The 113831-nt window shown below is 66.2% G+C and carries 105 protein-coding genes and 1 tRNA gene (2 of these 106 running past the window's edge); 64 read left to right on the forward strand and 42 right to left on the reverse strand.

From position 1 onward, the window contains the following. Nucleotides 1-1829 carry the 3' portion of a protein kinase domain-containing protein gene (locus ACWEO2_RS13270; protein WP_452405521.1) on the forward strand. It extends 1435 nt beyond the left edge of the window, so 1829 of the gene's 3264 nt are visible here — the last part of the coding sequence; the start codon falls outside the window, past its left edge; the stop codon is at nt 1827-1829. 210 nt (nt 1830-2039) lie between these two features. On the opposite strand, the gene ACWEO2_RS13275 is transcribed toward ACWEO2_RS13270, so the two are convergent. Continuing rightward, nucleotides 2040-2879, reverse strand: a complete 840-nt coding sequence (locus ACWEO2_RS13275; RefSeq protein WP_452405693.1) for an alpha/beta fold hydrolase — start codon at nt 2877-2879, stop codon at nt 2040-2042. Nucleotides 2880-3445: 566 nt separating this feature from the next. Next, nucleotides 3446-4429, reverse strand: coding sequence for a helix-turn-helix transcriptional regulator (locus tag ACWEO2_RS13280; RefSeq protein WP_452405522.1), 984 nt, complete (start codon nt 4427-4429; stop codon nt 3446-3448). A gap of 104 nt (nt 4430-4533) precedes the next feature. On the opposite strand from ACWEO2_RS13280, the gene ACWEO2_RS13285 reads away from it, so the two are divergent. The 6 genes from ACWEO2_RS13285 (at nt 4534) to ACWEO2_RS13310 (ending at nt 12363) form a co-directional block, all read left to right on the forward strand. Then, a complete protein-coding gene (locus ACWEO2_RS13285; protein ID WP_452405523.1) occupies nt 4534-4932 on the forward strand; it encodes a VOC family protein in 399 nt (132 codons plus the stop codon). A 393-nt stretch (nt 4933-5325) separates the two neighbouring features. Next, nucleotides 5326-8589 carry an AfsR/SARP family transcriptional regulator gene (locus ACWEO2_RS13290; protein WP_452405524.1) on the forward strand — a complete coding sequence of 1088 codons (3264 nt, stop codon included), beginning with the start codon at nt 5326-5328 and terminating at the stop codon, nt 8587-8589. 73 nt (nt 8590-8662) lie between these two features. After that, nucleotides 8663-9100: a DUF4267 domain-containing protein gene (locus ACWEO2_RS13295; protein WP_452405525.1), complete on the forward strand. Its 438-nt coding sequence runs from the start codon at nt 8663-8665 to the stop codon at nt 9098-9100. Nucleotides 9101-9107: 7 nt separating this feature from the next. Further along, nucleotides 9108-9569, forward strand: a complete 462-nt coding sequence (locus tag ACWEO2_RS13300) for a DUF2871 domain-containing protein (RefSeq protein ID WP_452405526.1) — start codon at nt 9108-9110, stop codon at nt 9567-9569. Continuing rightward, entirely contained in the window at nt 9566-11029 is a 1464-nt protein-coding gene (locus ACWEO2_RS13305) for an amidase family protein (protein WP_452405527.1), read from the forward strand. The genes ACWEO2_RS13300 and ACWEO2_RS13305 overlap by 4 nt, the downstream gene beginning before the upstream one ends. Nucleotides 11030-11055: 26 nt before the next feature. Further along, nucleotides 11056-12363: an FAD-binding oxidoreductase gene (locus ACWEO2_RS13310; protein WP_452405528.1), complete on the forward strand. Its 1308-nt coding sequence runs from the start codon at nt 11056-11058 to the stop codon at nt 12361-12363. 215 nt (nt 12364-12578) lie between these two features. On the opposite strand, the gene ACWEO2_RS13315 is transcribed toward ACWEO2_RS13310, so the two are convergent. From ACWEO2_RS13315 to ACWEO2_RS13325, 3 genes are all read right to left on the reverse strand, one after another. After that, a complete protein-coding gene (locus ACWEO2_RS13315; protein WP_452405529.1) occupies nt 12579-13271 on the reverse strand; it encodes a type 1 glutamine amidotransferase domain-containing protein in 693 nt (230 codons plus the stop codon). A gap of 82 nt (nt 13272-13353) precedes the next feature. Then, nucleotides 13354-14427 (reverse strand): NAD(P)-dependent alcohol dehydrogenase, encoded by a 1074-nt coding sequence (locus ACWEO2_RS13320; protein ID WP_452405694.1) that lies wholly within the window; start codon nt 14425-14427, stop codon nt 13354-13356. Nucleotides 14428-14720: 293 nt separating this feature from the next. Continuing rightward, nucleotides 14721-15482 (reverse strand): SDR family NAD(P)-dependent oxidoreductase, encoded by a 762-nt coding sequence (locus tag ACWEO2_RS13325; RefSeq protein WP_452405530.1) that lies wholly within the window; start codon nt 15480-15482, stop codon nt 14721-14723. A 151-nt stretch (nt 15483-15633) separates the two neighbouring features. Between ACWEO2_RS13325 and ACWEO2_RS13330 the strand changes: the two genes are divergently transcribed. Then, nucleotides 15634-16209: a TetR/AcrR family transcriptional regulator gene (locus ACWEO2_RS13330; protein ID WP_452405531.1), complete on the forward strand. Its 576-nt coding sequence runs from the start codon at nt 15634-15636 to the stop codon at nt 16207-16209. 48 nt (nt 16210-16257) lie between these two features. On the opposite strand, the gene ACWEO2_RS13335 is transcribed toward ACWEO2_RS13330, so the two are convergent. Together ACWEO2_RS13335 and ACWEO2_RS13340 are read right to left on the reverse strand one after the other, a co-directional pair. Next, a complete protein-coding gene (locus ACWEO2_RS13335) occupies nt 16258-16503 on the reverse strand; it encodes an alpha/beta fold hydrolase (RefSeq protein WP_452405532.1) in 246 nt (81 codons plus the stop codon). A gap of 50 nt (nt 16504-16553) precedes the next feature. Further along, entirely contained in the window at nt 16554-17153 is a 600-nt protein-coding gene (locus ACWEO2_RS13340; protein ID WP_452405533.1) for a TetR/AcrR family transcriptional regulator, read from the reverse strand. 72 nt (nt 17154-17225) lie between these two features. On the opposite strand from ACWEO2_RS13340, the gene ACWEO2_RS13345 reads away from it, so the two are divergent. The 3 genes from ACWEO2_RS13345 (at nt 17226) to ACWEO2_RS13355 (ending at nt 19322) form a co-directional block, all read left to right on the forward strand. Beyond that, complete coding sequence (locus ACWEO2_RS13345; protein WP_452405534.1) at nt 17226-18179, forward strand: TauD/TfdA dioxygenase family protein; 954 nt, start codon at nt 17226-17228, stop codon at nt 18177-18179. A 5-nt stretch (nt 18180-18184) separates the two neighbouring features. Beyond that, nucleotides 18185-18820: a DUF3159 domain-containing protein gene (locus ACWEO2_RS13350; protein WP_452405535.1), complete on the forward strand. Its 636-nt coding sequence runs from the start codon at nt 18185-18187 to the stop codon at nt 18818-18820. 154 nt (nt 18821-18974) lie between these two features. Next, nucleotides 18975-19322, forward strand: coding sequence for a nuclear transport factor 2 family protein (locus ACWEO2_RS13355; protein WP_452405536.1), 348 nt, complete (start codon nt 18975-18977; stop codon nt 19320-19322). On the opposite strand, the gene ACWEO2_RS13360 is transcribed toward ACWEO2_RS13355, so the two are convergent. Further along, nucleotides 19297-19992 carry a hypothetical protein gene (locus tag ACWEO2_RS13360; RefSeq protein ID WP_452405537.1) on the reverse strand — a complete coding sequence of 232 codons (696 nt, stop codon included), beginning with the start codon at nt 19990-19992 and terminating at the stop codon, nt 19297-19299. The two genes, ACWEO2_RS13355 and ACWEO2_RS13360, sit on opposite strands and share 26 nt — an antisense overlap. A gap of 167 nt (nt 19993-20159) precedes the next feature. Here ACWEO2_RS13360 and ACWEO2_RS13365 point away from each other — a divergent pair, with 167 nt between their 5' ends. Genes ACWEO2_RS13365 through ACWEO2_RS13375 form a run of 3 tightly spaced genes read left to right on the forward strand, consistent with a single transcriptional unit; the run spans nt 20160 to nt 23078 of the window. Beyond that, nucleotides 20160-20720 carry a hypothetical protein gene (locus ACWEO2_RS13365; RefSeq protein ID WP_452405538.1) on the forward strand — a complete coding sequence of 187 codons (561 nt, stop codon included), beginning with the start codon at nt 20160-20162 and terminating at the stop codon, nt 20718-20720. 13 nt (nt 20721-20733) lie between these two features. Continuing rightward, complete coding sequence (locus ACWEO2_RS13370; protein ID WP_452405539.1) at nt 20734-22053, forward strand: Dyp-type peroxidase; 1320 nt, start codon at nt 20734-20736, stop codon at nt 22051-22053. Nucleotides 22054-22064: 11 nt separating this feature from the next. After that, on the forward strand, nt 22065-23078 hold the full coding sequence (locus tag ACWEO2_RS13375; protein WP_452405540.1) for a hypothetical protein: 1014 nt from the start codon (nt 22065-22067) through the stop codon (nt 23076-23078). Between the two features lie 25 nt (nt 23079-23103). On the opposite strand, the gene ACWEO2_RS13380 is transcribed toward ACWEO2_RS13375, so the two are convergent. The 3 genes from ACWEO2_RS13380 to ACWEO2_RS13390 form a co-directional block, all read right to left on the reverse strand. Continuing rightward, a complete protein-coding gene (locus ACWEO2_RS13380) occupies nt 23104-23448 on the reverse strand; it encodes a hypothetical protein (RefSeq protein WP_452405541.1) in 345 nt (114 codons plus the stop codon). 64 nt (nt 23449-23512) lie between these two features. Continuing rightward, the gene (locus tag ACWEO2_RS13385) at nt 23513-24133 is read right to left on the reverse strand and encodes an antibiotic biosynthesis monooxygenase (protein WP_452405542.1); all 621 of its coding nucleotides are present in this window, start codon (nt 24131-24133) and stop codon (nt 23513-23515) included. Nucleotides 24134-24408: 275 nt separating this feature from the next. Further along, nucleotides 24409-25305 (reverse strand): alpha/beta fold hydrolase, encoded by an 897-nt coding sequence (locus ACWEO2_RS13390; protein WP_452405543.1) that lies wholly within the window; start codon nt 25303-25305, stop codon nt 24409-24411. On the opposite strand from ACWEO2_RS13390, the gene ACWEO2_RS13395 reads away from it, so the two are divergent. The 3 genes from ACWEO2_RS13395 to ACWEO2_RS13405 all read left to right on the forward strand — a co-directional run bounded on the left by ACWEO2_RS13395 (nt 25306) and on the right by ACWEO2_RS13405 (nt 27345). Further along, complete coding sequence (locus ACWEO2_RS13395; RefSeq protein WP_452405544.1) at nt 25306-25875, forward strand: universal stress protein; 570 nt, start codon at nt 25306-25308, stop codon at nt 25873-25875. Between the two features lie 59 nt (nt 25876-25934). Beyond that, nucleotides 25935-26861 (forward strand): cyclase family protein, encoded by a 927-nt coding sequence (locus ACWEO2_RS13400; RefSeq protein WP_452405545.1) that lies wholly within the window; start codon nt 25935-25937, stop codon nt 26859-26861. A 91-nt stretch (nt 26862-26952) separates the two neighbouring features. Beyond that, complete coding sequence (locus ACWEO2_RS13405) at nt 26953-27345, forward strand: GNAT family N-acetyltransferase (protein WP_452405546.1); 393 nt, start codon at nt 26953-26955, stop codon at nt 27343-27345. On the opposite strand, the gene ACWEO2_RS13410 is transcribed toward ACWEO2_RS13405, so the two are convergent. Continuing rightward, complete coding sequence (locus ACWEO2_RS13410) at nt 27342-28592, reverse strand: KasA/KasB family beta-ketoacyl-ACP synthase (protein ID WP_452405547.1); 1251 nt, start codon at nt 28590-28592, stop codon at nt 27342-27344. The two genes, ACWEO2_RS13405 and ACWEO2_RS13410, sit on opposite strands and share 4 nt — an antisense overlap. A 478-nt stretch (nt 28593-29070) precedes the next feature. Between ACWEO2_RS13410 and ACWEO2_RS13415 the strand changes: the two genes are divergently transcribed. Beyond that, on the forward strand, nt 29071-29751 hold the full coding sequence (locus ACWEO2_RS13415) for a hypothetical protein (RefSeq protein WP_452405548.1): 681 nt from the start codon (nt 29071-29073) through the stop codon (nt 29749-29751). Between the two features lie 35 nt (nt 29752-29786). Here the strand turns inward: ACWEO2_RS13415 and ACWEO2_RS13420 are convergent, their stop codons facing one another. Together ACWEO2_RS13420 and ACWEO2_RS13425 are read right to left on the reverse strand one after the other, a co-directional pair. After that, nucleotides 29787-30506, reverse strand: a complete 720-nt coding sequence (locus ACWEO2_RS13420) for a uracil-DNA glycosylase (RefSeq protein ID WP_452405549.1) — start codon at nt 30504-30506, stop codon at nt 29787-29789. Nucleotides 30507-30536: 30 nt separating this feature from the next. After that, entirely contained in the window at nt 30537-31826 is a 1290-nt protein-coding gene (locus ACWEO2_RS13425) for a M20 metallopeptidase family protein (RefSeq protein WP_452405550.1), read from the reverse strand. A gap of 239 nt (nt 31827-32065) precedes the next feature. Between ACWEO2_RS13425 and ACWEO2_RS13430 the strand changes: the two genes are divergently transcribed. The 7 genes from ACWEO2_RS13430 to ACWEO2_RS13460 all read left to right on the forward strand — a co-directional run bounded on the left by ACWEO2_RS13430 (nt 32066) and on the right by ACWEO2_RS13460 (nt 40486). Beyond that, nucleotides 32066-32509: a GyrI-like domain-containing protein gene (locus ACWEO2_RS13430; RefSeq protein WP_452405551.1), complete on the forward strand. Its 444-nt coding sequence runs from the start codon at nt 32066-32068 to the stop codon at nt 32507-32509. Nucleotides 32510-32573: 64 nt separating this feature from the next. Further along, nucleotides 32574-33008 carry an effector binding domain-containing protein gene (locus ACWEO2_RS13435; protein WP_354959785.1) on the forward strand — a complete coding sequence of 145 codons (435 nt, stop codon included), beginning with the start codon at nt 32574-32576 and terminating at the stop codon, nt 33006-33008. A 256-nt stretch (nt 33009-33264) separates the two neighbouring features. Further along, nucleotides 33265-34029: a hypothetical protein gene (locus ACWEO2_RS13440; RefSeq protein WP_452405552.1), complete on the forward strand. Its 765-nt coding sequence runs from the start codon at nt 33265-33267 to the stop codon at nt 34027-34029. After that, entirely contained in the window at nt 34026-36179 is a 2154-nt protein-coding gene (locus tag ACWEO2_RS13445; protein WP_452405553.1) for an Rv1355c family protein, read from the forward strand. The genes ACWEO2_RS13440 and ACWEO2_RS13445 overlap by 4 nt, the downstream gene beginning before the upstream one ends. Before the next feature lie 67 nt (nt 36180-36246). Then, nucleotides 36247-38064 carry a putative bifunctional diguanylate cyclase/phosphodiesterase gene (locus ACWEO2_RS13450; protein WP_354959799.1) on the forward strand — a complete coding sequence of 606 codons (1818 nt, stop codon included), beginning with the start codon at nt 36247-36249 and terminating at the stop codon, nt 38062-38064. 301 nt (nt 38065-38365) lie between these two features. Beyond that, nucleotides 38366-39493 (forward strand): glycosyltransferase, encoded by a 1128-nt coding sequence (locus ACWEO2_RS13455; protein ID WP_452405554.1) that lies wholly within the window; start codon nt 38366-38368, stop codon nt 39491-39493. 114 nt (nt 39494-39607) lie between these two features. Further along, entirely contained in the window at nt 39608-40486 is an 879-nt protein-coding gene (locus ACWEO2_RS13460; RefSeq protein WP_452405555.1) for an SDR family oxidoreductase, read from the forward strand. On the opposite strand, the gene soxR is transcribed toward ACWEO2_RS13460, so the two are convergent. Continuing rightward, nucleotides 40455-40940, reverse strand: a complete 486-nt coding sequence (gene soxR / locus ACWEO2_RS13465) for a redox-sensitive transcriptional activator SoxR (RefSeq protein ID WP_355176626.1) — start codon at nt 40938-40940, stop codon at nt 40455-40457. The two genes, ACWEO2_RS13460 and soxR, sit on opposite strands and share 32 nt — an antisense overlap. Before the next feature lie 109 nt (nt 40941-41049). On the opposite strand from soxR, the gene arcA reads away from it, so the two are divergent. Together arcA and ACWEO2_RS13475 are read left to right on the forward strand one after the other, a co-directional pair. After that, nucleotides 41050-42357 carry an arginine deiminase gene (gene arcA / locus ACWEO2_RS13470; RefSeq protein ID WP_452405556.1) on the forward strand — a complete coding sequence of 436 codons (1308 nt, stop codon included), beginning with the start codon at nt 41050-41052 and terminating at the stop codon, nt 42355-42357. A 7-nt stretch (nt 42358-42364) separates the two neighbouring features. Then, on the forward strand, nt 42365-42724 hold the full coding sequence (locus ACWEO2_RS13475) for a GntR family transcriptional regulator (RefSeq protein ID WP_354959798.1): 360 nt from the start codon (nt 42365-42367) through the stop codon (nt 42722-42724). 44 nt (nt 42725-42768) lie between these two features. On the opposite strand, the gene ACWEO2_RS13480 is transcribed toward ACWEO2_RS13475, so the two are convergent. Then, nucleotides 42769-44370, reverse strand: coding sequence for a dolichyl-phosphate-mannose--protein mannosyltransferase (locus ACWEO2_RS13480; protein WP_452405557.1), 1602 nt, complete (start codon nt 44368-44370; stop codon nt 42769-42771). 182 nt (nt 44371-44552) lie between these two features. On the opposite strand from ACWEO2_RS13480, the gene rsmI reads away from it, so the two are divergent. Beyond that, nucleotides 44553-45455 (forward strand): 16S rRNA (cytidine(1402)-2'-O)-methyltransferase, encoded by a 903-nt coding sequence (rsmI, locus tag ACWEO2_RS13485; RefSeq protein WP_452405558.1) that lies wholly within the window; start codon nt 44553-44555, stop codon nt 45453-45455. A gap of 86 nt (nt 45456-45541) precedes the next feature. Further along, a complete protein-coding gene (locus ACWEO2_RS13490) occupies nt 45542-46294 on the forward strand; it encodes an isocitrate lyase/PEP mutase family protein (RefSeq protein WP_452405559.1) in 753 nt (250 codons plus the stop codon). A 63-nt stretch (nt 46295-46357) separates the two neighbouring features. Here ACWEO2_RS13490 and metG read toward each other — a convergent pair whose 3' ends face one another. Then, complete coding sequence (gene metG / locus ACWEO2_RS13495; protein ID WP_452405560.1) at nt 46358-47917, reverse strand: methionine--tRNA ligase; 1560 nt, start codon at nt 47915-47917, stop codon at nt 46358-46360. Between the two features lie 181 nt (nt 47918-48098). Between metG and ACWEO2_RS13500 the strand changes: the two genes are divergently transcribed. The 3 genes from ACWEO2_RS13500 (at nt 48099) to rsmA (ending at nt 51243) form a co-directional block, all read left to right on the forward strand. After that, nucleotides 48099-48935, forward strand: a complete 837-nt coding sequence (locus tag ACWEO2_RS13500) for a TatD family hydrolase (RefSeq protein WP_354959774.1) — start codon at nt 48099-48101, stop codon at nt 48933-48935. A 264-nt stretch (nt 48936-49199) separates the two neighbouring features. Then, nucleotides 49200-50327: a transglycosylase family protein gene (locus ACWEO2_RS13505; RefSeq protein WP_452405561.1), complete on the forward strand. Its 1128-nt coding sequence runs from the start codon at nt 49200-49202 to the stop codon at nt 50325-50327. A 34-nt stretch (nt 50328-50361) separates the two neighbouring features. Further along, nucleotides 50362-51243: a 16S rRNA (adenine(1518)-N(6)/adenine(1519)-N(6))-dimethyltransferase RsmA gene (rsmA, locus tag ACWEO2_RS13510; protein WP_452405562.1), complete on the forward strand. Its 882-nt coding sequence runs from the start codon at nt 50362-50364 to the stop codon at nt 51241-51243. 306 nt (nt 51244-51549) lie between these two features. On the opposite strand, the gene ACWEO2_RS13515 is transcribed toward rsmA, so the two are convergent. The 3 genes from ACWEO2_RS13515 to ACWEO2_RS13525 all read right to left on the reverse strand — a co-directional run bounded on the left by ACWEO2_RS13515 (nt 51550) and on the right by ACWEO2_RS13525 (nt 53484). Continuing rightward, complete coding sequence (locus ACWEO2_RS13515; RefSeq protein ID WP_452405563.1) at nt 51550-52446, reverse strand: hypothetical protein; 897 nt, start codon at nt 52444-52446, stop codon at nt 51550-51552. Further along, nucleotides 52446-52652, reverse strand: a complete 207-nt coding sequence (locus ACWEO2_RS13520) for a heavy-metal-associated domain-containing protein (RefSeq protein ID WP_452405564.1) — start codon at nt 52650-52652, stop codon at nt 52446-52448. Before ACWEO2_RS13520 ends, ACWEO2_RS13515 begins: the two co-directional genes overlap by 1 nt. Before the next feature lie 226 nt (nt 52653-52878). Then, nucleotides 52879-53484: a TetR/AcrR family transcriptional regulator gene (locus ACWEO2_RS13525; RefSeq protein WP_452405565.1), complete on the reverse strand. Its 606-nt coding sequence runs from the start codon at nt 53482-53484 to the stop codon at nt 52879-52881. 72 nt (nt 53485-53556) lie between these two features. On the opposite strand from ACWEO2_RS13525, the gene ACWEO2_RS13530 reads away from it, so the two are divergent. After that, the gene (locus ACWEO2_RS13530; protein WP_452405566.1) at nt 53557-54330 is read left to right on the forward strand and encodes an SDR family oxidoreductase; all 774 of its coding nucleotides are present in this window, start codon (nt 53557-53559) and stop codon (nt 54328-54330) included. 76 nt (nt 54331-54406) lie between these two features. After that, complete coding sequence (locus ACWEO2_RS13535) at nt 54407-55342, forward strand: 4-(cytidine 5'-diphospho)-2-C-methyl-D-erythritol kinase (protein WP_355177111.1); 936 nt, start codon at nt 54407-54409, stop codon at nt 55340-55342. 91 nt (nt 55343-55433) lie between these two features. Here the strand turns inward: ACWEO2_RS13535 and ACWEO2_RS13540 are convergent, their stop codons facing one another. Beyond that, nucleotides 55434-56282 (reverse strand): LLM class flavin-dependent oxidoreductase, encoded by an 849-nt coding sequence (locus tag ACWEO2_RS13540; RefSeq protein ID WP_452405567.1) that lies wholly within the window; start codon nt 56280-56282, stop codon nt 55434-55436. Nucleotides 56283-56611: 329 nt separating this feature from the next. On the opposite strand from ACWEO2_RS13540, the gene ACWEO2_RS13545 reads away from it, so the two are divergent. Further along, a complete protein-coding gene (locus ACWEO2_RS13545) occupies nt 56612-58405 on the forward strand; it encodes an ABC-F family ATP-binding cassette domain-containing protein (RefSeq protein ID WP_452405568.1) in 1794 nt (597 codons plus the stop codon). A 383-nt stretch (nt 58406-58788) separates the two neighbouring features. Here the strand turns inward: ACWEO2_RS13545 and ACWEO2_RS13550 are convergent, their stop codons facing one another. Both ACWEO2_RS13550 and ACWEO2_RS13555 read right to left on the reverse strand, forming a co-directional pair. Then, nucleotides 58789-59697, reverse strand: coding sequence for an Abi-alpha family protein (locus tag ACWEO2_RS13550; RefSeq protein ID WP_452405569.1), 909 nt, complete (start codon nt 59695-59697; stop codon nt 58789-58791). Beyond that, on the reverse strand, nt 59694-61061 hold the full coding sequence (locus ACWEO2_RS13555) for a DUF445 domain-containing protein (RefSeq protein ID WP_452405570.1): 1368 nt from the start codon (nt 61059-61061) through the stop codon (nt 59694-59696). Before ACWEO2_RS13555 ends, ACWEO2_RS13550 begins: the two co-directional genes overlap by 4 nt. Before the next feature lie 286 nt (nt 61062-61347). On the opposite strand from ACWEO2_RS13555, the gene ACWEO2_RS13560 reads away from it, so the two are divergent. Next, complete coding sequence (locus ACWEO2_RS13560) at nt 61348-62226, forward strand: DUF4393 domain-containing protein (protein WP_355176644.1); 879 nt, start codon at nt 61348-61350, stop codon at nt 62224-62226. A gap of 100 nt (nt 62227-62326) precedes the next feature. Then, the gene (locus ACWEO2_RS13565) at nt 62327-62881 is read left to right on the forward strand and encodes a nuclear transport factor 2 family protein (RefSeq protein ID WP_355176645.1); all 555 of its coding nucleotides are present in this window, start codon (nt 62327-62329) and stop codon (nt 62879-62881) included. A 10-nt stretch (nt 62882-62891) separates the two neighbouring features. Here ACWEO2_RS13565 and ACWEO2_RS13570 read toward each other — a convergent pair whose 3' ends face one another. Then, a complete protein-coding gene (locus ACWEO2_RS13570; protein ID WP_452405571.1) occupies nt 62892-64535 on the reverse strand; it encodes a peptide chain release factor 3 in 1644 nt (547 codons plus the stop codon). A 301-nt stretch (nt 64536-64836) separates the two neighbouring features. On the opposite strand from ACWEO2_RS13570, the gene ACWEO2_RS13575 reads away from it, so the two are divergent. Next, on the forward strand, nt 64837-65442 hold the full coding sequence (locus ACWEO2_RS13575; RefSeq protein WP_452405572.1) for a 50S ribosomal protein L25/general stress protein Ctc: 606 nt from the start codon (nt 64837-64839) through the stop codon (nt 65440-65442). 24 nt (nt 65443-65466) lie between these two features. Then, the gene (gene pth, locus ACWEO2_RS13580) at nt 65467-66048 is read left to right on the forward strand and encodes an aminoacyl-tRNA hydrolase (protein WP_062986458.1); all 582 of its coding nucleotides are present in this window, start codon (nt 65467-65469) and stop codon (nt 66046-66048) included. A gap of 237 nt (nt 66049-66285) precedes the next feature. Here the strand turns inward: pth and ACWEO2_RS13585 are convergent, their stop codons facing one another. Both ACWEO2_RS13585 and ACWEO2_RS13590 read right to left on the reverse strand, forming a co-directional pair. Continuing rightward, nucleotides 66286-67932 carry a fatty acyl-AMP ligase gene (locus ACWEO2_RS13585; RefSeq protein WP_452405573.1) on the reverse strand — a complete coding sequence of 549 codons (1647 nt, stop codon included), beginning with the start codon at nt 67930-67932 and terminating at the stop codon, nt 66286-66288. Between the two features lie 148 nt (nt 67933-68080). Continuing rightward, a complete protein-coding gene (locus ACWEO2_RS13590) occupies nt 68081-68782 on the reverse strand; it encodes a lysophospholipid acyltransferase family protein (RefSeq protein ID WP_452405574.1) in 702 nt (233 codons plus the stop codon). Between the two features lie 145 nt (nt 68783-68927). On the opposite strand from ACWEO2_RS13590, the gene ACWEO2_RS13595 reads away from it, so the two are divergent. Beyond that, nucleotides 68928-69515, forward strand: a complete 588-nt coding sequence (locus ACWEO2_RS13595; RefSeq protein ID WP_452405575.1) for a TetR/AcrR family transcriptional regulator — start codon at nt 68928-68930, stop codon at nt 69513-69515. A 72-nt stretch (nt 69516-69587) separates the two neighbouring features. Here the strand turns inward: ACWEO2_RS13595 and ACWEO2_RS13600 are convergent, their stop codons facing one another. Next, complete coding sequence (locus tag ACWEO2_RS13600; protein ID WP_452405576.1) at nt 69588-70505, reverse strand: ribonuclease Z; 918 nt, start codon at nt 70503-70505, stop codon at nt 69588-69590. After that, nucleotides 70505-71683, reverse strand: coding sequence for an aminotransferase class V-fold PLP-dependent enzyme (locus tag ACWEO2_RS13605; RefSeq protein ID WP_452405577.1), 1179 nt, complete (start codon nt 71681-71683; stop codon nt 70505-70507). Before ACWEO2_RS13605 ends, ACWEO2_RS13600 begins: the two co-directional genes overlap by 1 nt. Before the next feature lie 261 nt (nt 71684-71944). On the opposite strand from ACWEO2_RS13605, the gene egtA reads away from it, so the two are divergent. The 4 genes from egtA (at nt 71945) to egtD (ending at nt 76541) form a co-directional block, all read left to right on the forward strand. Further along, nucleotides 71945-73273 (forward strand): ergothioneine biosynthesis glutamate--cysteine ligase EgtA, encoded by a 1329-nt coding sequence (gene egtA / locus ACWEO2_RS13610; protein WP_452405578.1) that lies wholly within the window; start codon nt 71945-71947, stop codon nt 73271-73273. 67 nt (nt 73274-73340) lie between these two features. Continuing rightward, entirely contained in the window at nt 73341-74681 is a 1341-nt protein-coding gene (egtB, locus tag ACWEO2_RS13615; protein WP_452405579.1) for an ergothioneine biosynthesis protein EgtB, read from the forward strand. Between the two features lie 55 nt (nt 74682-74736). Beyond that, a complete protein-coding gene (gene egtC, locus ACWEO2_RS13620; RefSeq protein WP_452405580.1) occupies nt 74737-75573 on the forward strand; it encodes an ergothioneine biosynthesis protein EgtC in 837 nt (278 codons plus the stop codon). Beyond that, nucleotides 75570-76541, forward strand: a complete 972-nt coding sequence (gene egtD / locus ACWEO2_RS13625; RefSeq protein WP_452405581.1) for an L-histidine N(alpha)-methyltransferase — start codon at nt 75570-75572, stop codon at nt 76539-76541. Before egtC ends, egtD begins: the two co-directional genes overlap by 4 nt. Here egtD and ACWEO2_RS13630 read toward each other — a convergent pair. The 3 genes from ACWEO2_RS13630 to ACWEO2_RS13640 all read right to left on the reverse strand — a co-directional run bounded on the left by ACWEO2_RS13630 (nt 76538) and on the right by ACWEO2_RS13640 (nt 78472). Beyond that, entirely contained in the window at nt 76538-77188 is a 651-nt protein-coding gene (locus ACWEO2_RS13630) for a DUF2461 domain-containing protein (protein ID WP_452405582.1), read from the reverse strand. The genes egtD and ACWEO2_RS13630 overlap by 4 nt on opposite strands. Nucleotides 77189-77345: 157 nt before the next feature. Beyond that, the gene (locus tag ACWEO2_RS13635) at nt 77346-78161 is read right to left on the reverse strand and encodes a hypothetical protein (RefSeq protein ID WP_452405583.1); all 816 of its coding nucleotides are present in this window, start codon (nt 78159-78161) and stop codon (nt 77346-77348) included. Nucleotides 78162-78211: 50 nt separating this feature from the next. Beyond that, nucleotides 78212-78472: a hypothetical protein gene (locus ACWEO2_RS13640; RefSeq protein WP_354951352.1), complete on the reverse strand. Its 261-nt coding sequence runs from the start codon at nt 78470-78472 to the stop codon at nt 78212-78214. A gap of 84 nt (nt 78473-78556) precedes the next feature. Between ACWEO2_RS13640 and ACWEO2_RS13645 the strand changes: the two genes are divergently transcribed. Beyond that, the gene (locus ACWEO2_RS13645; RefSeq protein ID WP_452405584.1) at nt 78557-78766 is read left to right on the forward strand and encodes a hypothetical protein; all 210 of its coding nucleotides are present in this window, start codon (nt 78557-78559) and stop codon (nt 78764-78766) included. Between the two features lie 121 nt (nt 78767-78887). On the opposite strand, the gene ACWEO2_RS13650 is transcribed toward ACWEO2_RS13645, so the two are convergent. The 3 genes from ACWEO2_RS13650 to ACWEO2_RS13660 form a co-directional block, all read right to left on the reverse strand. Then, nucleotides 78888-79868, reverse strand: coding sequence for a ribose-phosphate diphosphokinase (locus ACWEO2_RS13650; protein ID WP_354951356.1), 981 nt, complete (start codon nt 79866-79868; stop codon nt 78888-78890). After that, nucleotides 79865-81355: a bifunctional UDP-N-acetylglucosamine diphosphorylase/glucosamine-1-phosphate N-acetyltransferase GlmU gene (gene glmU, locus ACWEO2_RS13655; RefSeq protein ID WP_452405585.1), complete on the reverse strand. Its 1491-nt coding sequence runs from the start codon at nt 81353-81355 to the stop codon at nt 79865-79867. Before glmU ends, ACWEO2_RS13650 begins: the two co-directional genes overlap by 4 nt. 71 nt (nt 81356-81426) lie before the next feature. Then, nucleotides 81427-81497, reverse strand: a tRNA-Gln gene (locus tag ACWEO2_RS13660). Nucleotides 81498-81808: 311 nt separating this feature from the next. Between ACWEO2_RS13660 and ACWEO2_RS13665 the strand changes: the two genes are divergently transcribed. From ACWEO2_RS13665 to ACWEO2_RS13680, 4 genes are all read left to right on the forward strand, one after another. Continuing rightward, the gene (locus tag ACWEO2_RS13665) at nt 81809-82423 is read left to right on the forward strand and encodes a TetR/AcrR family transcriptional regulator (protein WP_354951360.1); all 615 of its coding nucleotides are present in this window, start codon (nt 81809-81811) and stop codon (nt 82421-82423) included. A 181-nt stretch (nt 82424-82604) separates the two neighbouring features. Further along, complete coding sequence (locus tag ACWEO2_RS13670; RefSeq protein WP_452405586.1) at nt 82605-83252, forward strand: TetR family transcriptional regulator; 648 nt, start codon at nt 82605-82607, stop codon at nt 83250-83252. Between the two features lie 161 nt (nt 83253-83413). Next, a complete protein-coding gene (gene mfd, locus ACWEO2_RS13675; protein ID WP_452405587.1) occupies nt 83414-87025 on the forward strand; it encodes a transcription-repair coupling factor in 3612 nt (1203 codons plus the stop codon). 128 nt (nt 87026-87153) lie between these two features. Further along, nucleotides 87154-87885, forward strand: a complete 732-nt coding sequence (locus ACWEO2_RS13680) for a MazG family protein (protein WP_452405695.1) — start codon at nt 87154-87156, stop codon at nt 87883-87885. 7 nt (nt 87886-87892) lie between these two features. On the opposite strand, the gene ACWEO2_RS13685 is transcribed toward ACWEO2_RS13680, so the two are convergent. Next, nucleotides 87893-88030 (reverse strand): hypothetical protein, encoded by a 138-nt coding sequence (locus tag ACWEO2_RS13685; RefSeq protein ID WP_452405588.1) that lies wholly within the window; start codon nt 88028-88030, stop codon nt 87893-87895. Between the two features lie 187 nt (nt 88031-88217). On the opposite strand from ACWEO2_RS13685, the gene ACWEO2_RS13690 reads away from it, so the two are divergent. From ACWEO2_RS13690 to ACWEO2_RS13710, 5 genes are all read left to right on the forward strand, one after another. Then, complete coding sequence (locus tag ACWEO2_RS13690; protein ID WP_452405589.1) at nt 88218-89309, forward strand: glycerol dehydrogenase; 1092 nt, start codon at nt 88218-88220, stop codon at nt 89307-89309. Between the two features lie 349 nt (nt 89310-89658). Beyond that, the gene (locus ACWEO2_RS13695) at nt 89659-92955 is read left to right on the forward strand and encodes a tetratricopeptide repeat protein (RefSeq protein ID WP_452405590.1); all 3297 of its coding nucleotides are present in this window, start codon (nt 89659-89661) and stop codon (nt 92953-92955) included. 59 nt (nt 92956-93014) lie between these two features. Beyond that, on the forward strand, nt 93015-93476 hold the full coding sequence (locus ACWEO2_RS13700; RefSeq protein WP_452405591.1) for a flavodoxin domain-containing protein: 462 nt from the start codon (nt 93015-93017) through the stop codon (nt 93474-93476). 122 nt (nt 93477-93598) lie between these two features. Continuing rightward, nucleotides 93599-94072, forward strand: a complete 474-nt coding sequence (locus ACWEO2_RS13705) for a hypothetical protein (protein ID WP_354951371.1) — start codon at nt 93599-93601, stop codon at nt 94070-94072. Between the two features lie 193 nt (nt 94073-94265). Next, the gene (locus ACWEO2_RS13710; RefSeq protein WP_040695304.1) at nt 94266-94841 is read left to right on the forward strand and encodes a TerD family protein; all 576 of its coding nucleotides are present in this window, start codon (nt 94266-94268) and stop codon (nt 94839-94841) included. Here the strand turns inward: ACWEO2_RS13710 and ACWEO2_RS13715 are convergent. From ACWEO2_RS13715 to ACWEO2_RS13740, 6 genes are all read right to left on the reverse strand, one after another. After that, entirely contained in the window at nt 94823-95737 is a 915-nt protein-coding gene (locus ACWEO2_RS13715) for a putative PEP-binding protein (protein WP_452405592.1), read from the reverse strand. The genes ACWEO2_RS13710 and ACWEO2_RS13715 overlap by 19 nt on opposite strands. 253 nt (nt 95738-95990) lie before the next feature. Then, nucleotides 95991-97397, reverse strand: a complete 1407-nt coding sequence (locus ACWEO2_RS13720) for an MATE family efflux transporter (RefSeq protein ID WP_452405593.1) — start codon at nt 97395-97397, stop codon at nt 95991-95993. A 193-nt stretch (nt 97398-97590) separates the two neighbouring features. Further along, complete coding sequence (locus ACWEO2_RS13725; protein ID WP_452405594.1) at nt 97591-98625, reverse strand: PLP-dependent cysteine synthase family protein; 1035 nt, start codon at nt 98623-98625, stop codon at nt 97591-97593. A gap of 52 nt (nt 98626-98677) precedes the next feature. Beyond that, nucleotides 98678-100027, reverse strand: coding sequence for an alanine racemase (locus tag ACWEO2_RS13730; protein ID WP_452405696.1), 1350 nt, complete (start codon nt 100025-100027; stop codon nt 98678-98680). A 161-nt stretch (nt 100028-100188) separates the two neighbouring features. Beyond that, nucleotides 100189-101199 (reverse strand): ornithine cyclodeaminase family protein, encoded by a 1011-nt coding sequence (locus ACWEO2_RS13735; RefSeq protein ID WP_452405595.1) that lies wholly within the window; start codon nt 101197-101199, stop codon nt 100189-100191. Beyond that, a complete protein-coding gene (locus ACWEO2_RS13740) occupies nt 101171-102364 on the reverse strand; it encodes a TauD/TfdA family dioxygenase (RefSeq protein ID WP_452405596.1) in 1194 nt (397 codons plus the stop codon). Before ACWEO2_RS13740 ends, ACWEO2_RS13735 begins: the two co-directional genes overlap by 29 nt. Before the next feature lie 311 nt (nt 102365-102675). On the opposite strand from ACWEO2_RS13740, the gene ACWEO2_RS13745 reads away from it, so the two are divergent. The 9 genes from ACWEO2_RS13745 (at nt 102676) to ACWEO2_RS13785 (ending at nt 112451) form a co-directional block, all read left to right on the forward strand. Next, nucleotides 102676-104193, forward strand: coding sequence for an ABC transporter substrate-binding protein (locus ACWEO2_RS13745; protein ID WP_452405597.1), 1518 nt, complete (start codon nt 102676-102678; stop codon nt 104191-104193). Beyond that, on the forward strand, nt 104193-105116 hold the full coding sequence (locus ACWEO2_RS13750; RefSeq protein ID WP_452405697.1) for an ABC transporter permease: 924 nt from the start codon (nt 104193-104195) through the stop codon (nt 105114-105116). Before ACWEO2_RS13745 ends, ACWEO2_RS13750 begins: the two co-directional genes overlap by 1 nt. Next, complete coding sequence (locus ACWEO2_RS13755; RefSeq protein WP_452405598.1) at nt 105113-105973, forward strand: ABC transporter permease subunit; 861 nt, start codon at nt 105113-105115, stop codon at nt 105971-105973. The genes ACWEO2_RS13750 and ACWEO2_RS13755 overlap by 4 nt, the downstream gene beginning before the upstream one ends. Continuing rightward, nucleotides 105970-107745 (forward strand): ABC transporter ATP-binding protein, encoded by a 1776-nt coding sequence (locus ACWEO2_RS13760; protein WP_452405599.1) that lies wholly within the window; start codon nt 105970-105972, stop codon nt 107743-107745. The genes ACWEO2_RS13755 and ACWEO2_RS13760 overlap by 4 nt, the downstream gene beginning before the upstream one ends. 246 nt (nt 107746-107991) lie before the next feature. Then, nucleotides 107992-108681 (forward strand): lytic transglycosylase domain-containing protein, encoded by a 690-nt coding sequence (locus ACWEO2_RS13765; protein WP_452405698.1) that lies wholly within the window; start codon nt 107992-107994, stop codon nt 108679-108681. 177 nt (nt 108682-108858) lie between these two features. Beyond that, nucleotides 108859-110145, forward strand: a complete 1287-nt coding sequence (eno, locus tag ACWEO2_RS13770; RefSeq protein ID WP_452405600.1) for a phosphopyruvate hydratase — start codon at nt 108859-108861, stop codon at nt 110143-110145. A gap of 173 nt (nt 110146-110318) precedes the next feature. After that, on the forward strand, nt 110319-110960 hold the full coding sequence (locus tag ACWEO2_RS13775; RefSeq protein WP_452405601.1) for an FtsB family cell division protein: 642 nt from the start codon (nt 110319-110321) through the stop codon (nt 110958-110960). After that, complete coding sequence (locus tag ACWEO2_RS13780; protein WP_354951395.1) at nt 110957-111511, forward strand: DUF501 domain-containing protein; 555 nt, start codon at nt 110957-110959, stop codon at nt 111509-111511. Before ACWEO2_RS13775 ends, ACWEO2_RS13780 begins: the two co-directional genes overlap by 4 nt. Continuing rightward, nucleotides 111504-112451 carry a Ppx/GppA phosphatase family protein gene (locus tag ACWEO2_RS13785; protein WP_452405602.1) on the forward strand — a complete coding sequence of 316 codons (948 nt, stop codon included), beginning with the start codon at nt 111504-111506 and terminating at the stop codon, nt 112449-112451. The genes ACWEO2_RS13780 and ACWEO2_RS13785 overlap by 8 nt, the downstream gene beginning before the upstream one ends. Before the next feature lie 37 nt (nt 112452-112488). Here ACWEO2_RS13785 and ACWEO2_RS13790 read toward each other — a convergent pair whose 3' ends face one another. Further along, nucleotides 112489-113310 carry a neutral zinc metallopeptidase gene (locus ACWEO2_RS13790; RefSeq protein WP_452405603.1) on the reverse strand — a complete coding sequence of 274 codons (822 nt, stop codon included), beginning with the start codon at nt 113308-113310 and terminating at the stop codon, nt 112489-112491. A 309-nt stretch (nt 113311-113619) separates the two neighbouring features. Here ACWEO2_RS13790 and ACWEO2_RS13795 point away from each other — a divergent pair, with 309 nt between their 5' ends. Then, nucleotides 113620-113831: the beginning of a peptide MFS transporter gene (locus ACWEO2_RS13795; RefSeq protein WP_452405604.1), read on the forward strand. It continues 1255 nt past the right edge of the window; 212 of the gene's 1467 nt are visible here — the first part of the coding sequence; the start codon lies at nt 113620-113622; its stop codon lies beyond the right edge, outside the window.

The following is a 113831-nucleotide window of genomic DNA, read 5'->3' on the forward strand; positions in this document are numbered from 1 at the left end:
GCGTTCCTGCCGCCGGCCGCGAGCCGATGCTGCGAGAGCTGTGCAAATACGATGCGGTGATGCTGTTCGCCGATCGCGCTGCGGCAGTCGTGCCCGGCTTCGCGCTGACCGAGGAGAATAAGGCCGCGGTGGGCGGGATCTGTTCCCGGCTGGACGGGTTGCCACTGGCGATCGAACTCGCCGCGGCTCGGATGCGCGCCATGTCGCCGGACCAGATTCTGCTGCGGCTCACCGATCGGTTTGCGCTGCTCACCCGTGGCTACCGCACCGCGCCGACACGGCAGCAGACCTTGCGGTGGTGCATCGACTGGAGTTATCAGCTGTGCACCCCGGCTGAGCAGTTGCTGTGGGCCCGGTTGTCGGTGTTCGCCGGTGGTTTCGAACTCGACGCCGTCGAGGCGGTGTGCGGTGCCGATACCGAGGCGGCAGAGCTGCTCGATGTGCTGTCCTGGCTGGTGGACAAATCGGTTGTGATCAGGGAAGAACCCGCGGGTGCGGTCCGCTTCCGGATGCTCGACACCGTACGGGACTACGGGCAGGACAAGCTGCGGGAGGCCGGTGCGGACGAGGATCTGCGGCGTCGGCACCGGGACTGGTACCGACGGCTGGTGCTCGATGCCGAGGCCGACTGGATCAGCGACCGGCAACTCGACTGGATGGCCCGGCTCGACCGCGAGCAGGGGAACATCCGTGCAGTGCTCGAATTCTGCATGTCCGACCCGACCGAGCAGTCAGCCGAAGCGGGGCTGCGCATCAGCGCCGCCTCCCTCGCGTTCTGGAGTTTCCGTGGCTTGTTCGGTGAAGGCCGCCGCTGGCTCGACCGCGCCCTGGCCCATCCCTGCGCACATTCGACAAACGACCAGGTCCGGGCGCTGCACGCCGGCGTCTTCATGGCCACGCGGCAATGGGACCTCCAGACGGCAGCCACCCTGCTCGCGCAGGGGCGTGTGCTTGCCGAGCGCGATCCCACGCCCATGAATCAGGCGCTGATCGCCTATGCGGAGGGCGATCTAGCTCTCTATCTCGATGAGCCCGCGCGCGCGGTGGCGTGTATCAATCGAGCCATCGAGGTGCTGAGCTCCGAGCCGCGAGGATGCCTGCACGTTGCTGCGTTGCTGTTGCTCGGTGTGGCGCACGCGCAGCAGGGCGACACCGGGAGGGCAGCCGAATGCCATCAGCGGATCCTGTCCATCACCGAGGCGTGCGGCGAGTCGTTGTTCCGGTCGACCGCTCTGGGGATGACCGGGATCGCGGCGTGGCAGCAGGGTGAGAGCTCCCGCGCACAGGATTTGCTGCGGGAATCGCTGCGGCTCAACCAGCGCATGCGCAGCCTTCTCGTCGCGGCACTTGATCTCGAGGTGCTGGCGTGGATCGCGGCCGGCACCGACGACCAGCGAGCCGCCGTGCTGATGGGCGCTGCGGCACATATGATGCGGACCGCCCCCGGCGCGGCGATTTACTTCCCGCAGATGGTCGAGGCCCACCTCGACTGCGAGCGTGTCGTGCGTCGCGCGCTCGGTGAAATGCGCTTCGATGCGGCGTGGCGACGCGGCCGGGCAATGAGAATCAACGCCGCGGTCGCCTACGCGCTGAACGAAGAACAACCGGCCGGCACACCACCCGCCGGGGGGACGACATTGACCAAACGTGAACGCCAGGTGGCGGACCTGGTCGCCGAAGGGCTCACCAACAAGCAGATAGCATCCCGGCTGGTGATCTCCCAGCGCACCGCAGATGCCCACGTCGAGCACATCCTGGCCAAGCTCGGGTTCACCTCTCGCGCCCAGATCGCGGCGTGGATCGGGGGCGCGACCCGGCACGAGAGCTGATCGCGAACCTGCTGGAACAGACCAACAAGACGCGCTGCATTCGGCTACGAGCATTTGCACGGCGAGGAACCTCCATTCCCTGGTCGCACGAGCCTTTCTCGGTAGCCGGTGTGTGAGTTCATGCGGTCTGCCGGTGGACCAACCGAGACGGTAGAGGCGGATCGGCATTGTTGTGCGTTGCGCCGCTCAGGATGCCTCCGAGCCGGGCGGTTACAGGGCGAGCATGGCGGCAGCGACCTGGTCGGCCGCGGCGTGGCGCAGAGCGGTACCCATGTCGTCGAGGACGAGCAGTCGTGCCCCCGGGATTTCGGCGGCGAGGGCCTCGCCGTTGCCGACCGGGAAGAACGGGTCGGCGCGACCGTGCACCACGAGTGTGGGCACGTCGAGCTCACCGAGCCGGCCCCGCCAGCGCGGGGCGCAATCGATCCGGGAAAACACCATCCCGAGCTGGTTCGCCTGGTGCACCGCGGGATCGCTCGACCGCGTCCGATCCCAGATCCGGGCCGCCGTCGCCCACGCGTCCTCCGGATCGTTGCCCAAAGGCTCGGCCCCCGAGGCGGCGAATGCCGCGACAGCGTCCCGGTCGGTCCAGTCCGGCAGCGGGCGGGAGAACAGCGCGCCCATGACCTGGAGGTCGTGGTCCGGCAGGTCCTCGTCGACCGGGCCCGGCGCCACCGGCCGAGTGCCGACGAGGGTCAGTGCGGAGAACACGTCCGGGTGGTCCAACGCAGCGACCTGAGCGACCATCCCACCGACGCCGACTCCACCGAGATGGGCGGTCCCAGCTCCGAGCACCCCGACCAGCGCGGCCGCGTCGGCGACGAGATCCCGCAGGTCGTAGGCCGGATTCTCCGGGTCGAGGGTCGTCGACGCGCCGGAGTCGCGCAGGTCGAAGCGGACCACGCGGCGCCCGCCCGAAGCGAGCCGCTCGCACAGCGCGTCGGGCCAGGACAACATCGTTGTGCCGCCGACCAGCAGGACCAGCGGATCGTCCTCGCGGCCGAAGCTCTCGATGCCGAGATCCACACCGTTCGCCCGCACCGAGGTCATGCCCAATCGAAACGGTCTCGTCATGCCTGGACTCCTGTCTGTCGGTATACCCAGAGATATCGACGACGGACTCGCCCGAAAGTCATCGGTGTAGGCGCGATCGTGTCCACACTCCCGCAATCGCCCCGAACTCGGCAGTTGCTGACGTTACCCGGTCCTCGAATCGGCCCGGCCAGTTGATCTTCCGTCACCCCGCGCAGGCCGGTTCAGTCAGCGCGGTATGCGGCCGGACAGGACGTTTGCCCCAGCGCTGGTCAGAAGCGCGGCATACAGGTCGGCCGGGCACAGGCGAGTCCGCAGGAAATCCTGGGTCAGGCTGCCGAGTCCGACATTCAACGGACGCAAGGCTTCCGGATCTGATACCAAACTGCGTAGGCGGCATTCGGTATGAGCAGACGCTCACTACCGCGGGCGATCTTGCCGCATCCTGCGCACGCCCAGCGGCATATGCGGGCGTTCGTCGATCCTGTCGTAGTTCGGCGGCAGTGCGAGGGAGCTGGGCGCTCGGGTCCGAGACGTAGTGGCCATCCGACAGCAATCTGGGTGACGGTCCGCGTTGCCGGGCTTTACCTGTGGGTTCGGTATCTGACGTCGGCGGCCGCGGTCAGTCGGCGAGCCAGGGCGCGCACGGCGTCGTTGAGGGTGTCGGGGTGTTCGATGACGAACGGGCGGTTCAGGCCGGCGAGGAGTGGGGGAATCCAGTCGAGTTGTTCGGCCCGGATTCGGACCCGGACCCATGGGTCGGTGTCAGCGGGTGGTGAGTCGATCTCCTGCACGGTCGCGATCGCGGCGGGCAGCAGCGGGCGGATCTCGGTGAGCGTTCCCTGAACTCGGACCGACACATCGTGCCGATAGGGTGCAGTGGCAAGTCCGGATAGCAGATGTGCGGCCGGCTCGAATCCGGCGGGCGGAGTGAATGTTCCGGGCCGTGTGGTCACCGCGGTGATGCGGTCGAGCCGGAACTGGCGTAGTTCGTCACTGCTGCTGTCCTGTCCCGTCAGGTACCACCGGCCGGAGTGCTCGACGAGCCCGTACGGGTGCACGGTGCGCTCGCTGGGCCGCCCGTTGCGGTCGGTGTAATCAATTGCGACCGGTCGGTGTTCACGGGTGGCTTCGGCGAGCAGGAGGAGGACGGAGCTCTCGACAGCGACGTCCGGGCGGGCGTCGGCGGTGAATTCGGCGGTGTTGATCAGTGCGTCCAGCCGGGCCGTCAGACGTGCGGGCAGGACGCGGCGGAGTTTGGCCGTCGCGCTGTCGGCCGCGAAGGTGCCAGTTGTCGACCGGCTGGTGAGGAGTCCGAGCAATACGGCCACCGCTTCGTCGTCGGTCAGCATCAGCGGTGGCATGCGGTATCCGGGGGCGAGCTGGTAGCCGCCGTAGCGGCCCCGCACCGATCGGACGGGGATACCCAGGTCGGTGAGGTGGGTGACGTATCGCCTGACGGTGCGTTCATCGACGCCGAGCCGTCCGGCGAGTTCGCCGACGGTATGGGTGCCGCCGGCCTGCAACAGCTCGAGCAGGGCCAGTACTCGGGCGGTGGGGTGCGTCATCTCCGAAATTCTCGCATCTATACCGGGCGGAAACTGTCCGGTATCGACTCTACCGTGGCGTGTGGTGGCGGAACCTCCGCCGCATCCGACAGCAGGAGTAAGCGATGAAGCTCGTCTCGATCCGTCTGATCACCGATGACATCCACCGGTTGGTCAGCTTCTATCAGCACGTGACCGGTGTCGAAGCAACCTGGGCGACACCAGATTTCGCCGAAATCGTCACACCGGCCGGCACCCTCGCGATCGGAAGCACCCGCACCGTGGCGCTGTTCGCGGCGGGCAGCGCGCGCCCAGCCGACAACCACACCGCGATCATCGAATTCCTGGTCCCCGACGTCGATGCCGATTACCAGCGGTTGCGGGATGCGGTCGAGGATTTCGTCAACGAGCCCACGACGATGCCGTGGGGGAACCGCTCGTTGCTGTTTCGCGATCCCGACGGCAACCTGATCAACCTCTTCACCCCGGTCACCGCGCAGGCCATCGCGAAATTCGCCGGCTGACAGCCGCTCATCCAGGCACGCCAGCAGTCCCATCGTTCAACGGCCTTCTGGCCACCGTCGCGGACGTATCGCTTCCACTTGTCATGCATTCGATCGACCAGACGCTCCGTGTCATCGGCTGCGGCCTGCGCTGCGCCGCGCGGTATGGCCACTTGGTCGTTGCCGCTGGAGTCGGCGGGCCATCGGCCGCGCCCTTCGGAGGGCCGGACTTCGGACGACATTCCTGAGTATTACCCGCAACTTCTTCCCGCACGGGTGGTCGCCTACGTGGATCCGCCTGACGTCGAGAAGGCATCGCCGGTTCGATAGCCGCAATGCGGTCAGGTCCCGGGTTCGCCCAGGTTGACGAGAAGGCCGGGCGCCCCGCAGGATCAATCGCGAGATGGACGATTCATGCTGGTAAGGCTATTGGGTCCGGTGGTGGTGGAGGCCGCGGACGGGACGACGGCGTCAGTCGGGGGGCCGCGGGTGCGGGCATTGCTGGGGTTGCTGGCGCTCGAAGCCGGGCGAGTGGTGCCGGCGGCGCGGCTGGTGGACGGGGTGTGGGGGGAGGACCCGCCGGCGGGGACCGGGAATGCGTTGCAGACCTTGGCGAGTCGGTTGCGCGCGGCGGCACCGGGGGCGGTGCGGAATGACGGGGGCGGGTATGTGCTCGAACTCGTGCCCGAGGACGTCGATGTGCATCGGTTCACGCGGGAGGTCGAGGCGGGGCGGGCATTGCTGGCGGCCGGTGCGGCCGAACGAGCCATCGCGTGCTTCGATGCCGCGCTCGCGTTGTGGCGCGGGGAGCCGTTGATCGATGCAGGGGAATCGGAGGTATTGCGCGCCGCGGCACTGCGATTGACCGAACAGCGACTCGAGGCAATCGAACTGCGAGCGGACGCCTTTCGAGCCCTGGGCCGAGGCGGCGAGGTACTGCGTGAGCTCCGCACGGAAGCAGCGGCACATCCGTTCCGGGAGACGCTGGCCGCACGGCTGGTGCGGGCGCTGACGGCAGCGGGACGAACATCCGAGGCGATACAAGAGTTTCAACGAACCGAGACCCTGTTACTGGACGAGCTCGGCACGACACCCGCCGAGGTGCTGCGCTCGGCCCTGGCCGAAATTCACACGAGCGCACCCCATAATCTCGCAGTCAACGAACCTGCCATCGAGACGACGCCCGGATCGGTTCGACCGGGAGTTACGGCAGCATCCCGGACCAGCGGGACACCAAAGGTGTCCGCGCCGCTGCTGCCCAGGCGGTTCACCAGCTTCGTCGGACGCGGACACGACGTGGAAGGAGTGCGACGGGCGCTGCGCGAGGCCCGACTGGTGACACTGTCGGGTACCGGGGGCGTGGGGAAGACCCGGCTGGCCGCCGAGACGGTCGGGGCGCACGCCAAGGACTGGGCGGACGGTTACGCTTTCGTCGAACTCGCCGCACTCGAGCGGGAACGGGCCGACCGGCCGGCCATGAACGCGGTCGGAGTGGCGATAGCGAATGCGCTCGCTCAGTTCGAGCGACCCGACGAACTGTCCACGGAATGGGCCGATGTACTGGAGCGGACGCTGTCCGGCCGCCGAGTGCTGTTGGTACTCGACAACTGCGAGCACGTCGTGGAGGCGACCGCGCGCCTGATCGACGATCTGTTGCAGCGGCTGCCCCTGCTGCGGGTGCTCACCACGAGCCGGGAGCCGATCGGCGTGGACGGCGAGCGACTGTATCCGGTCCGGACCTTGGACCTGCCCGAAGCCGACGCGGGTATCGTGGCGGTCACTGCATCGCCCGCGGTCCGGCTGTTCATCGACCGTGCCACCGCGGCAGTCCCGGATTTTGCGCTGTCCGAGAGTAATTCCGCGGACATCCGCGCCATCGTGCGCGGCCTGGACGGCATGCCGCTGGCTATCGAACTTGCCGCCGCTCGCCTGCGGAGCCTGCCGCTGCCGGACCTCAGCGCGCGGCTCACCGATCGCTTCCGGCTGCTCACCAACAGTACTCGCCACGCGGTCCCGCGCCATCGCACCTTGCACGCGGCCGTCGCGTGGAGCTGGGGACTGCTCACCGATGCGGAAGCCGCAGCAGCCCGGCGTTTTTCGATTTTCGCGGGCGGCGCGACCTTGGACGCCATCACCCGGGTGTGTGGTCCGGACGCCATTGACACGGTCGCCTCACTGGTGACGAAGTCGTTGGTGGACTTCGATGGACAGCGCTATCGAATGGCCGAGACCATCCGTGCCTATGCGACAGCGGAATTGACCGCCGCCGGCGATGCGGCCGAGGTCACCCGCATTCATGCCGACTGCTTCCTGGAATTCGCTGACGCCGCCGCCCACGGATTACGCACTGCCGCACACCCTGATTGGCTCGCGCGGCTGATCGCCGAACACGGCAATTGCGAAACCGCGCTGCGGTGGGCGCTGGACGTCGGCGATGGTGAGCGTGCGGTTCGCCTGTATGCGAATCTCGTCTGGTATTGGCTGCTGCGCGGGTTGCATGGCGACATCTCCGAACGCCGCCGCGAGGTCCTTGCCCTGCTCGGCGACACACCGCCGCCGGGGTGCATCGGGGCCTATCTGGCCTGCCGGTACGCCGAGGAACTGCCGGCGTACTTCACCAACATCTGGTGGGGCCAAATCCTGGACAACACGGGCCAATTCGAGCGGCTGACCCGCGCGGCCCTCACCGAGGATCGGCCCCCGCACCCGATGTTCGTGCTCATACTGGCGCTGCGTGACCTGCTCGGCGACGACGACAGCCTGTTGACCGCGTGCACCACCTCCGACGATCCGTGGCTACGCGGAAATGCGCTGATAGCACGAGGTTTCGATGAACTGGGCGGCGACCATCCGGCCCGCGCCCTGCCCACCCTGGAGGCGGCGCTGAGCTGCCTGAGCGCGCACGGTGACGCCCGGTCACATAGCCGCGCACTGATCTCCCTGGCCAGCTACCGAACTCGAATGCTCGGCCTGGACAGCGCCCGCCCGCTGATCGCGAGCGCGCTGGAACTGCTCAGCGCCGACCTGGGCGCCGGTGAGCGCATGGGCGTGCTGCTCTTCGCGGCGGAGATGTACCTGGTCGGCGGCGATACCGACGGCGCGGCAACCTATATCGACCGGGCCGAGACCCTGATCACCCCGCACATCATCCCCGCACCCGGGCGCTTCCTGGCCGCGACGCAGGCGCACCTGGCCCACCTGCGCGGTGACAACGACCGCTCGATGGAACTGTTCCGACGGATGTCCGAGCAGCCGCTCCCCGCCGGTCCGCCACCTGCTGGACGCCACGACACAGTTCGCTTCGTGAACCTGGTCTTCGTGAGCACCGCGCACGCGGCGACCCTGGTCATGGCGGGGGAGCCGGACGACGCGCTGCGGGAGCTGGCCGTGCCCCGCGAGCTGGCCGCCCAGACCTCGGCGGCGCTGCTGGCCGAGGTCGGAATCGGTTATGCCCTGGTCGCTCTGGCGAAGGGCACCCCAGAACGCGCGGCCCGCATTCTCGGCGCCACCGACCGGATCAACCGGAGGGCCGGGGTGATCCGCATCGGCCCGTTCCGGCGGCGGGCGCTCGATAAGGCGGAAGCGGCGCTCGGGCCCGTGCGCCTGAGCGCGGAATTCCTGGCGGGCGCCCGGCTTTCGGACGAGGCGGTGCTCGAACTGCTGCGCACAGTTCGCTGACAACGACCGTCAGCGAACGGTACGGACCGCACTGGATGCTCGGGACGCGTATCCCACCGATCCAGGAGTGCTCATGTCCGTCCTCTCGAACACGGAATCAGTTGTTTCCGTGCGTGGTTCCCGCCGACTCGGCGAACGGCTCGGCACGGCCGGCGCCGTCCTGGGCGCCGGGTTCATCATGGCCGTCGGCGGCGGCTATCTGCTCGCCCCGCAGCGAATGGCCGCGGGGTTCGGCTTCACCGAGTGGCCGCACGTCGAGGCCGACGGCTTCCTGAACGTCAAAGGCGTCCGCGATGTGGTCACCGGCCTGATTCCGCTCGCCCTGCTCGCGGCCGGGCAGCGCCGCGCCCTCGGCGTCACCACCCTCACCCTCGCCCTCATCCCGACCGGCGACATGCTCACCATCCTGGGGCGCCGCGGTTCCACCGCCACCGCCCTGACGGTACACGGCTTCACCGCCGCCCTGGTGGCCGCCAGCGGCGCGCTGCTGCTGCGCCGTGAAAACCGGTGAGCGCCCGATGAACCCGATGAAGACGCTGGTCAATACCGCTCACATATACATGATCATCGGCCTGATCGCCGGGTTCTACTACCGCGAGATCACCAAGGTCGAACATTTCACCGGGCAGTCGCAGCTCGGCGTCGTACACACCCACGTGCTGGCGCTGGGCATGCTGTTCTTCCTCATCGTGCTGGCCTTGGAGAAGCAGTTCACGCTCAGCGCCCGGAAAAGCCTGTACGGCTGGTTCTTCTGGCTGTACAACATCGGCCTGGCCATCACCATTGCGGCCATGACGCTGCACGGCACCCGCACCGTGCTGGGCAAGAGCAGTGGTGAGGCAATCGCGCTCGGCGCGGGTGTGGGCCACATCCTGCTGACCGTCGGGCTGATCCTCTTCTTCATCACCCTCGGCAAATCCATCGACGACAGCCGAACACCGCGCACCGCAGCGGTATTCGCCGAACAGGAGGCATCATGAACACCGGCCAGGACAGCGCGCTGTGGACGCGGGACGCGGTCTCGCTCGCGGCGCTGATCGCCGAGGGCACGGTCACCGCGGCTCAGGTCGTCGAGGCGCATCTCGAGCGCATCGAGCAGGTCGATTCCGAAATCGGCGCGCTCACCACGGTATTCGCCGAGACCGCGCGCGCGGAGGCGGCCGCAGCCGACCGCAGGGTGCCGACCGGGCCGCTGCACGGGGTTCCGGTCACCATCAAGAACAACCTCGATGTCGCGGGCAGCCCGACCACCTGGGGCGTGGCCGCCCTCGGACAGGCCGTCGCGGCAGCGGATGCACCCGCGGTGTCCGCACTGCGGCGGGCCGGGGCGATCGTCATCGGGCGAACGAACATGCCGGACTTCGCCACTCGCTGGCACACCGACAACGACGAGGCGGGCCCGACGGTGAATCCGTGGAACCCGACTCGCAGCCCGGGCGGTTCCAGCGGCGGTGACGCCGCCGCGGTAGCGGCGGGCATGACACCCCTCGGCCTGGGCACCGACTTCGGCGGTTCACTGCGCGTACCCGCCGCGTTCTGCGGAGTCGCCTCCCTGCGCACCACGCCCGGCCGGGTGGCGGTGGCCTCGAGCCTGTCCGGGGCCGCACCCGCACCGACGAACCAATTGTTCGCGGCACCAGGGCCGTTGGCGCGCACCGTGCGCGATCTGACGACCGCCTTCGAGGTCCTCAGCGACAGCGCTGACCTACGCGATCCCGGATGGATTCCGGTGCGTGACGCGACCGATACCGCCCTGCCCGCGGTCGCCGTCACGCTCGGTGACGATATCGATCCGCAGGTGCGGGCCGCGCTGCTCGGCTGCGCCGACGCCCTCGAACGCGCGGGATATCCGGTAGCCGAACTGGATCCGCCGCAATTGGGCGAGGTGGCGGCGGACTACGGCCGATTGGTGTCCACCGAGGTGGTGGTCCAGCGCCGCGAAGCCATGCGGCTAGTCGGCAGCGCCGGGCTGAACACCTTCATCGACGCGGCGATCGACCTGTTCCCGCCGCTGGATCTGGCGGGCTACATGACCGCGCTGGGTGAGCGCCTCACCCGCCGCGCGGCCTGGTCCCGCTTCCTCGCGGAGCATCCGATCGTGCTCGGCCCGGTCTCGGACGAACTGCCCTGGCCGGTCGGCTACGACCTCGGCGGCACCGCACAAGTCGCGACCATGTATGCGGCGCATCGCCTCACGATCGCCGCCAACTACCTGGCCCTGCCCGCGGTCACGGTCCCTGCGGGGGTCTCGGCCGAGGGTCTTCCCATCGGGGTCCAGTTGATCACCGCCCCATTCGCCGAGCGCCGCGCGCTGACTGCCGCTGCCCATATCGAAGTGGCCTTTCCGATGCCCACACCCATCTCCCCGGTGACCGACCCGGCCACCCCGGACCCTGCCCGGGGTCAGGCTCCGTCCAGTGGCTCGGGCACGACGCGGTGAATATTTCTGTGGCGAAGGGAATCCAAATGTCACACAACACATTGCGATCCGCCGTGCGCGGACGGGTACTGCTGCCGGGTGACGAAGAGTTCGATAAGGCACGGACGCCGTGGAATCTGAATATCGACCAGCCGGTCGCGGCCGTAGTGCACGTCGAAGACGCGGATGATATGGCCGCCGTGGTCGGCTACGCGCGGGACGCGGGCCTGTCGGTGACCGCTCAGCCCAACGGCCACGGCGCTTCCGGTGATACCGCCGGCACCATCCTGGTGCGCACGCGCCGGCTCGATCGGATCGAGGTGGATCCGGCGCGGCGACGTGCCCGCGTCGGCGCGGGCACCAATTGGGGCCAGGTGCAGGCGGCGGCCGCCCCGCACGGCTTGACCGGGCTGGCCGGAAGCTCCCCGGTGGTCAGCGTTGTCGGCTATACCCTCGGTGGCGGATTGTCGTGGTTCGGCCGTAAATATGGTTGGGCGGCCGACAGCATCCGGGCCTTCGACATCGTCGATGCCGATGGTCGTCGAACCCGGGTCACGGCGGAGTCCGACCCGGAGCTGTTCTGGGCATTGCGTGGCGGCGGCGGGGATTTCGCACTGGTGACGGCAGTGGAGTTCGATCTGTTCGAGGCTCCGGCCTTGTTCGGTGGCCTGATCGCCTGGCCGGCCGAGCAGACCGAGGCGGTCCGCGATGCCTTCCAGGACATCACCGATCACGCACCGGCCGAGCTCACGGTCTGGCTCAATCGGCTGGAGCTGCCGCAGGCTCCGCCGGTAATCGCGATCGCCGCCGCCTACCTGGGCGAACCGGCGCGCGGACGGGACCTGCTGCGACGGCTGGACACGATCGACGGCATCCTCGCGGACACGCGCCGGGAATTGTCCCCGGCCGAGTTGGGCGCCATCGTCAACGAGCCCACCGCCCCAGGCCCCGGATTGCTTCGAACCGAGCTGCTGACCGCGCTGGACGAAACCGCCGCCGAGATTCTGCTGCACGCACCGATCGATCCGCTGATGGGCATCCAGATCCGGCAGCTGGGAGGTGCGCTCGCCGAGCCCACCCGAGGCGCGGTTCCGCCGTTCGCGGAGCCCTACGCGCTGTTTCTGCAGGCGACCGGCTCGGACCTCGACAGGGTTGCCGCGGTACACGCCGCTCAGAAGCGCATCATCGCCGATCTGGGCGCGCGGGTCAGCGGCCGCAAACCGTATACCGTCCTGTCCGTCGGCGACAGTGTCGCAGAGGTTTTCGACACCGGCACCTTGGACCGGCTGCGAAAGCTCAAGCAGGCCTGCGACCCACACGGCGTATTCCGCGCCAACTTCCCGATTTCCCAGTGAACCTTCGGTTTCGAGCCCGAGGTCAGGCACCTCCGCACAGCGCTGCGATCAGCTATCGCAACCCCGGCGAAGCCGAATCTTGTTGCTGCAGTTGGTGACTCGGGAGCGGGGGTAGTCCCCGACCGCTTCAGAGCCGGAGACAGCTAACCACGGTGGCTCGCGCACCATGTCGAGACGCTGGTGTCGGTGCGGAGTTAGCCGAGATCGGCGCAAAACTAGTTCAGTACCTTCAGCAATTCCTGGGCCAGCGGCTCGGCGGACGCGGGGTTCTGGCCGGTGTACAGGTTGCGATCCACGACCGTGTAAGGCTTCCAGATCTCGCCGCGGGTGAAGCGGACGCCAAGGGTGACCAGTTCGTCCTCCAGCAACCACCGGGCTTTGGCGGCCAATCCGACGGCCTCCTCTTCGTCATTGGTGAAGCCGGTGACCTGGTAACCGGCGAAGGGGGAAATGCCTCTCCAGCGAGTGGCCAGCAGTGCGGCCGGCCCGTGGCAGACGACGGCCAGGGGCCGGCCGGAGGAAAGGGCCGCGGTCAGCAGCCGGCCCGAATCGGCATCGTTGCACAGGTCCTCCATCGGACCGTGGCCACCGGGGTAGTAGACGGCCGCGTAGTCCTCCAGCCGAGCGTTCGCCAGCTCGATCGGCCGCCGCAACTCCTCGGCAGACCGCAGGATTTCCTCCTCCGCCAGGGCAATCTGTTCACCGCCGGCCATCGAGGGACGCAGACTCATCGCGTCGACGTACGGCACTACGCCGCCGGGCGTGGCCACCACAACCTCATGGTCGGCTCCGGTGAGCGCGGTATACGGGGCCGTGAATTCTTCGGCCCAATAGCCAGTCGGATGCCGGGTGCCGTCCTCGAGCGTCCAGAAACTTGCGCCGGTCATTACGAAGAGGATCTTGGCCATGGAATCGCCTCTCTGTCATGGTGGGACCGGTATGCCTGAACTGCGTAAATGCCACTCTAAGCGGGTTTGCCCGCCGCGGGCTTCACTCGAAGACGATGACCTGGCGTCCGACGATGTCACCGCGACCGAGGGCTTGCAGGTTCTCGTTGATGTCTTCGAGCTCGACCTTGGTGACGTTGTGTTTGATGAGGCCGGCTTCGGCGAGCGAGAGCACCTCGACGAGGTCCAAGTGGTTGCCCCAGAAGGAACCCAGGTAGGACAGTTCCGTGCCGACGAAGGGGAACTGGCGGTGCTCGACGCGGTGGCTCATGAGGCCGACAGCTGCCAGTGCGCCCTCGGGACCCAGCAGGTCGAACCCCATTGAGATAGACGCCTCGCTGCCGACGCAGTCCAGGATGGCGTCGATTGTTCTCCGGCCGGTCAGCCTCTCCAGTTCGTCCTGGATTGCCTCGGTGGATTTGTCCCTGACGTTGATCCCGTGGTCCGCGCCGTTGTCCTTGGCTATGTTGAGTTTGCTATCCGTGCGCGCGAGTGCCAGCACGGTCGCGCCGGCACCGAGCAGCTTCGCGTATTGGACCGCGTAGCTCCCGAGCCCTCCGATGCCCGTCACTGCGACGGTCCGGCCGGGGCCGAGCTTGCCCGCGTCCCGGAGCTTCCTCATCCCTCGGTACGGGGTCATGCCCGCGTCGGTCATCGGGGCGAGGAGTTCAGGTGCTTTCGCGGCGTCCGCGGAGACCGGGATTGCATGGCGGTACTCCACGGCCATGTACTCGGCGAAGCCGCCTGGCGGGCCGAAACCCACCCACCGGCCGTTGCCGCTGCACAGCTGTTCGTTGCCTTCGCGACACTGCCGACATGTGCCATCTCCCCAGCTGGGATTCACCACGACCATGTCACCTTCCGAGTAGCCCACCTGTGTAGGCACGGCGGTGCCGAGTCCCGCCACTCGGCCGGTGATCTCATGGCCGGGGATGTAGGGGAACTCCACGGGGAACGGGCCCTTGAAGTAGCCGTCGAGGAGTTGGTAGTCGCTTCGGCACATGCCCGCCGCGGCGACCTTCAGGAGAATTTCGTCCGGCCCGGGCTCGGGCACCGGAACCTCTTCGATCCGAAGCGGTTCCTGGTACCCGTACATGCGGGCTGCCCGCATCTGCATCACGTGTGCCTCGCTTTCGCTGACAGGCAAGAAAGCGACTCAGACCATGCAGCGTGCCGGGATCGGGTTCTGAAGTCGGCCGCTGCTTCCGACCATCATCTTCGCATTTCTGGAGCTGACCTGGAAGGTATGGCTCCCGATAATGAGTGCGCCGCTTTGCTGCGGGGGAGGGCGGCAGGCCGGTTTGCATCCTCCGGCTTCCTGATCTCGGGGGCGAGTGTGCACCGGATCCAGCGGCCACCAGAATCTTTCGAACGGTTACCGATTCGGGCGGATACCTGCGGGTGAGCGCATCACACTTGGGCCATGCCGCCGTCGACGAAGAGTTCTACGCCGGTGACGAAGCTCGATGCGTCGCTGGACAGGAACACCGCGGCCTGCCCGATCTCACGCGGATCGGCGATCCGGCCGGTGGGATTTCCTGCCCCCATCTGCCGGACCGCCGCATCGACTTCGTCCGGCGTGCGCACCATTGCCATTGCGCTGCGCAATGATTCGGTGTCGACGGCGCCGGGGCTGAGGATGTTCATGCGAACGCCGGAACCCTTCACATCCTGAATCCACGCCCGCACGAAGCATCGGATCGCGGCTTTGGCGCCGCCGTACATGCTCATGCCCTGGGGCGGCTCGATGGTTGCGGTCGAACCGATGATGACGACGGCGCCGCCGTCGGGAAGCAGGCGCAGCGCGGGCTGAACCGTGAACAGAACACCCTTGGCGTTGACGTTGAACGTCCGGTCGAACTGTTCCTCGGTGATCTCGCCCAGTGGGGCATGAGCGCCGATACCGGCATTCGCCACGACGACATCGAGCCGCCCGTGCAGCGACTCGATCTCCCGATAGACGGCTTCCATGTCGGCCAACCGGGCTACGTTCGCGACGATGCCGGTGCAGTTGCCGCCGATCTTGGTCGCGGCGTCGTCGATCGCCTTCTGCTCGAGGTCGGTAATGACCACCGTAGCGCCCTGGGCGATGAATTCCTGGGCGATGCCCAGCCCGACGCCGGAGGCGCCGCCGGTGATAACGGCGACTTTCCCTTCGAGTGCGAGAGTCATTGTGTCTCCTCAGATATCAGTTTCAGCAGTTCCGCACCGATGGGCGCGGCCGGTGCGGGCGGTGCCGTATCGTGTAAGTGGAGACGCCGCCACTTACACGATAAGCGGAGCCGTCCCCACTTAGCAAGAGGTCGAGCGAAGGAAGCCGATAATGCCCAGAGCCGATGGCCGCCCACTGCGGGCGGATGCCCAGCGAAACCGCGACAAGATCCTGTCTGCGGCCGTGCGTGTGTTCGCCGAGGACGGCCTCGACGCCCATCTCGATCGGATTGCAAAAGAGGCCGGGGTGGGCTCCGGCACGCTGTACCGAAACTTCCCGACACGCGAAGTGCTGATCGAGGCCGCATACCGGAACGAACTGGCCAAGCTGTGTGACGCGGCGCCGCAACTGCTCGAGTCGATGCCACCGGAGCTAGCGCTGCGCGCCTGGATGGGACGCTTCATCGATTACGCCACCGCCAAACTCGGGATGGCTGACGCGCTGCGGGCCCTCGTTGAGTCCGGTGTCGATCCGTATGTCCGCAGCAAGGACATGATGCTCGACGCGCTGACCTCCTTGCTCGAGGCCGGTTCGCGGGCGGGCGCGATTCGCTCCGATATCGGCGCGACCGACATGTTCGCGGCACTCACGGGAATCGCGCTCGCGTCCGGAAAGGTCGAGCAGCGCCAGCAGGCCGAGCGGCTGCTGGATCTGACCTTCGACGGACTGCGCGCATCTCGTCACTGACCGGGGCTGCGACCTCGACACACGGTGACGTCGCGGACCTGTTCCGGTTCAGTTCTTGATGAACTCGAGCAGGTCGGCGGTGAGTTGCCGCATGTGGGTCAGGTACAGGCCGTGGGGCGCGTTCTCGTAGACCTTCAGGCGACTGTCGGGGATCAGGCTCGCGGTCAGCTCGCCGCACAGCTGCAGTGGGTTGAATTCGTCTGCCGCGCCGTGGATCACCAGGGCGGGCACGTCGATGCGAGGCAGGTCTGCGCGGTGGTCGGTCTCGCTCACCGCGTGGCTGAGATCCAGCATCTGGCCGTCGGTTCGTCGTCGACCTGTTCGGACGGTGGGCGCGATCCGGGCTATTGGTTTCCGTCGGTGGGGGACGGGTGCGGGCTGCCGCACAGGATTCGGACGGCTTCGGCGTTGATTGCCTCCCGCAGTTGAGCATTCGGGACGCTGTCGAGCCCGGCGGCGTTGCGCAGGAAGGGCTCGAACAGTTGCCAGCCGAGTACGAATGCTGCGGCGTGTGCGACGGAGAGGGCGGCGTCGAGGTCATCGGCTCGATGTGAGCGGGCATGGTCGATCAGGGCCGTGATGACCGGAAATCGCCGCTGCATCTGTCCGACCGGATAGCCGTCCAGAATGCAGCGTGCCAGGACGACCCAGTGTCGGCGCAGTCGTGGATCGTCCGGCGACAGCGCGCCGCTGTCGGCGAACTCGGCCGTCTCGGCGGAGAGGTGGTCGAGTACGGCCGTCACCAGCTTGTCCTTGGCGCCGAAGTGTCGGAAGACCAGTCCATGGTTCACCCCCGCCCGCTCGGCGATGTCCCGGATCGACGTCGCGGCCGGGCCGCGTTCGGCGAACAGGTCCGCGGCGTGGGTGAGCACCGCGGACACGACGGCGTCGCGACCGAGTGGGTTGTTGGCGTCGGAAGACGTCCTTGCACCCTCTGTAGTCATGTGACTACAGTAGCTCATACCAGCTGTAGTCGATTGACTACAGCCTCGCTTTCTCCGAGAAAGAAGGTCGCCATGTCCGTAATCGCCGATAAGGACCCGGCCGCTGGCTTCACGCCCCGCACCGTTCAGCTCCCCGGATACCCGGTCTGGTCCGGCCCCTTCACGCATATCGCCGCCGAGCGTGACCGGCTCGCCCAGCTGAACTGGCAGCATTTCGACGCCCGGCAGGTCGGCGCGACCCTCGGCGCGGAGATCTCCGGGGTGGATCTGACCACCGAATTGCCGAATGCGGTGATCGTCGAACTGCGGCAGGCGCTGTGCGAGTACAAGGTGCTGTTCTTCCGCGACCAGGCGCTCGCCCCGCAACGGCACGTGGCCTTCGCCCGACGGTTCGGCACACTCGAGGTTCACCCGTTCATCCCCTCCAACACCGACCAGCCAGAACTTGTGCGATTCGAAAAGAGCGCCCAGGTCGGCGGTTTCGAGAACGCCTGGCACCACGACGTCACCTGGCGCGAGCAGCCATCGATGGGCGCGGTCCTGCATGCGATTTCGGTGCCCCCGATCGGCGGGGACACGCTGTTCGCCGACATGTACGCCGCCTACGACGCCATCGACGGGGAAACCCGGGCGCGAATCGAAAACCTCGACGCCGTCCACGATTTCACTCGCGCGTTCGGGCACATGCTCAACGATGAGCAGCGGGAGAAGATGCGCGCCGAGCATCCGGCGGTGGCCCACCCGCTGGTGTGCACGCACGCCGTCACCGGCCGCAAGCACCTCTACGTCAACCGGGTCTTCGCCGACCGCATCCACGGCCTGGACCTCGACGAGGGCCGTGAGCTGATCGACCGGTTGTGCCGAAAGGCCGATGCTCCCGAGCATCAGGTTCGGCTGCAGTGGGAGCCCGACACCGTCGCGTTCTGGGACAACCGCGCCGTCCAGCACTACGCCGCCAGCGACTACTGGCCCCAGGTGCGCATCATGGAACGCGCCTCCATCGTCGGCCCCCGTCCCGCCCGCTGACCCGAATGACACTCGACGACAGCCGGTCCGGGACCTCGCACGACTCGGCGCGAGTGCGGTCAGCCGCCAGGGTGCTCGGGCAGGCCGTCATCGCGCATGGCGGCGTTCGGCACCTCGTCGACGCCGTCACGCCGGTCGCGGTATTCCTGGTCGGATATCAACTGTTCGGGACCGGTCCGTCGGTCGCAGCCACATTGACCGCGGCGGCCCTGCTCGCCGGATGGCGGCTGCGGCGCGGTGATTCAACGAAGGTTGTTGTGGCCGCCCTAGCTGCCGTCACCGTCTATTCGGCGCTGGTGCTGTTCACCGGTGAGGGCCGTGCCTTCTTCCTACCCGAGATCGTCGGCTGCGCGGTCTCGACCGTCGCCTTCGGCGCCACCCTGATCCGGGGCCGTCCGTTGAGTCTGCTTGTGTGTCAACGCATCCGGATCGAACCCGCCGAAGTCGATCAGACCCGGATCCGCAAGCACCGGCGCCTGACCGCGGCTTGGGCCGTGATGTGGGCGCTCCATGTGCTGATACTCCTGCCGCTGTATGCCGCCGATCAGATCGCGGCCCTGGCGGCGGGGACCATACTGCTCGGCAAACCCTCGGTACTTATCGCCGTTGCCGCCTCATGGTTGTGGGTTCGCAAGCGATAACCGACGGCAGGTAATCGGCATTTATCGACACGCTGGAGCCAAGGGACGATAGCTTTCAACTAAGTCCCTTCGGGCACCGTGTCCTGCGTCAACCCAGCTACCGCGATTACCCCGCATGAAAGGCCTCGCCATGACCCGTTCCTCTGCTGACCTCATGCGACGCAACCTGCTGGACGTCTTCAACGAACCCGATCCGGCTCGCCGGGCCGCAGCTATCGCCGAGACCTATGCCGAAGATGTGGTGTGGCACGAACCGGACCGAATTGTGCACGGGCGCAAGGACCTCGAACGCCGCGCCGAAGAGGTGCGTGCGGAAAACCCGGACTGGGTCTTCCGACCTGCAGGCCCGGCCTCGGAACTCGACGACATCGGCCACCTCGGCTTCCAATACGGCCCGGTCGACCAACCGCCGGTGGTCAGCGGCATGGACATCGCTCGTACCAAAGACGGCGTCATTGTCGAGCTCTACACCATCGTCACCCAGATCCGTCAGCCGTCCTAGCCCGGTTCTCGACGGCTTCACGGGCCAGGAGAAGGCAGCTGACCACGAGTACCCAGGCGGGGAATACCAGCTCCACCCATTTGCTCATCTCGCTGACGATGAGCAGTGTCAGGGCTACCAAATAGCTGAGGATGGCGAGCCAGCGGGGCATCAGCCTGGTCTTCAACCAAATCGTCGCGAGCGAGATCATGAATACGGCGGCCATGCGAAGCGCATAGGTTTGGCTCGCCGAAACCAGGACATGCCTGCCGAAGTTGATCACCTCGGAGCGGGCGGTCGGGTCGGTTACGTCGGTGTTGCTCGCCACCAAGCCCGCGGCGACCGCGGTGGCGACGAACATCATCGCCAGAAATAGCAGCCCGCTGCCGAGGAATATGGATAGGAAGAATCGGTCTTCGTAGCGTCCGAATCCGTCGCGCACGACGCCGATGAACCATAGAAAGCTGATTCCGGCGAAGGGCATCAGCACCGTTGCCATCGTGATCGCACTTTGCTGGCTCTTCAGCCAATGCGTTGAATCTTCGAGGCCTGCAGGCATTTTGATGCGGATCAGGATAATCGTCGTGCCGAACAACACCGCGAAGGCGATTCCGGACAGCGCGGCGGCTCGCGGCGTCGACAAATGGCGCGGTTGCGGCGCCGAGTTGGTGTTCTGCGGCGGGTTCGACATGAGGTGATCCTGTCAAACCCGGGCGCCCGTGGCCGGGATTCGGAGTTTCTCGAAATTATCTCGGATGTCCAGTACGGCGGAGATAGCCGAATCTTTGCGGCGCTATCGGCTCGCTGCGTACCATGCTGGATGTCCCGCTTACTGCGACGGTAAAGGCAGGTGACGCCATGCCAGCGACCGATAAGGACTGGAGTAGACCGGCGGCGATGGCCATCCCCAGGGAGGGCTATTTCGAGCTGGAGCGGGGTCGGTACGGACCGATTTATCCACGGACGCCAGCCTGCTACGGATTCTCGATCATCGCAAAGGTGAAACCGGGTCGAGAAGAGGCGGTTCGCGCGTACGGCAAGCAGATCGAAGAGGCGGTAGCGGGCAGTCCGGATGTGCTGGCACCACTGCGGTTGCATTATCTGCGGTGGGTGCTGTTCGATGTCGGCTCGGGGCTGCATTTCCAGTATCAAGGCATCTTCGACACCGATTTCGACAAGTACACCGAGGACGCCGTCGCGCTCTTCAGTCAGACCGGTATCACGACAGTTTTCACCAATCTCGAAGGGTTCCCGGAGGATTGGCAGGAAAACCCGGCTGCCTTCGTGAAATTCGTTCGAGAGCACCAGTTTCCGAGCTTCCTCGAATACGGCGAGTACCCCTATGTCACCGCCGACGAGATCAAAAAGGCGCTGCGGCTAAAGGCGGCGTTCTCCGACATGCTCGATCAGATGCAGTAGATCGTCCGGGCCGATGCTCGAACTCGACGATATTCAGCACATCCTGCTGACCCGCACCCCGGCGATGACCGGGCGCTACGAGTTCCTGTCCTTCGACGATCCCGCCGGGGGCCGGGCCTGGCTGACCGAGCTGCTGGAACGGGTGCAGTCGGCCGCGGACGTGCGCGCCACGATGGACAGCTCCGAGCGCTGGATCACGCTGGCCTTCACCTGGCGCGGGCTGCGGGCGCTAGGGGTGTCGCAGGAGGCGCTTGCCACCTTCCCCGCCGAGTTCCGTGAAGGCATGGCCGCGCGCGCTGACATTCTGGGCGATACGGGTGCCAATCACCCCGATAACTGGGTGGGTGGGCTGGCCGGTGCTGACCTGCACGCCATCGCGATCCTGTTCGCTCGCACCGATGCCGAACACCAGAGGTGCACCGCCGAGCACCACAAGCTGGTGGCCCGCAGCCCGGGCGTGCGCGTGTTGTCCTTCTTGGATTTGAATGCGACGCCGCCATTCAACTACGCCCACGACCACTTCGGTTTCCGAGACCGGTTGTCCCAGCCCGTGATCGAGGGATCCGGTGAAGAACCGACGCCGGGGTCGGGCGGACCGCTGAAACCCGGCGAATTCATCCTCGGCTATCCGGATGAGGAGGGGCCGGTTCACCGGTTGCCGCAGCCGGAGGTGTTGTCCCGCAACGGGAGTTATATGGCCTATCGGCGGCTGCAAGAACACGTCGGTGCATTTCGGAGCTATCTGCGCGAGCACGCCGACACCCCGGACGGGCAGCAGCTGCTCGCCGCGAAGCTCATGGGCCGTTGGCCTAGCGGCGCGCCCTTGACGCTGGCTCCCGACCACGACGATCCGGAGCTCGGCGCGGATCCCATGCGGAACAACGACTTCAACTACGAACAGATGGATCCGCACGGCTACGCGATACCGCTCGGCTCGCACGTGCGACGGCTCAACCCGCGAGATACCGCACCGAATATGAACCGCCGCAGGATGATTCGCCGCGGCGCCACCTACGGTCCGGCGCTGCCGGAGGACGCACCCGATGACGGGGCGGATCGAGGCATCGCCGCGTTCATCATCTGCGCCAGCCTGGTCCGCCAGTTCGAGTTCGCCCAAAACGTCTGGATCAATGACAAGGCATTCCACGAACTCGGCAATGAACGCGACCCCATCTGCGGCACCCAGGACGGCACCCTGGAGTTCACAATCCCCAAGCGGCCCATCCGCAAGGTGCTCACGGGACTACCGGCATTTACCACGCTCAAGGGCGGCGCGTACTTCTTCCTGCCGGGTGTTCGCGCACTGCGATACCTGGCCTCGCTCGACAGTTGAGAGGTGACAGCATGAGCACCCTGCCGCGGGCACGCACTTACAACCAGGACCACATTCCGCGCAAGCACGACGGGCGGCGGCGGATGAGCATCTATTGGACGTGGAGCTATCCGTGGGAGGCCCAACGCGATCCCGCCGAAATGTACAACCGCTTCTCCACGATGACCGAGGTCCGCAATGTCACGTGGCCGAGTTACGAGACCGTCGAGTACGACGCGGCGCACTTCCTGCAGGGCATCGCGGGCACATTGGAGCTCTTCCATCGTTCGACGCTGGCGTTCCAGCGACTGGCGGGGGAGGCCACGGGACATCCCGTCGCGGTGTTCCAGCGCATCGACCAGGCCGGTTACACCTTGCCGATCGACGAGCGGATCCTCGCCGATACCGACACGCTCATGGTGTTCGGACTCGACCACGTCCTGTCCGAGCAGCAGGCCACACCCGAGGAGTGCGCCGCGATCCGGGAGTGGCTGCAACGCGAAGGCACCTGCCTGCTGCTGGCGCCGCACCACGACGTCGGCTTCACCGACGACTTCACACAGCGACAAATCGAATACGAGCATCACGGCGACCCGCTGGTACCCCGCCAACAGCGATTCGGCCAGTACACCCGCTCACTGATGAAGGCGCTCGATGTGCCGGTGCACAACAAATGGGGCCTGCGCCCCGCGGTCGTCGACGGCACCGATGAGATCGCCCCCCTGACCGGATTCCGAGATCTGGACGCGCTCCACCTACTGGACAACGTCACCACCCTCAACTTCCACCCCCACCTGCCGCACTACGAACTCACCGCCCCGGAGAGCGACTCCCTACGAGTCCTCGGCCGCCAGCGCGTAGCCCCCGATCGCCCCCACCCCTTCACCGCCGCAGGCAACACAGAATTCAACACCCTGATCTGGATGCCCCCCACGACCCCCCGCGCAGGCGACATCATTCTCCTCGACTCCACCAACTTCACCACCCTCTTCGGCGGCACCGACAGCCTCGAAAACCTCTGGCACAACCTAGCCACCATGCAATAACCGGATTACCCAGCGGCACTGGGGGTTAGCTCTCGGTTGCGGCGCTCGCCGTCGGCCAGGTTTCAGGACTTTCGCTGCTTGCTGGGGGATGGCATCGGGTCCATTCGGCCCACTCGCCGAGTGCGTCGGTCAGGCGGATGCCTGCTTCGGCGGCGATGCGGATCGATTGGGTCTGTGGGCCGGTGCGGTAATCGCCGCGGTCCTTGGCTGCGGCGATTTCGCGGTAGTAGTCGGCGAGGCTGCGATAGTACGTGGCCTCCCGGTCGAGATATTCGGCGAGTTTGTCGGGATCCATCAGCCAGAAGACCGATCGCGGCCCGATGACCTGGTGCGCAACTCGGCCGCGGGTCAGGTAGTGCCGATTCGCCATCGGCACGGCTGCGCGGCCGAGTTGCTCGGCGGTGCCGTCGGCGATGACGGCACCGGCCGCATGGTTACACCAATTCGGGTGCGCGCAGGTGGGCGAGTGCCAATTCGAACTCGCCGATGTCGGTCACCTGCATGCCGGCTTGCCCAGCGATTCGGTCCCGCATGGCGGTCGCCTGGTCGCGGTTGCGTTCCATCGCATCGGCGTTGTCGAAGGTGACAGACGAAACGCCCCGCCCGGACGCCCGGTCGACCAGCAGACTGGCGCTGCAGAACCCCTCGAGGCCTTCCATTGCGGGTAGGGCTTGGGACTTGTAGGTGTCGATCGCCGAGTCGGCCCGAGCCGGGTCCATCTTGCTCCAGACCACGCGGGCGCATGCGCCCTCGCGTGAGCGGTGGTCCCGATGCAAGGCGGCAATCTCCCACTGTTCGATCAGTGCGCCGCCGCGGAATGTCTCAGCGGCACGATCCCGAATCGAGCGAACGCGCTCCGCGCTATTGCGCATCGCGTCCTCGGTTTCCCATGCGGTCGTCGCGATGCACCGGCCGGACTTCCGGTCGACCAGTAGCGACAGCCCGATACAGCCGGGTATGTCTTCCAGAGCCGGCATTGTTACGTCGCGAACGTGCGCAATCCCGGCATCGATAGCGGAGGGTTGCGCCTGAATAGTGGTAGAACGTGCGTACACGATCCACCCCCTCGGGGTGTTCAGGGCAGCGCCCCGATGGCGCCACCGGTAAGTTCACACTGCTCCGCCATTCCCGCAATGGCAATAGCGGATGGCCTCCCAGCACACTCTCCGCAACTTGCCGCGATCGACGGCCAGATGCGATCGTGACGGCTCTGGCTCCTTACGTCTGATCCCGCGCATCCTCCACCGACCGGAACCACGGTCGGTGGACGATGCGCAGGTCGAAGGTCTGTGCCCGCGCTCCGCGCACGCGAAAGCCGCAGCGAATAAGCCTATTTCGTGGCTGCCGCCAGCTCGATCAGGCGGGCGCGGATGATGTCGGGGCGCTCGTCGGCGACGAAATGTCCACAGCCGGTGACGGGTTCGAAGGTGTAGTCGTCGGCATTGGCGGTATCGGCGGCGGCGAGGGATGGGTGGACGGCGACGTCCTCGACGCCGAAGACCGCGCGGATCGGGATGGTGATGCGGCGGCGTTCCGGATTGCGTGCGGCATTGGGGACTTCGCGCAGCCAGAAGGTTCGGTAGGTGTCGGTGGCGGAGCGGGCGCAGACCGGATCGCGGAAGCGGTCGGCGAAGATGCGCACCGCCTCGCGGTCGAAGGCGCCGTGGTCGGTGATCGCGGCGCCGATGAGTCGTTCGAGGAACTTGGTGCGCTGTTGTAACGGCACACCCACGGTGGCGACCAGGGGTTGATAGGTGAGGAAGCGCCAGAGGTGGCGCAATACCGTCGGTACCGGAACCCATGGATGCGCCATATTCAGCACGAGGTAGCCGTCGAAGCGCTCGGGTTCGCGCAGCACCATGCGATATCCGACGTAACCGCCCCAGTCGTGGCCGACCAGCAGCACGCGGCCCAGGCCGAGCGCATCGAGGAGTGCGAGCACATCGGAGGCGACATCCTCCTTCGCCCACCGATGTGGTGCGGGGCCGGACCAGCCATAGCCCGGCAGATCGGGCGCGATGATCCGGAGCCCATCGGGTGGGTCGGCGAGCAGGTGCCGGTAGGCGTAATGGTGCTCCGGCCAGCCGTGCAAGAGCACGACCGGCCGACCGTCGACCGGTCCGGCCTCGGTGACGTGGAATCGGACATCGCGGGCGGTGATGAACGACCGGCGCACACCGGGGATGACTGGCGGTTCGGAGACAGCGGTACCGTCGGTAACGGGCATATGGTCACCATAGTTCGCCCGGGGTCTGCCGAACACCTTCCGCGGGCGGATCCGAACGACCTGCTGTGGGCGGACAGCGAACCGTACGCGCCGCTGGACCACGATCAGCCGGAGGATCACACTGGAGGTGTGTTCCAGCGGATCGTGGTGGGATACGACGACTCGCCCGGCGCCCGCGAGGCTCTGCGACTGGCGCTCGAGTTGGCCGCCGAGCATAGATCCGCGCTCACCGTCGTCGCCGTCGAGGAACATCGGCCGCTGTATCGGCCGGTGATCGGTGAGATCGAGGAGGAGCGCTCGGTCGAGGAGGAGGCCAGCCGCCGCTGGCTGGCCGCGGCCGCCGCGACGGCAGCCGAACGCGGCATTGCCATCGAAGCCGAGATCCGCGCCGGACACTCCGCCCGTGAACTCGCCATCGCCGCAACGCATCACGTGGCGGATCTGCTCGTCCTGGGCCGCAGCGGCCATTCGGCGATCTGGGGTCGCTTCATCGGAACGACCGCCGAGAAGGCCGCCCGACACGCCGATTGCTCTGTGCTGATCGCTCAGACCGGGCATGCGCCGAAGTGAGTCGCTGCACGGCGCGCGGTTCGCCGCCGGGATCAGGCCGCCAACGGTAGATTGCCGCCATGGCACTGCCCCGGGAATTGCTGGATATCGCTGAGCGGGTGAACAACTGGGGGCGGTGGGGCGATGACGACGAGATCGGCACACTCAATCTCATTACCGATGAGGTCGTCCGGAATGCCGCTGCCACGGTGCGCACCGGGCGCCGGGTCTCGTTGGCGGTTCCATTGCAGCAGCACGGAATTCAGACCGGACTGATACCGGGACGGGTCAATCCACTGCATTCGATGATCGCGCTGAACTGGGAGATGTTCGGACCGGGACTGGTCGCCACCAGCGACGACGTGGTGACAATGGGACTGCAGGCCGCCACCCACTGGGATGCGCTGACCCATATCTCGCATTCCGGCCGGATCTACAACGGGCGTCCGGCCGACACCATCACCGCGCACGGCGGCGCCGCCTTCAGCGGTATCGATAAGGCCCGCCATATCGTCTCGCGCGGTGTCCTGCTCGATATCGCGGCCGCCCATGGCGTCGACCGTCTTCCCGGCGACCACGCCGTCGGGCCCGAGGACCTGCTGGCCGCCGAGGAATTGGCGCGCACCCGGGTCCGTGCCGGGGATGTGGTGCTGGTGCGGACCGGCCAGATGCGGTTGTATCTGGCGGGCGACAAACAGGGGTATGCCGTTCCCGCACCGGGACTTTCGGTGCGCAGTCCGGAATGGTTCCACGCCCGCGATGTCGCGGCCGTCGCGAACGACACCCTGACCTTCGAGATCTTCCCGCCGGAGCTCGCGGACGGGTGGCTCGCGGTGCACGCACTGCACCTGGTCGAGATGGGCATGCTGCAGGGGCAGAACTGGAATCTCGAGGAGCTGTCGCGGATCTGCGCGGCCGAGGAGCGCTACGAATTCCTGCTCAGCGCAATGCCCGAGCCGTTCGTCGGTGCCACCGGAACGCCGGTCGCACCGGTCGCGATCTTCTGACCAACGGTGCGGACCCGCACCACCGGGACACGCCGAACCAGCTCGGCGACTGAAAACCCGCGATGTCGGCCATGAGGAATTCGATACCTGGGTGAATGTCGTTGTGGAAGGCTTCGCCACGCCGGATGCCCAGGGTGTCGCCTCGCACGAGGAGTTCCCGCGCGAGGCGATCGAGCGCGCCGAGCGGGACCTCACCGCGACAACCGGTTTCGTCGGTTCACTGGCCTGGATGGACGGTGTGCCCGTCGGAGGCGCGAGCCTGCGCCTCAGCGACGGCATTGCCCAACTGTGCGGTGCGGCGACCCTGCCGGAATTCCGCCGACGCGGTGTACAGGGCTCACTGCTGTCGATGCGCCTCGCCGCCGCGGCGGTCGCGGGCTGTGACCTCGCGGTGGTGACCACACTGCCCGGTTCGAAGTCACAGCAGAACGTGCAGAAGCTGGGCTTCCAACTGCTCTATCCGCGCGCCATCCTGGTCCGCTAGTACCGGCCGAAGGCGAGCGCGACATTGTGCCCGCCGAATCCGAACGAATTGTTGATCGCGTACTCGATCTCCTGGTGGCGTGCCTCGCCGTGCACCACATCGAGATCGATCTCGGGATCGAGGTTTTCCAGGTTCAGCGTCGGCGGCACGATGCCGTCGCGGATGCTGAGCACGGTCAGGATCGATTCGAGTGCGCCCACCGCGCCGATGGAATGTCCCAGTGCGGATTTCGGTGCGTAGACCGAGGCGTGGTTGCCGACGGCCTTGTTGATGGCGCGCGCCTCGGCGACATCGCCGATCGGTGTCGCGGTGGCGTGCGCGTTGATGTGGGTGATGTCCTTCGGCGTCAGGCCCGCGGTCTGCATCGCCCGTGTCATCGCGCGGGCGGCGCCATCGCCATCCGGTGCCGGAGCCACCAGATGGTAGCCATCGGAGGTGATTCCGGCGCCGAGCAGCCGCGCGTGGATGGTCGCGCCGCGCGCCTTGGCGTGCTCCTCGGTTTCCAGGACCATCAGCGCACCGGCCTCGCCGAAGACGAAGCCGTCGCGATCCTTGTCGAACGGACGGGAGGCGCCCTTCGGGTCATCGTTGCGGGTGCTCATGGCGCGCATCATGGTGAATGCCGCGATCGGCAGGACGTCGATGAAGCCCTCGACGCCGCCGGTGACGACCATATCGGCATCGCCCATCACGATCATGCGCCACGCGTTGGCAATCGCCTCCGAACCGGACGAGCACGCCGAGACCGGGGTGATCACTCCGGCCCTGGCCTGCAGTTCCAGACCGACGACGGCCGACGGGCCATTGGGCATGATCATCTGCACGGCCAGCGGCGAAATCTTGCGATAGCCGCCGTTCTTCAACTTGCTATTCGCATCGGTGATCGCATCCGCGCCACCGATGCCGGTGCCGATCGCCACCGCGAGTCGGTAGGGATCCACCTCCGGACTGCCCGCATTGCGCCATACCTCACGTCCGAGGACGGTCGCGAGCTGTTCGACATAGGCCATGCGGCGCTGCTCGACGCGGGTCAGCAGGGTCTCCGGCCGCACCTTCAGGTGACCGCCGATGCGCACCGGAAGCTCGTACTCCTCGATGAACGGATCGTCCAGCTCCTCGATTCCGCTCTCACCGTTGAGGAGTCCCTTCCACGTGGCATCGACATCGCCAGCGATCGAGGTGGTCGCCGCGAGGCTGGTCACGACGACGTTCGGAAAACGTCCATCGGCGGCAAAGAGGTTACGCACGAGCGTCACTCCTGATTTCTCTTCCGGTAACTCTGTTTCGGTGTCCTGACGAGTGCCTTATGCGAAGCGAACAGGCGTACAACCGGTCCGCCGCAACCCGACATCATTGTCGGACGGCATCGTCGTAGGCGGTTCCCGGTGCTGAGCAGGGTGTCGAAACACATTGCTGAGCAGGTATTTTCGCCGGACATCGTTTCGGGAAGAGCTTACCGGCGCGGTTTGATCACGGTATGCCCGTATTTACGAACCTTCGGCCCGGCTCTTGTGGGAACCCTCCAAAGTTGCCGAAAGGGGACGCATCCGCGGCCGGATCGGGCGTAGTCTGCCGATCCGCTGACGAGCGCGCGCTGGCCGATTCGGTCGCCATTACCCGGGTGGATGTGCAATCTTGTTATTGCACAACGGCATTGAAAGGGCTGGGGCCCGGCAAGTTTTGAAGGTCGCCCGAGCGGCACCGGCAAAGGGGTGTGGCGAGATCATGGTGTCGTCGAACGCAGCTGAGTCCAACGGCAATACCGCCGCGCTCCGCACCGGCATGCGCCGAAGCCGGAACCGTTCGGCCGATCCGCTATGGCCGGGCATGATCCCGCCCGGACCGGCGCCACGGGTCCTACCCGGGCCGCGACCACCACGCCGGAAACGCCGCCCGCGGCATCGGCCCTGGCTGGTTGGTAGCGCGGCATTCTTCGGGACGCTGGCGGCGGTGGCGCTGGTGCTGGTGTACACGGCCGAGGCGAGCAATACCCGGCAGTCGACCGCGACGATCACCGATCCGGTGCTCGGTGGCGGCCCGAACTGTGAACCGACCCGCACCGAACAACTGGTGCGCGGTAATGGCACCGGTTCGACCAAATCGGGTCCGGATGTGATTCTCGCCTTCCAATACGCCTACTACGTAACCCGATCCGGCTCCGACGCCCGATCCCTGACCAGCCCGGACGCCGGGGTGTCCACGATCCAGTTGATCGATGCCGGAATCAAATCCGTTCCGCTCGGCACCCAGCACTGCGTCCTGATCACGCCGATGGTCGACGGTCGATTCGATGTCGTGATCACCGAGGTCCGGCCCGATTCGACGGTGCGCACCTACCGGCAGTTCGTGAGTGTCGCACCCCGCGAGGGCATCACCGTCATCACCAAGATCACGCCTCCGTCCTGATCCAGGTGCGGTTCGCCCCGGTTCTCCGCGCAGGATCAGCTGCCGGCGGGCAGGCCAGCGGCGCTCGCCGCGGCGGTCAGTACCGATTCGAGCATCTCGGGCGTGAGTCGGCCGGTGAAGGTGTTCTGCTGGCTGACGTGGTAGCAGCCGAACAGGTGCAGCGGTGCGCGACCGGCGGCGCTCGGCGCGAACACGACATGGGCGCCGTGTCCGAATTTGGGACGCGGGCGCGGCACGGTCCAGCCCGATGACGCGAGTGCCGGAAGCAGTGCCTGCCAGCCGAACGCACCGAGTACCACCACCGCCCGCAATGTCGGTGCGAGCAGGCCCAGTTCGGTTTCCAGCCAGTGCCTGCAGCGGTCGCGTTCGTCGGGGGTCGGCTTATTGGCCGGCGGCGCGCAGTGCACCGGTGCGGTGACGCGCGCACCGATGAGCCGCAGCCCGTCATCGCGGTGCACCGCCGTCGGCTGATTGGTCAGCCCGACGTTGTACATGGCGGCGTAGAGGAAATCCCCACTGCGGTCGCCGGTGAACATCCGGCCGGTCCGGTTGCCGCCGTGTGCGGCCGGGGCCAGGCCGACCACGAGCAACCGAGCGTCATCCGGGCCATAGCCGGGAACCGCCCTGCCCCAGTAGGTCTCGTCGCGATAGGCCGCGCGCTTCTCCCTGGCCGCCCGCTCCCGCCAGGCGACCAGCCGCGGACAGGCGAAGCAGTCCGCGACCGCGGCGTCTAGTTCGGCGATGGTCTCGCACATGATGGTTATTCGATCACACAGTGCGGCCGGTCATTTGGCTGACAGCGTGCCGCTGAGATGGTCATATGCGACGTGCGCATGGAGTCGAACCCCGGTGACCAGTGGCCCGTCATCGGCATAGAAGTGCGGATTGTGATTCATCGCCATACCCCGGCCACCGGGAACGGCGACCGGCATGCCGGTTTTCGGGTCCAGTTCGGAATCCTGCACGCCGAGCGTCACATAGAGACCACCGAATCTGTTGACGAACTCGGCGACGTCGTCATAGCCCAGCGTCGGAAGGGTCGGGGTGACCTTATCGGCCCCGGCGACGCGCCGGAATGTCGGCAGCCCCGCCTCGATCCACGCCTCGGTGTTGTGCACGGCGGGCACATCCTGGAGGTATTCGACTGCCGCCGAACAGTTGTAGGCCTGCGCCGAATGCGCGGCGAGGGTGTCGAGGCGCTTCTGGATATCGCCCATGTCGGTCTCGACGGCGCAGCGTATGGTGCCCCACAGCGTGACGGTCTGCCCGATGATATTGAAGCGGCCCACATCCTGCACGTGGCCGATGGTGACGGTGCACGGGTCGAATGCGCTGATCTGCCGGTAGAGCTGGCCGATGCCGGTGATGACGGCGCCGGCGGCGGGCATCGGGTCGACGCCCATCCACGGTGTCGACCCGTGCACCTGGTGCCCGGTGATGGTGATCTTCACCAGGCAGGAGGCGCCGAACTGGTTGCCGATCCGGTATCCGATGTAACCCTTGGGATATGGCGTGACGTGGAAGCCGAATGCCATGGTCGGCGCCGGATCGTCCAGTGCGCCTTCGGCGAGCATCTGCTTGGCGCCGCCCTGCTCGTCCACCGGCGGCCCCTCCTCGGCGGGTTGGAAGACGAACAGCACCGTCCCGGGCAGCCGATCGCGCACGCCGGTCAGTACCGAGGCCGCGCCCATCAGCATCGCGGTATGGCAGTCGTGGCCGCAGGCGTGTGAGACCGGGTACGGTCCGCCGGGATAGTCGTTGTCCACCACCTTCGATGCGAAATCGACACCGCACAGATCGGGTACCGGCAGTGCGTCGATATCGGCGCGCAGCGCGATCGTCCGGTCGTCGCCCGCGCCGCCGCGCAACACGCCGACAATGCCGTGTCCGGCGATGCCGGTGCGCACCTCGTCCAGGCCGAGCGAGCGCAGGTGGTCGGCGATGAGTGCGGCGGTATTCGACTCCCGGTTGGACAGCTCGGGATGCCGGTGCAGGTGGTGCCGCCACTGGATGACCTGATCCGCCAGTTCCGCCGCGCGCCTGTCCAATTCGTCGTAGATCGCGTCCGCATTCATCTGAACTCCGTTCGTTGTGTCGGGCAGCCACACGAGCAGCGATGACGAAACGGTCATGTCCACTATGCATCGATAGCCGATCGTTTGCGTACAGGTCGTGCGACCAGTTCCACGGCCGTGCGCGGTGGGTGCGGACCCGGACATGTGAGCCTGGCCACCGTGGGCGAGTTGATAGCATGGCCTTTCTGGCCGACCGGATGCGGGCAACGCCCCCGGATTCACCTCGAAAGAGTCTTTTCATGCAGTTTGAAATCGTCGAGCGAGACGAGACGTGGGTTGCCGGACTACCGGTGCGCAGCCCGAAACGTGCGCTCGGGGAACTGCGTGACCACGATCTAGAGGCCGCGTGGGCTGCGGTACTCCACCAGGAACTGGGCGGCCCGCTGGCCAGCGCCTATACCGACTACAGCGGTGAACTCGGCACCTATAACACCCAGATCGTCGGCTATGAGTGCGCGTCCTTCGGCGATGTCACCCGCGGTCACCTGGTGGCCCGGCTGCCGCGCGGCACCTATGCCCGTTTCTCCTCGGTCGGTAACTTTCCGCAGGTGATGACCGACCTGTGGACGCAGATCGCCTATGCCGAAGAGCACAACCAGATCAAACGCACCTACAGCGGTGACTTCGAGTGTTATCCGCACGCGTACAAGATCGATCTCTACCTGGCGGTCGATGCGCGGTGAGTGAGCGCAGCGAACCGACCATGGCGCAGGGCAGCTCGCGGCGGAGCGGCAGCGAGGCGCGGTCATGACCTATGCGATCGTGGTGCGCCGCGAGGCCATCTACGGCGGCCTGGTGGTGCCGCGGGTACGTCCGAGCTTCAAGGTCAGCAATAGCGATCTGATCGAATTCCTCAAGGATCGGCTGCGCGACCGCGCGGGCGCCGACCAGCCGATGTATACGGTGTATGTACCGGATCCGGCCGGGAACTACAACGCTGTTGTTTGTTTCGAGTACTCGGATCCGAGTGCGGTTCCGGTCGGTGACGTGCTGGTCAAGGTACCCAAGGGTGTCTACGCTCGGTTCGAGCCGAACGGGGATTATCACGATCCGGTCGAGGATGTTTGGGCCCAGGTCGACGATGCGACCGCCTCCGCCGAGATCACTCGGGCCTACCGTGAAGAGATCGAGATCTGGCGTGGGCCGGAGTCGGTCGAACTGTTCATCTCCATCCTGGTTTGAGTTTGCCAAACGTTAGCTCTGTCAGTACCGACTGGTCTCTCTATTCCTTTCGATGGCTTGTTCGAGCCTTCTGACCTGCGGCGATTTCGGTCCGGCCAAATAGTTTTCGGGAGATTAACCAGACATCTGGTCAATTCTTGTCGGATGACGGATACTGCCCTAGGCAAACTCACCTGATCGGCGAGTCGTCTGGTGAGTTTGCCGGACCGGCTCGATGACTGCGCGGATGCGCGGTAGCAAATGGAGTAGGAACACCATGACTGTCGAAACAATCGCAGTCGGCCCCGGGGGCACACGCGATGCCGAGGTGTTGCGGTTTCGCGACATGCATTCCGGTTATGCCTTTCATGTCGCTACTCCGCAGGCTCATCCTGATCTGTGGCGTCGTTATCTGCATGGCGCGCTGCGGGTTTACCGGCACTACGGCGTTGATCACGCTTTGGAATACGACAGGGTCGTCGACGGCCGCTCGACATCGTTGTTCTTCGCCGCTGTCGACTCGACCGGCGCGGTCGTCGCGGGATTGCGGGCGCAGGGTCCCTACGCCGTCGCCGACGAGGTACACGCCCTGGGCGCCTGGGCTGGTCGCCCCGGTGCCGCTGAGTTGCGAGCGATGGTTGCTGACCGGATACCAGGGGGTGTTGTCGAGGTGAAAGCGGTGTGGGTTGCACGGGCGGCCGAGCAGCGCGCCGCGCTCGCCGCCGCGGTGTCGCGCTGTGTCGTGCACGCCGCGTGGCTGCTCGATGCTCGGTTCGGTTTCATCACCACTGCCACGCGGAATGTCGGCCTATACCGCTCGAGTGGTGGATATGTCGCCGATCGGATACCGTCTGTGCCCTATCCCGACGACCGTTATCGGACCATCCCGATGTGGTGGGATACCCGGACTTATCGGTCATTAGCCACAAAGTTGCAGAGTTCGTTGATCGCGCTGGAGCGTGCGGCGCTGGATGCTTGGCTGTCGCCGCACGGTCGGGCTCCCTCGGGTGGATCAGGGATCGGAGGACTGGCGCAGGCATGAACGGTGACCTCACTGCGGAGCACCGCCCGTTGATTCTCGACGAGATGGCCGTAGCCGACGCGCAGATCCTCGTGCAATTGCGGAAGTCGCCGCAGGTCCGCATTCTCGACCTGCGTGATGTGCTGCGCGCCGAACTCGCCAAGGTGCGCTGGCCGCCGGTGGATCTCGGCGGCCCAGAAACCGACCGATGGGTTTATTATCCGTGGCGGCACACACTGGTCGGGCTGCCCGGCGAAAAGACGTACCGGGCAATCCGTTTGGACCGCAATCAGAACAAGCTCACCCGCGCCGAACAGCTGCGCTGTGCCGGTCAGACGATCGGTGTGGTCGGGCAGAGCGTCGGCCACGCGGTCGCCTACGCGCTGGCCCTGGAGGGCACCTGCGCCGGGCTGCGCCTGGCCGATTTCGACGATATCGAACTGTCGAATCTGAATCGGGTGCCCGCCGGAATCTTCGATATCGGGGTGAACAAGTCGGTTGTGACCGCGCGCCGGATCGCCGAACTCGATCCGTATCTGCCGGTCGAGGTCTACCCCGCGGGTGTGGACGAGGACACCGTCGACGAGTTCATGCGGGGGCTATCGATCGTCGTCGAGGAATGCGATTCGCTCGATATCAAGTTCGCGGTCCGGGAAGGCGCACGGCGCCACCGCATTCCGCTGCTGATGGATACCAGCGATCGCGGGCTGCTCGATGTCGAGCGCTATGACCTCGAACCGGACCGTCCGCCGTTCCACGGTCTGCTCGGCGCGACCGTCGGGGCCGATCTGCGCGGGCTGTCCACCAAGGACAAGGCGCCGCATGTCATGCGGATCCTGGATCCGAAGGAACTCTCGGCCCGGATGGCGGCGAGTCTGGTCGAGATCGACGAAACCGTGACGACCTGGCCGCAGCTCGGCGGCGATGTGCAATTGGGTGCGGCCATCGTGGCGTCGGCGGTGCGCCGGATCGGGCTCGGACAGAAGCTGTCCTCGGGGCGGACCCGATTCGATCTGGAGCGCGGCCTCGACGAACTGGCCGAGCCGGAGCCCGGCTGCGAGAAGGTGGCCGACGAATATCCGGCTCTGGAAGGCGTTGCGCCGCAATCGAACGGAACCGCCGTCGACATGGTGCTGGAATGCGCGCAGCGTGCCCCGTCGGGCGGCAATACCCAGCCGTGGTCGCTGCGAGCCGAGGGGAGCAACCTGCGCATCGAACTCGCCCGAACCCGCTCGTCGGCACTGGATATCGGCTATCGCGGCAGCGCGGTATCGATCGGTGCCGCGCTCTACAACGCCCGTACCGCCGCGGCCGCGCACGGCATACTCGGCGATTTCGAATTCATCGAGGACGACGCCACCGCGCTGACCGCGGTGCTACACCTCGGCGACGGCACCGATCCGGCACTGGCCAGCGACTATCCGGACGCGCTCACCCGCGAGACGAACCGCCGCCTCGGCACGGCCGCACCGCTGGCCGAGCACATCCTGCCCGCGCTGCGCGCAGCGGCCGCCGACGCGGACGGAATGGTCCGTGCCGTCACCGAACCCGACCAACTCGCGGCCGTGGCCGCACTACTGTCCGAATCCGATCGCATCCGCTATCTGACCCCGCGCCTGCACCAGGAGCTGTTCGGCGAACTGCGTTGGCCCGGTGCGGATCCGCGCACCGGGATCGATATTCGGAGTATGGAATTGGCCGCCGACGAGCAGGCCAAAATCCGGATCGGCGTGCGCTCGGATGTCATGGATCGGCTGCGCGAATGGTCCGCCGGGAACGCGCTCGGCGAGTACACCCGGGACCGAGTGCGGTCGAGTTCGGCGCTGCTGGCAGTGACGTTCCCGCGTCGATCCGGGGCCGCATCGGTCTCATTGGCCGACTACGCGCGCGGTGGCGCGGCCGTGCAGCGGGTCTGGATCGAGGCGCAACGGCTCGGTCTCGCGGTGCAGCCGGTCTCGCCGTTATTCCTCTATTCGCGGCACCCCGACGAGCTGAGAGGGATTTCCCCGGATTTCGCGGATACACTAACGTCACTTCAGGGCCGTTTCCTGGACCTGCTGGGAGTGCCTGGGCATGAGATCATGGCATTGGTGCTTCGCCTGAGCTATGCGGCAGCAGCCACGGTCCGCAGCAGGCGGCTTCCAGTGCCGGGCGCGGGCAACCGCAGCTAGCGCGATCGGAGAATAGGTGCCTCGGCGAACGCTCGACTCACTGGTGACCCAGGTCGCCTCGGAGTTGATGGGCGTCGACGCCACGACCATGGTGGCGGCGAGTGAACGTGTGCTGGCCAGATTGGTCGATCACTTCGACGTCGATTTCAGCTACCTACGCCATACCGATAGAGAGCAGCGGGCGACCGTACTCATCGCGGAGTGGCCGCATCGCGGTGATGTACCGGATCCGGACCCGCTGAAGATCGTGCATTTCGAGCACGCGGATTCGGTCTTCCGCGAATTGGAATACGCCACCGAACCGATCATTGTGCGTCCATCGCAGCAATCCGCCGACTATCAGGAGACCATCCGGCGCTCCTCGGGCATTCCACAGGTCGCCATGGCCGCCGTACCGCTGCTGTCACGCGGTGAGTCGACCGGCGTGCTCGGATTCATCAAACAGGGCGATCGCGACTGGAGCACCAGAGAACTGAACGTGCTCAAGGCGATCGCCGCACTGTTCGCCCAGTTGCAGGCGCGCGTGGTGGCCGAGGAGCGATTACGTTATATCGCCTTGCACGACGATCTGACCGGGTTGGCGAACCGGCGGGCACTGCTCGAGCATATGGAGGAGCGGCTGCGACAGGGCAGTCCCGGCCCGGTGGCCGCATTCTTCCTCGATCTCGATCGGCTCAAAGCGCTCAACGATTTTCTGGGACACACCGCGGGGGACAATTTCATTCGCACACTCTCGTCGCGGCTGCGCGAGAATCTCGATCCCAATGACATGATCGCCCGACTCGGCGGCGACGAATTCGTCATCGTGCCCGCCAAACCGATGGACGCAGTGGCGGCCGAGTTGGAGGCGACGCGAATCCAGCAGCTCATCGGACGGCGGGTCACCGTTGGCGGGGAATCGGTCAGCCGCGGCGCCAGTGTCGGTGTCGCGGTGGGTATTCCGGGTGAGACGACGGTCGCCGATGTGCTGCGCCGGGCCGATCACGCGTTGCTGTCGGCGAAATCGGGTGGTGGCAACGGTGTCGCGGTCTTCACCGACGCCATGCGCGCGCAATTCGAACTGCAGGACGATGTGGAGCTGAATCTGCGCGGCGCGGTCTCGGATGGATCGCTGCTGCTGCACTATCAGCCCGAGGTCGATCTGCGCACCGGCCGGGTCGTCGCGCTGGAGGCGCTGGTGCGCTGGTTGCATCCGACCAGGGGCTTACTGCCGCCCGGTGCGTTCGTCACCGTCGCGGAGGCCACCAATCTCGCTGGTGAACTGGGGCGCTGGGTGATCCGCTCGGCGTGCGCCCAGTTCGCCGAATGGCGCAGGCGCGGCCTGGCGGCGAATGTGGTCATGCGGATCAATGTTTCGCCCGTTCAGCTGGTCAGCCTGGACTTCGTGGAGCGGATCGAGGACATGCTGCGGCTGTTCGGCATCGATGGCAGTTCGGTCTGCCTGGAGATCACCGAACATGTGGTCGTGCAGGATCTGGCGCGCACCCAGGTCACGTTGCGCGGGCTCAAGCGGATGGGCGTGCAGATCGCGATCGACGACTTCGGCACCGGCTACAGCTCGCTCTCGCACCTCAAGGCACTTCCGGTGGACGCGGTGAAGATCGACCGCGGGTTCGTGCAGCGCCTCGGCGCGAGCACCGACGATTTGGCGATCGTGAAATCGATTATCGGGCTGGCCGGGTCGTTCGGGCTCGGTGTGGTCGGGGAGGGCGTCGAGACGCCGGTGGCCGCGCGCACCCTGGTCGGCTTGGGTTGCTATCGGGCCCAAGGGTTCCTGATCGCGCGGCCGATGCCCGCCGATGAGGTGGAAGCCCATCTGGCCGTCGGCCGGATCCCATTGGATCTCGATCTGCCCCGGGCGGGCCGGGGTACGACGCGGGCGTGACCGCTAGGTCCTGGCGGCTGATCGGATTGCGGTGCGGGCCGGGCTGGCACCTGTGCCCCCGCTCGACCGCTGGCTGCGCGAGATTCCGGAGATGCATCCCGACGCCGCCGCAGACTTCCGGCGCGCATGCGTCGAACTGGCAAACGACGATCGGCACAGCTCCAGCGAACTACTGCTCCTGGTCCGCTTCGCGCGAGATGGGTCCGAAGGGCGTGCCCGTTAGCAGGTCTTTCACGGGTGTTCACGCGCCGTTGGGCGCATGGGTTCCGGGGGGAACCCGATTCGCTGCACGATCGGCGATGTGCGCATCGTGCAACTGGCGAACTTCTACGGTCCGCGGTCGGGTGGGCTGCGCACCGCATTGCATCATCTGGGCGAGGGCTATGTGGCCGCCGGGCATGAGGTGGTGCTCATTGTGCCCGGACCGCGCCGAGCCGAGGAGATACTGCCGACCGGAGCGGTGCGGATAACCCTGCCCGCCTTGGCCATTCCGTGGACCGGCGGATATCGGGCGGCGGATCCGCGGCGGGTGGCCGATGTGCTGGCCGGGCTGCGGCCGGATGTGCTCGAGGTATCGGATCGGCTGACGCTGCGTGGCTTCGGGCGCTGGGCGCGCACCCGCGACGTGGCCAGCGTCATGATCTCCCATGAACGCCTGGACCGACTACTCGGCCAGGTCATGCCCGGGCCGGTGGCGCGCCGCTGCGCCGATATCGCCAATCGCCGCACCGCCGATGACTACGACATCGTGGTCTGCACAACGGAATTCGCGCGTGCTGAGTTCCTGCGCATCGATGCGCCCAATGTCGAACTGGTGCCGCTGGGGGTGGATCTGGAGTTGTTCAGTCCACGCCGCCGCGATTACCGACTACGTGCCGATCTCGGCGTACCCGGACATCCGCTGCTGGTGCACTGCGGCAGGTTGTCGGTGGAGAAACGGGTGGATCGCAGTATCGAGGCCATCGGGGCGCTGCGGAAGGCTGGCGTGGAGGCCCGGCTGGTCGTCGCGGGGGAGGGACCGCGGCGGGAGGCCTTGGAGCGCCGGGCCCGCGCTCTGCCGCCGCTGCCGGGCGGACTGCCCGCCGTACATTTCACCGGATTCATCACCGACCGGGCCATGGTGGCAAAACTGCTCGCCACCGCCGATGTTTCACTGGCGCCCGGTCCGCATGAGACATTCGGCCTCGCCGCGTTGGAGGCGCTCGCCGCGGGCACCCCGGTGGTCGCGAGCCGGTCCTCGGCGCTCGCCGATATCGTGACCGCCGAATGCGGCGCGGTCGCCGCCGATCGGCCGTCCGCGTTCGCCCAGGCGGTCACCGATGTGCTCGCCCTGCCGACCGCCGGGCGTCGGAAGGCGGCGCGCAACCGGGCCGAGCAGTTCACCTGGCCGCGAGCCGTCGCGGGGATGCTGGCGGTGCTGGGGCGGTAGTCCGAAACCCCGGCGTGTCGCGGGCGGGTCGGTTCCGAGCTCTAAACCTTGCCCGGGCTTCAGAGCAGCGCGTTCGCCGCGTAACGTGCGGAGCACCGATTCACGCTATTCGAGATGGGATCCGGTGTGCTTGGCTTTGGTCGCGGGAAGACAGTGCGGGGCGCGAAGGTGCTCGTTACCGGGGCGGCGAGCGGAATCGGCCGGGCGACCGCACTGGCATCGGCAACAGCCGGAGCCGAACTGGTGCTCACCGATATCAATGCCGAAGGGCTGGAGGATACGGTGCGCACCATCAAGGAGGCGGGCGGTGTGGTCCTGGCGTCGCGTGCCCTCGATATCACCGACTATGACGCGGTCACCGCATTCGCGACCGATGTGCACGCCGAATTCGACAGCCTCGATATCGTGATGAATATCGCGGGCACCTCCACCTGGGGCACGGTCGAGAATCTCGAGCATCGGCATTGGCGAAAGATGGTGGACGTCAACCTGATGGGCCCGATCCACGTGATCGAGAACTTCGTACCGCCGATGGTCCGCGCGAAACGCGGTGGGGCGCTGGTGAATGTCTCCTCGGCAGCCGGAATCCTGGCACTGCCATGGCATGCCGCCTACAGTGCGGCCAAGTACGGCATCCGCGGCGTCTCCGAGGTTTTGCGATTCGACCTACAGCGCCACGGCATTTCAGTGCATCTGGTGGTGCCCGGCGCGGTGAATACGCCCCTGGTGCAGACCTTCGAACTCGTCGGTGTAGACAAGCAGGACAGACGGATCCAGCGACTCACCGCCGCGTTCACCGCACACGCCGTTACGCCGGACCATGTTGCGGCGGTGATACTTCGCGGTATCGAGCGCAATCAGTTCCTCATCTACACCTCTTTCGATGTTCGTTTCGGCTATTGGTGGGCACGCAAATTCGCCTACCCGTACGAATTCTTCATGCGCCGCATCGGTGATCGGTTCAACAGGCTGCTGGTTTCGAAGGGCAATTGAGCGTCACATCGAGTACCCGGGCACCGGGACCCTGCTCGCCGAGGCGGTCGTGTTCATTGACCAGTCGGCAGCTGCCGAGCGAGAGGCAGCCGCAGCCGATGCAGCCGGTCAGGTTATCGCGCAGGCGAGTCAGCTGGGTGATGCGATCGTCGAGGTCGGCGCGCCAGGTGGTGGACAGGGTTTCCCAGTCGCGCCGGGTCGGCGTGCGGCCCTCGGGGAGTTTGTCCAGGGCGGCGCGGATTTCACTCAACGGAATGCCGACCCGCTGCGAGATGCGGATGAAGGCGACGCGGCGCAGCGTTTCGCGCGCGTATCTGCGTTGATTTCCACTCGTGCGACGGCTCGTGATGAGACCCTCGCGTTCATAGAAGTGCAACGCGGAGACCGCTACTCCGCTACGCTCGGACAGCTGCCCGGGGGTCAGCTCCTTCGCCCGCCAATCGGTTGTCGACATCACGCTCCTCCATTCACCTGAACAATACTTCAGGTTAGGGTGTGCTGGGGTGAGAATCGGGCACACCCAATTGCGTGCTCTTACGCCCTCGGCGAACTACGGTCGGATCATGGGAGCAGACGCGGTGCGGGCGGGGCACGAAGGCGGTGCGGACGATGCGGGCAGTGGGCTGGGTGGTGTCGGTGAACCGGGCGGGCGGCTGGCGGTCACCTCCGAGGTCGGCACCCTGCGCACGGTGCTGTTGCATCGGCCCGGCGACGAGCTGCGGCGGTTGACTCCGCGCAATAACGATCAACTGCTCTTCGACGGCATCCCCTGGGTCGAGCGAGCCCAGCAGGAGCACGACACCTTCAGCGGCGTATTGCGCGAGCGCGGCGTCGAGGTGCTGCTGCTCGCGGATCTGCTCGCCGAAACCCTCTCGGTGAGCGGCGCCGCCCGCATCCAGGGCATCTCCGGGGCCGTCGACGCGCGCAAACTCGGCCATACCCTGGCCGACGAACTCGCGGCCTTCCTGCGCGGCGCCCGGGCCAGGGATCTGGCCAACATCCTGATGTCCGGGATGACCTTCGATGAACTGCCCTTCGGCGGTGACAACACCTCGCTGGTGCGCCGCATGCACCACGGCGCGGACTTCGTCATCGATCCGCTGCCGAATCTGCTGTTCACCAGGGATTCGTCCTTCTGGGTCGGCCCGAGGGTCGCGATCACCTCACTCGCCCTGCCCGCCCGGATGCGCGAGACCTCGCTGACGGATCTGATCTATGCGTTCCATCCGCGCTTCCTCGGGGTGCGGCGGGCCTACGAATCGCATACCGCGCCGATCGAGGGCGGTGATGTGCTGCTGCTCGCGCCGGGGGTGGTGGCGGTGGGCGTCGGTGAGCGCACCTCGCCCGCGGGCGCGGAAGCGCTGGCGCGCAGTCTGTTCGACGACGATCTCGCGCACACCGTGCTGGTCGTCCCGATCGCGCAGAACCGGGCGACCATGCATCTGGACACCGTCTGCACCATGGTCGACACCGATGCCGTCGTGATGTATCCGGCGGTCCGGGATTCGCTGTGCGCGTTCACCATTCATCGCGAGGACGACTATGGCGGCCGCATCGACCAGGCCAGGGTGAGCGTGCGCGGTCCCGATCCGTTCCTGCCGGCGGCCGCCGAGGCGATGGGCATCGGCAAGCTGCGGGTCATCGATACCGGACTCGATGTCATCACCGCCGAACGCGAGCAGTGGGACGACGGGAACAACACCCTGGCGCTCGCGCCCGGCGTGGTTGTCGCCTACGAGCGCAACGATATGACCAATACCCGGCTCGAGGATGCGGGTATCGAGGTGCTGCGGATCCCGGGCTCGGAGTTGGGTTCCGGACGCGGCGGACCGCGGTGCATGTCCTGCCCACTGTCGCGAGATGATGTGTGAGCCTGCGATGTTCACCATTACCGTTACCCATGATTCGTCGATTCCGCCCTATGAGCAGCTGCGGCTCGGTGTCATCGCGCAGGTGCGCTCGGGAGAGTTGACGGCGGGCACGAAGATACCGACCGTGCGTGCCCTCGCCGCGCAGCTCGGGCTCGCGCCGAATACCGTCGCCCGTGCCTATCGGGAACTCGAGGCCGACGGGGTGGTCGAAACCCGGGGCAGACAGGGCTCTTTCATCGCATCTTCGGGCGATCCGACCAAGGATCTGGCGGGTCGGGCGGCGACCGACTACGTCGCCACCATTCGACGCCTCGGCCTCGATGACGAAGCGGCGCTGCGGTACGTCAAGTCGGCTCTGGAGACTTAGCCGCAGGTCCCGTGGCGGGGCCGGTCGTCGGTCGAGACGCGGCCTCAGCGCCAGCTGGGCAGCCAGAGATGGTCGTGCCAGTTGCCCGGGGTGATCGGGAGGGCGGTCAGGATCGGCCAGAGCCAGATGAAGTTGGCGATCACCAGACCGAGATAGATGCAGACCGCGAGGAGTCCGAGGCTGCGCCGCTCGCTCGGTACCGCGGGCAGATAGGTGCCCGCGGGACTTCGCGGTATCGGCGTCGAGCGGGCAGGGCCGAGAATATCGCCGCAGACCAGCGCGATCCCCATCACCAGGAACGGGGCCAGCGGCACGGCGTAGAAGTAGTACATCTGGCGATCGAGGGTGAAGAACCAGGGCACCAGTCCAGCGCCGTAGCCGGTGAGGATCGCGGCATAGCGCCAGTCCCGGCGGACCACACTGCGCCACAGCATCCAGGCCAGCACCGGGAATGCGATCCACCAGATCGCCGGGGTGCCGATCAGCATGACCGCCTTGACGCACTGGGTCTGACCGCAGCCGGTGACACCGTTATCGGCGTAGTAGTAGAGCATCGGCCGCAGCCCCATCGGCCAGGTCCACGGCTTGGATTCCCAGGGGTGATGGTTACCCGCGGAATTGGTCAGGCCCTCGTGGAAGCGCAGCGTCTCGCCGCTGTAGTACCACAGTGAGCGCAGGGCGTTCGGGAGGAACGACCACGGTCCGTCGCGACCGACCTGATTGCCGACCGCGTACCGGAACACCCCGTCCTCACTTGAGAACCAGGCCCAGTAGCTGGCCAGGTACACCCCGAGCGGGATCAGCACCAGCGCGTACAGCGCGGGCCCGATATCGCGCACCGCCGTGCCGACCCACGGGCGGCGTACACCGTAGGTGCGCCGCGCTGCCGCGTCGAAACAGACGCTCATGATGCCGAACGCAAGGATGAAGTACATGCCGGACCACTTTGTGCCGCAGGAGAGTCCGAGTAGCACTCCGGCACCGAAGCGCCACCAGCGCACCCCCAGTCGCGGACCCCATTCGCTCGCGTCGATCCGACCCTGGTAGTCCACCAGGGCGATTCGGGTCCTGACCTCGTCGCGGTCCACGATGAGACAGCCGAATGCGGCGGTGACCAGCACCGCCATGAAGATGTCGAGCATGCCGATGCGCGAGGAGACGAAGGTGAGTCCGTCGGCGATCAGCAGAATTCCCGCGATCGCGCCGATCATGGTGGAACGTGCCATCCGCCGCACGATCCGGATGACCAGTAGCACCAGCACCGTGCCCGCCAGCGCCGCGCTGAACCGCCAGCCCCAGCCGTTGTAGCCGAACATCCACTCGCCGATCGCGATCAGCTGTTTGCCGATCGGGGGATGCACCACCAGCCCGTATGCGGGATTGTCTTCGACACCGCCGCCGGTGAGGATCTGCCAGGCCTGCGGCGCGTAGTGCTTCTCGTCGAAGACCGGGGTGTACGCGTCGGTCGGATAGTCCAGCATGATGAACCGGGTCAGGCCCGTGATCGTGGTGAGGACCGCGGTGACCACCCACCCCTGCATCTTGTCGAGCGGCCCGAAATCGGGCGTTGGCCGCAGTGGTGCGGGGCTCGACCAAGAGGGCACGGCCTTGGCTACGGTCGCGCGCTGGTCGGTCACCTGGGTCACGCCCCGATCGTATGCTGTGCGCGCCATCGAGACCCGCACCGGTTTGCGCGCCGCAACTGGAATCACACCTCGAACCGCGGTCGAGGGGATCCGCGAGCACCACCCGCAGATCAGGGTGCGGCGAGTCCGCCTGCGTGTCGGCATCGGTTGTGATTACCCGACACGGGATTCACTTTCGCGTGATGACAGAATCGCGAGGACCGGCAAAAGATCCGGGGAGGCGGAGGAGCGAGGTGACGGCGGGTCGGTTGGTGCTCGCGGCGACGCCGATGGGGGATATCGGCGATGCGTCGCAACGGCTGCGTGAAGCGCTGGGATCCGCCGATATCGTCGCGGCCGAGGACACCCGGCGCACCCGCAGCTTGGCGAAGGCGCTCGGGGTGGAGATCACCGGACGGGTGGTGCGCTTCGACGATCATGTGGAAGCCGCGAAGATTCCGGCGCTGCTCGATGAGATCGAGAGCGGTCGCACGGTGCTGCTGGTGACCGATGCCGGCATGCCGTCGGTGAGCGATCCGGGCTATCGCATGGTGGTCGCCTGCGTGCAGCGCGCGCTCCCGGTCACCTGTCTGCCGGGCCCATCGGCGGTGACCACGGCACTGGCCCTGTCCGCGCTTCCGGTGGAGCGGTTCTGCTTCGACGGATTCGCGCCACGCAAATCCGGCCAGCGCCGGGAGTGGTTGCGCACCTTGCGCACCGAGCCGCGGGCCTGCGTATTCTTCGAGGCGCCGCACCGTCTGGCCGAGTGCCTGGCCGATGCGGTCGAGGTGCTCGGTCCAGACCGGCGCGCCGCGGTCTGCCGGGAGCTGACCAAGACCTACGAGGAGGTCGTCCGCGGCAACCTCGGTGAACTCGCCGCCTGGGCGGTCGACGGGGCGCGCGGCGAGATCACCGTTGTCCTCGAAGGCGCGCAGCCGACCTCGGCCGATCCCGCCGAACTGGTCGAGGAGGTCGAATCGCTGACCGCCGAAGGTATCCGCCTCAAGGACGCCTGTGCGCAGGTGGCGGCGGAAACCGGGGTCTCGCGGCGCGAACTCTACGACGCGGTCCTGACTTCCCGCCGCAATGGCAGCGACAGTTCGTAGCGCGACGCGCCATCGCCGACACTCCCGGGTGCGTGCATGGGGAGTGTCATAGTGCCATCGATCACGGTCGAGACGATGATCGGTGTATGACCTCTTTGGAAAGCAAGGCGAAGGCGTTTCTCGAATTGCATATCCCCGGCGATCCCGGCGTCTTTCCGACGGTGTGGGACGCGTGGTCGGCGAATGTTGCTGTGGCGGCCGGGTTTTCGGCGCTGACCCTGGGGAGTCATCCGGTCGCCGATTCGATCGGGCGCAGCGATAAGGAAGGTATGACGTTCGCGGAGCTGCTGGCCCGCGTTCGGCAGATCACCGATGCCGTCGAAGTTCCGGTCTCGGTCGATATCGAATCCGGTTACGGCCTCGAGCCCGCCCAGTTGATCGAGGGTCTGCTGGAGGCGGGCGCGATCGGTCTCAATATCGAGGACACGGTGCACAGCGAGGGCGGTCGGCTGCGCACCGCCGAGGAGCATGCCCATCTGGTGCACGGGCTGCGGCAGTTCGCCGATGCCGCGGGCGTGCATGTGGTCATCAATGCCCGTACCGACCTGTTCATGCGCCAGGACGGCGCCGATAGCGACCGTGTCGACCGTGCCATCGCACGCCTGCGGCTGGCCGCCGAGGCGGGCGCCGACTCGTTGTTCCCGGCGGGTGTGCGTGCCGACGCCGATATCCGGCGGCTGACCAGTGAACTGCCGCGGCCGATCAGCATGGTCGGGGTGCCCGGCGAATCCGATCGGGCCGTGTTCGCCGATCAGGGCGTCGGCCGAATCAGCTTCGGGCCCCTGCTCCAATCGGCGCTGACCACCGAGATCAACCGTCTGCTCGAGCGCTGGAAGTAAGCGAGTGCGAAGAGCCCCCGACCTTCTCGTGAAGTTCGGGGGCTCTGTCGTGCTCGGGCGGGGCTACTTCTTCGGCTCGACGTAGCGCGGGTAGACCGCCACCGGCTCCGGCAGCGGGGTGCCGGGGACCAGCGGCGTTGCGATATCGGCGAACGTCCGCTTCGGCGTGGCGAGCAGATCGAGGATCTTGCCCGCGGATTCGGGCATGACCGGCTGAACCAGGATGGCCACGATGCGCAGCAGCTCGATGGTCACGTACAGCACCGTGGCCTCGCGGGCCAGCGATTCCTCGGTGCCGGTCTTGGCCAGTGCCCACGGAGCCTCGGCGGAGAAGTACTTGTTCGCCTCGCCGAGGGTCAGCCAGATCGCCTCCAGCGCCAGATGCATCTGCTGGCTGTCGAATTCGGTGCGGCAGCGCGCCAACAGCTCGTTCGCGCGGTCGAGCAGTGCGCGGTCGGCATCGGTGAATTCGCCCGGCGTCGGCACCACGCCGCCACAGTCGCGTGCGACCAGCTTCAGGCTGCGCTGCACCAGATTTCCGAATTCATTGGCCAGATCGGTATTGATCCGGCCGACGATCGCCTCGTGGCTGTAGCTGCCGTCCTGACCGTAGGAGATCTCGCGCAGCAGGAAGAAGCGCAGCGCGTCGACGCCGTATTCGTCGACCAGCGCGAGCGGGTCGACCACATTGCCGACCGACTTGGACATCTTCTCGCCCTTGTTGTACAGGAACCCGTGCACGAAAACGCGTTTCGGCAACTCGATCCCGGCCGACATCAGGAATGCGGGCCAGTACACGGTGTGGAACCGGGTGATGTCCTTGCCGATGATGTGCACGTCCGCGGGCCAGAACTGCTGGAACGCAGCCGATTCGGTATCCGGGAAGCCGACGCCGGTGATGTAGTTGGTGAGCGCATCCACCCATACGTACATCACATGATCGGGATGGCCGGGCACCGGCACGCCCCAGTCGAAGGTGGTACGCGAGATGGACAGGTCCTTCAGACCCGCCTTCACATAACTCACCATCTCATTGCGAGCCGTTGCGGGCGCAATGAATTCGGGATGTTCGTCGTAGAGTGCGAGCAGCTTGTCCTGGTAGTTCGACAGGCGGAAGAAGTAGTTCGACTCCTCGGTCCAGGTGACCGGCGTCTTCGACTCGGTCGAGATCCGGGTGCCGTCCTCGAGCAGCGTCGTCTCTTCCTCGGTGTAGAACGCCTCGTCGCGCACCGAATACCAACCCGAATAGTTGTCCAGGTAGATATCGCCGTTGGCGAGCATCCGCTCCCAGATCGCGACGCTGGCCACCTGGTGATCGTCATCGGTGGTGCGGATGAAGCGGTCGAAGGAGACATCGAGCCTCTTGTCCATCGCCTCGAACACATCGGAGTTGCGCGTGGCGAGCTCCTCCACCGGCACGCCCTCCGCGACCGCGGTCTGCTGCATCTTCTGCCCGTGCTCATCGGTGCCGGTCATGAAGAAGACGTCATATCCGTCGAGCCGCTTGAAGCGGGCGAGGGCGTCGGACGAGATGTACTCGTAGGCATGCCCGATATGCGGCGCACCGTTCGGGTAGGCGATGGCCGTGGTGATGTAGAAGGCGGGGCGGTCAGCTTCGCTCATGACTGCACCTCGCTGGCGCTCGGCTCCGTCATGCGCGAGGCGCCCGTGTCTTTGATTCGCTCGCTACGCTCGCTCATGGTGCATCTACTGTAGTGCGCGTGAATTCCGACGCTCACGTGAATATCCCCGGAGACGATGACCGCCGCCCAGCGTCGGTGTACTACCGCACCGGAGCCCGCCGATGAGCGAGCGCAGCGCCAAGCGAGCCGCGCCGGAATTGCCGGATCCGCTCGCGCCGCTGGTGGACGCGCATACGCATCTGGACGCCTGCGGGGCGACCGATGCGGAGTCGACGGCCGTGATCGTGGACCGTGCGGCCGCGGTCGGTGTCGGCCAGGTGGTCACCGTCGCCGACGATCTGGCCGCCGCGCAGTGGGCCGTACAGGCCGCGAACTGGGACCGCCGGGTGTTCGCCGCCGTCGCCCTGCATCCGACGCGGGCGAATGCGCTCGATGACGCGACCAAGGCCGAGCTGGAGCGTTTGGCCGCCGATCCGCGCGTCGTCGCGATCGGGGAGACCGGACTCGATTACTACTGGCCGGGCAAGCTCGAGGGCTGCGCCGATATCGAGGATCAGGTCGAGGGCTTCCGCTGGCATATCGACCTGGCCAAGCGCCTGCGCAAACCGCTGATGATCCACAACCGCGAGGCCGATCACGATCTGCTGACGGTGCTGCTGGACGAGGGCGCGCCGGAAACCGTGATCTTCCATTGCTTTTCCTCTGACGCCAATATGGCGATGTCGTGCGTGGCCGAGGGCTACATCCTCAGCTTCTCCGGGACGGTGAGTTTCAAGAACGCCCACGAATTGCGTGAGGCCGCCAAGGTGGTGCCCGATAACCAGATTCTGGTGGAGACCGATGCGCCGTATCTGACTCCGCATCCGTTCCGCGGTGCGCCCAATGAACCGTATTGCCTGCCGTACACCGCGCGCGCCCTCGCGGAATTGCGGGAACAGGACCCGGTGGAGCTCGCGAAAATAACCACCGCGAACGCCCGCCGCATTTACGGCATCTGAATCGATTGCATTTCTGTTCAAGATCGAACGTGAGTTCTGGTGGCAGCGCGCGAGAAGCCGTTTTCGCGATCTTGTTCGGACGCCGACATTCGCAGCCTCCGTCAATGTGTAAGGGGGCTGGATGGGCGTGTGTGTTCTAGGTCACTTGACTCGGCACGTTTTGTGATTTACCTGCGGTGTCGATATTGATTTGTGATATTGAAACCCGCCGCTCATAAGTCTGCGGTTGTCGACCCCTGACCCCTTCGTTATCGTGCTGTGACCATGTCTCCATTCACGAGGATCAACCAGTCCCGCTCGCCGCTGCTGTACGCGGCGGTTGCGGCGCTGCTGGTGACACTGATCGTCGGTGCCGCGATGGCGATCGTGAACCGCAAGACGGTCACGGTTGTCGTGGATGGCGAACAGATGACGCAGACCACCATGTCGCCCAATGTCGGCGGAGTGTTGAAGGCCGCGGGGTTCGATGTGGGCGACCGCGACCTGGTCCGGCCCGCGCTGGCCGCGACGATTACCGATGGCGCCACCATTACCTTCAACCGGGCCCGTGAGGTCGCGCTGACGCTGGACGGCAAGGTCGAGAAGGTGTGGTCCACCGGCCTGACCGCGGGCGATGTGGTCGATCAGCTGCATCTGCCCCGCGAGGTTTACGTCTCCCCGGCCCGCACCGAGCGGCTGCCGCTGGAGGGCGCGGCATTGCAGATCGCCAGCCCACGCTCGGTATCGCTGCTCGACGGCATCGGCAATTACGTCGACGTCCGGCTGGCCGCGCCGACCGTCGGTGATTTCCTTGCCGTCGCGGGCATTCCGCTGATCCAGCAGGACAGTGTCGAGCCCGCGCCGACCACCCCGCTCACCGATGGGCTGCGCATCGTGGTGACCCGCAAGCGCATCGAGAACAAGGTCGAGACGATGCCGCTGGATCCGCCGGAGAATGTGATCGAGGATACGACCATGAATATGAGCCGGTCGGTGGTGGAGAGTCTCGGCGCACCCGGGGTGCAGGACGTCACCTTCGCCGTCACCATGGTCAACGGCGAAGAGGTGAGCAGACAGCCGGTCTCCGCCACTGTCACGGTGACCGCACAGCCCAAGACCGTTCGCAAGGGCGCCAAGCCCGGCACCGAGGTGCCGCCCGTGCGCGACGGTGTGATCTGGGATGCGCTGGCCCGCTGCGAATCCACCGGTAACTGGGCCATCAATACCGGCAACGGCTACTTCGGCGGCATCCAATTCGACCAGAGCACCTGGGAGCGCCAGGGCGGACTGAAATACGCGCCCCGCGCCGACCTTGCCACCCGCGAAGAGCAGATCGCCATCGCCGAAATCACCCGCGCCGGCCAGGGCTGGGGCGCCTGGCCCGCCTGCACCAGCCGCCTCGGCATCGGCTGAGTCCCACTCACAACGGGTTGATACGTTGTCGGACGTGTCCGAACCCGATATTTCCGCTCGTGGAAGCGCTGCGCTACTCGGCCCCGCCGAGGTGCGGGCACTGGCCGAACGGCTGGGCGTGCGCCCGACCAAGCAGCTCGGGCAGAACTTCGTGCACGATGCCAATACGGTGCGGCGCATTGTCGCGGCCGCGGGGGTCGGGCGCGGGGATGCGGTGCTCGAGGTCGGGCCCGGGCTCGGCTCGCTGACATTGGCGCTGCTCGATGTGGTGGATTCGGTCGTCGCGGTGGAGATCGATCCGGTTCTCGCGCGGCATCTTCCGGTGACCGTCGCGGACCGTGCGCCGGAACTGGCCGGGCAGCTGAGCGTCGTCGAGGCCGATGCGCTGCGGGTGCGCGCGCGGGACCTGCCGGTATCGCCGTCCGCGCTGGTCGCGAACCTGCCCTATAACGTGGCAGTGCCGGTGCTGCTGCATCTGCTGGCCGAATTGCCCAGCATCACAACCTCATTGGTGATGGTGCAGGCGGAGGTGGCCGATCGCCTGGCCGCCGAGCCGGGCGGCCGCATCTATGGCGTTCCCAGCGTCAAGGCGGGCTTCTTCGGCACCGTGCGCCGCGCGGGCGCGGTCGGCACCCAGGTCTTCTGGCCGGTGCCGCGCGTCGAATCCGGTCTGGTCCGCATCCAGCGCTACGCCGAACCGCCATGGCCGATGGATGAAGTGCACCGCCGTCGCGTCTTCGAGGTCATCGACGCCGCCTTCGCCCAACGCCGCAAAACCCTGCGCGCCGCACTCGGCACCTGGGCAGGCTCCCCCGCCGAGGCCGAACGCCGTCTACTGGCCGCCGGAATCTCCCCGACCGCCCGCGGCGAAACCCTCGACACCGCAGCCTTCGTCCGCCTCGCCGCCCAGGCGTAATTCCGTCATGGGCAGTGCGTTCGGTTGATCGGACGACGTTCGGGCCGAATCGTAATGGGCGGACTGGTCGGTTTCTGTTGCTGGTGTGACGGGAGGGCGTTCGGTGCGACCAACGCCGCCAGCTGCACAATCAGCTGCCCTGTCGAAACGGATTGTGGATAACGAACTTTTGTCTTCGCTGGGGTGAATGTGGTAGCCGCCGTGACCTATCGAATTCAGCCAAGCCGCCGCACCGCATGTGCCGCGCAGATTGCGCAGGTCAACGCACCGATTGTCGGCTCGATCGAGGCCGGTCGGCGGCTGCGGTCATGGGTGACCGCCATCCGGATGGTGTGCACCGCTGGATGTGGATGGCGCTGTGGATGATTCGACGCGCACGGTGAATTCCGCGGTGTGCACGACGCCGCCGTGGGAGAAGTCTAGATACAGCCGATATTGGCCCGCGCTCGGGGCCTGTGCGTGGAAGGTGACCTCCGGACCGGCTGGCGTGCGGCCGATTTCGCCTTGCGGGTGGACGTGCAGGTAGGCGAGGTCGTTGGCGCGCAATGCGACCAGATGTGCGTACGCACCGAGGTAGGGTTCGAGATCGGTCACCGGCGCGCCGTCGTGCGTCACGGTGAAACGCAGTTCGCTGCCCGTGGTGCTCAGCTCGCCGGTCATGCGCACCTGGTAGCCGTCCACCGTGGCCGACCGCGATTCGGGTGGAAGCGGTTGTGTCGTAGCCGCTCCCGCGACGGTGAAGGTGCGGCTCAGAACCAGATCGCCCGGACCTTGTTCCGGGACGAAATCGGCGAAGACGCGATAGGCGCCGGGCGCCGCCCAGGTCCAATCGATGGACCAGGTGCCCGTGTCGTCCATGGTCGGATGCACATGCCGGTATCCGGTGGCGTCCGACCGGACAACGATCAGGTGCAGCTTCTTATCGTGCTGTGTGGTGAATCGGGTGACCGGCGTCGCGTCCGGTCCGGTGATCCGAAAACGCAGGGCCCCGGCTCGATTCGGCTCCGCGGGTGCGGTCAGGTCGGCCAGGGTGTAGCCGGATCGTGAATCCGACAGCCCGGTGTCCTGTTCGGTGTGTGCCATCGCGCCGTGGTCCGGTGCCGACCCGGTCGGCTCGCCCACCAGGGCGCCGATTCCGAGTGCGACACCGAACAACGCGACCAGTCCGCCACCGACCGCGGCGAACCTCAGCCGGTCCTGCATCAGACGGCGACCTCGTACCCCGCCTCGTCCACGGCGGCGGCAATATCGGCGGCGGCGAGCGGTGCGGCGCTGTCCACCCGGACGGCGCCGGTGGCGAGGTCGACATCCACGCTGGTCACGCCATCGATCTTGCCGATCTCCGTCTTGACCGAGTTGACGCAGTGTCCGCAGGTCATCCCCGTGACGGTGTAGGTGCTGGTGGCCATGTCCGACTCCTTCGCTCGCATTCGATCATACGGTGCGGGGGTATCCCCGACGCAAATGAAACATACCCCCCGAGGGTATTGGGCGCAAGTGTTGATTGCCCTGCCATCGATTGGTCGTTCCGGAAGTTCGGATAGTTCCCATCGTCCAGCTGTTTTCGGAATAACCCCGTGACTCGGATGCTGACGAGCTCGACGGCAGATCTCGTTCCTTATGTTGGTGACGTGTTCACGCGCGAACGGTGGAAGGCCAACCGTGCATGGCCATTTCGGCGACCTGCTCCAGCTGTGCGGGACTCGCACCGTCTCGGGATGCCTGTGACATGCCCTGCATGACCGTGCCCACATAACGCGCGAGCGTGGTCGCATCGGTCTCGGGCGGCAGCAGGCCCGCATCGATATCCGCCTGAATGTGCGCCGCGAAGCCCGCCACATTCCGATTGCGAATCGTGCGCAGCATCTCGGCGATTTCGGTGCTGGTGGTGTTGAGTCCCGCGCTCATCACCAGGCAGCCGTGCGGGCAATCGGGCCGGGTGTACTCCGTCGCCGCCTCGCGCAGCATGCGGCGCACCGCCGCCTCGGCCGTCGGCTCCTCGGCGAGGGCGCGCGGGATGAATCCGCCGTAGCGGGTGCCGAAGACCTGCACCACCTCGTTGAACAGCGTCGCCTTATCGCCGAATGCGGCGTACAGGCTCGGTGCTCCGATGCCCATCGCCGCGGTCAGATCGCCGATCGAAGTCGCCTCGTAGCCGCGCGCCCAGAACAGTCGCAGCGCCTTTTCCAGCGCGGCATCCCGGTCGAACGAGCGGGGGCGTCCCCTGGTCGGTGCACTCACCCGGCCATTCTATAGCGGTCGCTAGATAATGTGCTAACGTCCGTTCTGTAGTGATCGCTAGAGAAAGGGCTCATGATGGGTGCACAGCTGCGAACCGGTCGGCTCGACGGCAAGACGGCACTGATAACCGGTGGCAGTCGCGGTATCGGCCGGGCGATTGCGCAACGGCTGGGGCAAGAGGGTGCGCGCGTCGCCGTGCACTACAACGGCAATGAGCAGGCGGCGAAGGAGACCGTCGCCGCCATCGAGGCGGCGGGCGGTTCGGCCTTCGCGATCCGGGCCGAACTCGGCGTGCCCGGCGATGCCGCGGCACTGTGGTCCGCATTCGACGCACATGCCGACGGTGTGGACATCATCGTCAATAACGCGGGCATCGACGGCATCCGCGAACCGATCGGCGGTACCGATGAGACAGCCTTCGACCGGCTCTTCGCCGTCAATGCGAAGGCGCCGTTCTTCGTTACCAGGCTGGGGCTGGAGCGACTGCGCAGCGGCGGACGCATCATCAATATCTCCACCGGCCTCACGCACGGGGCGAGAATGCCGCAGCTGATCGCCTACACCATGACCAAGGGCGCCATCGACACGTTCACCCAAACGCTGGCGAAGGAACTCGGCGCGCGTGGCATCACCGTGAATGCCGTCGGGCCCGGCGTGATCGATACCGATATGAACGCGAGCTGGCTGCGCAATGACGAGACCGAGGCATTGGTCGCCGGGTGGTCGCCGTTGAACCGGGTCGGTCAGCCCGGCGACGTCGCCGATATCACGGCCTTTCTCGCCTCCGACGATTCGCGCTGGATCACCGGACAGTGGATCGATGCCACCGGCGGGGCCCTGTTGTAACCGTCCGACACATGGCCGGTGAATGTCTCATCTCTAGCTGAGCACCTGTCGGACCCACCCGATAGGCTTGAGCACCGTGTTGTCGGTAGTGCCAAGTCCCGTCATCGTGCGCGCCCCGTCGAAGGTGAATCTGCATCTCGGCGTCGGTGACGTGCGCGCGGACGGCTATCACGATCTGACCACGGTGTTCCAAGCGCTATCGCTCAGCGATGATCTGGAGCTCGCGCCCGCCGCCGCGCTGTCGGTCCGGGTCAGCGGCGAAGGCGCCGCCGATGTGCCGACCGATCGCACCAATCTGGTCTGGAAGGCCGCCGTGCGCGTCGCGCATCTGGCCGGACGCGCGCCACTGGTGGAAATCGCCATCAATAAGGGCATTCCGGTCGCCGGTGGTATGGCGGGCGGCAGCGCGGACGCCGCCGCCGCGCTCGTCGGCCTGAACGAGCTGTGGGACGTCGGGATGACTCGCGACGAATTGTTCGCGGTCGCCGCCGAACTCGGCAGCGATGTGCCGTTCGCGCTGCACGGCGGCACCGCGCTCGGCACCGGCCGTGGTGAACGGCTGCTTCCGGTATTGTCCCGCAATACTTTTCACTGGGTGCTCGCGCTGGCCAAGGGCGGGCTGTCCACGCCCGCCGTCTTCGCCGAACTCGACCGACTACGCGAGAACGGCACCCCGCCCCGGATCGGCGAGCCGCAGGCGCTGATGCAGGCGCTGGCCTCCGGTGACCCGAAACAGCTTGCGCCCCTGCTGGGTAACGACCTGCAGGCGGCGGCCCTATCGCTGAAGCCGGAGCTGCGTCGAACATTGCGCGCTGGCGTCGGCGCGGGTGCGCTTGCCGGATTGGTCTCCGGTTCCGGTCCGACCTGCGCGTTCCTGTGTGACAGCGAGGATGGCGCGGTTGCGGTCGCGGCCGAACTCGCCGGTGCGGGTGTGTGCCGCAGCGTGCGCACGGCCAGCGGACCGGTGCCCGGTGCCCGAGTCATCAGCAGTGACACGCCCGGAAAGCGCTGACTTTTGTGAAAGAAGCGAACACTTGCAGCTGAATCCTGCGATCGCCGGACTCAGCTGGAAAAGTGCACGCCTGGTTGGGCCTGGCGCGGGGTTATGCGATGACGTCGGCGAGGCGGTCGACCTGGTCGGCGTCGCGGCCGTAGCAGTAGAGCATGACCTCGTCAGCGCCGAGATCTTCGAATTGGCCGATGGCCGTGCGGATCTCGTCGGGAGTGGTGAGCATGCCCGCGAGCATGTAATCGGCGCGACCGCTGAATTCGTAGTAGTTGCCCATCGAGGTGCGGGCGTCTTCGATCAGGTCGGGTGCGCCGAGTGCGACATTGACCTGGGCGACGATGCGCGGCTCGCCGTTGCGGCCGTATTCCTTCCATGAGCGACGGGCGGCATCGAAGAGATCACCGGCCCAGGACGGTGCGGCGGCGGCGAGAAATCCACCGCCCCAGCGTCCGACGCGATCGATGGCGGCGGGCTGGAAGCCGCCGAAAAGGATTTCGGGGCCTTCGGGACGCAGCGGCGCGGGGCCGACCGGTCCGCAGTCGGCACCGTGCGGCTGACCGGACCAGAGGCGGCGCATGATCGCCATCTGTTCGTCCAGGCGGCGACCGCGAGTACGCAGGTCGGTGCCGGAGGCAATGTGATCGTCCGCGCGACCGCCGACACCCAGGCCGAGCACGAAGCGGCCACCGGACATGCGGTCGAGGGTTGCGGCCTGTTTGGCGAGCAGCGTCGGCTCGCGCAGCGGTGCGATGAGCACCTCGGTCTGCACCTTGATGCGGTTGGTGGCGCCCGCGATCATGCCGAGCGCGATCAGCGGTTCGGGATTGTCGTACACGAGCCGATCGAGCAGGCCGAGGGTGGAGAACGGGCCCGCATCGGCGCGGCGGGCCCAATCGAGCAGAGCGGCGGGATCGGAAATGGGCAGACCGAGACCGATGTGCATGAGAAACCTCCAGTAAGGCGTATTTGATCCGTGCCGCCCCTGGCACCTCGACGCGAGGTGGGGCTCCCATTCTGCGGCTGTGCTTCGGAAGCGCCGCCGCTAACGTTGTTCGTAACGAACGCTGTTCGCTGAAGCTACTGTAAACGAACGCTGTTCGTTGCGCAAGTAATTGCGGATTTGGCTATGCGACCACAGATTTCGCGAGGACATGGGTAACTCGTCGGGGATGCCCAAAACCGGGGTCCGGACCGCGACCGTCGGGCCGTGCGGGAAGGTGAGTAGGCTCTCTCGACGGGAAAATTGCGCGGAGAGGCGGGCTAGCGGGATCCATGTCCAACCTGATCAACCTCGAGCAGGTCTCCAAGAGTTTCGGTATCAAACCGCTCCTGGACAACGTATCGCTCGGTATCCACGCGGGCGAGCGGATCGGCGTCGTCGGCCTCAACGGCGGCGGTAAGACCACCCTGTTGGAGGTGCTGACCGGTCTCGAACCGCCCGACAGCGGCCGGGTGAGCCGGGTCGGCGGGCTGCGGATGGCGGTGGTTACCCAGCGCGGTGTGCTGCCGCCCGGCGCGACCGTCGGAGCTGTCGTGCTGGCCGGACTCGCCGATGATGCGATGACCGACGATATGGCCGAACACGAATGGGCCTCGAACCCGCGCATCCGTTCGGTGCTGGCGGGTATCGGAATCGACGGTCTCGGCCTGGACACATCGGTCGACAATCTGTCCGGTGGCGAGCGCCGCCGCGTCGCGCTGGCCGCCGCGCTGGTGCGCGAACTCGATCTGCTCGTCCTCGACGAGCCGACCAACCACCTCGATGTCGAGGGCGTGCAGTGGCTCGCCGAACATCTGCTCAACCGCCGCAGCGCGCTGGTGGTCGTGACCCACGATCGCTGGTTCCTCGACACCGTCGCCACCGATACCTGGGAGGTTGTCGGCGGCAAGGTGGAGAGCTATGAGGGTGGTTACGGCGACTGGATTTTCGCGCGCGCCGAGCGGGCCAGGCAGGCCGACGCCACCGAGGCCAGGCGCGCGAACCTGGCGCGCAAAGAGCTGGCCTGGCTGCGGCGCGGTGCGAAGGCGCGCACCTCCAAGCCGCGCTATCGGGTGGAGGCGGCCGAGGCGCTGATCGCTGATGTGCCGCCGCCGCGCGATAGCGTCTCGCTGGCCGCGTTCGCGCGAAAGCGCCTGGGCCGCGTCGTCATCGAACTCGAGGACACCACTCTCACCACACCGGACGGCCGAGAGTTGGTGCGCGACTTGACCTGGCGCCTTGCGCCGGGGGAGCGGGTCGGCCTGGTCGGGGTGAACGGCTCCGGCAAGACGACCCTGCTGCGCACCTTGGCCGGTGCGATCGAACCCGCTGCGGGCAAACGCATTCAGGGGCAGACGGTCCAGATCGGCTGGCTGCGTCAGGAACTCGACGATCTGCCGACCGACCTGCGGGTACTGGAGGCCGTGCAGCAGGTGGCGCAGCGAATCATGCTGGGCGACAAGGAGATCTCCGCGGGGCAGCTGGCCGAGCGGCTCGGCTTCACTCCTGCCCGTCAGCGCACCCCGGTCGGCGACCTATCCGGCGGTGAACGGCGCAGGCTGCAACTGACCCGCATCCTGATGGCCGAGCCGAATGTGCTGCTGCTCGACGAGCCGACCAATGACCTGGATATCGATACCCTGCAACAGCTCGAGGACCTGCTCGACAACTGGGCGGGCACGCTGGTCGTGATCAGCCACGACCGCTACCTGATCGAGCGCATCTGCGACTCGACCTGGGCACTGTTCGGCGACGGCAAACTCACGAACCTGCCCGGTGGCATCGATGAATACCTGAAAAAGCGTGCCGTATCGAACTCGGCCGCAACACGTTCCGGCACCGACACCAAGCCCGCCGAAACCCCCGCCACCGATTCCGCCGCCTACCGCGCCGCCCGCAAGGAACTGGCCAAACTGGAACGCGCCATCGATAAGCTCACCGAACGCGAGCAGCGCCTGCACACCGCCTTGGCCGACGCCGCCACCGACCCGGAGAAACTCATCACCCTGGGCACCGAGCTGAAACAGGTACTGGCCGAAAAGGAAACCGCCGAAGAGCGCTGGCTCGAATTGGCCGATGGCGCCTGACCTCTAGGCGAAGGCGCCCCAGCCCCGGCTGACGGCGCCCGCCCTCGGCCGGGGCTGCCCTTTAGCCGAAAGAGGCTAGTGCCCCGTCCAGATAGATTGCTGCGCTACCCACTCCGACTGCTCGCCGAACGTAGTCATTAGGTGGTGGAATACGGCGCGACCACCATTCGGCTACGTTCGACAGACCGCGGACCCAGGGCTGGATGCGGCAGGAGCTATCTGGACGCGGCACTACTAGCCCTCCGATCGACCGCGACTCTGCCTCGCAGACATTCCGGGTGCGGCGAACCACCGAGGAGTGCATCCGATTCAGTGGGCTCCCCATCAACCGTCCGACCGGCGGTCACATCGAGCGGAGTTGTCCGGCCCTTCGATCGCGGGGCCTAGCTGGTGCCGGAGACGCGACCGTCTTGCACTACGACAGGCAGGCAGGTCTGTACGAAGTCGGCGCCGAAGCCGGTGAGGGTAATGCTGCGGTAGTAGACCTTGGTGCCGAAGCCGGAGCGCTTCAATACTTCTCGGACCGGGGATTGGGCCTCGAGGATCTGGTAGCGGTTCGGGTTGCCGACGGGTTCCTTGACGAATTCGATCAGGCCGAGGCGACGCAGGTTGGGCAGATATTGCTGGACGCGGTTCGGGAAGCGCAGACCCGCGTGTTCGCCGATCAGGTTGAGGCCGGAGATGATCCGCTCGACGCCGAGGCCGCGCGGACGTCCGGTGCGGATGTCGATCGCGGGCTGCGGGCCGTCGAGGTGGAGAAAGCGCAGGATGCGTGCCTCGTCGGGGGTGAGTTCCTCGAGCATGCGGGCGAAGGCGGGATGGGTTTCGGCATGTTCGCCGTGCGTGCTCGCCGACAGGCGCAACAGCGCGGCACCCTGTTCGCGCAGCGTGGGAACGGCGTCGGAGGCAGGCTGTTCGGGTGTGGCGGGCAGCCGCAGTGCGCGGCGCACCGCGTCACGGACCCCCGCCTCGGCCTCGGCCAGAACCTCGCGCGGTGGATTCCCGGCGATGCTGCCACGCACCACGGTCGCGCCGACACCGAGTGCGGTATCGATGCCCCAGGCGGTCACCTCGGCGGCGGCGGTCACCGCGACCCGGGCGACTCCGGTGGTCGCGCGGACGGTCTTGCGCACCGACCCTGGCTCCCGCTTGCGGGCTCCGACCTCGGCCGAGCTGATCGGCAGCCGCGCGATTTCCGTTGAGAGCTGGGGTGTTTCGGCCACCTCGGAGTGCTCCGCCGACGCATGGCCCTGCCCGGCGGCCTGCAGATCGTCGCCGCCAGATTCCGTCATAGCCATGATGTCGCCACTCCCGTCCCGAAGATCAGGATGTGAGCGTATCCGGCGAAGAGCCCCAACACGCCGCCATGCAGAAAAAGGAGCCATTCGTCCTGTTTGATCGCCGATCGCAGCATATCCACGAAGTCCGGAGGCTTCAGCGCCGACATCTGTTTGGCGATGTAGTCGTTGATTTGCCTACCCTGCTGGACGTTGAAGTCCGGATCGGCGAAGGCGATCGGCGCGATGGACATCGCCTCGGTGGTCAGCGTCGACTGCAGCGAGTCGTACTCCCGGCTGCCGAGCATGAACTTCACCGCGGGTCTCGCGGGTCCGAGCGCGCGGTCCGCGGCCGGGCGCAAGGTGTCCTCGAGCATCTGCATGGTCCGGTCCGAGCGCGGGCCGTTGAGCAGTTCGTCACCGATATTGGCGACGGTCATCACCTGGCTGGAGACCAATTCGGCGTAGCCATCAGTGATCTCGGACTGCCGCTTGATCAGTAGACCCTGCCGCCACGGGCACCACCACTTCGGGTAGGCGGGCGCGAAGATCATATTCAGGCCGATCCAGTTGACCACCCAGCCGATGATGACGCCGCCGATCGGCAGCACCACCAGCGTCGACCAGCCGGTCGCATGCAGAATCCCGACCAGCACCACACCCATCGGCGCGCCGAAGTAGAAACCGAAGTTCTGCATGAAACGCAGTTCCTTGGCGCCGAGCACCTGGAAAAGGGTGTTGAGCAGGTGCGGGCGCGCCTGGAAATAGCGGATGACCATCTGCTTGACGTCGAGCAGTTGATCGATATTGGCGCCCAATTCCTCGGTCAGCTCACGCAGAATATCGGGCAGCTGCTGGCGGACCCGCGCATGAATCATCTCCCGCACACCGGTCGGCAGGTTGTACCAGAGTTGCGGGTGCTCGCGGCGCAGGATTTCTTCGACGATGTCCTTGATCTGTGCATCGGCGATATTGGCGAGGTGTTCGGCGAGCTTGTCCGGTTCGAGTTCGCGATAGAAGTCGGCGACGCTGCCGAGTTTCGCCAGGCCCTTGTCGACGGCGATGCTCGCCATTTTGTCCGCGCGTGAGGGCACGATGCCCTGCCAGCCGATTCGGCCGTCGTAACTCAGTAGCGGAAGCACCTGAATTCGCTTGGGCAGGAAGGGAAACAGCGCGCGCAGCCCGGGTAAATGCACGCCGTGGAAGGCGACCGGCTTGAACAGCATGAGGATGCCGGTCCAGTTGGTGATGTAGCCGATGATTCCAGTGAAAAGCGGGATAGTCACTAACTCGAGGAGGATCGTCGGGTGAATCCCGAAAACACTCTCCAACACGACACCCTCCTGCCGATATACCGGTGACCGCCGCCTCACCGGCATCCCAAACTAGCACCCAGTCGGCAGACGGACCCTACTGTGAGATCGAGAAGCCGGTCCACCGCGAGTGTCCCGAGCCACAGCGGATTGTCTGAGACATCAGTCACACTGTGTGTCCAGAATGTCGTACTGTCAACCGGCGCCGGAGACAATGACGACCACCACACGTTCGACGGCAGGGGTCGGCGTGAGTGCTGGCCCACTCGGCTCTCGGTTACGCATACCTGGAAAGCTCGAGGGCAATAATCTGTGGGCGTATTCGTTCACTAGGCAATACATCGGAGTAGACGTGACAGACGACAGGACCGGACAGGACCTGGCCCGGGCCGGTTCCCGCTCGGTGGAGCGCAGCTCGGATGTCGAACAGCGGCAGATCAGCAATGAGGCGAGGCTGATTCGCGGTGTGTTCCGGGCGGCGGGACTCGCCGCGGGCTCCGTGGTGCGCGGCAGTCAGTGGGCCGTCGAGACGACCTATGAGGTGACCAAGGAGATCACCCAGGCCGCGCTCGACGGTGAGTCGTCGGCCGATATCGCCGAGCGCACCGGCAACGCGCTGCGCTCCATCGCGCGCAGCGCACTGGGCGTCACCGAGGGGTCGGTGCGCGAAATCGTCAGCTATGTACCGGCTTCCAACGGTGCGTCGCAGCAGCAGGCGATCGGCATCGGCGCGCCGCTGCACTCGGCGAGCAGTGAGGAGCTGCGCCGCCGCGGCGATGCGCTGCTGGCCCGCTCGGCCGATGTCTATTTCACCGAGGATGTGCATCCCGCCTATGACCGGATCCTCGACGAGTTGGCGCCGGACGAGGCGCGCATTCTGCGGTTCATGGCATTGAACGGACCGCAGCCGACGGTCGATGTGCGGACCAATCGTCCGCTCGGCATCGGCTCGGAGTTGGTGACCGGTGATCTGACCTCGGTGCCGGAACAGGCCGGAGTCCGCTACCCGGACCGCTCCCGCACCTATCTGATCAATCTGAACCGTCTGGGGCTGACCCAGGTCTCCGATGATCCGGTGGTGCTCAGCCGGTACATGGTGCTCGAGGTGCAGCCGGTAGTGGAGGCGGCGCTGAAGAAGGCCGGGCGCGCGCCCAAGATCGTGCGCAAGAGTCTGCGGCTGACGGAGTTCGGCAGCGACTTCTGCAATACCTGCTTCACCATCGGCAACTGAGCCGCGCGCCGGGGCGGATTATCGACCACCGGTGATAGCAATCTGATACAAATCTCCCAATTCGTGTAGCGCGGCGGCTTCGAATGGGATTGTTGAGGTTATGGATCAGGATGCTGTGTCAGCGATCAGTCGCCTGAAGTTCCGGTATCTGCGCACCCTCGACACCAAGTCGTGGGATGAATTTGCGGATACGATGATTCCCGAGGCGACCGCCACCTACAGCGAATACCTGCAGTTCGAGTCGCGAGACGCGTTCTTGGCTTTCATGCGCAACACCCTCGGTCCGCATGTCATCACCGAGCACCGATGTGATCATCCGGAGATCGATGTCGTCGGTGATACCGCCACCGGCACTTGGTATCTCGCCGATACCGTGCTGATACCGGCGCACAATATGCTGCTGCGCGGCGCCGCGTTCTACTCCGATCGCTATGTGCGCTGTCAGGACGGTCTGTGGCGGATCGCGCACACCGGCTACGAGCGGACCTATGAGGTGGTGCTCTCGCTCAGCGATCTGCCCAGCCTGCGACTGACATCGAGTCGCTGGGGGATGATCGCGCGCGAAGATGGCATCGCGGACATCGAACGCGAGCCCACTACTCCGCTGCGCCGCGAGCCCGAACCGGCGACGGAAGCCGAACCCGAAGCCGGATAAGGGCGGGCGTTCAGTCCGCGGCCGCGACCAACGGCTCGAGTGTGAGCTTCGGATGCTCCTTCTCGATGTACTGCAGCCGCCACTTGTCGCCGAACAGCGCGAGCAGCACTCCGTCGGAGCGGGTGAACACCTCGACCCCGCGCTGCCGGTCGAGTTCGGCCATCGACTCCGCATCGGTGCGCCGGGCCAGCGTGTACGGCAGGTGCTCCATATGGGTTTCGACGTTGAACTCCGCCAGCATTCGCGCGGTGACCACCTCGAACTGCATCGGGCCGACCGCCGCGAGCACGGGGGAGGCATCGCCGCGCGCGTCATTGCGCAGCACCTGCACCACGCCTTCGGAATCGAGCTGATCGATGGCCTTGCGGAACTGCTTGTACTTGCCCGCACTCTGCGCGCGCAGCACCGCGAAATGCTCCGGTGCGAAGGACGGGATGGGCGGGAACTCCACCTTCTTGTCCACGAACAGGGTGTGCCCCGGCGCCAGCGCGGTCGCGTTGACCAGGCCGACCACATCACCCGGGTAGGCGGTGTCGACGGTCGAGCGCTCCCGGCCGAAGACGGTGAGCGCGTATTTGGTCGCGAACGGCCGACCGGTCTGGGCGTGCGTGACGACCATGCCGCGCTCGAATTCGCCGGAGACGATCCGCATGAACGCGAGCCGATCCCGGTGTGCCGCATCCATTCCCGCCTGCACCTTGAAGACCACCGCGCTGAACGGATCGGTGGTGTCGCGCGCTGCGCCGCCGATATCGGCACGCGAACCGGGCGCGGGCGCCAGCGCGACCAAGGTCTCGAGCAACTGCCGCACACCGAAGTTCAGCATCGCCGAGGCATAGATGACGGGGGAGGTCTGCCCGGCCAGGAACATTTCCTGATCGTGGTCCTGTCCGGTGGCCGAGAGCAGTTCGCTCTCCTCGGCGGCGGTCGTCCACGCCTCGCCCTCGCGAGCCTCGGCGGCTTCGGGGTCGATCGATTCCTCCGGCGCGATGGTCGCGCCGCCCGCGGTGCGGGTGAAGTGGATGTATTCGACGGCCTCGCCCTCGGCGCCGCGACGCAGCAGGCCACGGAAGTCACCGGCGATGCCGACCGGCAGGAACAGCGGCGTCGGGGTGAGTCCGATCCGCTCGTTGATCTCGTCGAGCAGTTCCAGCGGCGCGCGGCCGGGGCGGTCCCACTTGTTGATCACCGTAATGACCGGGATGCCGCGGTGGCGGCAAACTTGGAACAGCTTCAGTGTCTGCGGCTCGAGCCCCTTGGCGGCGTCGATCAGCATGACCGCGGCGTCGACGGCGGTGAGTACCCGGTAGGTGTCCTCGGAGAAATCCGAGTGGCCCGGGGTGTCGACCAGGTTGATGACGTTATCGACATCGGAGCCCGCGGCGCGGTAGTTGAACTGAAGTGCGGTCGAGCTCACGGAGATTCCGCGCGCCTTCTCCATTTCCATCCAGTCCGATACGGTCGAGCGGCGCCCGGCCTTACCGTGGATCGCGCCCGCCTCGGAGATCATTTTCGCGTGCAATGCGAGCGCCTCGGTCAGCGTCGACTTGCCCGCGTCGGGGTGGGAGATCACCGCGAATGTGCGCCGCCGAGCGACCTCGGCGGGCAACCCACGCGGGGCGGGCGCGACGACACCCTCAGTGGAGGCGGTCAACTTCAACAACCTTTCAGACAGCCGATCGGCAACCGCTCCAGCGTACGCGACCCGGGTGACGACAATTCGGCGAGTACGACGACCCGATTCAGGAAGAGATAGACAGTTGCGCTATGGTGTTCAGGTTGTCTCGGCGAGGGTGACCGCAGACTTGATGCGTTCACCGTGATCGACGCGGCTCGGCTCTCTGCCGTCCTCGTTCGGTCTTCGCCCGACGAATAGACCAACCTTTGCCAGGGCGGATAACAGTTCCTGGCGCACTGTTGACAGCCCGGAAGAGCCGTAGGGAGTAGATCCAGTCATGTCCGACGCCAACCTTCTCGATGCCGCCGTCCGCACGGAGTTCGGCAAGGGCGCGGCCCGCCGCACCCGCCGCGCGGGCAACGTCCCCGCCGTGCTGTACGGCCACGCCGCCGACCCGCAGCACCTCTCGCTCAACGCCCAGGCCTTCGCCGCCATCCTGCGCGAGCACGGCACCAATGCGGTGCTGAACCTCGTCATCGATGGCAAGAAGCAGCTGGCGCTGACCAAATCCGTTGTGGTGCACCCGATTCGCCGTTACATCGAGCACGCCGACCTGCTGATCGTCAAGCGCGGCGAGAAGGTCACCGCCGATGTGAACGTGACGCTGGCCGGTGAGGCCGGTCCGGGCACCCTGGTCACCCAGGAATCCACCACGCTGTCCATCGAGGCCGACGCGCTGAACATTCCGGAGGCCATCGAGGTCTCGATCGAGGGCGCCGAGGCCGGCACCCAGATCACCGCGGGCGAGATCCCGCTGCCAAAGGGTGTCACCCTGGCCGGTGACCCGGAGGCCCTGATCGTCAACATCATCGCGGCCCCGGCCTCCGCGCAGGAGACCGAAGAGGCCGCCGCGGCCGCCGCCGAGGCCGAGAGCGCCGAGTAAGAACTCCCCGGGTCGGTTATCCGCATGACCGAATCCTCGACCGGGCCCGCGCTCGTGGTCGGACTTGGCAATCCAGGTCCGGAATACGAGCGCACCCGGCACAATATCGGCTTTCTGGTCGCCGACGTGCTCGCACAGCGCGTCGGCGGCCGTTTTGCCGTGCACAAGAAGTCCGGCGCCGATCTGCTGCAGGCCCGGCTGGACGGGCGTCAGGTGCTGATCGCCAAGCCGCGTTCGTTCATGAATCTGTCCGGGCGTCCGGTCGCGGCGCTGGCGAAATTCTTCTCGGTACCGCCGACCGAGGTGATCGTCGTGCACGACGAACTGGATCTGCCATTCGGTCAGGTTCGGCTCAAGCGCGGCGGCGGTGAGGGCGGGCACAACGGGTTGCGCTCGGTCTCCAGTGCCTTGACCACCAAGGACTATCTGCGCACCCGCATCGGCATCGGCCGCCCGCCCGGCCGCCAGGATCCGGCGGATTATGTGCTCAAACCGTTTTCGTCGGTGGAGCGCAAGGAAGTTCCGGTCATCGTCGAACAGGCCGCCGACGCAGTCGAATTGCTGCTGCGCGTCGGGCTCGAACCGGCCCAGAACCAGCTGCACTGATCGATACGGATTGCGCGGAGCGTCGGTCCTGATCGCGGAACATAAAGCTGCCGAGCACAATTGCGATGATCACATGGTGTGCTATGGCCACCGCGACCGGCGCATCGAGATCCGCGAGCGCGAAAGCCGTTGCCACGCAAAAGTGGACGAGACCACCGCCCCGACGGCTGCGGATCTCCGCTCGGGCGCGGGGTCCGCTGCGTGCAAAGCCCCTGCACCCGAATGCAATTCACATGTTCAGCGCAGGTGGATGGCGGTGGCGGAGCGGCGGAGTTTGCCGGAGGAGGTCTTCGGGAGGGCGCCGGGGCCCAGCACGGCGACGGTGCGGGGGCGGACACCGACCTCGGAGAACACCGAGTGCACGATCTCGCGTTCGATGCGTTTGACCTCAGCGGCGTTCTGGTGGTCATTGCTTTCCACCACCACGGCGAAGCTTTCGCGCTTTTCGCCCGCGTCCAAACGGACCGCGACGGCATTGCCGGGGCGCACACCTGCCACCCGCAGCGCGGCGCGCTCGATATCGGTGGGATAGATATTGCGGCCGCCCATGATGATGACGTCCTTGATCCGGCCGCACACCACGATCAGGCCCTCGTCGGTGAAGTAGCCGATATCACCGGTGTCGAGCCAGCCGTCCTGGTCCTGCGCGCTACGGAACCCATTGACCGTGACATAGCCCGAAGTCACTGCGGGACCGCGTAATTCGATCACACCAACGGAACGGGTGGGCAGCGGTTGGCGCTCCGAGTCGACGACCCGGCCCTCCAGATTGTCGACCAGATAGCCGAGTGTGGGCAGGCGGCGCATATTGCCGTGGTGGCCGTGCGGATCGTGGACCGGCACCGCCTTGCCGAGGGCCTCCAGCAGGTCGGCATCGATGACATCGAGTATCTGCCCGAGTCCGGGATCCGGAATCGACACCGCCAGTGTGGTTTCGGCCATGCCGTAGACCGGGGTCAGCGCCATCGGATTGAGCCGGAAGCGTTTTCCGGCGGCGGCGAGTGCCTCCATGGTGTCCGGGTCGACGGGTTCGGCACCGTTCCACATGTACCGGACGCTGCTGAGGTCATAGGCGCCGTCCTCGGCCTGCTTGAGCCTGCGGGCCAGCAGCGAGTACGCGAAATTCGGTGCCGCCGTGACGGTTCCGCGATACTTATCGATCAGCTCGGCCCACAGCAGCGGGCGCATGAGGAAATCGATCGGCGTCACGCAGACCACTTCGGCGCCGAATTGCATAGGGACGCTGAGGAAGCCGACCATGCCCATATCGTGGAACAGGGGCAGCCAGCTGATCATCACATCCTCGTCGAGCTGGAACTTCACCCGATCGAACATGGCGTAGGCATTGACGTAGAAGTTGCCGTGCGTGATCCGCACCGCCTTCGGCGATCCGGTCGATCCCGAGGTCAATTGCTGCAATGCGATATCGGTCTCGACGGTCGGCACCGGATCGGCCTCCGGGCCGTCGCGGAGCTGGTCGATGCGCACCACGGTGATGCCGCGTTCGCGCAGCAGCGGTTCGGCGGCCTCGAAGGGCGCGCCGAGCACCACTGCCCGCGCATCGATCATCGACAGGACGGTCTCGGTATCGCGGGCCCAGACCACCAGATCGGTCCGCGGCGTCGGCTGATGCAGCATAGTGATGGATGCGCCGCGCATCCAGATGCCCTGACAGGCCGGTGCGATATCGACCGGCATCCCGGCCAGCACGCCGACCGCGTCGCCGTGTCCGATTCCGGCCGCCGCGAGGCCGCCCGCCATGCTGCGCGCGATGCGGTGGATCTCGCCCCACGTCTGCCGCAGCGGCGCATTCGGCTCCCCGGTCACCAGCCCGCGAACCGAGGTTCGTGCCGTCGCGTACATCTCATCGGTGAACCTGCTCAAGTCCAACTCCCTGATCCACACGGTGCGGTGGCCGGACGTTGTGCACCGGCCTGCTTCCAACTATCCCGCCAATTCTGCGCCGCGTTAACGCTTCGGCGCGGTAGTCCGCGGACTTGTCCGATCTGGGCGGCGAATCGGGGGCGGAAAGCTACGAGCGGTTCGAACCGAAAGTGGCGGCGTAGCGGTCGACGTAATCGCGGCCGGATCGCGCGGCCAACTCCCGCATCAGCTCGTCGGTGGCGGCGCGGACCGGGGAGGTGGCCGCAGTGTCGGTCGCGGCGTGGATCGCGCGGCTCGCGGGAACATGCGGGTAGTAGCGCGGCGTGCCGAAGCTGATGCGCACCTTGCCGAAACGCGGCAATTTGGCACCACGCGGATTCACCTTGTCGGTACCGGAGAGCACCACCGGAATCACCGGCGCGCCGGTCGCCATGGCGACGCGAAGTGCACCGGTGCGGCCGCGGTAGACGCAGCCGTCCGGGGAGCGGGTGCCCTCCGGATGGATCGCCCAGATATCACCCGATTCCAGGATCTTGGTGGCGGCGTTCAGAGCGTCCGCCGCGGCGGTGCCGCCGGTGCGGTTCACCGGGACCTGACCCAGGACGGTGAAGAACCAGCGCAGGAACCGTCCCTTGAGTCCGGTGCCGGTGAAGTACTCCTGTTTGGCCAGGAAGGTGACGCGGCGGGGCAGGACCAGCGCGAGGTAGAGGGAATCGAGCACTGCGAGGTGGTTGGCGGCGATGATCACCGGTCCGGTGCGTGGCACGTGCCGCCGACCCTCCACTGCGGGCCGACCGAGCAGTCGCAACAGCGGGCCGACCAGCACGTACTTGAAAAACCGGTACCACACATGAGCCTCCGAGAGAGTTGCCGTAGACACTGTCTACCATTGCTGTAGACACTGTCTACCACGCGAGCGTAGACATTGTCTACTATTGTTGGTAGAGGATTTCTACTTGTGTGACGCAGTCGAGATACCGGTGAGGAGCGGTTCGATGGCTGACGTAGACAATGTCTCCATGGTCGGAAATGAGCCCCTGCGCGAGCGGTTGGTCGGCGCCGGGGTCGACATGCTCGAAGAGGTGGGCGTCGGGCAGCTCGGTTTGCGGGCGATCACCCGCGCGGCCGGGGTCTCCCATGGTGCGCCGCGCCGTCACTTTCCCACCCACCGTGCGCTGCTGGCCGCCATCGCCGCCCGGGGTTTCGCCGATCTCATCGATCAGTTTGCGAAGGCACGGGAGGGAGCGACCACGCCGCGCGAGCATATGCAGCGCATGTCGGTGGCGTACGTCGAGTTCGCCGGTGAGCGCCCGGAGATGTTCACCCTGATGTTCCGTCACGACCTGCTCGAGGGTTCCGGCGAGAATCTGCGCTCGATGACCCTGCCGCTGTTCGAACGCTTCGCCGCGCTGGTCGCCGAGGCCGCGCCGACCACCGACGATCCGAGGGCCACCGCGATCGCCCTGTGGACCAATCTGCACGGCATCGCCACCCTCCAGGCCAACCGCAGTCTGCGCCTCGTGATCCCGGGAGCCAGCGCCCCCGCCCTCGTCGCCCAGGTCCTCGCGTTGCACCTGACCTGACAGTCGCCCCCCGCTTGCGATCCGAGCCTGCTCATAGCCGGGTGTGAGCACGCTCGGACCGCCGTCATGGAGCTAAGGGCGTTGGGGGAGTGGGATTCTCGCGAGATCGGTGGCGATGACGATCTCGCCGGTGAAGTACTCGGACGCCTCGTCGAGATGGCCGTCGAGGTCGCGGTAGCGCTGGGAGAAATGGGTCAGCACCAGGGTGCGCACACCCGCCTCGGCGGCGACCCGGGCCGCCTGCCCGGCCGTGAGATGGCCGTATTCTTCGGCGAGGTGGGCGTCGGCGTCCAGGAATGTCGCCTCGATCACCAGCATGTCCACGCCGGAGGCGAGTATCTCGACGCCGGGGCACATCCTGGTGTCCATCACAAAAGCCACACTCTGGCCCGGTCGCGGCTCGCTGATATCCGCCAGAGTGATCGTGCGCCCGTCGTATTCGATGCTGCCCGCGCGTTGCAACTGCCCGATCGCCGGGCCGTGCAGACCGTGCTCGGCGAGTCGTTCGGGCAGGATGCGCACACCGCTCGGCTCGGTGAGCCGGTACCCGAAGGCCTCGACCGGATGCGACAGCGCGACCGCTTCGAGGACGAACGGTGCGCCGGGCGCGTCCAGCGCACCGGGATCGGCGATCGGATGCGCCCGCAGGTCGATGGTGCGGTAGAACGCGCTGGCATTGCTCAGTCGTTCGAAGAACTGTTCGCCCGAGGCGGGGTAGTACACGTCCACCGGATGGGCGACCTTGTCCAGATTGATCCGCTGGATGATGCCGGGCAGTCCGAGGCAGTGGTCGCCGTGGAAATGCGTCACCGCGATCCGGGTGATGTCGGTGACCGAGACGCCCGCATAGGTCATCTGGCGCTGGGTGCCCTCGCCCGGATCGAAGAGGATGCCCTCATCGCCCCAGCGCAGCAGATAGCCATTGTGGTTGCGCTGCTTGGTCGGAACCTGACTCGCGGTGCCGAGGACGACCAGTTCCCTGGGGGACATCAGAGCGCCGCGACCGCGGCCACGAACCGGTCCAGTTCCTCGAAGCCGACGAAGCAGTGCGGTGAGGCGCGCACCACCGAATCGAGTCCGCGCGCGGTCATATCGAGCAGGGTGGAGCTGGCATGGCTGGCTGTCACCGTAATGTTCTGTGCCGCAAGGCGATCACGCACTTCGACGGCGGGAATTCCATCGACGGTGAAGGATACGATGCCGCTGTGCCGAATGCCGATATCGCGCACCGTGACTCCGGAGATTTCCGGCAGCGCTTTGCGCAGATGTTCGGCACGGGCCGCGATCGCGGTATAGACGTCCTCGGGTCCGAGGTCGAGCAGGTACCGCACGGCCGCGCCGAGGCCGAGTCGGGCGGCGACATCGCATTCCCAGAATTCGAAGCGGCTCGCGTCGGGCAGCATGGTGTACGCGTCGGGGCCGGTCCACTGAGCACTGTGCAGGTCCAGCCGCTGCGGTTCCATCGACGCGGCCAATTCCGGTCGCACATAAAGGAATCCGGTGCCGCGCGGCCCGCGCAGCCATTTGCGGCCGGTGACCGAGAGCGCGTCGACGCCCAATTCGGCCACATCGATCGGCAGCTGTCCGGCCGACTGGCAGGCATCGAGTAGGACGAGCGCGCCGACCGAATGCGCGATCCTGGTGGCCTCGGCGGCCGGGTTGACCAGGCCGCCATTGGTCGGGGCGTGCAGCACCGATACCAGCTTGACGCGCTCGTCGACCAGCTCCGCGAGTGCGTCGAGATCGATTTGACCGCTGCCGTCGCTGGGAATCGGCTCGACCACCGCACCGGTGGCCTTGGCGCGCTGCAGGGCGGCGATCGCATTGCTGGCGTAGTCGGCGCCCGAGATGAGAATGCGGTCGCCGGGTGCGAGCGGGACGGAGTAGAAGAAGTCGGCCCACGCACGGGTGGCACTGTCGCTGAGCGCGATGCTGGTCGGATCGGCATTGATGAGCGCGCCGATATCGGACTTCACGGCGGCGAGGTCGTCGAGTCGCTCGTTCGCCGCGCGGTAGCCGCCGATTTCGGCCTCGCGCCGCAGATGGCCGATCACGGTATCGAGCACGATCCGCGGCGGCAGCGACGAACCCGCGCTATCGAGGAAGACCAGGTCGGATCCGGACTCGTAGCCCGGGGTATCGGCACGTACGCGATTCTCGTCCAGCATGTCGACGACAGTATCGCCGAAACGGGCCCAGCGCGCCGTCGCGCGGGGTCGGTGCAGCTCGGCGGCCGGGCCACGGGTGCTGGCCGGGCGTGACCATGAATTCAGATTCTTGTCACATCTTTTGTCGGTGCCCCTCGTTACCCTGGGTTGGGTCGGCGCACTGGAATACGACGAGCAATCGCGGCGATACAGAACTACCGAGACAACTACCGGCAGACGAACCCCGACTACGGGTATCCGGTTCACATGGTGGAGGTTGGTATGGCGGTTACGCTCGAGCACCCGGAGCGGGTCATCGCGCTGGAGCACGGTGAACTGTCCTCACGTGCTGCGGCCGAGGCCTATATCGAAAAGATCTGCTTCAAGTTGGGCCCACCGACGCTCATCGGCGCCGAACTCGAGTGGCTCACCGTGCAGGGTGAGTGTTCGCCGTCCGGTCCACTGGCCGCCCCCCGCCCGCAGCTGACTGCACTCGCAGATGCACTCGGACCCTATGCACCGCGGTCCATCGCCCCCGATTCACCGGCACTCTCGCTGCCAGGGGGCAGCCGGGTCACCATCGAACCCGGCGGTCAGATCGAACTCTCCAGCGCCCCGTTCGCCGCTGCCGCGCAGCTGTGCGAGGGTTTGTCCGCTGATGCCAGGATGCTGCGGGATCTGCTCGAATCCCGATCCATCCGCACTGTCTCCGCCGCCGCCGATGCGGACCGCCGCCCCAAGCGGGTATTGCGGTTGCCGCGCTATCGCGCCATGGAAGAGTCCTTCGGCGGCATCGGCCCCTTCGGCAAATTGATGATGTGCAATACGGCCGCGACCCAGGTCAGCGTCGATGCCGGTGCCGACCGCGCCGAGGTCACCGCCCGATGGAATGCGCTCTACACCATCGGTCCCACGCTGGTCGCCGCCTTCGCCTGCTCGCCGGAATTGCGCGGTGCGCCGGTTGGCGCGTGGGCATCCCAGCGCATGCGGAGCTGGTTGCGCCTCGACTATGCCCGCACCCGTCCAGCGGCGGAGTCCTGGCCCGATCCGGTCCAGGGCTATGCACGCTGGGCCCTGGATGTCCCGCTGCTGTGCGTTCGTGGCCCCGATGGCGCGCACGACGATGGCGAGATCGGCTGGTCGGCGCCGCCGGGCGCGACCTTCGCGGACTGGCTGTCCGGTGCGCTGGACGACGAGATCGGACGTCGCCCTGAGCTCGGCGATCTCGACTACCACCTGACCACCCTGTTCCCGCCGGTGCGGGCCTCGGGGCATCTGGAGATCCGCTATCTGGACGCCCAGCCGGACAACGACTGGACCGTCCCGATCCACGTATTCGACGCCCTGCTGTCGTCCCCGGATGTCGTCGCCCAGGCGGGCGCGGTCGCCGCGCCGATCGCGGGCCGCTGGCTCGACGCGGCCCGCTGCGGGCTGGCCGATCCGGAGATCCGGGCCGTCGCGGTGGAGCTGCTGACCCTGGCCGCGGCCCATGCGGCGAGTCCGGCGGCCGCCCGGGAGATCGAGTCCGCGGCCGAGCGATGTCGCAGCGGTCGCACCCCGACCGGCGAACTCGCTGCGCAGCCCGCGGATCAGCACGAGGACCGCCCATGACCGAGGCATCGCGGCGCAGACCGCCGCTTCGAGTCGCTGGCCAGAACGAGTTCCGGAGATGTTCATCGTGACCATTCAGTACCCCGCAACAGATAATTCCGGCACCGAGCGATTGCGTGACCGGATCGCCGAAGTGCTCACCCGCGCACGGGAGCGCACCGTCGGACTCACGAACCTCGACGAGGCGGAACTGGTCGCACAGCATTCGCGACTCATGAGCCCGCTCGTCTGGGATCTCGCCCATATCGGCAACCAGGAAGAGCTATGGCTGGTACGCGATGTCGGCGGGCGCGAAGCGGTGCGCGCCGATATCGATGAGCTCTACGACGCGTTCAAACACGCCCGCGCCAATCGTCCCGAACTGCCGCTGCTCGACCCGACCCAGGCCCGTGGCTATGTCGGTACCGTGCGCGACAAGGTCTGGGATGTGCTGGACACCAGCGCTTTACACGGTGATCCGCTGGTCGACGGCGGATTCGCCTTCGGCATGATCGCCCAGCATGAGCAGCAGCACGACGAAACCATGCTCGCCACCCACCAGTTGCGCACCGGCCCCGCCGTACTGTCGGCACCGGCATCGCCCACGGCGCCGAATCCGGTCGGTGGCGAAGTCATCATTCCCGCAGGCGAATTCACCATGGGCACCTCGACCGACCCGTGGGCACTGGACAATGAGCGCCCGGCGCATCCGGTGCACGTGCCCGCCTTCGCCATCGACACCGCACCCATCACCAATGCGCAGTACCTGGCCTTCATCGCCGACGGCGGCTATGACCGGCCGGAACTGTGGTCCGAACGTGGTTGGGCGCACCGGCAGCAGGCGGACCTGGTCGCGCCGCAGTTCTGGGAGCGCGATCCGGCCGGGCACTGGTGGCGTCGGGTTTTCGGCGTGATGACCCCGGTGCGTCCGCACCAGCCGGTGCTGCACGTCTGCTGGTTCGAGGCCGAGGCCTACGCCACCTGGGCCGGTAAGCGCCTGCCCACCGAGGCGGAATGGGAGAAGGCGGCCCGCTTCGATCCGGAGACCGCAACATCGCGCCGCTACCCATGGGGTGACGCCGAACCGGGTGAGGCCACCGCGAATCTCGGTCAGCGCCATCTGGAACCGGCCGATGTCGGTGCGTACCCGGCGGGTGCCTCCCCGGCCGGAGTGCACCAGCTCATCGGTGACGTATGGGAATGGACCGCATCGGGTTTCGAGGCCTATCCGGGCTTCCGTGCGTTCCCCTACGCCGAATATTCCGATGTCTTCTTCGGCGGTGACTACCGGGTCCTGCGTGGCGGCTCCTTCGGCACCGATCCGGTCGCCTGCCGCGGCACCTTCCGCAATTGGGACCATCCCATCCGCCGCCAGATCTTCTCCGGTTTCCGCCTGGCCCGCGATCTGCGAAAAGGCGAGGGCGAGTGAGGATATCGGCAGTCGGGTTCCGCGGCCGACAGGTGGCCACGGGAGGTGGGTGCTGATGTGTCGACAGCTCGGCTACGTCGGTCCCACGGTGCGCGTCGGCGACATGCTGACGCTCGGCTCGCATTCTCTGCGGACTCAGGCGTGGGCACCGAAGGATATGCGCGGCGGCGGCACGATCAATGCCGATGGGTTCGGTGTGGCCTGGTGGCGGGAAGTCGATGACGCGGTGACCGTCAGCCGGTATCGCAATCCGGCGCCCATCTGGACCGACCCGGCGGTGGAAGAGGTACTGCCGCAATTGGAATCGTGGGCGGTGCTGGCCGCGGTGCGTTCGGCCAGCGTGGGTATGCCGGTCGAGCGGAGCGCCTGTGCGCCGTTCACGCACGGCCGCTGGGCGTTCGGCCTCAACGGCCTGATACCGGACTGGCGCCGGGCCCTCAGCGCGGTTGCCGAGGAATTCGGCTCCACCGCATCCGAACTCGGCGCGGGTCAGCTCTTCGAGCCGGTGCAGTTGCTGGAGGCCGAATCCGCGACCGATTCGGCAACACTCTGGATGATTCTGCGCGGCCTGCTGTCCACCGACTCGCCCGATGGTTCATGGGCGGCGGCACCGGCGGCATTGAGTCTGCTCGTGGCCGCGGTACTGGACCGATCGCCGAACGCCAGACTGAATTTGCTGCTCGGTGATGGTCAGCAGCTGTGGGCGACCACCGTGTCCCACTCACTGTCGGCCCTGGTCACCGACGATTTCGCCATTCTCTGCTCCGAACCCTTCGACGACGATCCACGCTGGCAGCCGATTCCGGATCGGCAGCTGGTCAGCGCCAGCCCCGGCGCGCTGACGGTGGCACCCCTGCTCGCTGTCCCAAGCACGAAAGGCTCACTCCGATGACCGCACCGACGCTGGAGATCCACCTATCCGATGACGACCTGACCTCGGCGTTGCGCGCGGATGCCAGGCTCGGCCTGACCGCGGACCCGAAGTGGCTGCCGCCCAAGTGGTTCTACGACGCCCGCGGCAGTGAACTGTTCGAGCAGATCACCGAACTCCCGGAGTACTACCCGACCCGCACCGAACGCGCGCTGCTGGAGCGGGTGGTCGGCGAGATCGCCCGCACCGCGCAGGCCGAGGTCCTGGTCGAACTCGGCTCGGGTTCGGCGGCCAAGACCAGGCTGTTGCTTTCCGCGCTGACCACCGAGGGGCCGCTGAAAACCTATGTTCCGCAGGATGTCTCGTCCTCGGCGCTGCGGGCCGCCGCGGCCGAGATCGCGGCCGAGTTTCCCGGTCTCGCGGTGCACGGCGTGGTCAGCGATTTCACCGACACCCTGCACAATCTGCCGGGCGGCGGCCGCCGCATGATCGCCTTCCTCGGCGGCACCATCGGCAATCTGGTGCCCGCCGAACGCGCCGAATTCCTGTCCAGCATCTACGACGTGCTGGAGCCGGGCGAGCGATTGCTGCTCGGCGGTGGTCTGGTCATCGATCCCGCGGTACTGGTACCGGCCTATGACGATGCGGCCGGTGTCACCGCCGAGTTCAACCGAAATGTGCTGGACGTCTTGAACAATCGGCTCGACGCCGATTTCGAGCCCGATAAGTTCGCCCACGTCGCCATCTGGGATGCCGAGCACGAGTGGATCGAAATGCGCCTGGAGGCAACCGAAGATATGACCGTGACCGTCCGGGAGCTGGATCTCACCGTCCAGTTCGCCCGCGGCGAGCAGATGCGCACCGAGATCTCGGCCAAGTTCCGCATCGACGGACTCGACGCCGAACTGGCCGCCGCCGGCTTCAAGACCGAACAGGTCTGGACCGACCCGGATGACCGATTCGCCCTCGTGCTCGCGGCGCGCAGCTAGAACCGGTCGGGCGCGCCGCCGACCACCGCGCCGAGCCATTCGATGAAGGGCCGCATCGTCTCCCAGGCGGTGCGGACCTCCTTGGCGGCCCGGGGCTTGTCCAGCCAGGCCGGTGCGCCGAATTCCTTACTGCAGGTGAGTGATTTGTGCCGCAGCAGATCGATGCGCGGATGGTCGGCGTCGTAGCCCTTCGGCTTGGTCTTCAGCTGCTCGCCGCCGATGGTGAACTTGGCCTTGGTGAGCTTCGCCAGGATCGCCTCCAGCTCCGCGCCGCGCACCTCGTCATCGATGGTGGCGCGCAACTGGGCGATCTGGGCGGGCGAACCCGCATAGAATCCGCCGCCGACGAACAGTCCGGCCGCGCTGATCTGCACATACCAGCCGGTACCCGGTGCGACGCTGACCACCGCGCCCTGGGCCGTCTTGTAGGGCACCTTGTCCTTGGCGAAGCGCACGTCCCGGTACGGCCGAAAGATCTTGGCGGTGCCGAAGTCCGCCTCCAACTCCGCGGTCAGCGCGACCATCGGCGCCTTGACCGCCTCCTCGTACACATCCTTGTGCGCGGTCCAGAAGGCCTTCGAGTTATCGGCCTCCAGATCCTCGTAGAAGTCGAGTCCCGCCAGCGGGAAACCAGTGAATCCGCTCATGCGCACAACCTAGCGTCAGAGCACAGTCCAGAGCTCGGAGGGCGCTGGTCCGATGCGAGATCCGCGTAGCAGTCCAGGCCCGCGAGCGGGAATCCGCCGAATCGACTCATGGGTACAACGCTACGACGCGCGTCCGATGCATCGAGACGGTGGTCGGTCAGTCGGAGTCCGGGACCATGCTGCCGCTGAAGACGGCGTAGACCATGATCAGTCCGATAACCAACGAGATCGCCGATGCGATGGCGGCCCACTTGCCGAGGGATTCGCCCTTTCGGTGGCCGATGATGCCGAGAACGATGCCCATCGGACCGAACAGGTACGGGCAGAACAGCAACGAGATGCCCGCGCAGACGAAGCCGATGATCGATAGGGTCTGACTGTCGGACCGTGCGCCCGTCTTGCGGTACGGCTCATAGGGCTGCTGGGTGTAGGCGCCGGGATAGCGGCTGTACGGTAATTCGGGCGCGGTGTCCCCGATCGGCGGATAGACGGTGCCCGGCGGATAGGGCTGCTGGTCGTATGGTGTTCCGGCCGCGGTGCCCCACGGTTGCGGCGGTGTCGGCGATTGGTTCGGTGCGCCCGTGCTGTCCGAGGGTTGGCCCTGCTGAGCACTCTGCCCCAACTCTTGTCGGGCGGGACCCGCGGGGCCCGATGGCTGAGGCTGCGAGAGATCACCGGCCGCCGCGCTCGACGGCTGCGGTTGCGTCGCCAGATCGGGTGCGGTTTCGTCGGTCGCGCGCTGAGCCGGTGTCTGTGCGTTCCCCGGCTGCGCCGCGGAATCCGGCGCGGCGGATGCGGGCGGAACCGCTCCGGCAGGCTCGGCCTGCGGTGGCTCCAACGGCCCGGTTGCCGCCGGTGTCGCCCGGTCCGTATCCGTGGAATCGACCGGCTCGGGCGCGCTGGCCGCGGGTTTATCGGCCGCCGGTTGCTCGGGCGGCTCGGCATCGCGCTCGGGATCCTGCGGAGTGGTCATCGAACTCTCCTCGTGTCGGCGGCTGCGGGATGCCACGCCGGGGCGGTGCGCTACAGGTCGATGTCGCGGACGATCTCCATCGCTGCGGCCTCGGCAGGCCGTTCGTCCTCCTCGGCGAGTTCGGCGGCCTGCTGCTGCGCGGTCCACTCCTGTTCGAGTTCATCCCCGATGCCGAGCCAGCCGTCATCGTCGTTTTCGCGATAGCGAATGTGCAGGTCATCGGGCGGATCCTCGATATTGCGCCGATACGCGCGGATATCGTCTTCCTGCCTGTCGTCCCCCATATCCAAGTCGAGTGGGTCGCGGTCCATACCCCCAGTATCCCCCGTGACCTCGGTGGCAAAAGGGGATCCGTTGGCGGTGGCCGCTCATTTGCCAAGGGATTCGCCCTTGTTGTGGCAGATGATGCCGAGGACGACGGCCGCCGGTCCGGTGATCACGATGGGGAGCCGCAGAACATCACGACCGACAGCACAGTGGCGGCCAGGCACGAGAAGCTGATGATCGAGAAGATCGGCGCCAACTGGCACCAGGGTATACACCCGAACGACAATGGCGGCTCGGACATCGTCCGAGCCGCCATGACCTTCATGCGCAATGCCTGATTTCGTGAGCACATGGGTAACTCACCGGGCACGCCCAGAACGCAGCCGGGCACCTGACGCAGGACCTGAACACAGGCCGTGCGGCCCCCAACTGGTATGGCCTAAATATTCGGGGAGGCGGTCAAGCGTTGCCGTTGAAAAGTCCGGTGACCGAACCGTTCTCGAAGACCTCGCGGATGGTGCGCGCCAGCAGCGGCGCGATCGACAGCACGGTCAGCTGCGGGAACTTCTTCTCCTCGCTGATCGGCAGCGTATTGGTGACCACGACCTCCTTGGCGCCGCAGCTGGCCAGGCGCTCGGCGGCCGGATCGCTCAGCACACCGTGCGTCGCGGCGATGACCACGTCACCGGCACCGGCCGCCTTGAGCACATTGACCGCGCCCGCGATGGTGCCACCGGTGTCGATCATGTCGTCGATCAGGATGCAGGTGCGGCCCTCGACCTCACCGACCACGCGATTGGCCTTGATCTGGTTGGGCACCAGCGGGTCGCGGGTCTTGTGGATGAATGCCAGCGGCGAGCCGCCCAGCGAGTCGGCCCACTTCTCCGCGACGCGCACGCGACCGGAGTCGGGGGAGACCACGGTGATGTGCTCGAGGCTGTAGTTGTTGCGCACGTATTCGGCCAGCTGCAGCTGGGCGTGCATGTGATCGACCGGGCCGTCGAAGAAGCCCTGGATCTGATCGGTGTGCAGGTCGACGGTGATGATGCGGTCCGCGCCAGCGGTCTTCAGCAGATCGGCGACGAGGCGGGCGGAGATGGGCTCACGGCCGCGGTGCTTCTTGTCCTGACGCGCATACGGGTAGAACGGCAGCACGGCGGTGATGCGCTTGGCCGAACCGCGCTTGAGCGCATCGATCATGATGAGCTGTTCCATCAGCCACTGGTTCAGCGGTGCCGGAAAGCTCTGCAGCACAAAGGCATCCGAGCCGCGGACGGATTCCTCGAAGCGGACGAAGATCTCGCCGTTGGCGAAGTCGCGCGCGGTCTGCGGAGTGACGTGGACGTCGAGTTCCTTGGCGACCTGCTCGGCCAGCTCAGGATGGGCGCGTCCCGAGAAGAGCATCAGGTTCTTCTGGTTGTCGATCCATGACGCGGTCACTGCTGTTTGCCATCCTTTTGCTCGATTGCCTGACCCGACATCTCTTTGGCCGCGATGGCTTCCGCCGCCGCACGCGCCGCGTCCGTCCCTGGACGGTGTCGCTGCACCCAGCCCTCAATGTTTTTCTGCGGTCCGCCCGACACCGCCAGAGCCCCCGGCGGAACGCTTCTACGCAGCACAGTACCCGCCGCCGTATATGCCCCGTCACCCACGGTCACCGGTGCGACGAACATGGTGTCGCTGCCGGTCCGCACATGCGAGCCGACCACCGTGTGATGCTTTTTCACACCGTCGTAATTGACGAAAACGCTCGAGGCACCGATGTTGCTGTGCTCGCCGATGGTGGCATCGCCGACATAAGTGAGGTGCGGCACTTTCGAGTGCGCGCCGATCGAGGCATTCTTCGTTTCGACGAATGCGCCGAGCTTTCCGGAATCGCCGACCACGGTGCCGGGGCGCAGATAGCTGAACGGCCCGATATTCGCGCCGGGACCGATCACGGCCTGATCACCGTGGGTCCGAACAACGCGCGCGCCGTCACCGACGACCACATCGGTGAGTGTGGAATCCGGTCCGACTACCGCATCCTCACCGATCACCGTGCCGCCGAGCAATTGTACGCCCGGCCGGATTTCGGCGTCCCTGGCGATCTTCACGCCCGCGTCCACCCAGGTGGTTGCGGGATCGATAATGGTGACCCCCGCGCGCATATGCCGTTCCAAGATGTAGCGATTGAGGGTGCGTGCCGCCTCCGACATCTGCACCCGGTCGTTGACACCGGTGACCTTGGCCGCGTCCAGCAGCCGGGCGCCGTGCACCGGATGTCCGGCCTCGCGGGCCAGCCGCAGCACGTCGGTCAGGTACAGCTCGTGCTGGGCATTGGCGGTGGACAGGCGCCCGATCATGGTGCGCAGCACCGCCGCGTCGAAGGCGTAGACACCCGAGTTGACCTCGGTGATCGCCGACTGCTCCGGGGTGGCGTCGGCGTGTTCAACGATCTCGATGACCTGGCCCTTGGCATTGCGGACGATGCGGCCGTAGCCGTTCGCGTCGTCCGGCACGAAGGTCAGCACCGTGACCGCGGAGCGTTCTGGATAACTGCGGTGCTCGTCGAGCAGCGCGGACAGGGTGTGCCCGTCCAGCAGTGGCACGTCGGCGGAGGTGACCAGCAGGTCACCGGTGAAATCCGCCGGAACCGACGCCAGCGCGCACTGCACCGCGTGGCCGGTGCCGAGCTGTTCTTCCTGGATGGCGGTGGTGATGTCGCGGCCCAGTTCGGCGGCGACGTCGGCGACCGCTGCGCCGACTTGTTCGCGGTCGTGCCCCACCACGGTAATGAGGAACGCGGGGTCGATCTCGTTGGCCGCATGCAGCGCGTGCGCGAGCATGCTTCGACCGGCCAGCGAATGCAGCACTTTAGGAGTCTTCGACCGCATTCGCGTCCCGGCACCGGCTGCGAGAACGACGACGGCGGTCTGCTGTGGCATGGATCTCCCTCGGCTGCCTGTCATCGTGCCAGTGATGTGCGCGGCCAACGATAAGCCATCGTGCCGATGTGCTCCGCCGCCAGGACTCGAACCTGAACTATCTGAACCAAAATCAGAGGTGCTGCCATTACACTACGGCGGATTGTCACACCGGCGGATCTTGCGAAACCCGCCGCTGTGCCAGCGGCACGGCATGAATCCTCGCATGCGGACCGCCGATCCGTCGAACTCCCGGGTGGAATTGGGTCCGGATGCCACTGATAACGTCTGGGACGGGGTCGACTGATTTCGCACGTACATGGGTAACTCGTCGGGGACGCCCAGAACCTGGCCCCGTACGCGACCTTCGGCCCGCAGCGAAAGCCTGGTTGCGCTCGACGGCCGGCAAGAGACGCGGAGAGGCGGAGGAGCACGGTGTCTTCGGGTGAGCCGCCCAAGGTGTCCCGACCGCGGATGACGGGAACGCAGCGGCGGCAGCAGTTGATCGAGATCGGTCGTGCGCTGTTCGCCGAGCGGGGGTACGACGCGACATCGATCGAGGAGATCGCGCAGCGGGCCCAGGTCTCCAAACCTGTGGTGTACGAACATTTCGGCGGCAAAGAGGGGCTCTACGCGGTGGTCGTCGACCGCGAGATGTCGATGTTGCTGGATATGATCACCTCCTCGCTGACCCAGAATCGGTCCCGGATCCGGCTCGAACAGGTCGCGCTCGCGCTGCTGACCTATATCGAGGAACGCACCGATGGATTCCGAATCCTGGTGCGCGACCAGCCCGCTGCCACGGCCGAGGGTCGCTACTCGAGTCTGCTCAATGAGGCAACCAATCAGGTCGCGCATATCCTCGCCGGTGATTTCGAGCGCCGCGGATTCGATACCAGTCTGACCGGTCTGTACGCGCAGGCATTGGTCGGCATGGTGTCGACCGCCGCGACCTGGTGGTTGGACGAGCGCAAACCATCGAAAGAGGTTGTGGCGTCACATCTGGTCAACCTGTGCTGGAACGGGCTCAGTCATTTGGAAGCCGATCCGCAGCTCAGCTCCGAATGGCGCGCCGGTACGGGAGACTGACCGCATTGGTAGCCAGTGAATTGCGCAGTGTGCCCGTCCGAATGCTCGAATTCCTTGGCGGGCGCCCACCTGGTGGTACGGTTCACCCATCCTCTGGGTGCTGTTCGGGCGGTAAGTCGGTCTACTTCGGGATGTCGGTCTACTTCAGGATGGCTGGTTTTAGGGATGACAGGCGGATCTGATGGCTAGGCAAGCGCGCGCGGAGATCACCCGCGATTCCGTCCTTGCGGGTGCTGCCGATGTCTTTCTGCGCTTGGGATATGCGAATGCGAGCCTGAGCGAGATCATCGCGCAGTCGAACGTGACCAAGGGCGCCTTGTACTTTCACTTCGGTTCGAAGGAAGAGCTGGCGCGCGCCGTGGTCGACCAGGGCAATGAGCGCCTGGTCAGTTCCTGCCAGGGCTTCTTCGATCCGAGGGTGCCCGCACTCGAGGCATGTATCGGGATCACCTATGTCGTCGCGGACCTATCCATGAACGATCCGATGGTCGGCGCGATGCTCAAGCTGACCCATCAGATCGGCGACTATCGCGGCGCCCAGGGCGACAATATCGCCAAGACCTGGGGCGATACCTACCGAGTTCTGGCCGAGCGGGCCATTGCCCAGGGCGATCTAGAGCCCGATCTGGACGCCGAGGTGATCGGCCTGCTGCTCCAGGAGATGACCGCGGGCGTGCACATCACGGCGGTCGGCACCGATTCCATCGATCAGATGGCGACCCGGATGGAACGGGCCTGGTACTTTCTGCTGCCCGCGATCGTGCCTCCGGAGAAACTCTCTTACTTCCGCGAATTCGCCGCCCGTCGCCTACGCCGCTACGTCCCGTAGGTCGGTCCGCACCGGTCCAGGCCGAGAACGGTGTCACCCTGCATTGGTAGGTTGTCTGGTGCCGACTGATTTCGTGAGCCATGGGTAACTCACCGGGTACGCCCAGAACTCGACCACTCGGTTGGCCATCCGGAAACCCACCTGAGCTCAGGGAGTGTTTGATGCCCACCCACCGTCCACCTCTCGCGGGACTGGCCGCGGTGGCCGGGGCCGATTCCGCCTTGCGAACCGTCGCTGACCTGGTCGGCAAGTCGCCGGTCGAATTGGTCGGCCCGTCGGCGGTGCGACCGTTCGTCGCGGCGACCATCGCGGCGCAGCGGCCGCTGGTGGTGGTGACCGCGACCGGGCGCGAGGCCGACGATCTGACCGTCGAACTCGAAGAGATACTCGGCGCGGCGGTCGCGCAGTTCCCGTCCTGGGAGACGCTGCCGCATGAACGGCTGTCGCCGGGTGCGGACACCGTGGGACGCAGGCTGGAGGTTTTGCGAAGGCTTGCGCATCCAGAGGACGCGGTGTTCCCGGTGCCGTTGCGGGTCGTGGTGACCACCGTTCGTTCCCTGATGCAGCCGATGGCGGCGGGCCTCGGCGATATCGAGCCCATCGTGCTGCGCGTCGGCGCCGAATTCGATTTCGACGAATTGCTCATGCGCCTGGTCGAATTCGCTTACACCCGCGTCGATATGGTCGGCAAGCGCGGTGAGTTTGCGGTGCGCGGCGGCATCCTCGACGTCTTCCCGCCGACCGCGGATCACCCAGTGCGTGTGGAGTTCTGGGGTGATGAGGTGACCGAGCTGCGGCCCTTCGCGGTCGCCGACCAGCGGTCGCTGACCGATGTGACGGTGGATGTCGTCGTGGCACCGCCGTGTCGAGAACTTCTGCTCACCTCGGCCGTTCGCGAGCGCGCCGCCGAGGTCGCGGTGGCGAATGCCGCCGACGCCGCGCTGGTCGAGATGTTGGAGAAGCTGGCCCAGGGCATTCCGGTCGAGGGGATGGAGGCTCTGCTGCCGGTGCTCCAGCCCGGCGAATTGCGGCTGCTCACCGAGGTTCTGCCGGACGGAACCCAGGTGCTGCTGTGTGATCCGGAGAAGATCCGCACGCGGGCGGCGGATTTGGTGCGCACCGGCGAGGAATTCCTGGAAGCCTCGTGGACCGCCGCTTCATTCGGTGGTGCGGCCCCGCTCGGCGGGCACGGGCTCGATCTGGCCGCCTCCGGCTACCGGGCGCTGCCCGAAATCCATGACAGCGCAAACCAGCACGGCCTGCCCTGGTGGAGTCTGAGCCCGCTGACATCCGGCGATCCCGCCGAGGTGGTGTTGCCGGTGCTGGCCGGTCCGGCGGCGCGCGGTTCCGATGAACTGGTGGCGACGATCTTCGCGTCCCTGCGTGCGCATGTGCTCACCGGCGGACGCGCGGTGGTGGTCGTTGCGGGTCACGGTACGGCGCAACGCATTTTGGAACGGCTCGCCGATGCCGAAGTGCCCGCCGCCGCATTGGCGGTCGCAGCCGAGCCGACGCCAGGACTGGTCGGTGTGCTGTGTGGTTCGCTGCACGACGGGTTGATCTTCGACGACGCCGGGCTGGTCGTGGTCGCCGAATCCGATCTCACCGGCAACCGGGTCACCGCACCGGCGGAGGGAAAGCGACTTCCGGCCAAGCGCCGCAACCAGGTCGACCCGCTGGCGCTGAGCGCGGGCGATATGGTCGTGCACGATCAGCACGGCATCGGCCGGTTCGTGGAGATGATCGAGCGCACCGTCGGCGGGGCCCGGCGTGAATACCTCGTCATCGAATACGCGCCCGGTAAACGCGGTCAGCCCGGCGACCGGCTGTTCGTGCCGATGGAATCGCTCGATCAACTCTCGCGCTATGTCGGCGGCGAGATGCCGAGCCTGTCCAAACTCGGCGGCTCCGACTGGGCGAATACCAAACGCAAGGCGCGCAAGGCGGTTCGCGAGATCGCCGGTGAACTGGTGCAGCTGTACGCGGCGCGCCAGGCCGCGCCGGGGCATGCGTTCGGTCTGGATAGTCCGTGGCAGAAGGAGATGGAGGACGCGTTCGCGTTCACCGAGACCGTCGATCAGATGACCGCCATCGCCGAGGTGAAATCGGATATGGAGAAGCCGGTCCCGATGGACCGCGTGGTCTGCGGTGATGTCGGCTACGGCAAGACCGAAATCGCGGTGCGCGCCGCGTTCAAGGCGGTGCAGGACGGTAAGCAGGTCGTCGTGCTGGTGCCGACAACCCTACTGGCGCAACAGCATCTGCAGACCTTCACCGAACGCGTCGCGGGATTCCCGGTGACGGTGAAGGGACTGTCGCGTTTCACCGATCCGGGCGAATCCCGCGCGGTGCTGGAGGGGATGGCGGACGGCTCCGTCGATATCGTGGTCGGCACGCACCGCCTGCTGCAGACCGGCGTGCGGTGGAAGGATCTCGGCCTGGTCGTAGTCGACGAGGAACAGCGCTTCGGTGTCGAGCACAAGGAGCACATCAAGGCGCTGCGCACCCATGTGGATGTGCTGACCATGTCGGCCACCCCGATTCCGCGCACCCTGGAGATGAGTCTGGCTGGCATCCGCGAGATGTCGACCATTCTCACCCCGCCGGAAGAACGCCATCCGGTGCTCACCTACGTCGGCGGCTATAACGATAAGCAGGTCACCGCGGCCATCCGGCGTGAACTGCTGCGCGACGGCCAGGTCTTCTATGTGCACAATCGGGTCTCCTCGATCGACAAGGCGGCCAAGCGAATTCGGGATCTGGTGCCCGAGGCGCGGGTGGTGGTCGCGCACGGTCAGATGAACGAGGACATGCTAGAGCAAACAGTGCAAGGGTTTTGGCAACGTGAATTCGATGTGCTGGTCTGTACGACCATTATCGAAACCGGTCTCGATATCTCGAATGCGAATACCTTGATCGTGGAACGTGCCGACGCCCTCGGTCTTTCGCAGCTGCACCAGTTGCGTGGTCGGGTCGGCCGCAGCCGGGAGCGCGGGTACGCGTATTTCCTCTACCCGCCGGAGAAGCCGCTCACCGAGATGGCCTACGACCGGCTCGCCACCATTTCCCAGAACTCCGATCTCGGTGCGGGTATGGCCGTTGCCATGAAGGACCTCGAAATTCGCGGTGCCGGAAATGTGCTCGGCGCCGAACAGTCCGGTCACGTGGCCGGTGTCGGATTCGATCTGTATGTGCGACTGGTCGGTGAGGCGGTGGAGGCGTATCGCGCCGCCGCCGACGGTAAGCCGATCCTCACCGAGGAGGTCAAGGAGGTTCGCATCGACCTCCCGGTGGACGCGCATATTCCGCCCGACTACATCACCAGTGACCGGCTCCGGCTGGAGGCCTACCGGAAATTGGCTGCCGCACAGGATCATCCGGCGCTGGAGTCGGTTGTCGAGGAGCTCGTCGACCGCTACGGCCCGCTGCCGGTCGAGGTCGGCAGGCTGGTCTCGGTGGCCAAGCTGCGGCTGCTCGCGCGCGAGTACGAGGTCACCGAAATTGCGGTCACCGGAACCACCTTGAAGGTTTCGCCGCTGAGTCTGCCCGATTCCAAGCAGATGCGTTTGAAGCGTCTGTACCCCAGTGCGGGCTATCGCGCCGCCAGTGGTGTCGTGCAGCTGCCGCTGCCCCGGGTCGAGGACAGTGTCGGTGCAGACCGGGTCCGCGATCTGGTGCTGCTGCAATTCGTGGCCGACCTGCTGCTCCAGTTGGACGGAAAGCCGAAGGGATTCGTCGATCTTCGGGTTGCCACCGAGGTCGCGGCTCGATGAGTTCGGATCGTGAGGAGGCCGTGCTGCGCGCCGCCCGACATGCGGCCGCGGCGGCGGGCAAGGCGAACGGTATTGATCACCGGGAGTCCGAGGCAGTTAACGGCAATGGTTCCGCCGACTCGAGACAAATGGATGACGGCGATCTGGGCACCGGATCGGCCTCTGATGAATCCGGCCGCACCGATGCCGCTGTGGTGGCGGCCGGTCTGGCCGGAGCCGTCGAGGTCATGGATCGCCTGTGGAAGTTCGGCGGTTGGGAGGTAACCCAAACCCACGATTCCCTGCGCCCCTACCTGCTCGAGGAAACCTACGAACTCCTCGACGCCATCCAGCACAACGACGCCGAAACCATCAAGGAAGAACTCGGCGATCTGCTACTGCAGGTCTTGTTCCACTCCCGAATCGCCCAGGCCGCAGGCGAATTCACCGTCGACGATGTCGCCGCCGCACTTGTCGCCAAACTCGTCAACCGCAGCCCCCACCTGGTCGACGAGCCCATCGATCCAACGGCGACCGTCGCCGAAAAGATCGCCGCCCAGGAAAAGGCCTGGGAAGAGCGCAAATCCGCCGAAAAGTCCCGCCGCTCCTGCCTCGACGGCATAGCCATGGCCCAACCCGCCCTCGCCCTTGCCGAAAAAATCCGCTCCCGCAGCCTCAAGGCAGGCCTGCCCGAAGACCTCGTCCCCGGCGAACTGCGGGTCATCCACCTCGGCGGCGCCGACAGCGCCGAAGAACGCCTCCGCAAGGCAACCCTGACCTTCGCCTCCGAAATCCGCGCGGCGGAAGATGCGGCCGAGGCCGCGCGGGGCGAACGTGCCCCGCTGTCCGACGACGACTGGCGCAACTACTGGCCGCGATAGGCGGGGCTCATGCGCTCGGCTGAGTCAGGCTCGGCCTCGAGTGTGCCGCCAGCACCCAGAGATCGTCGGCGCGGCTGCTGATCGGAGTGATCGGAAGGTTGGGCAGGACGGTCGACACCGGAGCCAGCTCCGAATCCTCGGTCACTTCGTCCGTCCATGAAGTCCAGCGACCGCGGCCAGCCCGTTCCAACCGTGCCGATGTTTCATGGCTCAACCGAGGCCGGAGCGGATGTCGCGCGCGTAGCGTTGCCCATACGAGCGGCTGTCGGGCAGCGGTGGTGTGCGGGCGATTCGGCGCTATCGACGGTGCCCCGGATCGGGAGGTGGGCCAGATGCTGAGTGTGTTTTCTTCGCCGGGGCATTACGTGCAGGGGCGGGATGCTACTGCGGCGCTCGGGGCGGAGATGACGAGGTTGGGGATCGGGGGGCCGGTGACGATTGTGGCGGGGGGTAGTGCGTATCGATTGTTGGCCGATGCGTGGCGGGAGTCGCTTACCGAGGCGAAGATCGAGTACTCGGTGCATCGGTCCGGGGGTGAGTGCAGTCGGGCGGAGATCGCGCGGGTGACCGCGGCGGTGCAGGAGAGTGCGAGCACCGTGGTGTTGGGGGCGGGTGGCGGCAAGGTGCTCGATACGGCGCGGGCGGTGGCCGATGATCTGGATCTGCCGATGATCAGTTGTCCGACGGCGGCGTCGAGTGATGCGCCGTGCAGTGCGCTGTCGGTGATCTATACCGACAGTGGGGAATTCGAGGCTTATCAGTTGGTGCGGCGGAATCCGGCGATGGTGCTGGTGGATACCTCCGCCATCGCGCAGGCGCCGGCCCGGCTGCTCACCGCGGGGATGGGTGATGCGCTGGCGACCTGGTTCGAGGCGCGGACCTGCAGTGCCGCACGGGTGCGGAATATGCGCGGCGGTGCCTCCACCCGCAGCGCCACCGCATTGGCCGAACTCTGCTACCGCACCTTGCTCGCCGACGGTTTCCACGCCCTGACCGCGGTCCGCAATCACACCGTCACTCCGGCACTGGAGCGCATAGTCGAGGCGAATACCCTGCTCTCCGGCCTCGGCTTCGAATCCTCCGGCCTCGCCGCCGCCCACGCCATCCACAATGGCCTCACCGCCGCCCCACAGACCCACCCCTACCTACACGGCGAAAAGGTCGCCTTCGGCGTACTCACCCAACTGGTGCTGGAAGGCGCACCCGCCGAAGAGATTTCAACGGTCCTCGACTTCTGCACAACGGTAGGCCTGCCGACCACCTTGGCCGCACTCGGCCTGGCCGACGCCGATCCCCGGACCCTGACCGCGATCGCCGAACGCGCCATCGCCCCCGGCGAAACCATCCACAACGAGCCCTTCACCGTCGACGCCCCAATGGTCCTCGACGCCCTCCGCACCGCCGACGCCCTCGGTACGGGTTGAGGTTGAGGCATGTCGGCCCCGCGGCGACCTGCATGTCGTCTTTGATGAGATGGCCTGGATGCTAGTGGGCTTTCGGGAGATGATGATAGGCAAATACGTTGTGGGCGGAGAGTTTTCGATGTACGCGCGCCATCGAGCGGCCCTGCGCGGCTGGCAAGATGGTATGACGTCCGGCAAACCAGGGGAGTGAGGGCTGCTATGTATGCCACCGTTGAGATCTCGACCTCCGATAAGGCCGAGTTGCTAGCGGTCACCGCATCCAATGCTGCAGATGTCGTGCGGCTGATAGCGGGAGCCTTGGAATTCTGAGGATTTGGGACTCTGGTCTTGATGTAGTGGTGGGATCCTAATGTCTGATATCGTATATTCTCCCAAACTGGAAAACCGTTTGGCCTTGGTTATCGGCTCGGAATGTAGTGCCCTGCCGCCCCTCGGGTTTGCCGGGGAACTTGCGGATTCGCTGTATCGCGGTTTACGCGACCGTGGCGGGTGGCGGCCTGCGACATTGCGTGATGGACCATTAATGGATCCGACTGTGGCTGAGCTGGTTTCCTCCGTAGATGAAGCATTCGATGCGGCATCGCGTATGCAGGCAACTTTATTGATCAGCTTTGTCGGACATGGTATGGCGACTGGTGCCGCTGACTATTATCTGATGGTTCGTGATTCGCCGGTGAAACCGACTTCCCGTACTGCATTTCATCTGGTCCAGGAAATTCGGGAGCGGATGGATGAATCCGCATTGGATGGCATCATCATAATGGTGGATGCGTGTGAAACCGAGGATGGTGTAATCGGCGCGGCACATCGCTGGACCGACAAAGTTGAAGTCGCAGCCCAGCGGATGGAACTGCTGGTCGCTACCGGGCCCGGCCCGGCGTATGGTGGATGTTTTACCCGCACCCTCATTTCAACTTTCGACAATGGCTTACCGCAGAGCGGTGAAAATCTGCTGTTGTCGGATATGCGGATGGCGATAGCGAAAAGCTGTCGTCGCCAGGTGCCGCAGCATCTCAGCCTCGCTTACGGTGGTGATCCCGGGCTCTGGCTGGTGTCGAATGCTGCTCGTCGAGATGATGCGGTTACCGGCCGACCGGCGGCCGGGCTTGTTGATCAGCTGACCCGTGGGTTGGTATTTACCGATACCCTTCGCGAACAGCTCGCCGAGGTGGCGGTCACTGGCGGATTCCGACTGCGCGCGGTCACGGGGCCTGCCGGTGCTGGTAAGTCGACACTGCTATCGATACTGATCCGTCCGGCGCTTACCGATACGCTGGACGACTTATCGCCGAGGTATGTAACGGCGGCCATCTTTCTTGATATTGCCAGTTCTCTGGGATCGGTTGCTGAAGAGTTGGCAGAGCAGCTGAATCGTCGGCTTACCGACTATCAAGACGCCGCGCAGGCGGTTCAACAGGAATTGGCCGCCAAAGGAGATGTGCAGTTCAATATCTTCGAAATAGCCGTATTGCTTCCGCTTGCTCGGATGGTAAAGCCCGGTCGCCGTATCAATATTGTCATCGATGGGCTCGATCAGCCGGAATCTGGAAATAGAAGTCTTATTATGGCGGCCATTTCCGGTCTTACCGGTCATGAAGGGCTTGCTCATGTAAGAGTAATCGTAGGATTTCGAGAGGGGGTCGGCATCGAGGCGGAATCCGTGATCGGTCATGCGCATCTGATCAAGCTACGTGCGCCCAGCGTGCATGAAGTATTCGAGGCAACAATGAACGAGCGGCATAATGCGGGTCCTTCCGGGCCGGAATGGATCGACGAATTTCTCCAGGCGCCGGCCGGGGGTTGGCTACTGGCCCGTCTGCTGAATGAGCTGGGTGAATCATCTGCGAGCGGACTCAGCCGCCTTGGATTGGCAGACATCAATCTCGCCGATCTGGTCCAGCGGAGAGTGGCTAAAGCTCTGGACCCACTCGCTGCGGGAGATCGAAGTCACGCGACGGCTGTACTGGATACGATTGTCGCAGCCGGTATCGGCGCCAAGCTGCCATTGAGTTTATTGCGCGCGGCACTGGAACATCAAGGCGTCGTATTGAGTGGTTCGAGAATTCGCGACTATACGGTGATTTTCGGCGCGCTGATCGGACGATCCAGCCCCGGTGTATCGAAAGAGCTAGTTGGTATCGCTCACCAAGCTTTGCTCGACCCGATCATGGAGGTACTCGACCGGATTCGATGCGATCCGGTGCAGGCGCACAGGGCGATTGTGTCGGCGATCGAGGTTGCCGGTGAGGAACTTACGATCGAGTACGCGCGCGGATCTGCTGCGCGCCACTATCTCGCTTGTGGGCGGCCGGAAGCCGCTTTCGCATATCTGCAGAGCGCGGCCAGCGATCGAGCGGCCGATACCAGGGACTTGTGGTTATCCTGGTTGCCGGCTTTTACCGAAGTGCTCGGCCCGGACCATCGCGTCACCCTCGCGGTCCGTCACAATATCGCTTTCTGGCGTAGTGAGAGTGGCGAAACCGGCACTGCCATACAAGAATTCGAAGCGTTGGCGGCTGATCAGACACGCTGCCTGGGCGGCGATGACCGCGACACCTTCACGACTCGTAATTTTCTGGCGTGGTGGCGGGGTATGGATGGAGCTCCTGCGAGTGCGGTCGTCGAGTTCGAGCAGCTTCTCGCTGATCAGCTACCGGTACTCGGGCCCGAGGACCCCAACACGCTCCGGACTCGTCACAATCTCGGCTTCTGGCGCGGGCGGATCGGTAAGACCGCACAAGCAGTTTCAGATCTTGAAGACTTGCTCACCGACCAAGTACGGATCCTGGGGCCCGAGCACCCGAATACGTTGCGAACCCGGCACAACCTTGCCTGGTGGCGTGGAATGGCAGGTTATCCCCGTGCGGCGGCAATCGAGTACCAGCGCCTTCTCGCCGATCAACTCCGCTTATTGGGCCCCAGCCATTTCCGTACGCTGATAATCCGTGGATGCCTGGCGCTATGGCGAGGTGTCGGTGGAGACGCGGCAGCGGCAGTCTCCGACCTCGAGGAGCTGCTTGCCGATCGCACGCGACTGCTCGGCGCCGACCATCCGGAGACGCTGACAACCAGAAATGGCTTAGCGCTCTGGCGTGCTCTCGCCTTCGGTGATGCGGCTCGAGCTGTAAACGAATTCGAGGAGATCCTCGTCGACCGTCGACGAGTTCTCGGACTGGACAACCCGGAAACGCTGAACACGCGACGAAATCTCGCACACTGGCGCGGACAGTCTGGTGATGCGGCTGGCGCGGTGGCCGATCTCGAGGAGTTGCTCGTCGATGACATTCGAGTTCTCGGGCCCGACCACCCGGAAACACTGCGAGTGCGACGCAATCTCGCGTACAGACGTAGCCAAGATGGTCACCTGGACGAGGCGTTGGCTGAGCTCGAACAGGTGTTGGTGAACGAGACTCTTGTACTTGGGCCGGAGAATCCCGAAACGCTGGTTACTAGGCATGCTCTCGCCAACCTGTACGGCCGTGCTGGAGACATCGCGGCGGCCACGTCGAGACTCGAGCAACTGATTCCTGATCAAACACGTGTGCTCGAGAACGATCATCCCAACATTGTCATCGCCAAGCGCAACCTTGCCTATTGGCGTGACCGCCGGGGCGTTGATGCCGAAGACATTCCGGAGACTGACTAATCAAGCGAAGATTAAGGTAGCCTTGCCTTACCTGACTTTCGAGTGAGAGGAGTCAGAAAGTGCGGGTAGTCATTCTGTTCGGATCGGAGATGGGCACGGCCGAGGCTGCCGCGGAGTGTGTGGCGGATGAGCTGGCCGCCGCCTATGACGTGTCGGTCCACGATATGACCGACTTCGATATCGACGGGCTGGACGCCGGTGACTTCCATGTCGTCATCTGCTCGACCTATGGCGACGGCGAATTGCCGACCGGCGCCGAACCCTTCTTCGATGCACTCGAAGCCCGCAAGCCGGACCTTACGGGACTGACCTTCGCGGTCTTCGGCCTCGGCGATTCGGTCTACGGTGACACCTTCAATCGCGGCGGTGAGATCGCCGCCGAACTGCTGGCGGCTCGCGGAGCGGCTCAGATCGGCGTGCACGGTCGACATGACGCGTCATCGGAGATTCGCGTCCAGGATATGGTCCGCGACTGGGCCAAGGCGCTGCCCATCCCCAGCCCCGCCGCACTGGCGTCCTGAGAGGTGCCTGAGAGCACTTCGGACAAAGGTCGCAGCGCCAGCGGACAAGGGACACAGCGCCTTAGACTTGCAAGCGACGCGGCACAGCCCGCCGCGTTGCATCGATCCATGAGGTGACGAAGATGGCAGCCGGAGCCAGCCCTGTGCAACGTCAAGACCACTCGACCGATCATCCCGAACTGGACGTGCTCCCGGAATGGCCCCAGGAGACGATCGCGGTGCTGGTCACCACCGATCCAGCGCCGCATGCGATTCCGGTCTCCTGGCCGGTGCGCGCGGGCGACCGGCGCATTCTGATCAGCCTCAAATTCGATCGCGGTTCGCTGGCCCGGTTGCGGGAGCAGCCCGATGTCGCCCTGCTGATTCTCGGCGGCGGCAATGTCGCGCTGTGCGCGCGAGGTCGGGCGAAGGTTATCGCCGAGGAAATGCCCGGCGCGACAGACTATGTGGCGGTGCAGATCGATGTCGAGGTGATCGACGATCACCGGCAGTCGGCATTCGCGGTTGCGAACGGTATCGAGCGCACCGTGCTCGATGCGAGCGAACTGCATGCGCTCGAAGGGCGCGTGCAGACGCTGCGCGCGTGGGCCGACTAGCGACTTGCTCGCGGGTCACTCGAAAGGTGTCACTGGTGGTCGCTCGCAGGTCGTTCGACCAGGCCGGCGGCGATCGCTTGCAGGTCGCTCGAAAGGGTCGGCCTGCCAGAACTGAACCGGCGCAACACGTCCGGGACAGAGTAATAATCGTGCAGATGAAAGGCGGCGCGAACGCGTCGAATGGAAGGGGATCATGAGCGTCACATTGGCCAAAGGCGGAAATGTCTCGCTGTCGAAGCAGGCGGCCAACCTCACCAAGGTAGCGGTGGGGCTGGGCTGGGATGTGCGAACGACCACCGGGGCCGACTACGACCTCGATGCGAGTGCGCTCGCCACCGGGCCGAATCAGCGGGTGCTTTCCGATCAGCATTTCGTGTTCTACAACAATCTGCGTTCGCCCGAGGGCACGATCGAGCACACCGGTGACAATCTCACCGGTGAGGGCGAAGGCGATGACGAGGTGATCAATGTCGACCTGGCGGCGACGCCGCCGACGATCACCAATATCTTCTTTCCGGTCTCCATTCACGACGCCGATGCGCGGGGACAGTCGTTCGGCCAGATCCGCAATGCCTACATCCGCGTGGTGGACGCGACCACGGGCGCCGAGCTGGCCCGGTATGACCTCACCGAGGATGCGTCCACCGAGACCGCCATGGTGTTCGGGGAGTTGTACCGGTACGGCAACGAGTGGAAGTTCCGCGCCATCGGTCAGGGATATGCCTCCGGACTCGCGGGTATCGCCCGCGATTACGGCGTCAACGTCTGATAGGCCTGCGGGTGGTCGGGATCGGAACCGGCCGCCCGCTCGGCCTCGAACACCGCAATGGCGGCGCGGGTCTTGCGCTTGATCGCCTGCAGCACATCCAGATCCGGCAGCTCCGCGAACTGGTCACCCAGCAGTTCGGGGAGGTCGGAATAGTGCAGTACGCATTCGTCGACGCCGAGGTTCGCACAGGCCGCGACCAGGTCCGGATGCAGATAGCCCGCCACCGCGGTCCGCACACCCGCGGCCGCGGCCACCATGGTGACGCGTTCGATCGCGCGCAGCAGCGGCGGAACGGGGCGCACCGGTTGCAGTGTGGTGCGGTCTTGGCCGAGTAGCAGCGAGGACAGATCGTTGCAGCCGATCACCACCCGTGACACCCCGGTGGCGACGACACGATCGACCTCGAGCAGCAGCGACGGGATCTCGATCATGGTGGCCATCGGGCACTCGCCGATTACGGCCCTGGTTTGCTCTATGGCCCACTGCAATTCGTCGACATAGGTGACGAAGGGGAACAGCACGCCGATATCCGCCCCCTCGTCGCGCACCTGTGCGATGCCCTCGAGTTCCGCGATGAATGCCTCGGGAAAGCGGCGGGCCCGGCGAATGCCGCGCAGGCCGAGGAGTTTGTTCGGCTCGACGATGATCTCTTCGACGCCGTCGAGGATGTTGCATTCGGCGGTATCGGCTTCCATGGTGCGATACCAGATGGTTCCGGTCGCACGTTTGGCGATATGGCGCAGATAGGGCACCAGATAACCCGAAACGGATTCGGGCGTCGGGTATTTCCCGGCGGCGCGGAATACGTACTCGCCGCGCACCATGCCGACGCCGTCGAAATGGTCCAGCAGTTCAGCGGAGACCCGCTCACAACTCAATGCCAGGCTCTGCCGCATTCCGGCACGCTATCAGGTTGCTGCACAACACTTTCGGCCGCCCGCCCAAAAGCCCCGCGGCTGCCGCTGCTGTCGGGGTTCGCACCGCTTCGATACCGCTGCAAGCGGTGCGAACTGCGCGAAAGCGCGGCATCTCGCACGATCGTGAGTGTGCGCGATGGCGAGCCGGGTGCTGGCTGGTCGAGAGTCGCACCCTTGTCGGTATCCGCACCCTCGGTGCCGCTGATCCCGGGTGCGGATTTCGTCGGGGCGATCATGTGGGGGTGGGCAGGGATTGGGGAAGGGCGTGGGGGCTGGCCTGTTCGGCGGTGTCGAGCAGGCTGAAGTAGCGGCGGAGCATGAGGGCGGCGGTGGTGGCCAGGCCCGCGGTCAGGCCCCACCACACGCCAGCGGCCCCGAGGCCGACGGGGAAGGCGAGCAGGAGGGCGGTGGGCAGGCCGACGAGCCAGTAGCCGACCAGGGACAGGCGGAAGCCCGCCTTCGTCTCCTTCAGGCCGCGCAGCAGGCCGGTGCCGATGTTCTGTGCGGCATCGAAGAACTGGAGCACGATGCCGATGAGCAGCAGCGAGCGGGCCAATTCGACCGTCGCGGCGTCACCGGGTTCGAGGAAGGGGCTCAGCACGAGCCTCGGCGCGACGATATAGACCACGCCGGTGACCACGGCGACAATGCCCGCATGTTGCAGCGCCAGCCAGGCCAGTGCGCGGGCGTGGCCGAATTCGTCGCGGGCGACGGCATGGCTGACCAGGATGGACGCGCCGTGGGACAGGCCGATCGCGATCTGGAAGACGATGTAGATGATCTGGTAGACGACATTGTGCGCGGCCAGCGCGGCCGGTCCGATACTGCCCATCACCAGGGCGAGCACGGAGAACATGCCCGCCTCCGAACCGTAGGTGAGCGCGATCGGCGCACCGAGCTTCAATTCGGCCCGGATGGTCGGCGTGTGCACCGGCCATGGGCGCAGCGGCAGGGTGGCGCCGAGTTCGGTATCGGCGCGCACCATCGCCACGAAGCTGCCGAAGGTGATCAGGAAGACCAGTGAGGTCGCGATGCCGATGCCGGTAAGTCCGAGCGCGGGCAGTCCGGCCCAACCGTGGATGAAGGCAAGGGCCAGTACCAGATTCAGCGCCACCGAACCGAGGGTGACCAAGAGCAGCGCCTGTGGGCGTTGCATGCCGACGGTGTACTGGCGCAGCACCTGGAACCACAGGCAGGGCAGCAGTCCCGGCGCGAGCGCGATCATCAGCGGTCGCGCATCGGCCAGCACCCCGGCGTCCTGACCGAGCCATTGCAGCGCCCAGCCGAGTCCGACCAGCACCGCGCCGCCGATGATTCCGGCGACGGTGGCGATCAGAAAACTCGACCGCACGATGTCGCGCACCTCGCGATCCGCGGACTCACCACGCTTATCGGCCGCACTCACCGAGCCCGCGATCTGATTGCCCGTCCCGGTGATCAGGCCGACGCACATGGTGCGAATCTGGTTGAACAGCACCATCGCGAGTCCACCCGCCGCGACCGCGCGCACACCGAGAGTGCCCATCAACGCGATATTCGTGGTCGACACGGCAATCTGCGCCAGCTGTGTCAGTGCAATCGGCGCCGCCAACGCAGTGAGCTGCCGTCCGTCGGCACGGAAGGCGGACAGATTCACCATTCGAACTCCATCGGTCGAATCTCGGAACCGATCGTCACGGGTTGCATCCCGACTCTTCCCTCTCGGAAAATTAGGCTACCCAAACCTAAATGCGTGATGATCATTTCAGGCGAACGGCGTACTGCGCAACGGTGACCGAGTGCATCCGGTGCCGTCTCGATGGCCTCGCACCCGAGCGAGGTGCGCGGGTACGTCATTGCACCTCGACCAATTGCCCCTGGCGCGCGACCGGAGCGTAGCGGTCGAGCATCTCGCGCACTCCGCGTTCGGTGGCGGCGTCGAGGAGGTCGCGATCGCGCATCCAGTCGTCGTCGAAGACGGTGTCCAGGTACTTCTCGCCGCCGTCGCAGACGAGGGTGACCACGGTCGAGCCGGGCGGGAAGTCTTCGAGACGGGTCAGTGCGGCGTGCACGGAGCCGCCCGCGGAGCCGCCGATCATCAGTCCGAGTTCGGCCGCGACGGCGCGGGCGGTGGCGAAGGCCGCGATATCGGAAACCTTGACGCCCTCGTCGAGCAGCGAATAGTCGACGGCGGTGCCGATGGTGGCACCGGGCGGGGTGCCGGTGCCGGACTGCCAGTAGGGCCCGCCCGGCCCGCCGAACGCGATCGAGCCGACGGGTTCCACGCCGATCACCCGCGGTGTGCAGCCGAGTTGGCGCAGCCGGGTCGCGGTACCGAACAGCGAACCTCCGGTGCCCACCGCGGAGAGCAGGATATCGACGCAGTCCACATCCTCCAGCAATTCCTCGGCGACCGCGTAGTAGCCGACCGCATTGGCGTCATTATTGTGCTGTTCGGTGAAGTAGGCGTCCGACTGCGCGGCGGCCATCGCCTCGGCCAGGTCCTCCCGCGCCGAGGTGGCCAGGTTGTCGTCGCCCTCATCGGCGACGAATACCAGTTCCGCACCCATTGCTCGCATCGCGCGCAGCTTGTCCTTGCATGCGTGATGATCGACCACCGCGGTGAAGCGATACCCACGTTCGGCAGCTACTACCGCGAGGCCGAGCCCGGTGTTTCCGGATGTCGACTCGATAATATGTCCGCCAACGCTCAGCAAACCCCGGCGTTCGGCGTCGTCGACCATCGCGCGCGCCATCCTGATCTTGGCCGCACCCGTCGGATTGAACTGCTCGAGCTTGAGCAGCAGCCGGGTGCCGGTCGCGGTGGTCGCGAGTTCGAACAGCGGGGTGCGGCCGATCAGATCCGTCACGCGCGTGACGAGCGGCATGGAGGTCTCCTCGTTCGTGGGCCGTAAGGGCTTGGGTTGAAGGGGTGCCGGATCATTCGGCGTCGAGCGTCCAGCGGAGTCGATCGCCGGTGTCGTGCAGGACCACCTTCGGCGGAATCGGCAGTTCGTGGAATGCCGACTCATTCGAATCCATTTGGTAGCCAGCGGTATTCGGGTAGATCAACAGATCGCCGACCTCGGCCCGCCGTGGCAGCGGGATGCGCCGCCAGCTGAGCATGTCCGATTCCAGACAGCTGGCCGCGCCGACGCAGGTCGGAGTGGGCTCGCCGGGGCGCGGCGGCCACAGCGTCGGATCGGGCAGGTACTCGCTGTCGAACCACTGCTCGGACAGGCTCAGACTGGTGCCGTCCACGGTGAGCAGTTGGTAGGGGTGCCCGTCCGCGTGGCGGGTCTTGCTGCCCTGTACCCGGAACACCGTGGATCCGGCCTGGTCGAGCAGTGCGCGGCCGGGTTCGATGGCGAGCCGGATATCGTTGTCGCGCAACCGCACTGCGAGTGCGTCATGCTCGAGTATCGCGGTCAGCATGGCCGGGCCGGGCGCGGGAAAGTGGTAGGGGTAGTACGAATCGAAGGACTTGCCCGCGTGGAACCATCGCTGGTTCGCGCATTCGATGAATTCGGACCAGGCCGTGGCCGCGACATAGTCGACGCCGAATCCGCCACCGATGGAGATGGTGGTGGCCGGATGTCCGAGGGTGCGCGCTTCCGAGCAGCGGGCGATCAGATCGTCGGCCTGTTCGGCGCGGGCGATCGCGTCATAGCCGGAGAGATGGAAGCTGAAGCCCTGCAGGCGAATCGATTCGTGACCGACCGTGCCGGAAGCGCCGATCATCGAGATCGCGCGGTCCAGTTCGTCGGCGGTCATGCCGAATCGGCTGACCGATCCATCGGGCAGCACCCGGAGCAGTACCCGGGCCGCCGCGGCCGGGGTGGTGAATGCGGCCAATCGTTCGAGCTCGCCGAGACTGTCCATCGCGATCAATGCGCCGTGCCGGGCCGCCAGCCACAGCAGATCATCGGATTTGGCGGGCCCGGTCACCATCAGCTCGTCGCCGCGAATACCTTGCGCCAGCGCCGCCGTCAGCTCGCCGATGCTCGAAACATCCACGCCCGCGCCATTTTCGGCGCAGGCGCGGGCGACACAGGCTGCCTTGTTCGCCTTCTTGCCGTAGTAGATCGCGCCATCCACCCCGGCCCGCTCGAACGCCTGCCGGAATCCGTTGATATTCACCGCGACTCGCGCGGGATACATGACATGGAACGGTCCGCCGACCGCAAAGGCGATATCGCCCAGCAGATTCGGATCGGCGAGCAACCGCCGCTCCCAGTCGTCGGTGTGTGCGGGCAGCGGCGTCGCGCAGATGTTCAGCAGCGCCCGCACCGTCGCCAGTACCGCAGGGTCAGCGGATCCGGTTGTCTCCGCGAGGTGATCACCCAGCTTGATCTTGTCGCGGGTTGAGCCGTCGTCGAACGCCAGCGTGCCGTCGGGTTCGGCGGTGCCGAGGGTGGGCACCGTCTTGTCGAACTCGACCGCGCTGATGTCTAGTCCCACAGGGGCACCTCCGTGCCGCGTCCCTCGGCGATGGCCCGTTCGGCGAGTGCGTGCGCGACGGCGATATCGGTGAGCACCAATCCGCTGTTGTAGACGAAGATCCGTTCGTTGTCGGAGCGGCGGGCGATCGCGCGGCGGGTGAGGATCTGCGGCAGCTCGGCATCGACCGGTCGCAGCCTGCCGTCGGGGCCGACCATATCGGTCCCGGTCAGCGCCATTTGCTGAGCGCTGGTTGCGACTACGCGGTCGGCGTGGACCAGGGTGGACGGCGCCAGTCCGTAGCCGACGAGTACGACGGTCGATCCCGGTGCGAGATCTTCGGATTCGATCGCGACCTCGGTGCCCGGCCCCGCGGTGGCCAGCACCACATCGGCGGCGCCAGCGGCCGCGCGCGGATCCTCGACGGTCTCCAGCAGCACGTGCGGGTTGTATGCGGCGAGCTGGTCGCGCACCGCCGCCAGGCCCTCCGGATGCGTCCCGTAGAGCATCAGCTTGCGCAGCTGCGGATTGGCGGCGAGCAAGTGCGGCAAGGCATTTCGTCCCTGGGTGCCGGTGCCGATCAGCAGTACGCTCTCCGCACCGCGGCGTGCGGTCTCGCGCACGAGCAGCGCCGAGACCGCCGGGGTGCGCAGCGCACCGACCCTGGCGCAGTCCATCATCGCGATCGGCGCGCCGGTGGTGTCGTCGTAGAGCGTGATGGTCGTGTAGTAGCGCTTGGTGCTGCGATCGTGGCCGGGATCGAATTTGTAGGAGGTCTTCATCGCGACCACGCGGCGGCGGCCATCGCGCCCGAGCATGGCGTAGGCCACCGACCAGCCGTCCGGATTCGCCACGCTGAGTTTGCGCGGATTATCCGAATCGCCCGCGGCGAAGGCGAGATACGCCTCCTCCACCGCGCGCACCACATCGGCGGGCGTGATGGGCACGTCCGCGAGATCGCTGCGGCTCAGCACGCGCAGTGGTGTGCTCCGGTCACGAGTGCTCAACGGTTCCTCGATCATGTTGTGTCGTATCCAGCCTCACTGCGGTCCGGGCGGTGGCCCGGGCCGGTACACCAGCGCTCGCGGGCGGGTTGCTCACCGCTCGGAACGGGGCGACGATCCGTTGCCCATAACCATCTTCGTCGGCCTCGGCGGCTCGCCGTTGTCGTTCTGGCAGGCGGATATTGACGCGCTTGAGCCAGCGGTCGGTGCCGTCGTAGCGCGCGGTGAACGGTACCCGGCCGTGTACCGCGACGTCATTGTCCACCAACAGGAGTTCGCCAGGGGCGAGCGCGGCGGTCGCGCAGACGCGCTCGAGCTCTGCGGTGAGGCGCGCGTAGGCCAGCCGGAATTCCGGGTCGGCATCGTCGAGCGGGGTGTATGCCGGATCGTAGCGCAGCGTCAAATCCGCTGTGTCGCCGTCTGATTCGGTGTCCCACAGGGTCGGCAGCGGGGTGGCGCGGTAGTGCTCATGGCCGGTGCCGTAGGAGACGTCGGGCAGGATCGGCAGCGTCGGCGCGCGCAGCAGTCGGCGCTCGTCGTCGGAGAGTTCGGTCCGGCGCACCGAGGAGACGGTGGTGCCGACATGGTCCGGGTTGCGCAGGCACGCCAGCATCAGCAGATTGGCCCGGTCCGGGTGGAATGCGTCCTCGGTATGCGGGCTGAGCAGGGTTCTACTGCTCGCACCCGACTGTTCGTGCTCATGGCCGGGGGAGGGCACGATGTTGTTGACGAGACGTCCGCCCTGCTGGCCCTGCCAGCCGAACGGTTCACCCGCGCTGCGGGCGAGCAGCAGCATGACGACATCGAGTTCGAATGAGCTCGCGCGACGTTCGGCGTCACCGCTCCAGCGGGCCGCCTCGACCCAACTCGGCGGTGTCGGGCCGAATTCGGCATCGGTCAAAGGCAGTGTGCTGACGATGGTGGCACCCGCGGCGGTGGCGGGCGGGCGCATGGCGACGCGCATCGCATCGGGCAACTCGCCGACACGGGCATCGATTTGCTCGAGCAATGCCGGATCGGTCAGCGTGCGCGCGGTATCGGCCGCGCCATCGGGCCGGGAGTCGATTGTGATACATATCTCACGGGCGAGCGCGCGTACCGCATATCCGGCGGCGGTCGGTAGCTCGCGGCGTTCGATTTCCAGTGGGTGAAGCGTCTTACGTTCGGAGAGAACGCCTTTCACCAGGAATCCCTTCTTCGCATCGGTCGAAAAGCGGGGTTGTGACGATTCGATCTGCGAAGCTAGTGCCTCTGGATGACTTAAGCAAGCCTTACCTAAACGAGTCGCGAGAAATAGCAAGCGCGCATGACTGAGATTAAGACTCGACGTTGCTGGGTGTAGCTAATTTGCGGCATCGTTCTCGGGGTGGTGCCCGAGTCTTGCGGCGGAGCAAAGTCCAACGACCGGAACGCCCTTAGGCTAGCCTGTCCTAGCTCGATTGGCTACGGTTTTGCGATCGCGCGGTAACTCGAATGCTCGAGGAGGGCGGCACCATGGAATGGAATCGACGACAACTCCTGCGATCGGGACTGGGCGTCGGCGCGGTGCTGTTGGCTGCCGCGTGCTCGGACGGCGGCGATTCCGGTGGGCCCGCGCGTCGCGGCGGCACCCTGCGGGTCGGTGCGCTCGGCAGCGCGGCGCGCATCGAACGCGATCCGCACGCGAATCTCAGCAATGACAGCGACTTCCTTATCACCTCGCTGGTGTACGACGCGCTCACGGTACCGGGCGCGGACCCGAATGTTGCTGCGCGCCTTTCCAACCGGTGGGAATCCGATGCGCAGCGCCGCCGCTGGAGCTTCAGCATTGCCGACGGTGCGACCTTCCATGACGGATCCCCGGTGACCTCCGAGGATGTCGTGTGGTCGCTGCGCAGGCTGCGCACCGTGGGTGGTGCGTCGAAAATGCCTGCCGCCGTGGCGGACATCACCGCCGACGGCCCGAACCGGGTGGTTATCGCGCTGCCCGAGTCGAATTCCCAACTGCCGCTGCTGGTTCGGTTGATGACCTTCACCGTCAAGAAGGACACCACCGATTTCACCAAGGCCATCGGCACCGGTCCGTTCCGGTTGGAGTCCTATCAGAGTGGCAATGCCCGGCTGGTGCGCAATGACCGCTGGCACGGTCCGGCACCGCTGCTGGATGCCATCGAGGTCACCATGTTCGACAGCGTGACGTCACTGGGGAATGCGGTGCTCGGCGGGCAGATCGATCTGGCGTCCAATGTCGGTGCGATCGCGGGACGCATCGCCGATGGGCGCGGCGATCTGCGCGTGGTCCGGCGGCCGAACGACACCATGGTCGGGGTCGCGATGCGGAGCTCCGACGGGCCGTTCGCCGATGCTCGGGTGCGCGAGGCAATTCGGTTGGGGGTCGATCGGAAGGCCCTGGTCGATCAGGTGCATTCGGGTTACGGCATGATCGCCAACGACATCCTCGGCACGGGGGATCCGTTGTACGACAACACCATTGCACAGCGGACCCGCGATGTGGAGCGAGCGAAGACACTGCTGCGCGATGCCGGGTTCGATACCGGTCGCGGCTACCAGCTGCGCACCAAGGCCGAGGCGCCCGGTGAGGTCGAATCGGCGAAGGTGATCGCCACGCAGTTGGCCGATATCGGACTGCGCCTCGAGGTCGTGACCCAGGAGCCGAACACCTTCTACGACGAGACCTGGTTGAAGGCGCCGCTGTACACGGTCTCCTGGGGCACCAATGATTCCGCGCTGTTCTTCGCGACCAAGCTGATGTCCTCGGGCTCCGATCGCAACGAAACCGGTTTCAAGGATGCCGAATTCGATGCTGTCACCACCAAAGCCCTGGCCGCGCCTGGTGATTCGGAGTACGCGACGGCCTGTCGCGAGGTGCAGCGGATCGAATACGCGCGCGGCGGCTATCTGGTCTGGGGCATGGCCGACGGTATCGATATCGCCGCGTCCCGGGTGCGCGATGTGCCGACGCTCGGCGGCTTCGCCAGGGTGCAGTTGGAACGGGCCTGGCTCGCGCAGTGATGTCGTTCGCCCGACTCCTCATCCGGCGCGTCATCCTGCTGATCGCGCTGCTGGCGACGGTGTTCGTAGCCGTCGACCTGCTGCCGGGGAGTACGGCCGGCGCTGTGCTCGGCCGCGACGCCACCGCGGAGCAGATCGCGGTGAAGGAACACGAACTGGGATTGGATCGTCCGCTGCCTGTTCGCTTCGTCGAGTGGCTATCCGGCGTGGCGACCGGCGATTTCGGCCGGACGGCGCGTGGGCGATCTATCAATGAGCTACTGGCCGATAAGTTCCCGCCGACGCTGCTGCTCGGTGGACTCGCCCTCCTGGTAACGGTGGTGGCATCACTGTTGCTCGGCAGCTGGTGGGCGGCCCGGCGGGGTGCCTCGACCCGGTTCCTGCAACCGACTACCACTGCGGCCGCGGCGATTCCGGAGTTCGTCATCGCGACATTGCTGATCCTGGTGTTCTCGTTGGGCGCCGGATGGCTGCCCGCCGTTACGATCACCGGTCGCTCGGGATTTCCGGCCAGCCCCGACATGTTGGTGCTGCCGGTGCTCGCGCTGGCGATACCGCAGATCGGCTGGAACACCCGGGTGGTGCGCGCGGCACTGCTGGACGCGGCTGGGGCACCGCATGTGGAAAGTGCTGTACTGGACGGACTTTCGGCCACAACGGTCTTGACCCGGCATGTACTGCCGTTCGCCCTGCCGACCATCGTGGCGAGTTTCGCGACCACGGTCGGCATGCTGCTCGGTGGTGCGCTGGTGGTCGAGACCATCTTCAACTATCCGGGACTCGGTGCGGTGCTGGCGAGTTCGGTGGCCGATCGGGACTCCTCGCTGATCGCCGCGGTGGTCGCGCTGACCGGCGTGGTCATTATGGCGATGTTGGCGGCGGCGGACGGTATTCGGGCTTGGGCATTGCGAGGGCGGATATGACGAAAATTCGGCTGCTCACCGTGGTGCCCGCGCTGCTCGTGGTGGTTGCCGCCGCGCTCGGGCCGACGCTGGCGACTCGGCCGGCTGAGCAGGCGGTCGGCATTCCGTTCGCCCGGCCAGGTGCGGATGCCCCGTTGGGAACGGATCGGATCGGACGCGATGTGCTCACCCAATTGCTTTATGGCGGTTGGGGTCTGCTGTTGCTGGCCGCGGTGATCGCGGTCGCGGTGACGGCACTGGCCTGCGTGCTCGGCACCATCGCGGCGCTGCGTCCTCGGGTCGGCGCGGTGATCGAAGGTGCCGCCGACTTCGCGATCCTGCTCCCGGCGGTACTCGGCATCCTGCTGGTGCTCACGTCTTGGCCGGACGCGGGTGTGTACGGCTTGATCGTGGTGGCCCTGCTCTTCGGCACCCCGTACTGCGCACGGGTTTTCGCGGCCGCCGCGGCCGGCGTGGCCGCCAGCGGTTATGTCGAAGCTGCCCAGGCCAGCGGCGAGACACTGCCGCATTTGGTGTTTCGCGAGGTGATCCCGAATCTGCGTGAAGTGCTGGCCGCTCAACTCGGCCTGCGCTTTGTCGAGGGCATTTATGTGGTCAGCACCGCTTCATTTCTGCAATTGCCGACCACACTCGGCGCGAGCAACTGGGCCGTCATGGTGCGCGAGAACGCCTCCGGCATGCTGCTCAACCCCTGGTCGGTGCTGGCCCCGAGCCTGGCGATCGCGGTGGTCGCGGTGAGCGTGAATGTCGCGGTCACGAGCTTCGAGCACCGCAGGCCGGGCGCGCCTCGGCGCTGGGCTACGCGGCGTCCGCGCAGGGCAGACGCCACCCCTGATGTGCTGGAGGGACGAGGATGAGTGACCAGGTCGTCGTCGACACGCTGACGGTGCGCGGTTCGAATGGTCAGGAGTTGTTCGGGCCCACCACATTCCGTATCGCCACGGGCTCGGTCACCGCACTGACCGGTCCCTCCGGATCGGGCAAGACCACATTGATGCGCGCCCTGCTCGGGCACCTACCGACGGGAGCCGTCCGCTGCGCGGGTTCGGCCACGGTCGCGGGGCTTGATGTGTTCGCGCTGAATCCCGCTGCACTGCAACGATTCCGTCGTACCAACGTTGCCTATGTCGGACAGGATCCCGGTTCGGCACTCAATCCGTTGATGCGGGTGCGCACCCTGCTCGATGAGGTGAGCCATTCGAAGGCGGCCGTATCCGAAACCCTGGAACTGGTCGGCCTGTCCGCCGAACACCTGCGCCGCCGCCCCGGCGAACTCTCCGGCGGTCAGCAGCGCCGAGTCGCGCTCGCCCGTGCCCTGGTCCGCAATACCGGAATACTCATCCTCGACGAACCGCTCGCCGGTCTGCACGGCGCCCTGCGGACCGAAATCGCCCGCCTGCTGTCCGATATCGCCGCCGAGCGCGCAGCGGCCATCCTGCTCTCCGGACACGACACGGCGACCATTCACGCCATCGCCGATAACGTGGTCGAACTCGGCGCGACCGGCATCGGCGGCGTTGCTGGTCCGATCTGTTCGGTAGCGTCGAACTCGCCGCAGCCGAACGGGATCGGCGCTTCCTCGACCGATCGTGTCGAGCTGTCGGTGGCACGACGCCCGGTGCTCGATACCTGGCTGAACCTGCCCGCCGATCTTGCGGAGGGGATCGGCGCCGCGGTGATCGATTCGAGTGCGGTTCACCAGCCAGTTGGCTCGCCGAGCCAGGTGGACGCGGCGGCGCAGCGGTATCCGATGTGTGACACGAAGGCGGAGTCCGAGTCGGTGGCATCGGCCGGATCTGACGTCGCAGTGGTTCGGTCGGGCACTGTCGAAGTGCTCGAGCGGCCCGACTCGGATGCGCAGGATGCGGTGATACTGCGCTCCGGAGATAGTCCGGAACCGCTGCTGCGCGCACGGGATATCGGCGCATCGATCGACGGGCAGCAGGTGCTGGCGGGTATCGATCTCGTCCTGTCCGGCGGCTCGGCACTCGCGGTTGCCGGGGCTTCCGGCGCGGGCAAGACCACTCTCGCGCGGGTGATCGCCGGTCTGCACCACGCGGCGACCGGCTCACTGGAGCTTGCCGGTGCGCCGATTCCGGTCGGTCCGCGCCGCCGAACACGCCACGGCCGCAATGGCATTCAGCTGGTCACCCAGAATCCGCGGTCCGCGCTCAATCCACGCCGAACCGTCGCCGAGACGCTCGGCCGCCCACTGCACCGTATCGGCAAGGTACCGAAACGATCACTGGCGCAACGTGTTATCGATCTGCTGGACTCGGTCGAACTCGCGCCGGAATTGGCGACCCGCTATCCGCACGAACTGTCCGGCGGTCAGCGTCAGCGTGTTGCCCTGGCCAGGGCGCTCGCGGCCGATCCGGCGGTGCTGGTCTGTGATGAGATCACTTCCGCCCTTGACCACGACACCGCCGTCGCCATCATGACGCTGCTGGACCGCATCCGCGCCGAACACCGCACCGGCCTACTCGTCATCACCCACGACGTGGCCCTGATCACCGGCCACTGCTCGCACGTCATCGTCCTCGACCACGGCCGCATCGTCGAATCCGGCTCGGCGACAACGGTGCTCACCACACCGGCGCACCCCGCGACCCGCGAACTACTCGGTTAGCCGCCGACCGCGGCACAGCATATGCGTGATGCACATTAGGTATGCGAGGACTTTTCGCGACCGCTCCAACGGCGGATTGCTCGGTACTCTCGGATCACGGAGCGCGTGACGGCTGGGGCATGCGCCATCGGCGGGGGAGGCAATATGGCGCTCGGCTGGCCGCGAAGCGCGTACCGCTGGTGTAGTCGATGGGATCTGGATGATGGAGGGGTGCACGCGAAGCTGATCGGCGTATTGGCCGCCGCAATGGTGACCGTTGTGCTCGCCGGTTGCGGCACCGAACGCACGCTGCCGCCCATTCCCGAGGGCATCCCGCCCGGTCCCGGTACGCCGCTGCCGGTGATCGACCTGGACGCCCCCGGCCGCACCGCCGTGCAATTGCGCGACTGGGCCGAGGAACAATCCGACAAACTCGGCATTCCGAGCGTCGCGCTGGAGGCCTACGGCTATGCCGCGGCGATTATGGGCAGGTCCCGGCCCGATTGCGGGATCGCATGGACCACCATCGCGGGGATCGCCAGCGTGGAGAGCAAACACGGCAGCCATCGCGGTTCGGGGGTCGATGCCGACGGCACCGTGCGCCCGCCGATCATCGGCATCCCGCTGAACGGTTCGCCGGGTGTGGCCCTGGTCCAGGACACCGATGGCGGCAAGCTCGACGGCGATCCGGACTACGACCGGGCCCTCGGCCCACTGCAATTCATTCCGGAGACCTGGAAGCGCTGGGGTGTCGACGCCAACGGTGACGGCATTGCCGACCCGCAGAATATCGATGACGCCGCCCTCACCGCGGCCCGATACCTGTGCGCGAGCGGCGGCGACCTGACCTCCGAGCGCGGCTGGCAGCAAGCTCTATTGACCTACAACCAATCCACTGTGTATCTGCGGACGGTCCGCGATCGCGCCGCCGCGTACAGCGTCGGACGCCGGGCATGATCACCCATTGGACGACATGATCATCCATTGGACGAAACGACGGGCGATTCCCGCGACGATATGACGGGATTCGTCGGAGTGCCGGTTACTGCAGAGTCCGCGAGGGCGCTAGGCTCGCAGACGCACGGCCCCTCCCGTCAGACCTACCGTGCCAGCAGCCGAAGGAGTGTCGTTTTCGTGGCCATCATCGAACAGGTCGGAGCTCGCGAGATCCTGGATTCTCGTGGAAACCCCACCGTCGAGGTCGAGATCGCCCTCGACGACGGCACCCTGACCCGGGCTGCCGTGCCTTCGGGCGCCTCCACCGGCGAGCACGAGGCCGTTGAACTGCGCGACGGCGGTGAGCGCTACGGCGGTAAGGGTGTGCGCAAGGCCGTCGAGGGTGTCCTCGACGAGATCGCGCCCGCCGTCATCGGACTCGACGCGGTCGAGCAGCGCACCGTCGACCAGGTCCTGCTGGATCTGGACGGCACCCCGGACAAGTCCCGCCTCGGCGCCAATGCCCTGCTCGGCGTCTCGCTCGCCGTGGCCCGCGCCGCCGCCGAATCCTCGGGCCTCGAGCTGTTCCGCTACCTGGGCGGCCCGAACGCGCATGTGCTTCCGGTGCCGATGATGAACATCCTCAACGGTGGTGCGCACGCGGACAGCGGCGTCGACGTCCAGGAGTTCATGGTCGCCCCGATCGGCGCGCCGACCTTCAAGGAATCGCTGCGCTGGGGCGCCGAGGTCTACCACGCGCTCAAGTCGGTGCTGAAGGCCAAGGGTCTGTCCACCGGTCTCGGTGACGAGGGTGGCTTCGCGCCGTCCGTCGCCGGCACCAAGGAAGCCCTCGACCTGATCGGCGTCGCCATCGCGAAGACCGGTCTGAAGCTGGGCACCGATGTCGCGCTCGCGCTCGATGTCGCCGCGACCGAGTTCTACACCGCGGGCACCGGTTACAAATTCGAGGGCAGCGTGCGCTCGGCCGCCGATATGGCGCAGTTCTACGCCGAACTTCTCGCCGCCTACCCGCTGGTCTCCATCGAGGACCCGCTGTCGGAGGACGACTGGGACGGCTGGATCGCGCTGACCGATCAGATCGGCGACAAGGTGCAGCTCGTCGGTGACGACCTGTTCGTCACCAACCCCGAGCGCCTGGAGGAGGGCATCACCAAGGGCGCGGCCAATGCGCTGCTGGTGAAGGTCAACCAGATCGGCACGCTCACCGAGACCCTCGACGCAGTCGAACTCGCGCACCGCAACGGCTACAAGACGATGATGAGCCACCGGTCCGGCGAGACCGAGGACACCACCATCGCCGACCTCGCGGTCGCGGTGGGCAGCGGCCAGATCAAGACCGGTGCTCCGGCGCGCAGCGAGCGCGTCGCCAAGTACAACCAGCTGCTGCGCATCGAAGACGCGCTCGGCGATTCCGCACGGTACGCGGGTGACGTCGCGTTCCCGCGGTTCGCGTTCGAGGGCTAGTCGATCGCGGTGTGAGCGACGGGCCCGGAGGCTAGCCGTAGCGACTGCTTGCAGGTCGCTCGAAACGATCAGCCGTAGCGATTGCTTGCAGGTCGCTCGAAACGATCAGCCTGCGTAGCCACCAAGGGCTCGGGAGCACCGCAATCGGATACAGGTAGATACAGGGTGACGGTATGACAGAGCGACGTGCGCGTGGATCCAGTCCGGCCGGACGTGGGAACCGCCGCACGTCGCGCTCTGCCAGATCGCGCCCATCGGCCGAATCCCCGGCGGCCGCGCCGAAACGGACGACCCGCAGGCGCTCCGAACCTGCCGAGAAGAAGGCCGAGCCGCGGCGCACAAAGCCGCGCGTCGCCGAGCACGATCGCACCATCCTCGGGCTCTCGACCGGTAAGGCGGTCATCCTGGCCATTGTGGTGTGCGCCCTGGCACTGACCCTGGCCGTGCCGCTGCGCACCTACTTCACCCAGCGTGCCGAGGCCGCGCACCTCGCGCAGGAGCGCATCGAACTCGAGGCCGATCTCGCCAAGTTGCGGGATCGCCGGGCCCAGCAACAGGATCCGGCCTACGTCCGCTCCGAGGCCAGGGACCGGTTGCGGCTGGTCATGCCGGGCGAGACGCCTTACATCGTGCAGGTGCCCGGTATCGAGGCGCCCGCGCCACCCGCCGCACCGACCCAGTCGAAGGCGCCCGAGCCTTGGTACACCGAGCTGTGGCGCAGTATCTCCCAACCGCAGCAGGCCCCGGCGCCACCCGCGGCCGCACCGGCCGGACCGCCTGCCGCGCCGACTCCAGCACCGGAAGGACCGAGGTGACCGCACCGACCGACCGCGATCTCGAGATCATCGCCGAGCAGCTCGGGCGCGCGCCGCGCGGCGTGCTCGCCGTCGCCTACCGCACCCCGGACGGGCTGCCCGCGGTGGTCAAGACCGCGCCGCGCCTGCCCGACGGCACCCCCTTCCCGACCCTGTACTACCTGACCGATCCGCGGCTCACCGCCGAGGCGAGTCGTCAGGAATCCGCTGGCGTCATGCGGGAAATGACCGAACGCCTCGCCACCGACTCGGAATTGGCCGCCGCCTACCGCGCCGCGCATGAGAGCTATCTGGCCGAACGCAATGCCATCGAGTCGCTCGGCACCGATTTCACCGGTGGCGGGATGCCGGAGCGGGTGAAATGCTTGCATGTGCTGATCGCGCACGCGCTGGCCAAGGGTCCCGGCGTCAATCCGTTCGGCGATGAAGCGGTAGCGATGGCGGCCGATCACGGCTTGCGCGGCACCGCGATTCCCGCCGACTGGCCGAAGTACGAGCGGCCCCACCCGCCAGCCGACGGGCACGAAAACGAGCGGAGCGAAAATGAGTGACCGGGTAGCGGCCGTGGATTGCGGCACCAATTCCATCCGACTATTGATCGCCGATGTGCTCGGCGACGGCCGACTGGCGGATGTGCACCGCGAGATGCGCATCGTCCGGCTCGGCCAGGGTGTGGACGCGACCGGTGCGCTCGCACCGGAGGCCATCGAGCGCACCAGGATCGCGCTCGCCGACTATGTCGCGATGATGCGGGAGGCGGGCGTCAGCCGGGTGCGCATGGTCGCCACCTCGGCCACCCGCGATGCCGCGAACCGCGAGGACTTCTTCGCCATGGCCCGTGCCGAACTCGGCACCGTGGTGCCGGGTGCGGAGGCCGAGGTAATCACCGGTGACGAGGAGGCGCGGCTGTCCTTCACCGGCGCCGTCGGCGAATTGGCCAGCGCCGCTGGACCTTTCATCGTCGTCGATCTGGGTGGCGGTTCCACCGAACTGGTCGTCGGCGATGGCGACGGTGTGCGCGCCGCGTTCTCTGCCGATATCGGCTGCGTCCGCATTACCGAGCGGTGCCTGCCGGGTAATCCGCCGACCGCCGAACAGGTCTGCGCCGCACGGGAATTCGCCACCGAACGACTATCCGAGGCCTTCGACAAGGTACCCGTCGACGGCGCGCACACCTGGGTCGGTGTCGCGGGCACTATGACCACGCTCGCCGCCGTCGCCCTCGATCTGCCCGAATACGATTCGGAGCGGGTCCATCTCACCAGCCTGACCCTGGATCAGGTCCGCGACGTCTGCGACCGCCTGATCGGCATGAACCACGATGAGCGGGCCGCTCTCGGCCCCATGCATCCGGGCCGGGTCGATGTGATCGGCGGCGGCGCCGTCATCACCGAGGTGCTCGCCTACGAATTGTCCCGCCGCGCCGACATATCCGCCCTCATCGTCAGCGAACACGACATCCTCGACGGCATCGCCATGTCCATCGCCTGAGGCGCTATCGGCGACCCGTGCGGTCGATCGGATTCGTTCACTCCACCTCGTCCGGCGTTGCCGCCCAGGTATTGCACGACGAGGTCGAGGCGGTGCGGTAGCCGGTTTCGACCCAGCGCCTGCTGTTCGTGCCGGTGCCGTGGGCCGGATCCTCCGCGACATCGGATTGGATATCGATCAGCTCGTCGGCCGCGCTCGGCGTCAACATGCCGCCCGTTTGCGCCGCCGCCAACATCACTCCGGCCAGGCACTGGGCCTGTAGTTCGATGCGTCGGCTGAGTTCGAGTCCGACCGGTGACCGCTCGCCCGCGGTATCGATATCCCGGTCGGCCGTGCGCAGGATGCCGGTGGAGGACTGCAGGTGGTGCCCGTATTCGTGCATCACGACGAACAGCAGATAGTGCTCGAGCAGCGAACCCCAGCCCTGATGGATCGGATCGTCGGCGGGCCAGTACATACTGCCAGCGCAGTAGAACGCGGCATCGGTCGGCCGGACCTGTTTCGAGCAGCCGGATATCACACTGTCCACCACGACGAGTTCCAGCGGTGCGACGGACATACCGGCGGAGCGCAGCGGCGAGTCCCAGACCTTGGCAAGGCAGTCCAGCGTGGTCTGCACGAACTGTCGCTGGCCGGACGCGCTCATCTCGACCGGTGGCAGCTCACACTGCAACGGTGCCAGCCGCAGATCGGCGTGCAGGGTATTGGCGGTGAGCGGGGGCTCCTGCGCCGACTCGACGATGAGATCGGATTGCTCGCCGCCCACCGCGGATACCGGCGCGCACCCGGTGCCGAGCAGCGATACCAGTGTGACGATCACGGCGAGGAACAGCGCAGCCTGCGCGCTCGAGTACTTCATCAGGTTCCCCCGTCCAGCCAACAAACGAGGGTTCCCCGTCCAGCGAGGCGCACTCTACCGGGAAATTCCGGCGGCTTCTCGTCGAGCGTTGTCGATGCCGAGCCAGGTCACTGGGTGGGTGCCGACGAATATTCGACATTGCCTTGAATTCGCTAGCCTGACCAATCAGTCGGGTACTTCCACGAAGTTCCGGCCGGACAGCGATTTGCTATAACCTGCAGCGCAGGCAGGTTGCGTGACATCGCGCATGAACAGGGAAACTTTGTTCAGGATGCCGGAAATTCTCTGCCTATATGGGATGGTCTCAGCATGTCCGAAGCAGCAATGATGGAGCAACCGATCAGGGAGCGGACCCTGGTCGGCCACCCCATCGGGTTGACCAACCTCTTCGGCGTCGAACTCTGGGAACGCTTCTCGTTCTACGGGATGCTCACCATCCTGGGGTACTACCTCTACTACTCGACGGCCGAAGGTGGACTCGGTCTATCGCAGAGCACCGGGGTCGGGATCGTCGGCGCCTA

Source organism: Nocardia sp. NPDC004278, from assembly GCF_053602975.1.

Bases quoted from the DNA above. Each gene is read 5' to 3' on its own strand.
- ACWEO2_RS13380 (WP_452405541.1), bottom strand. From the start codon at position 23,448: ATGGCGAATCGGCACTACCTGACCCGCGGCCGAGTTGCGCACCAGGTC.
- ACWEO2_RS13750 (WP_452405697.1), top strand. From the start codon at position 104,193: ATGTCGTTCGCCCGACTCCTCATCCGGCGCGTCATCCTGCTGATCGCG.
- ACWEO2_RS13340 (WP_452405533.1), bottom strand. From the start codon at position 17,153: ATGACTACAGAGGGTGCAAGGACGTCTTCCGACGCCAACAACCCACTC.
- pth (WP_062986458.1), top strand. From the start codon at position 65,467: ATGACCGAATCCTCGACCGGGCCCGCGCTCGTGGTCGGACTTGGCAAT.
- ACWEO2_RS13680 (WP_452405695.1), top strand. From the start codon at position 87,154: ATGGATGACGGCGATCTGGGCACCGGATCGGCCTCTGATGAATCCGGC.
- ACWEO2_RS13290 (WP_452405524.1), top strand. From the start codon at position 5,326: ATGCTGGTAAGGCTATTGGGTCCGGTGGTGGTGGAGGCCGCGGACGGG.
- ACWEO2_RS13665 (WP_354951360.1), top strand. From the start codon at position 81,809: ATGACGGGAACGCAGCGGCGGCAGCAGTTGATCGAGATCGGTCGTGCG.
- ACWEO2_RS13520 (WP_452405564.1), bottom strand. From the start codon at position 52,652: ATGGCCACCAGCACCTACACCGTCACGGGGATGACCTGCGGACACTGC.
- ACWEO2_RS13500 (WP_354959774.1), top strand. From the start codon at position 48,099: ATGAGCGAGCGCAGCGCCAAGCGAGCCGCGCCGGAATTGCCGGATCCG.
- ACWEO2_RS13460 (WP_452405555.1), top strand. From the start codon at position 39,608: ATGGGATCCGGTGTGCTTGGCTTTGGTCGCGGGAAGACAGTGCGGGGC.
- metG (WP_452405560.1), bottom strand. From the start codon at position 47,917: ATGAGCGAAGCTGACCGCCCCGCCTTCTACATCACCACGGCCATCGCC.
- ACWEO2_RS13595 (WP_452405575.1), top strand. From the start codon at position 68,928: ATGGCTGACGTAGACAATGTCTCCATGGTCGGAAATGAGCCCCTGCGC.
- ACWEO2_RS13400 (WP_452405545.1), top strand. From the start codon at position 25,935: ATGGCACTGCCCCGGGAATTGCTGGATATCGCTGAGCGGGTGAACAAC.
- ACWEO2_RS13355 (WP_452405536.1), top strand. From the start codon at position 18,975: ATGCGACGCAACCTGCTGGACGTCTTCAACGAACCCGATCCGGCTCGC.
- ACWEO2_RS13715 (WP_452405592.1), bottom strand. From the start codon at position 95,737: ATGCGGCAGAGCCTGGCATTGAGTTGTGAGCGGGTCTCCGCTGAACTG.
- ACWEO2_RS13555 (WP_452405570.1), bottom strand. From the start codon at position 61,061: ATGCCGGTGAGGCGGCGGTCACCGGTATATCGGCAGGAGGGTGTCGTG.
- ACWEO2_RS13575 (WP_452405572.1), top strand. From the start codon at position 64,837: ATGTCCGACGCCAACCTTCTCGATGCCGCCGTCCGCACGGAGTTCGGC.
- ACWEO2_RS13420 (WP_452405549.1), bottom strand. From the start codon at position 30,506: ATGTGCGAGACCATCGCCGAACTAGACGCCGCGGTCGCGGACTGCTTC.
- egtC (WP_452405580.1), top strand. From the start codon at position 74,737: ATGTGTCGACAGCTCGGCTACGTCGGTCCCACGGTGCGCGTCGGCGAC.
- ACWEO2_RS13275 (WP_452405693.1), bottom strand. From the start codon at position 2,879: ATGACCTCGGTGCGGGCGAACGGTGTGGATCTCGGCATCGAGAGCTTC.
- soxR (WP_355176626.1), bottom strand. From the start codon at position 40,940: ATGTCGACAACCGATTGGCGGGCGAAGGAGCTGACCCCCGGGCAGCTG.
- ACWEO2_RS13330 (WP_452405531.1), top strand. From the start codon at position 15,634: ATGCCCAGAGCCGATGGCCGCCCACTGCGGGCGGATGCCCAGCGAAAC.
- ACWEO2_RS13600 (WP_452405576.1), bottom strand. From the start codon at position 70,505: ATGTCCCCCAGGGAACTGGTCGTCCTCGGCACCGCGAGTCAGGTTCCG.
- ACWEO2_RS13755 (WP_452405598.1), top strand. From the start codon at position 105,113: ATGACGAAAATTCGGCTGCTCACCGTGGTGCCCGCGCTGCTCGTGGTG.
- mfd (WP_452405587.1), top strand. From the start codon at position 83,414: ATGCCCACCCACCGTCCACCTCTCGCGGGACTGGCCGCGGTGGCCGGG.
- ACWEO2_RS13670 (WP_452405586.1), top strand. From the start codon at position 82,605: ATGGCTAGGCAAGCGCGCGCGGAGATCACCCGCGATTCCGTCCTTGCG.
- ACWEO2_RS13565 (WP_355176645.1), top strand. From the start codon at position 62,327: ATGGATCAGGATGCTGTGTCAGCGATCAGTCGCCTGAAGTTCCGGTAT.
- ACWEO2_RS13310 (WP_452405528.1), top strand. From the start codon at position 11,056: ATGTCACACAACACATTGCGATCCGCCGTGCGCGGACGGGTACTGCTG.
- ACWEO2_RS13315 (WP_452405529.1), bottom strand. From the start codon at position 13,271: ATGGCCAAGATCCTCTTCGTAATGACCGGCGCAAGTTTCTGGACGCTC.
- ACWEO2_RS13280 (WP_452405522.1), bottom strand. From the start codon at position 4,429: ATGACGCACCCCACCGCCCGAGTACTGGCCCTGCTCGAGCTGTTGCAG.
- ACWEO2_RS13450 (WP_354959799.1), top strand. From the start codon at position 36,247: ATGGGCGTCGACGCCACGACCATGGTGGCGGCGAGTGAACGTGTGCTG.
- ACWEO2_RS13335 (WP_452405532.1), bottom strand. From the start codon at position 16,503: ATGCTGGATCTCAGCCACGCGGTGAGCGAGACCGACCACCGCGCAGAC.
- arcA (WP_452405556.1), top strand. From the start codon at position 41,050: ATGGGAGCAGACGCGGTGCGGGCGGGGCACGAAGGCGGTGCGGACGAT.
- ACWEO2_RS13475 (WP_354959798.1), top strand. From the start codon at position 42,365: ATGTTCACCATTACCGTTACCCATGATTCGTCGATTCCGCCCTATGAG.
- ACWEO2_RS13430 (WP_452405551.1), top strand. From the start codon at position 32,066: ATGCAGTTTGAAATCGTCGAGCGAGACGAGACGTGGGTTGCCGGACTA.
- ACWEO2_RS13745 (WP_452405597.1), top strand. From the start codon at position 102,676: ATGGAATGGAATCGACGACAACTCCTGCGATCGGGACTGGGCGTCGGC.
- ACWEO2_RS13640 (WP_354951352.1), bottom strand. From the start codon at position 78,472: ATGGACCGCGACCCACTCGACTTGGATATGGGGGACGACAGGCAGGAA.
- ACWEO2_RS13390 (WP_452405543.1), bottom strand. From the start codon at position 25,305: ATGCCCGTTACCGACGGTACCGCTGTCTCCGAACCGCCAGTCATCCCC.
- ACWEO2_RS13295 (WP_452405525.1), top strand. From the start codon at position 8,663: ATGTCCGTCCTCTCGAACACGGAATCAGTTGTTTCCGTGCGTGGTTCC.
- ACWEO2_RS13395 (WP_452405544.1), top strand. From the start codon at position 25,306: ATGGTCACCATAGTTCGCCCGGGGTCTGCCGAACACCTTCCGCGGGCG.
- ACWEO2_RS13785 (WP_452405602.1), top strand. From the start codon at position 111,504: ATGAGTGACCGGGTAGCGGCCGTGGATTGCGGCACCAATTCCATCCGA.
- ACWEO2_RS13775 (WP_452405601.1), top strand. From the start codon at position 110,319: ATGACAGAGCGACGTGCGCGTGGATCCAGTCCGGCCGGACGTGGGAAC.
- ACWEO2_RS13710 (WP_040695304.1), top strand. From the start codon at position 94,266: ATGAGCGTCACATTGGCCAAAGGCGGAAATGTCTCGCTGTCGAAGCAG.
- egtD (WP_452405581.1), top strand. From the start codon at position 75,570: ATGACCGCACCGACGCTGGAGATCCACCTATCCGATGACGACCTGACC.
- ACWEO2_RS13695 (WP_452405590.1), top strand. From the start codon at position 89,659: ATGTCTGATATCGTATATTCTCCCAAACTGGAAAACCGTTTGGCCTTG.
- ACWEO2_RS13705 (WP_354951371.1), top strand. From the start codon at position 93,599: ATGGCAGCCGGAGCCAGCCCTGTGCAACGTCAAGACCACTCGACCGAT.
- ACWEO2_RS13735 (WP_452405595.1), bottom strand. From the start codon at position 101,199: ATGATCGAGGAACCGTTGAGCACTCGTGACCGGAGCACACCACTGCGC.
- ACWEO2_RS13540 (WP_452405567.1), bottom strand. From the start codon at position 56,282: ATGCACATCGGTCTCGGTCTGCCCATTTCCGATCCCGCCGCTCTGCTC.
- ACWEO2_RS13320 (WP_452405694.1), bottom strand. From the start codon at position 14,427: ATGCAGATGCGGGCAGCCCGCATGTACGGGTACCAGGAACCGCTTCGG.
- glmU (WP_452405585.1), bottom strand. From the start codon at position 81,355: ATGCCACAGCAGACCGCCGTCGTCGTTCTCGCAGCCGGTGCCGGGACG.
- ACWEO2_RS13435 (WP_354959785.1), top strand. From the start codon at position 32,574: ATGACCTATGCGATCGTGGTGCGCCGCGAGGCCATCTACGGCGGCCTG.
- ACWEO2_RS13790 (WP_452405603.1), bottom strand. From the start codon at position 113,310: ATGAAGTACTCGAGCGCGCAGGCTGCGCTGTTCCTCGCCGTGATCGTC.
- ACWEO2_RS13635 (WP_452405583.1), bottom strand. From the start codon at position 78,161: ATGACCACTCCGCAGGATCCCGAGCGCGATGCCGAGCCGCCCGAGCAA.
- ACWEO2_RS13690 (WP_452405589.1), top strand. From the start codon at position 88,218: ATGCTGAGTGTGTTTTCTTCGCCGGGGCATTACGTGCAGGGGCGGGAT.
- ACWEO2_RS13365 (WP_452405538.1), top strand. From the start codon at position 20,160: ATGCCAGCGACCGATAAGGACTGGAGTAGACCGGCGGCGATGGCCATC.
- ACWEO2_RS13305 (WP_452405527.1), top strand. From the start codon at position 9,566: ATGAACACCGGCCAGGACAGCGCGCTGTGGACGCGGGACGCGGTCTCG.
- ACWEO2_RS13325 (WP_452405530.1), bottom strand. From the start codon at position 15,482: ATGACTCTCGCACTCGAAGGGAAAGTCGCCGTTATCACCGGCGGCGCC.
- ACWEO2_RS13530 (WP_452405566.1), top strand. From the start codon at position 53,557: ATGATGGGTGCACAGCTGCGAACCGGTCGGCTCGACGGCAAGACGGCA.
- ACWEO2_RS13550 (WP_452405569.1), bottom strand. From the start codon at position 59,697: ATGACGGAATCTGGCGGCGACGATCTGCAGGCCGCCGGGCAGGGCCAT.
- ACWEO2_RS13605 (WP_452405577.1), bottom strand. From the start codon at position 71,683: ATGCTGGACGAGAATCGCGTACGTGCCGATACCCCGGGCTACGAGTCC.
- ACWEO2_RS13350 (WP_452405535.1), top strand. From the start codon at position 18,185: ATGACACTCGACGACAGCCGGTCCGGGACCTCGCACGACTCGGCGCGA.
- rsmI (WP_452405558.1), top strand. From the start codon at position 44,553: ATGACAGAATCGCGAGGACCGGCAAAAGATCCGGGGAGGCGGAGGAGC.
- ACWEO2_RS13765 (WP_452405698.1), top strand. From the start codon at position 107,992: ATGGTGACCGTTGTGCTCGCCGGTTGCGGCACCGAACGCACGCTGCCG.
- ACWEO2_RS13440 (WP_452405552.1), top strand. From the start codon at position 33,265: ATGACTGTCGAAACAATCGCAGTCGGCCCCGGGGGCACACGCGATGCC.
- ACWEO2_RS13425 (WP_452405550.1), bottom strand. From the start codon at position 31,826: ATGAATGCGGACGCGATCTACGACGAATTGGACAGGCGCGCGGCGGAA.
- ACWEO2_RS13445 (WP_452405553.1), top strand. From the start codon at position 34,026: ATGAACGGTGACCTCACTGCGGAGCACCGCCCGTTGATTCTCGACGAG.
- egtA (WP_452405578.1), top strand. From the start codon at position 71,945: ATGGCGGTTACGCTCGAGCACCCGGAGCGGGTCATCGCGCTGGAGCAC.
- ACWEO2_RS13375 (WP_452405540.1), top strand. From the start codon at position 22,065: ATGAGCACCCTGCCGCGGGCACGCACTTACAACCAGGACCACATTCCG.
- ACWEO2_RS13505 (WP_452405561.1), top strand. From the start codon at position 49,200: ATGTCTCCATTCACGAGGATCAACCAGTCCCGCTCGCCGCTGCTGTAC.
- ACWEO2_RS13415 (WP_452405548.1), top strand. From the start codon at position 29,071: ATGGTGTCGTCGAACGCAGCTGAGTCCAACGGCAATACCGCCGCGCTC.
- ACWEO2_RS13345 (WP_452405534.1), top strand. From the start codon at position 17,226: ATGTCCGTAATCGCCGATAAGGACCCGGCCGCTGGCTTCACGCCCCGC.
- ACWEO2_RS13285 (WP_452405523.1), top strand. From the start codon at position 4,534: ATGAAGCTCGTCTCGATCCGTCTGATCACCGATGACATCCACCGGTTG.
- ACWEO2_RS13370 (WP_452405539.1), top strand. From the start codon at position 20,734: ATGCTCGAACTCGACGATATTCAGCACATCCTGCTGACCCGCACCCCG.
- ACWEO2_RS13360 (WP_452405537.1), bottom strand. From the start codon at position 19,992: ATGTCGAACCCGCCGCAGAACACCAACTCGGCGCCGCAACCGCGCCAT.
- ACWEO2_RS13630 (WP_452405582.1), bottom strand. From the start codon at position 77,188: ATGAGCGGATTCACTGGTTTCCCGCTGGCGGGACTCGACTTCTACGAG.
- ACWEO2_RS13490 (WP_452405559.1), top strand. From the start codon at position 45,542: ATGACCTCTTTGGAAAGCAAGGCGAAGGCGTTTCTCGAATTGCATATC.
- ACWEO2_RS13515 (WP_452405563.1), bottom strand. From the start codon at position 52,446: ATGCAGGACCGGCTGAGGTTCGCCGCGGTCGGTGGCGGACTGGTCGCG.
- ACWEO2_RS13725 (WP_452405594.1), bottom strand. From the start codon at position 98,625: ATGCCGCTCGTCACGCGCGTGACGGATCTGATCGGCCGCACCCCGCTG.
- ACWEO2_RS13300 (WP_452405526.1), top strand. From the start codon at position 9,108: ATGAACCCGATGAAGACGCTGGTCAATACCGCTCACATATACATGATC.
- ACWEO2_RS13545 (WP_452405568.1), top strand. From the start codon at position 56,612: ATGTCCAACCTGATCAACCTCGAGCAGGTCTCCAAGAGTTTCGGTATC.
- ACWEO2_RS13760 (WP_452405599.1), top strand. From the start codon at position 105,970: ATGAGTGACCAGGTCGTCGTCGACACGCTGACGGTGCGCGGTTCGAAT.
- ACWEO2_RS13720 (WP_452405593.1), bottom strand. From the start codon at position 97,397: ATGGTGAATCTGTCCGCCTTCCGTGCCGACGGACGGCAGCTCACTGCG.